108 protein-coding genes and 2 pseudogenes (2 of these 110 only partly in view) are annotated in these 113955 nt (G+C 56.6%); 53 read left to right on the top strand and 57 right to left on the bottom strand.

What is annotated here, in order from left to right:
- The 3 genes in view from ACR0IP_RS09115 to ACR0IP_RS09105 are tightly spaced (each overlapping or abutting the next) and all read left to right on the top strand, a layout consistent with a single transcriptional unit that may run on beyond the window.
- Nucleotides 1-1065: the 3' portion of an ABC transporter substrate-binding protein gene (locus ACR0IP_RS09115; RefSeq protein ID WP_170690171.1), read on the top strand. It extends 132 nt beyond the left edge of the window; only the last 1065 of its 1197 coding nucleotides appear in the window; its start codon lies off the left edge, out of view; the stop codon is at nt 1063-1065.
- A complete protein-coding gene (locus tag ACR0IP_RS09110; RefSeq protein WP_480525117.1) occupies nt 1055-2767 on the top strand; it encodes an ABC transporter permease in 1713 nt (570 codons plus the stop codon). Before ACR0IP_RS09115 ends, ACR0IP_RS09110 begins: the two co-directional genes overlap by 11 nt.
- Nucleotides 2763-3395, top strand: a complete 633-nt coding sequence (locus ACR0IP_RS09105; RefSeq protein ID WP_170377480.1) for an ATP-binding cassette domain-containing protein — start codon at nt 2763-2765, stop codon at nt 3393-3395. Before ACR0IP_RS09110 ends, ACR0IP_RS09105 begins: the two co-directional genes overlap by 5 nt.
- A 49-nt stretch (nt 3396-3444) precedes the next feature.
- Here the strand turns inward: ACR0IP_RS09105 and ACR0IP_RS09100 are convergent, their stop codons facing one another.
- From ACR0IP_RS09100 to ACR0IP_RS09085, 4 genes are all read right to left on the bottom strand, one after another.
- Nucleotides 3445-4842: a Dyp-type peroxidase gene (locus tag ACR0IP_RS09100; RefSeq protein ID WP_170376911.1), complete on the bottom strand. Its 1398-nt coding sequence runs from the start codon at nt 4840-4842 to the stop codon at nt 3445-3447.
- Entirely contained in the window at nt 4839-5555 is a 717-nt protein-coding gene (locus ACR0IP_RS09095) for a hypothetical protein (RefSeq protein ID WP_170376913.1), read from the bottom strand. Before ACR0IP_RS09095 ends, ACR0IP_RS09100 begins: the two co-directional genes overlap by 4 nt.
- Before the next feature lie 4 nt (nt 5556-5559).
- Nucleotides 5560-6573 carry a catalase gene (locus ACR0IP_RS09090; protein ID WP_480525115.1) on the bottom strand — a complete coding sequence of 338 codons (1014 nt, stop codon included), beginning with the start codon at nt 6571-6573 and terminating at the stop codon, nt 5560-5562.
- Nucleotides 6574-6706: 133 nt separating this feature from the next.
- On the bottom strand, nt 6707-7756 hold the full coding sequence (locus tag ACR0IP_RS09085) for a patatin-like phospholipase family protein (protein WP_170679736.1): 1050 nt from the start codon (nt 7754-7756) through the stop codon (nt 6707-6709).
- Between the two features lie 220 nt (nt 7757-7976).
- On the opposite strand from ACR0IP_RS09085, the gene ACR0IP_RS09080 reads away from it, so the two are divergent.
- Entirely contained in the window at nt 7977-8900 is a 924-nt protein-coding gene (locus ACR0IP_RS09080; protein ID WP_480525113.1) for an SMP-30/gluconolactonase/LRE family protein, read from the top strand.
- 133 nt (nt 8901-9033) lie between these two features.
- Here ACR0IP_RS09080 and ACR0IP_RS09075 read toward each other — a convergent pair whose 3' ends face one another.
- From ACR0IP_RS09075 to ACR0IP_RS09050, 6 genes are all read right to left on the bottom strand, one after another.
- Complete coding sequence (locus tag ACR0IP_RS09075; RefSeq protein ID WP_480525111.1) at nt 9034-9774, bottom strand: 4'-phosphopantetheinyl transferase family protein; 741 nt, start codon at nt 9772-9774, stop codon at nt 9034-9036.
- Nucleotides 9775-9990: 216 nt separating this feature from the next.
- Nucleotides 9991-11007, bottom strand: coding sequence for an endonuclease/exonuclease/phosphatase family protein (locus ACR0IP_RS09070; RefSeq protein WP_480525156.1), 1017 nt, complete (start codon nt 11005-11007; stop codon nt 9991-9993).
- Nucleotides 11007-12053, bottom strand: coding sequence for an ABC transporter ATP-binding protein (locus tag ACR0IP_RS09065; RefSeq protein ID WP_170376921.1), 1047 nt, complete (start codon nt 12051-12053; stop codon nt 11007-11009). Before ACR0IP_RS09065 ends, ACR0IP_RS09070 begins: the two co-directional genes overlap by 1 nt.
- Nucleotides 12054-12064: 11 nt before the next feature.
- Nucleotides 12065-12958: an ABC transporter permease subunit gene (locus ACR0IP_RS09060; protein WP_170376923.1), complete on the bottom strand. Its 894-nt coding sequence runs from the start codon at nt 12956-12958 to the stop codon at nt 12065-12067.
- Nucleotides 12959-12969: 11 nt separating this feature from the next.
- Complete coding sequence (locus ACR0IP_RS09055) at nt 12970-13851, bottom strand: ABC transporter permease subunit (RefSeq protein WP_170481538.1); 882 nt, start codon at nt 13849-13851, stop codon at nt 12970-12972.
- A gap of 72 nt (nt 13852-13923) precedes the next feature.
- Nucleotides 13924-15228 carry an extracellular solute-binding protein gene (locus tag ACR0IP_RS09050; protein WP_170690184.1) on the bottom strand — a complete coding sequence of 435 codons (1305 nt, stop codon included), beginning with the start codon at nt 15226-15228 and terminating at the stop codon, nt 13924-13926.
- Between the two features lie 231 nt (nt 15229-15459).
- Here ACR0IP_RS09050 and ACR0IP_RS09045 point away from each other — a divergent pair, with 231 nt between their 5' ends.
- On the top strand, nt 15460-16473 hold the full coding sequence (locus ACR0IP_RS09045; protein WP_480525108.1) for a LacI family DNA-binding transcriptional regulator: 1014 nt from the start codon (nt 15460-15462) through the stop codon (nt 16471-16473).
- A gap of 134 nt (nt 16474-16607) precedes the next feature.
- Here the strand turns inward: ACR0IP_RS09045 and ACR0IP_RS09040 are convergent, their stop codons facing one another.
- Entirely contained in the window at nt 16608-17003 is a 396-nt protein-coding gene (locus ACR0IP_RS09040; RefSeq protein ID WP_480525106.1) for an RrF2 family transcriptional regulator, read from the bottom strand.
- Between the two features lie 104 nt (nt 17004-17107).
- Between ACR0IP_RS09040 and ACR0IP_RS09035 the strand changes: the two genes are divergently transcribed.
- From ACR0IP_RS09035 to ACR0IP_RS09020, 4 genes are all read left to right on the top strand, one after another.
- The gene (locus tag ACR0IP_RS09035) at nt 17108-18319 is read left to right on the top strand and encodes a GTP-binding protein (protein ID WP_480525104.1); all 1212 of its coding nucleotides are present in this window, start codon (nt 17108-17110) and stop codon (nt 18317-18319) included.
- Nucleotides 18316-18951: a DUF1826 domain-containing protein gene (locus tag ACR0IP_RS09030; protein WP_480525103.1), complete on the top strand. Its 636-nt coding sequence runs from the start codon at nt 18316-18318 to the stop codon at nt 18949-18951. Before ACR0IP_RS09035 ends, ACR0IP_RS09030 begins: the two co-directional genes overlap by 4 nt.
- The gene (locus ACR0IP_RS09025) at nt 18948-19208 is read left to right on the top strand and encodes a DUF6525 family protein (RefSeq protein WP_480525101.1); all 261 of its coding nucleotides are present in this window, start codon (nt 18948-18950) and stop codon (nt 19206-19208) included. The genes ACR0IP_RS09030 and ACR0IP_RS09025 overlap by 4 nt, the downstream gene beginning before the upstream one ends.
- 93 nt (nt 19209-19301) lie before the next feature.
- Entirely contained in the window at nt 19302-20228 is a 927-nt protein-coding gene (locus tag ACR0IP_RS09020; RefSeq protein WP_480525099.1) for a thermonuclease family protein, read from the top strand.
- An 8-nt stretch (nt 20229-20236) separates the two neighbouring features.
- On the opposite strand, the gene ACR0IP_RS09015 is transcribed toward ACR0IP_RS09020, so the two are convergent.
- Nucleotides 20237-21247 (bottom strand): fatty acid desaturase, encoded by a 1011-nt coding sequence (locus ACR0IP_RS09015; RefSeq protein WP_480525097.1) that lies wholly within the window; start codon nt 21245-21247, stop codon nt 20237-20239.
- A 97-nt stretch (nt 21248-21344) separates the two neighbouring features.
- Nucleotides 21345-22199 (bottom strand): class I SAM-dependent methyltransferase, encoded by an 855-nt coding sequence (locus tag ACR0IP_RS09010; protein ID WP_480525095.1) that lies wholly within the window; start codon nt 22197-22199, stop codon nt 21345-21347.
- A 40-nt stretch (nt 22200-22239) separates the two neighbouring features.
- On the opposite strand from ACR0IP_RS09010, the gene ACR0IP_RS09005 reads away from it, so the two are divergent.
- On the top strand, nt 22240-23007 hold the full coding sequence (locus tag ACR0IP_RS09005; RefSeq protein ID WP_480525093.1) for a DUF5765 domain-containing protein: 768 nt from the start codon (nt 22240-22242) through the stop codon (nt 23005-23007).
- 135 nt (nt 23008-23142) lie between these two features.
- On the opposite strand, the gene ACR0IP_RS09000 is transcribed toward ACR0IP_RS09005, so the two are convergent.
- Complete coding sequence (locus ACR0IP_RS09000; RefSeq protein WP_480525091.1) at nt 23143-23769, bottom strand: adenylate/guanylate cyclase domain-containing protein; 627 nt, start codon at nt 23767-23769, stop codon at nt 23143-23145.
- A 322-nt stretch (nt 23770-24091) separates the two neighbouring features.
- On the opposite strand from ACR0IP_RS09000, the gene ACR0IP_RS08995 reads away from it, so the two are divergent.
- Entirely contained in the window at nt 24092-24799 is a 708-nt protein-coding gene (locus ACR0IP_RS08995; RefSeq protein ID WP_425085221.1) for a response regulator transcription factor, read from the top strand.
- The gene (locus tag ACR0IP_RS08990) at nt 24796-26937 is read left to right on the top strand and encodes an ATP-binding protein (protein ID WP_170690192.1); all 2142 of its coding nucleotides are present in this window, start codon (nt 24796-24798) and stop codon (nt 26935-26937) included. Before ACR0IP_RS08995 ends, ACR0IP_RS08990 begins: the two co-directional genes overlap by 4 nt.
- A gap of 9 nt (nt 26938-26946) precedes the next feature.
- On the opposite strand, the gene ACR0IP_RS08985 is transcribed toward ACR0IP_RS08990, so the two are convergent.
- The 7 genes from ACR0IP_RS08985 to ACR0IP_RS08955 form a co-directional block, all read right to left on the bottom strand.
- A complete protein-coding gene (locus ACR0IP_RS08985) occupies nt 26947-28953 on the bottom strand; it encodes an adenylate/guanylate cyclase domain-containing protein (protein WP_480525089.1) in 2007 nt (668 codons plus the stop codon).
- Between the two features lie 202 nt (nt 28954-29155).
- A complete protein-coding gene (locus tag ACR0IP_RS08980; protein WP_170376954.1) occupies nt 29156-30421 on the bottom strand; it encodes an ABC transporter permease in 1266 nt (421 codons plus the stop codon).
- Nucleotides 30418-31224, bottom strand: a complete 807-nt coding sequence (locus ACR0IP_RS08975; RefSeq protein WP_170376956.1) for a taurine ABC transporter ATP-binding protein — start codon at nt 31222-31224, stop codon at nt 30418-30420. Before ACR0IP_RS08975 ends, ACR0IP_RS08980 begins: the two co-directional genes overlap by 4 nt.
- A 69-nt stretch (nt 31225-31293) precedes the next feature.
- Entirely contained in the window at nt 31294-32289 is a 996-nt protein-coding gene (locus ACR0IP_RS08970) for an ABC transporter substrate-binding protein (RefSeq protein WP_170376958.1), read from the bottom strand.
- A 35-nt stretch (nt 32290-32324) separates the two neighbouring features.
- Nucleotides 32325-32624 (bottom strand): hypothetical protein, encoded by a 300-nt coding sequence (locus ACR0IP_RS08965; RefSeq protein ID WP_480525086.1) that lies wholly within the window; start codon nt 32622-32624, stop codon nt 32325-32327.
- Nucleotides 32621-33001 (bottom strand): carboxymuconolactone decarboxylase family protein, encoded by a 381-nt coding sequence (locus tag ACR0IP_RS08960; RefSeq protein WP_170376962.1) that lies wholly within the window; start codon nt 32999-33001, stop codon nt 32621-32623. Before ACR0IP_RS08960 ends, ACR0IP_RS08965 begins: the two co-directional genes overlap by 4 nt.
- Nucleotides 33002-33169: 168 nt before the next feature.
- On the bottom strand, nt 33170-34267 hold the full coding sequence (locus tag ACR0IP_RS08955; protein WP_480525084.1) for an aromatic ring-hydroxylating oxygenase subunit alpha: 1098 nt from the start codon (nt 34265-34267) through the stop codon (nt 33170-33172).
- Nucleotides 34268-34401: 134 nt separating this feature from the next.
- On the opposite strand from ACR0IP_RS08955, the gene ACR0IP_RS08950 reads away from it, so the two are divergent.
- Both ACR0IP_RS08950 and ACR0IP_RS08945 read left to right on the top strand, forming a co-directional pair.
- On the top strand, nt 34402-36879 hold the full coding sequence (locus tag ACR0IP_RS08950) for an FAD-dependent oxidoreductase (RefSeq protein ID WP_480525082.1): 2478 nt from the start codon (nt 34402-34404) through the stop codon (nt 36877-36879).
- Between the two features lie 66 nt (nt 36880-36945).
- Entirely contained in the window at nt 36946-38049 is a 1104-nt protein-coding gene (locus ACR0IP_RS08945; protein WP_480525081.1) for a mandelate racemase/muconate lactonizing enzyme family protein, read from the top strand.
- Between the two features lie 5 nt (nt 38050-38054).
- Here ACR0IP_RS08945 and ACR0IP_RS08940 read toward each other — a convergent pair whose 3' ends face one another.
- The 14 genes and pseudogenes from ACR0IP_RS08940 to napF form a co-directional block, all read right to left on the bottom strand.
- A complete protein-coding gene (locus tag ACR0IP_RS08940) occupies nt 38055-39014 on the bottom strand; it encodes a Rossmann-fold NAD(P)-binding domain-containing protein (protein ID WP_480525079.1) in 960 nt (319 codons plus the stop codon).
- Between the two features lie 11 nt (nt 39015-39025).
- A complete protein-coding gene (locus ACR0IP_RS08935) occupies nt 39026-40153 on the bottom strand; it encodes an aminotransferase (RefSeq protein WP_480525077.1) in 1128 nt (375 codons plus the stop codon).
- Between the two features lie 22 nt (nt 40154-40175).
- Nucleotides 40176-41129, bottom strand: coding sequence for an ornithine cyclodeaminase family protein (locus ACR0IP_RS08930; protein ID WP_480525075.1), 954 nt, complete (start codon nt 41127-41129; stop codon nt 40176-40178).
- Between the two features lie 93 nt (nt 41130-41222).
- Nucleotides 41223-42212: a pyridoxal-phosphate dependent enzyme gene (locus ACR0IP_RS08925; RefSeq protein WP_170376976.1), complete on the bottom strand. Its 990-nt coding sequence runs from the start codon at nt 42210-42212 to the stop codon at nt 41223-41225.
- A gap of 113 nt (nt 42213-42325) precedes the next feature.
- A complete protein-coding gene (locus ACR0IP_RS08920; RefSeq protein ID WP_170376979.1) occupies nt 42326-43276 on the bottom strand; it encodes a LysR family transcriptional regulator in 951 nt (316 codons plus the stop codon).
- A gap of 205 nt (nt 43277-43481) precedes the next feature.
- Nucleotides 43482-43587 (bottom strand): annotated as a pseudogene (locus ACR0IP_RS08915) (IS5/IS1182 family transposase); the annotation flags it as partial.
- A gap of 383 nt (nt 43588-43970) precedes the next feature.
- Nucleotides 43971-44234, bottom strand: a complete 264-nt coding sequence (locus tag ACR0IP_RS08910; RefSeq protein WP_170640276.1) for a hypothetical protein — start codon at nt 44232-44234, stop codon at nt 43971-43973.
- A 13-nt stretch (nt 44235-44247) separates the two neighbouring features.
- On the bottom strand, nt 44248-44940 hold the full coding sequence (locus ACR0IP_RS08905) for a NapC/NirT family cytochrome c (RefSeq protein WP_170472391.1): 693 nt from the start codon (nt 44938-44940) through the stop codon (nt 44248-44250).
- Nucleotides 44941-44969: 29 nt separating this feature from the next.
- Entirely contained in the window at nt 44970-45407 is a 438-nt protein-coding gene (locus tag ACR0IP_RS08900) for a nitrate reductase cytochrome c-type subunit (protein ID WP_170376987.1), read from the bottom strand.
- A 12-nt stretch (nt 45408-45419) separates the two neighbouring features.
- Nucleotides 45420-46337 carry a quinol dehydrogenase ferredoxin subunit NapH gene (gene napH, locus ACR0IP_RS08895; RefSeq protein WP_480525071.1) on the bottom strand — a complete coding sequence of 306 codons (918 nt, stop codon included), beginning with the start codon at nt 46335-46337 and terminating at the stop codon, nt 45420-45422.
- Complete coding sequence (gene napG / locus ACR0IP_RS08890) at nt 46334-47152, bottom strand: ferredoxin-type protein NapG (protein ID WP_480525069.1); 819 nt, start codon at nt 47150-47152, stop codon at nt 46334-46336. The genes napH and napG overlap by 4 nt, the downstream gene beginning before the upstream one ends.
- A gap of 27 nt (nt 47153-47179) precedes the next feature.
- Nucleotides 47180-49672, bottom strand: a complete 2493-nt coding sequence (napA, locus tag ACR0IP_RS08885) for a nitrate reductase catalytic subunit NapA (protein WP_480525068.1) — start codon at nt 49670-49672, stop codon at nt 47180-47182.
- 17 nt (nt 49673-49689) lie between these two features.
- Nucleotides 49690-49962, bottom strand: coding sequence for a chaperone NapD (locus ACR0IP_RS08880; RefSeq protein WP_480525066.1), 273 nt, complete (start codon nt 49960-49962; stop codon nt 49690-49692).
- Nucleotides 49959-50471: a ferredoxin-type protein NapF gene (gene napF, locus ACR0IP_RS08875; RefSeq protein WP_480525064.1), complete on the bottom strand. Its 513-nt coding sequence runs from the start codon at nt 50469-50471 to the stop codon at nt 49959-49961. The genes ACR0IP_RS08880 and napF overlap by 4 nt, the downstream gene beginning before the upstream one ends.
- A gap of 590 nt (nt 50472-51061) precedes the next feature.
- On the opposite strand from napF, the pseudogene ACR0IP_RS08870 reads away from it, so the two are divergent.
- The 3 genes and pseudogenes from ACR0IP_RS08870 to ACR0IP_RS08860 form a co-directional block, all read left to right on the top strand.
- Nucleotides 51062-51288 (top strand): annotated as a pseudogene (locus ACR0IP_RS08870) (hypothetical protein); the annotation flags it as partial.
- 103 nt (nt 51289-51391) lie between these two features.
- Nucleotides 51392-52765: a cytochrome ubiquinol oxidase subunit I gene (locus ACR0IP_RS08865; RefSeq protein WP_480525062.1), complete on the top strand. Its 1374-nt coding sequence runs from the start codon at nt 51392-51394 to the stop codon at nt 52763-52765.
- Nucleotides 52766-52771: 6 nt separating this feature from the next.
- Complete coding sequence (locus tag ACR0IP_RS08860; protein ID WP_480525060.1) at nt 52772-53782, top strand: cytochrome d ubiquinol oxidase subunit II; 1011 nt, start codon at nt 52772-52774, stop codon at nt 53780-53782.
- A gap of 292 nt (nt 53783-54074) precedes the next feature.
- Here ACR0IP_RS08860 and ACR0IP_RS08855 read toward each other — a convergent pair whose 3' ends face one another.
- From ACR0IP_RS08855 to ACR0IP_RS08845, 3 genes are read right to left on the bottom strand one after another with little or no spacing between them, the layout of a single operon-like run.
- Nucleotides 54075-55238, bottom strand: coding sequence for a saccharopine dehydrogenase family protein (locus ACR0IP_RS08855; protein ID WP_480525058.1), 1164 nt, complete (start codon nt 55236-55238; stop codon nt 54075-54077).
- Nucleotides 55235-55936 (bottom strand): DUF4166 domain-containing protein, encoded by a 702-nt coding sequence (locus tag ACR0IP_RS08850; RefSeq protein ID WP_480525056.1) that lies wholly within the window; start codon nt 55934-55936, stop codon nt 55235-55237. The genes ACR0IP_RS08855 and ACR0IP_RS08850 overlap by 4 nt, the downstream gene beginning before the upstream one ends.
- A gap of 42 nt (nt 55937-55978) precedes the next feature.
- Nucleotides 55979-56476, bottom strand: coding sequence for a GbsR/MarR family transcriptional regulator (locus ACR0IP_RS08845; RefSeq protein ID WP_480525154.1), 498 nt, complete (start codon nt 56474-56476; stop codon nt 55979-55981).
- 612 nt (nt 56477-57088) lie between these two features.
- Between ACR0IP_RS08845 and ACR0IP_RS08840 the strand changes: the two genes are divergently transcribed.
- Genes ACR0IP_RS08840 through ACR0IP_RS08825 form a run of 4 tightly spaced genes read left to right on the top strand, consistent with a single transcriptional unit; the run spans nt 57089 to nt 60046 of the window.
- Nucleotides 57089-57430: a copper resistance CopC family protein gene (locus tag ACR0IP_RS08840; RefSeq protein ID WP_480525054.1), complete on the top strand. Its 342-nt coding sequence runs from the start codon at nt 57089-57091 to the stop codon at nt 57428-57430.
- A gap of 2 nt (nt 57431-57432) precedes the next feature.
- Nucleotides 57433-58299: a copper resistance D family protein gene (locus tag ACR0IP_RS08835; protein ID WP_480525052.1), complete on the top strand. Its 867-nt coding sequence runs from the start codon at nt 57433-57435 to the stop codon at nt 58297-58299.
- Between the two features lie 8 nt (nt 58300-58307).
- Nucleotides 58308-59618 (top strand): multicopper oxidase family protein, encoded by a 1311-nt coding sequence (locus tag ACR0IP_RS08830; RefSeq protein WP_480525050.1) that lies wholly within the window; start codon nt 58308-58310, stop codon nt 59616-59618.
- Nucleotides 59615-60046: a cytochrome c gene (locus tag ACR0IP_RS08825; protein ID WP_170377010.1), complete on the top strand. Its 432-nt coding sequence runs from the start codon at nt 59615-59617 to the stop codon at nt 60044-60046. Before ACR0IP_RS08830 ends, ACR0IP_RS08825 begins: the two co-directional genes overlap by 4 nt.
- A gap of 109 nt (nt 60047-60155) precedes the next feature.
- On the opposite strand, the gene ACR0IP_RS08820 is transcribed toward ACR0IP_RS08825, so the two are convergent.
- Nucleotides 60156-61247 carry a LysR family transcriptional regulator gene (locus ACR0IP_RS08820; protein WP_480525048.1) on the bottom strand — a complete coding sequence of 364 codons (1092 nt, stop codon included), beginning with the start codon at nt 61245-61247 and terminating at the stop codon, nt 60156-60158.
- Nucleotides 61248-61315: 68 nt separating this feature from the next.
- Here ACR0IP_RS08820 and cuyA point away from each other — a divergent pair, with 68 nt between their 5' ends.
- The 9 genes from cuyA to ACR0IP_RS08775 all read left to right on the top strand — a co-directional run bounded on the left by cuyA (nt 61316) and on the right by ACR0IP_RS08775 (nt 70690).
- Nucleotides 61316-62329 (top strand): D-cysteate sulfo-lyase, encoded by a 1014-nt coding sequence (cuyA, locus tag ACR0IP_RS08815; RefSeq protein WP_480525153.1) that lies wholly within the window; start codon nt 61316-61318, stop codon nt 62327-62329.
- Between the two features lie 31 nt (nt 62330-62360).
- Nucleotides 62361-63320, top strand: coding sequence for an ABC transporter substrate-binding protein (locus ACR0IP_RS08810; RefSeq protein WP_480525046.1), 960 nt, complete (start codon nt 62361-62363; stop codon nt 63318-63320).
- 69 nt (nt 63321-63389) lie between these two features.
- Nucleotides 63390-64445, top strand: coding sequence for a betaine/proline/choline family ABC transporter ATP-binding protein (locus ACR0IP_RS08805; protein WP_170472413.1), 1056 nt, complete (start codon nt 63390-63392; stop codon nt 64443-64445).
- Entirely contained in the window at nt 64442-65986 is a 1545-nt protein-coding gene (locus tag ACR0IP_RS08800) for an ABC transporter permease subunit (RefSeq protein ID WP_170377015.1), read from the top strand. Before ACR0IP_RS08805 ends, ACR0IP_RS08800 begins: the two co-directional genes overlap by 4 nt.
- Nucleotides 65983-66705, top strand: a complete 723-nt coding sequence (locus tag ACR0IP_RS08795) for an alpha/beta fold hydrolase (RefSeq protein WP_480525043.1) — start codon at nt 65983-65985, stop codon at nt 66703-66705. Before ACR0IP_RS08800 ends, ACR0IP_RS08795 begins: the two co-directional genes overlap by 4 nt.
- A 699-nt stretch (nt 66706-67404) precedes the next feature.
- The gene (locus ACR0IP_RS08790) at nt 67405-67707 is read left to right on the top strand and encodes an SH3 domain-containing protein (RefSeq protein WP_480525041.1); all 303 of its coding nucleotides are present in this window, start codon (nt 67405-67407) and stop codon (nt 67705-67707) included.
- A 258-nt stretch (nt 67708-67965) separates the two neighbouring features.
- Nucleotides 67966-68202, top strand: a complete 237-nt coding sequence (locus ACR0IP_RS08785; protein ID WP_170377021.1) for a hypothetical protein — start codon at nt 67966-67968, stop codon at nt 68200-68202.
- Between the two features lie 36 nt (nt 68203-68238).
- Nucleotides 68239-68550 (top strand): hypothetical protein, encoded by a 312-nt coding sequence (locus ACR0IP_RS08780; protein WP_480525039.1) that lies wholly within the window; start codon nt 68239-68241, stop codon nt 68548-68550.
- A gap of 226 nt (nt 68551-68776) precedes the next feature.
- Nucleotides 68777-70690, top strand: coding sequence for an adenylate/guanylate cyclase domain-containing protein (locus tag ACR0IP_RS08775; RefSeq protein WP_480525037.1), 1914 nt, complete (start codon nt 68777-68779; stop codon nt 70688-70690).
- A 39-nt stretch (nt 70691-70729) separates the two neighbouring features.
- Here ACR0IP_RS08775 and ACR0IP_RS08770 read toward each other — a convergent pair whose 3' ends face one another.
- Nucleotides 70730-72364, bottom strand: a complete 1635-nt coding sequence (locus tag ACR0IP_RS08770) for a winged helix-turn-helix domain-containing tetratricopeptide repeat protein (protein WP_480525036.1) — start codon at nt 72362-72364, stop codon at nt 70730-70732.
- A gap of 167 nt (nt 72365-72531) precedes the next feature.
- Here ACR0IP_RS08770 and ACR0IP_RS08765 point away from each other — a divergent pair, with 167 nt between their 5' ends.
- From ACR0IP_RS08765 to ACR0IP_RS08740, 6 genes are all read left to right on the top strand, one after another.
- On the top strand, nt 72532-72948 hold the full coding sequence (locus tag ACR0IP_RS08765) for a hypothetical protein (RefSeq protein WP_170377030.1): 417 nt from the start codon (nt 72532-72534) through the stop codon (nt 72946-72948).
- Nucleotides 72949-73288: 340 nt separating this feature from the next.
- Nucleotides 73289-75019, top strand: a complete 1731-nt coding sequence (locus tag ACR0IP_RS08760) for an ATP-binding protein (protein ID WP_170377032.1) — start codon at nt 73289-73291, stop codon at nt 75017-75019.
- On the top strand, nt 75016-76356 hold the full coding sequence (locus ACR0IP_RS08755) for a sigma-54-dependent transcriptional regulator (protein ID WP_480525035.1): 1341 nt from the start codon (nt 75016-75018) through the stop codon (nt 76354-76356). Before ACR0IP_RS08760 ends, ACR0IP_RS08755 begins: the two co-directional genes overlap by 4 nt.
- Before the next feature lie 125 nt (nt 76357-76481).
- On the top strand, nt 76482-77492 hold the full coding sequence (gene dctP / locus ACR0IP_RS08750; protein ID WP_480525034.1) for a TRAP transporter substrate-binding protein DctP: 1011 nt from the start codon (nt 76482-76484) through the stop codon (nt 77490-77492).
- A 68-nt stretch (nt 77493-77560) separates the two neighbouring features.
- Nucleotides 77561-78193: a TRAP transporter small permease gene (locus ACR0IP_RS08745; RefSeq protein WP_170555944.1), complete on the top strand. Its 633-nt coding sequence runs from the start codon at nt 77561-77563 to the stop codon at nt 78191-78193.
- 11 nt (nt 78194-78204) lie between these two features.
- A complete protein-coding gene (locus ACR0IP_RS08740; RefSeq protein WP_480525032.1) occupies nt 78205-79605 on the top strand; it encodes a TRAP transporter large permease in 1401 nt (466 codons plus the stop codon).
- A 247-nt stretch (nt 79606-79852) separates the two neighbouring features.
- Here the strand turns inward: ACR0IP_RS08740 and ACR0IP_RS08735 are convergent, their stop codons facing one another.
- Genes ACR0IP_RS08735 through ACR0IP_RS08715 form a run of 5 tightly spaced genes read right to left on the bottom strand, consistent with a single transcriptional unit; the run spans nt 79853 to nt 84647 of the window.
- A complete protein-coding gene (locus ACR0IP_RS08735; RefSeq protein WP_058283649.1) occupies nt 79853-80611 on the bottom strand; it encodes an SDR family NAD(P)-dependent oxidoreductase in 759 nt (252 codons plus the stop codon).
- A gap of 18 nt (nt 80612-80629) precedes the next feature.
- Nucleotides 80630-81451 carry an ABC transporter permease gene (locus tag ACR0IP_RS08730; RefSeq protein WP_010442232.1) on the bottom strand — a complete coding sequence of 274 codons (822 nt, stop codon included), beginning with the start codon at nt 81449-81451 and terminating at the stop codon, nt 80630-80632.
- Nucleotides 81452-81458: 7 nt separating this feature from the next.
- Nucleotides 81459-82310 carry an ABC transporter permease gene (locus tag ACR0IP_RS08725; protein ID WP_058283650.1) on the bottom strand — a complete coding sequence of 284 codons (852 nt, stop codon included), beginning with the start codon at nt 82308-82310 and terminating at the stop codon, nt 81459-81461.
- A gap of 38 nt (nt 82311-82348) precedes the next feature.
- Nucleotides 82349-83512: an ABC transporter substrate-binding protein gene (locus tag ACR0IP_RS08720; protein ID WP_480525029.1), complete on the bottom strand. Its 1164-nt coding sequence runs from the start codon at nt 83510-83512 to the stop codon at nt 82349-82351.
- Between the two features lie 34 nt (nt 83513-83546).
- Nucleotides 83547-84647: an ABC transporter ATP-binding protein gene (locus ACR0IP_RS08715; RefSeq protein ID WP_480525027.1), complete on the bottom strand. Its 1101-nt coding sequence runs from the start codon at nt 84645-84647 to the stop codon at nt 83547-83549.
- A gap of 153 nt (nt 84648-84800) precedes the next feature.
- On the opposite strand from ACR0IP_RS08715, the gene ACR0IP_RS08710 reads away from it, so the two are divergent.
- Nucleotides 84801-85568 (top strand): helix-turn-helix transcriptional regulator, encoded by a 768-nt coding sequence (locus ACR0IP_RS08710; RefSeq protein WP_112297204.1) that lies wholly within the window; start codon nt 84801-84803, stop codon nt 85566-85568.
- 236 nt (nt 85569-85804) lie between these two features.
- Complete coding sequence (locus tag ACR0IP_RS08705) at nt 85805-86008, top strand: hypothetical protein (RefSeq protein ID WP_058283652.1); 204 nt, start codon at nt 85805-85807, stop codon at nt 86006-86008.
- 434 nt (nt 86009-86442) lie between these two features.
- Here ACR0IP_RS08705 and ACR0IP_RS08700 read toward each other — a convergent pair whose 3' ends face one another.
- From ACR0IP_RS08700 to ACR0IP_RS08690, 3 genes are all read right to left on the bottom strand, one after another.
- Nucleotides 86443-87927: a BCCT family transporter gene (locus ACR0IP_RS08700; RefSeq protein ID WP_480525025.1), complete on the bottom strand. Its 1485-nt coding sequence runs from the start codon at nt 87925-87927 to the stop codon at nt 86443-86445.
- Between the two features lie 301 nt (nt 87928-88228).
- A complete protein-coding gene (locus ACR0IP_RS08695) occupies nt 88229-89539 on the bottom strand; it encodes a sensor histidine kinase (protein WP_480525151.1) in 1311 nt (436 codons plus the stop codon).
- A 53-nt stretch (nt 89540-89592) separates the two neighbouring features.
- Nucleotides 89593-90261: a response regulator transcription factor gene (locus ACR0IP_RS08690; protein WP_170377045.1), complete on the bottom strand. Its 669-nt coding sequence runs from the start codon at nt 90259-90261 to the stop codon at nt 89593-89595.
- 139 nt (nt 90262-90400) lie between these two features.
- Here ACR0IP_RS08690 and ACR0IP_RS08685 point away from each other — a divergent pair, with 139 nt between their 5' ends.
- The 5 genes from ACR0IP_RS08685 to ACR0IP_RS08665 all read left to right on the top strand — a co-directional run bounded on the left by ACR0IP_RS08685 (nt 90401) and on the right by ACR0IP_RS08665 (nt 96040).
- A complete protein-coding gene (locus ACR0IP_RS08685; protein ID WP_480525023.1) occupies nt 90401-91489 on the top strand; it encodes a tricarboxylate transporter in 1089 nt (362 codons plus the stop codon).
- Nucleotides 91490-91568: 79 nt separating this feature from the next.
- A complete protein-coding gene (locus tag ACR0IP_RS08680) occupies nt 91569-93599 on the top strand; it encodes a tripartite tricarboxylate transporter permease (protein WP_170659840.1) in 2031 nt (676 codons plus the stop codon).
- An 87-nt stretch (nt 93600-93686) separates the two neighbouring features.
- Nucleotides 93687-94775, top strand: coding sequence for a 4-oxalomesaconate tautomerase (locus ACR0IP_RS08675; protein ID WP_480525021.1), 1089 nt, complete (start codon nt 93687-93689; stop codon nt 94773-94775).
- A 51-nt stretch (nt 94776-94826) separates the two neighbouring features.
- Nucleotides 94827-95045, top strand: a complete 219-nt coding sequence (locus tag ACR0IP_RS08670; RefSeq protein ID WP_480525019.1) for a hypothetical protein — start codon at nt 94827-94829, stop codon at nt 95043-95045.
- 14 nt (nt 95046-95059) lie between these two features.
- Entirely contained in the window at nt 95060-96040 is a 981-nt protein-coding gene (locus ACR0IP_RS08665) for a D-2-hydroxyacid dehydrogenase family protein (RefSeq protein ID WP_480525017.1), read from the top strand.
- On the opposite strand, the gene ACR0IP_RS08660 is transcribed toward ACR0IP_RS08665, so the two are convergent.
- A complete protein-coding gene (locus ACR0IP_RS08660) occupies nt 96009-97073 on the bottom strand; it encodes an AbrB family transcriptional regulator (protein ID WP_480525015.1) in 1065 nt (354 codons plus the stop codon). The genes ACR0IP_RS08665 and ACR0IP_RS08660 overlap by 32 nt on opposite strands.
- A gap of 78 nt (nt 97074-97151) precedes the next feature.
- On the opposite strand from ACR0IP_RS08660, the gene ACR0IP_RS08655 reads away from it, so the two are divergent.
- From ACR0IP_RS08655 to ACR0IP_RS08635, 5 genes are all read left to right on the top strand, one after another.
- Complete coding sequence (locus ACR0IP_RS08655) at nt 97152-97832, top strand: GntR family transcriptional regulator (RefSeq protein ID WP_480525014.1); 681 nt, start codon at nt 97152-97154, stop codon at nt 97830-97832.
- Between the two features lie 11 nt (nt 97833-97843).
- Complete coding sequence (gene tcuA / locus ACR0IP_RS08650; protein WP_480525012.1) at nt 97844-99238, top strand: FAD-dependent tricarballylate dehydrogenase TcuA; 1395 nt, start codon at nt 97844-97846, stop codon at nt 99236-99238.
- Entirely contained in the window at nt 99228-100307 is a 1080-nt protein-coding gene (gene tcuB, locus ACR0IP_RS08645; protein WP_480525010.1) for a tricarballylate utilization 4Fe-4S protein TcuB, read from the top strand. The genes tcuA and tcuB overlap by 11 nt, the downstream gene beginning before the upstream one ends.
- A gap of 520 nt (nt 100308-100827) precedes the next feature.
- Nucleotides 100828-102300 (top strand): Na+/H+ antiporter NhaC, encoded by a 1473-nt coding sequence (gene nhaC / locus ACR0IP_RS08640; RefSeq protein WP_480525008.1) that lies wholly within the window; start codon nt 100828-100830, stop codon nt 102298-102300.
- Nucleotides 102301-102372: 72 nt separating this feature from the next.
- On the top strand, nt 102373-103389 hold the full coding sequence (locus ACR0IP_RS08635) for a GlxA family transcriptional regulator (RefSeq protein ID WP_480525006.1): 1017 nt from the start codon (nt 102373-102375) through the stop codon (nt 103387-103389).
- Between the two features lie 211 nt (nt 103390-103600).
- On the opposite strand, the gene ACR0IP_RS08630 is transcribed toward ACR0IP_RS08635, so the two are convergent.
- Together ACR0IP_RS08630 and ACR0IP_RS08625 are read right to left on the bottom strand one after the other, a co-directional pair.
- Complete coding sequence (locus ACR0IP_RS08630; protein WP_480525004.1) at nt 103601-104116, bottom strand: GNAT family N-acetyltransferase; 516 nt, start codon at nt 104114-104116, stop codon at nt 103601-103603.
- A gap of 197 nt (nt 104117-104313) precedes the next feature.
- A complete protein-coding gene (locus ACR0IP_RS08625) occupies nt 104314-105093 on the bottom strand; it encodes an AraC family transcriptional regulator (RefSeq protein ID WP_480525002.1) in 780 nt (259 codons plus the stop codon).
- 119 nt (nt 105094-105212) lie between these two features.
- On the opposite strand from ACR0IP_RS08625, the gene ACR0IP_RS08620 reads away from it, so the two are divergent.
- The 4 genes from ACR0IP_RS08620 to ACR0IP_RS08605 all read left to right on the top strand — a co-directional run bounded on the left by ACR0IP_RS08620 (nt 105213) and on the right by ACR0IP_RS08605 (nt 108127).
- The gene (locus ACR0IP_RS08620) at nt 105213-106463 is read left to right on the top strand and encodes an MFS transporter (RefSeq protein ID WP_480525000.1); all 1251 of its coding nucleotides are present in this window, start codon (nt 105213-105215) and stop codon (nt 106461-106463) included.
- Between the two features lie 77 nt (nt 106464-106540).
- The gene (locus ACR0IP_RS08615; protein ID WP_480524998.1) at nt 106541-106957 is read left to right on the top strand and encodes a VOC family protein; all 417 of its coding nucleotides are present in this window, start codon (nt 106541-106543) and stop codon (nt 106955-106957) included.
- A 227-nt stretch (nt 106958-107184) separates the two neighbouring features.
- A complete protein-coding gene (locus ACR0IP_RS08610) occupies nt 107185-107754 on the top strand; it encodes a DUF2087 domain-containing protein (RefSeq protein ID WP_480524996.1) in 570 nt (189 codons plus the stop codon).
- Nucleotides 107747-108127: a GFA family protein gene (locus ACR0IP_RS08605; RefSeq protein WP_480524994.1), complete on the top strand. Its 381-nt coding sequence runs from the start codon at nt 107747-107749 to the stop codon at nt 108125-108127. The genes ACR0IP_RS08610 and ACR0IP_RS08605 overlap by 8 nt, the downstream gene beginning before the upstream one ends.
- A gap of 79 nt (nt 108128-108206) precedes the next feature.
- Here ACR0IP_RS08605 and ACR0IP_RS08600 read toward each other — a convergent pair whose 3' ends face one another.
- Complete coding sequence (locus tag ACR0IP_RS08600) at nt 108207-109535, bottom strand: MATE family efflux transporter (protein WP_480524992.1); 1329 nt, start codon at nt 109533-109535, stop codon at nt 108207-108209.
- 256 nt (nt 109536-109791) lie between these two features.
- Entirely contained in the window at nt 109792-110538 is a 747-nt protein-coding gene (locus ACR0IP_RS08595) for an MmyB family transcriptional regulator (RefSeq protein WP_480525149.1), read from the bottom strand.
- A gap of 123 nt (nt 110539-110661) precedes the next feature.
- Here ACR0IP_RS08595 and ACR0IP_RS08590 point away from each other — a divergent pair, with 123 nt between their 5' ends.
- On the top strand, nt 110662-111090 hold the full coding sequence (locus ACR0IP_RS08590; RefSeq protein ID WP_170377084.1) for a hypothetical protein: 429 nt from the start codon (nt 110662-110664) through the stop codon (nt 111088-111090).
- Between the two features lie 49 nt (nt 111091-111139).
- On the opposite strand, the gene ACR0IP_RS08585 is transcribed toward ACR0IP_RS08590, so the two are convergent.
- The 4 genes in view from ACR0IP_RS08585 to ACR0IP_RS08570 are tightly spaced (at most 2 nt apart) and all read right to left on the bottom strand, a layout consistent with a single transcriptional unit that may run on beyond the window.
- On the bottom strand, nt 111140-111913 hold the full coding sequence (locus ACR0IP_RS08585) for a heme ABC transporter ATP-binding protein (RefSeq protein WP_170377086.1): 774 nt from the start codon (nt 111911-111913) through the stop codon (nt 111140-111142).
- A 2-nt stretch (nt 111914-111915) separates the two neighbouring features.
- A complete protein-coding gene (locus tag ACR0IP_RS08580; RefSeq protein WP_480524989.1) occupies nt 111916-112989 on the bottom strand; it encodes a FecCD family ABC transporter permease in 1074 nt (357 codons plus the stop codon).
- Complete coding sequence (locus ACR0IP_RS08575; RefSeq protein ID WP_480524987.1) at nt 112986-113837, bottom strand: heme/hemin ABC transporter substrate-binding protein; 852 nt, start codon at nt 113835-113837, stop codon at nt 112986-112988. The genes ACR0IP_RS08580 and ACR0IP_RS08575 overlap by 4 nt, the downstream gene beginning before the upstream one ends.
- On the bottom strand, nt 113837-113955 hold the end of the coding sequence (locus ACR0IP_RS08570; RefSeq protein ID WP_170640041.1) for a ChuX/HutX family heme-like substrate-binding protein. Its footprint extends 934 nt past the window's final position; only the last 119 of its 1053 coding nucleotides appear in the window; its start codon lies off the right edge, out of view; the stop codon is at nt 113837-113839. The genes ACR0IP_RS08575 and ACR0IP_RS08570 overlap by 1 nt, the downstream gene beginning before the upstream one ends.

Raw genomic sequence — 113955 nt, 5'->3', positions numbered from 1 at the left:
TCGACCACGATCAACGATTTCATCGAATGGGTCGGAACCCGCGTCGAAGAGGAACATGGCGTCAAGGTCGAGCATGTGAAACTCACCGATACGGCCGATGCGGTCAGCCGGGTGATTGCCGAGAAATCCGCCGGTCAGGACACGGACGGAGCGATTGATCTGATCTGGATCAACGGAGCCAATTTCAGTGCCATGAAAGAGGCCGATCTTTTGTTCGGCCCCTTTGCTGAGGCTCTGCCCAATTGGCGGTTCGTAGATGTGGACGGCAAGACCGTAACCACAGATTTCACCGTCCCGACCGAAGGGTTTGAAAGCCCTTGGGCCATGGCGCAGGTCGTGTTCATCTATGATAGCGAGGTACTGCCTGAGCCTCCCAAATCCGCCGAGGCAATTCGCGAATGGGCGGCGGCGAACCCGGGTCGGTTCACGTTCCCTCAGCCCCCTGACTTTCTGGGAACGACCTTCCTGAAACAGATGCTAATCGAATTGGTCGAGGACCCGGCCGTCCTGCAACAGCCCGCCGGCGACGACTATGCGCAGGTGACGGCGCCATTGTGGGACTGGCTGCAGGATGTAACTCCGGACCTCTGGCGTGCAGGTCGCGCCTATCCGCAAACCGGGCCAAGCCAACTGCAGCTGATCAATGATGGAGAGGTCGACATGGCGATCAGTTTCTCTCCGGGTGAGGCGACAACGGCCATTGCCAACCAGCAGCTGCCGGAAAGCGCGCGGACTTTCGTTCTGGATGATGGAACACTGGGCAATGCCAGCTTTGTGGCGATCCCCTACAATGCCTCGGCCAAGGTGGGTGCCATGGTCGTTGCTGATTTCCTGATGAGCCCCGAGGCGCAACTGCGCGCGCAAGACCCGGACGTATTGGGCTTTAGCACCGTGCTGGACATGGCCGCCCTTTCGGCGGAGGACCGCGCTGGGTTCGACGCGTTGGAGCTGGGCGTGGCAACGCTTTCGCCCGCCGAACTTGGCCAAGCCCTGCCCGAACCGCATCCCAGCTGGATGACCCGGATCGAAGCGGATTGGGCTGAGCGTTACGGCGTTGGCAACTGACCTAAGCCCCGGCAAACCATGGGGGCTGGCACCGACGCTAACCATAGCGTTGTTGCTGGGTCCCATCGCTGCCGGGCTTTTGGGAACGATCCTTCCGGCCTTCGGAGGCATGCGCCCGGACGGGCAAAACGGGTTCTCATTTGATCCATGGACGCGCCTCTGGGCCGAGCCCGGCGTGGGCCAAGCCCTCTGGCTGTCGTTCAAAACCGGTTTCCTTTCGACGCTTGGGGCGCTGATCGGGTGTTTTCTGCTGATCGCAGGTTGGCAGGGCACACGCGCGTTTTCGCGGATTGAGACGCTGCTGTCGCCCCTTTTGTCCGTACCCCATGCGGCGGCCGCGTTGGGGCTGGCGTTCCTGATTGCGCCGTCTGGCTGGATTGCGCGGCTCATCTCGCCCGGTCTGACGGGATGGACCCGCCCTCCTGACGTGCTGATCCTACAAGACCCGGGCGGGTGGTCCTTGATTGCGGGACTGATGATTAAAGAACTGCCATTTCTGCTGCTGATGTCGCTGGCCGCGCTGCCTCAGATCAAATCGGCCGAACGGATGCGTGTGACGCAGGTGCTCGGCTACGGCAGGGTCCGAGGGTGGTTTCTGGCCGTGATGCCCGCGCTGTATACGCAGATCCGGCTGCCGATCAATGCGGTCTTGGCTTACGCGATGTCGAATGTGGATGTCACAATGGTATTGGGACCGTCGCGCCCGCCGACTCTGTCCATGTTCATCCTGCGCTGGATGACGGACCCCGATCTGGCCCTGCGCGCGCCCGCTGCGGCAGCTGCGTTGGTTCAGTTGGGGCTGGTGGCCGCAGCCATCATGGTCTGGCGGGGTGGTGAAAGGGCCGTGGCCGCGCTGATCAACCGGGGTGTTGAAAGCGGAACGCGCGGCACGGGCTTGCGCGACACCGCCCTCAGAACCATTGGCCTCGTAATGTCACTCACGGCGGGCATCGCGGTTTTCGGGGGTTTGATCAGTCAGTTCATCTGGTCCTTCGCCGGGCGTTGGAGGTTTCCCGACGCGCTACCGAGCAGCTTCAGCCTGATGTCCTGGGAGCGCCACGGCCTGGACGCGGTTGAGGTCACCCTGCTCACCTTGGCATTGGCGTTTTCCACCGCACTGATCGCTCTGGTTCTGGTGATCGGCTGCCTGAACGCAGAACTCCGCACCCGGCGCAAAATGAACAAGACAGGTATGGTGATCCTGTACCTACCGCTCATCCTGCCTCAGATCGCTTTCTTGCCGGGCCTGCAGATCCTGATGATCCAGATCGGAGCGGCGCAGGGCATCCTTCCCGTGATCTTGACCCACTTGGTCTTTGTTCTGCCCTACGTATTTCTGGCCTTGGCAGGCCCCTACCGCGCGCTCGACCGCCGCTATGCTACGATTGGGGCCGCTATGGGGCTGGGACCGGTCGGAGTGCTTTGGCGTATCCGGCTGCCAATGTTGCTGGCTCCGATCTTGACGGCTCTTGCGGTGGGGATGGCGGTGTCAGTCGGCCAATATTTGGCCACTCTTCTGGCCTCGGGCGGGCGGTTGAACACGTTGACGACTGAGGCTCTGGCCCTGTTTTCAGGCGGTGATCGCCGTGCGATAGGGGTCTGGACCATCGCGCTGGCGTTCACGGCATGGCTGCCGTTTCTGCTGGCCTTGATGATCCCCAGAATTGTCTATCGCAACAAAAGCGGACTACGCCATGATTGAACAGGGCCTCTCACTGGATCAGCTTTCGATCTCTCATGCCGATGGCAGAGGACTGGTGCAGCTATCAGCTGACATTGCGCCCGGAGAGGTTCTGAGCCTGATGGGGCCGTCCGGGGTTGGGAAATCCACCATTCTTGCAGCGATCACCGGAACTTTGTCGCCCGCCTTTCGTCTTGAAGGGCGCATAGCGTTGAATGGGCGGGTTCTGAATGCCCTGCCGTCTCAGAAGCGGCGCGTGGGGATCCTGTTTCAGGACCACCTGTTGTTCCCACACCTGTCTGTTGGTCAGAATGTCGGCTTTGGTCTGCCGCCCCGTACCCCGGACCGGGCCGCGCGCATTCAGGCCGCCCTGTCCGAGATCGGGCTGGACGGGTTTGAAGCCCGCGATCCCGAGACCCTTTCCGGAGGCCAGCGCGCCCGAGTGGCCCTGATGCGGATGCTTCTGGCGGAGCCCGATGCCTTGCTTTTGGATGAGCCTTTCTCGCGTCTCGATGTCGGTCTCCGGGACAGAATGCGGGACCTCGTCTTTACCCGAGCCGGCGCGGCGCGGCTGCCAGTTTTGTTGGTGACCCATGACATTGCCGATGCCGATGCCGCAGGAGGCAGGGTTGTGACTCTGCCTCAATAGCGGTTTTGGTCGAGATGTTCGGCTTTGTCTGGTTCCGGCTCGCCCTAGCCTAGTTCGTCAATCCGGACAGGTACTTGATCGCCGTCAGGCTCGGCAGGAACGTGTACGCGCCACCGCGAGTATGGATCAGTCGGGGAAAGCCGTGCAGTCGGATCGTGCCCTCATCGGGCAGGCTGAGGTCGAACCAGCTGGTTTCCGGCGTGTTCGCCCCCAGCAGAGGATCATTGGCACCCGTGATCGTCGGGTCGTGCAGGCCGAGGTTGATCCAGTCGCACATCACCGCTTCGAACTGTGCGCCGATATTGGCGCCGATGAAGCTGCCCAGCAGGCCGCGCTCAGCCGTGTCGGGGTTTTGGGGGTCGAAATCCGGGCCGTAGGACATGCCGCGCCGCACCAAACGTCGCGTGTAGTTGGCGATGCGTTGCACGATCCGACCGCCACGCGGGTTGCCGCGTCGCAGATGCGACCCGGCAGGACAGCGGGAATGCGCGTTGTAGTTGAAATTGGTCAGCGAGACCTCATGCTCAGGCCATTGCGCGTCCGGTGACAGCTCGTATGGAACGCCGTTTCGCCAGCGCCCGCACATCTGGGCCGCGACAACCTCTCGCAGAGCGCCGTGGATGTCCAGGCCTTCGCCGATGCGTTCCAGATTGTTCGGATCGACCAATTTATCGCGATCCGGGTGACCCATCAGATCATCGGCGGCTTTGTCCAGATAAGCCTCGAAACCGGCCGCATCCTGCGCCAGAACTCGGAACGCATTGAACGACCCGTTGAAACCAAGCGCATTGGGCGAGGGGACGCGGAACACCACGCCCTCTTGGCGTGTGGGATAACCCAGCAGGGCGGTGCCCAGCGGGTCAATCGGTTCATCGACACCGGCTTGCTCGGGGTCATAGACCTGCTCGAACCGGGGCTGGGAAATGCCATCGACATAGCCGAAAAACACCTTGCTATCGGCCAGATTGCGGCCGTCGCGTTTACCCAGAATGGTGAAGGCCGCGCCAACCTGTTTCTCTACCAGGTCTAGGTGATCCTGAACGTCGGAATAGACCGACGCCATGATGTGAACCCGGTCAGGTTGATCAAACGGAGCCGGCCAGTGATCCGGTGCGCTGGTGCCGAAATCGCCCAGTTTCATCGCGCGTTTCGTCATGCCCTGCACGAATTCGCTGGGGAAGGTTTTCAGATCCTCGGACGCGGTGCCAAGGGCGCGCAGCCCGGCATAGGTCAGGCCGATGTTGAAACAGAAGGGCGGCTTGACCTCCCACAACACACCTCGGGTGATTTCGGGGACGGTTTCACTGCCGCCATCGACGGCGGTCGCCAGAAACTGACGGGCCGCGGTGCGGTCGGTGACTTCAAGAAACAGATGGCGCACCAGATCGCGGCGATAACCGCGCAGGATGTTGCCCTGAATGTCGGCGAGATCGAGTTTTGCAGTCACCAGCCTTGTCCAAATTTTTGGCGCACTTGCGCGGCGGAAACGCCCGGATAGGCGCGATAACCGCCCCCCAGCGACAGGTTAGGGTTCGCGTAGAGTTGCAGAACAAACGCACGCGGGAGGGTTTCCAGCCGATGCGGCGGCTGGTTCGGAGGCAGCCCTTTGGCCTCATCCTGAAGGCCGAACAGGTCGGTCGGGAAATCGGGGGCCTGAAACAGGTCGTGCTCATGGACCCAGTCGATGAACTCTTCGACGTTGTGCTCGGTCGGGATTAGGTGTTCCGCCCCGTCCACCAGCGAGATGACGTCGTTGAACACACTGCCGATGGTGGTGATGAAATCCCGAATGTAGTTGCTGAAATCGCCATCATAGACCGAAATCATGCATATCTTGTCGTCGATCAGTAGAAACCGGGCGAAATGCACCGTTCCGACATTGTCGAGCCCTGCAAATATCTCTTCGACATTTTGCGCGATGGCTAGTGCAGCATGGGCACGTCCGGCGGGCGAGGGGTCTTTCAGCGGCATGATCAGATTCATCATGCGCTGCACGTTCTCGCTGGGTTGCGGTGAGGGGCGCGGGCCACCGGGCAGTTTAGGCTTGGGGTCGCGCCAGTGCCAATAGGGCACAACGATGTAGCGTGACAGGAACTTGAACCATCCCCGATCCGGCAGGGTGTTGACGTAGCGATTGAACCAACTGTTCTGACGAGTCATGACCTTACCCCTTCGAGAACGGGCAAGGGGACCCGCCGCGCCAAGCGCTTGAGATTTTGTACGAGTCGATGCGCATTTTCAGCACCGGATCATCCGAGGCCTCAATCCCGGGGGTCAGCAAACCAGGATTGAAGCTGAGCTTCTCAGACTGTTCTATCTGGTCCTCAGGCACAGCGTTTAGCGTCAGAACGCCCATCATGATCCGTTTGCGATGGGGCGGCCAGGGGCGCGAGGAGTTGTTGAAATCGTCTCCGACCTCACCGATTGTCATCATCAGAGAGAACCGCGCAGGTTCTTTAGCAAGACGCTCCCTAAGTTCAGCCTGAAGATAGTCATCCACCGGTGTTTCATCCGGGTCGGTGTTAAGCACGCCTGCGATGGGTTGCCACGAAAACCGCACCCAGCGGCGCACGCCTTCGGCTCCGGTCACGATGAATGTATGGCAGGCGTGATAGGCCGCCCGCGCGTAGCTGGTCGGCGCTCCGATCTGGGCGGCTTGTAACACACCAAGCTGAGAATAGGCGTTTCGGTCGGCAAACCCGATGGCACCTTCGTCCGGGCTGATCGTCTCGCCCGGATAGGGGTCGCGTTCAGGCAGCATCAGCTGAAGGTAGCTCCAGATTTTCTGCCAAGGGGTCTGACCATTGTAGAGCTTGGGCTTGGCGGCTTCGGCGAAATCCAGAAACGTCTCGGGGGTCTGGGTGAAAAACTCGGGCAGATTCATCGCGATCAGGTCGGTATCGGAGCCATCAGACAGGTGAAACCGAACCGCCAGCCCCCGGACATCGGACCAGCCGTCATGCACCACAGCGCAGCCCGATCCGTTCGAAAACCGAACAATCACATCCGTCTTTTCATTGGTGAAGTGATCCGCGGCGCAGAAATTCCGGGCGATGGGCGTGGGCTTGAAATAGCCGGTCGCACTGATCCCGATTGTGTGAACGGGGCGCAGGGCCAGATCACCATCAGGACGATGCAGAACTTCTACCAGCTTCTCGGCAAGGCCGGGATCGCTCATGACTTGACCACCTGTTAACTGAAGTTACCCCAAAAATGTGGCGTTAACCATAAACACTGGTCGGGCAAAGGCAACAGGAAGAATACATAAAACCCGGCGAAGCCACTGTTTGATCACACAAAACTGAGGGCGGCTACCATTTGTTCAGCATCTCTTTGGCATGGGTCCAGTATTCACTTTGCCGACAGGTGTAGAATGCCTTCTCCATCAGATCGTAGGATTCAGGTCGGTGTGTCGCCAGCCCCACGACCTTGGGTAGCGAAGGGTTCAGGCGCACCATCCGCTCTTTCAGCACAAGATGGGCCATCCAATGCTGGTTCTCAGCCGATGTGGTCAGCAGCAGTTCGATCAAAGCCCCCCGAGGCGCGCCCGACGTGATGCCGAACCATTTCAACAGGCCCCAGTCGTCGGGGTTCTTGATCATCTCCTCCGAGATATCTGTGGGCTGTTGCCCGGTGCCGATCGACAGAGCCTCGATATGTGCCAAACCCTCGGCTCGGCCTGCCGCGATGGCCACGTTGATGCCGTTCATCACCGGGTTGTTGGCAAAGGCCCCGCCATCAGCGAAATAGCCATAGTCCACCCCGTCCGAAATGATCTGATGCGGCGGGAAATAGGATGGCGCGGCCGAGCTTGCCATGGCGACGTCCAGCAGGCCGACATCGCTCATATCCAGCCATTTTTCGTAGCCCAGCGTCTGGTTGGTGATAGTAAACGGCGACCACCCTACCTTGTCGCTGCGATGAAGGCATACGGTGTTGACCGCCAGAACCAGATCCGGCGAAAGAGAATTGACTTTGCGGTCTCCCACGAGACTGCGCCCGATCTCCTCCAGCCCGGTGGCATTGTATTGCGAGGCGGTGATGCCCGGGCCGCCGCCGAGTTTGAACCGCCGCAGCACCTCATCCAGTGCCTTGTCCAGAAAGCTGTGTTCGTTTTCACGAAAAATCTTGTCGGCATCTTCGCGGTAATGCGCGGCAAGCTCGCCGATGAGCTGACCCATATCTTTGCCTTGCGTCCGGCCATCCGCAAGCGCCACGGCGATCAGCCCACCGGTCGAGGTCCCCGCGAACCCGTCGGCCTTGTCCAGAACGCCGGTCTCCTCCTGCAGGCTTTGCAAGATCAGGCAGGTCAGGTAGCCCCTGATCCCCCCGCCATCGCAGGACACAAGTTTGAATACCATTCGATGCGCCTCATCGCTTTTTAGTTGTAAGGGGTTTTAGGATAACTGGGCTGGGAAAAGCCAGCCGTTTTGCGACCCGTTGAGGCTTGTCCCGCATAGCAAATTGGAAAAAGCCTTGCGAAAACCTGTATTTGCAAGCACAGTTCGCCGCGAAAAGGACGGGCTTGGCCCGCAATGGCCGACCCCACCGGGGCCACGGCGCAATCAGGGAGTTGAGGCTATGGCGTTGGAACTACATGAGATGTGCAGCGGGCTGGGCTTTCCAGAAGGTCCGGTTGCGATGAATGATGGCTCGGTCCTGTTCGTGGATATCAAAGAGCAGACCCTCGTGCGCCTGACCGTCGATGGCACCGTCAGTGTGGTGGCCGAAATCCCCGGCGGCCCGAATGGCGTGGCAATTGGACCGGATGGCGCTGCCTATGTCTGCAACAATGGCGGTGTCTACAGTTTCGTGCCCTACGGACCCGACGATATCACTGTTCCCGCCCCCATTCGCCCGCATTATAAGGGTGGGTCCGTGCATCGGGTCGATCTTGAGACCGGAGAGGTCACGATGCTGTTCGATTCCTATGAGGGGAAACGGCTGATCGCGCCTGACGATCTGGTTTTCGACAAGGAGGGCGGGTTCTGGTTCACCGATACCGGGATCGAGGACGCAGAGTCTACGCGTTATGGCGGGCTGTACTATGCCACGATCGACGGCAAGACCCTGATCAAAGCTGCCACGATTCCGATGCCCAACGGGGTCGGGCTGTCGCCGGATGGCGGCACCGTCTATGTCTCGGACACGGTGTTTGGGCGGCTTTGGGCAATGAAGATCACCGGCAAGGGCCAAGTCGAGCCCGGTCCGATTCCGGGGATGCCGGGGCAGGTGGTGCAAACCTTGCCGGGGTATCAATGGCTCGACAGTCTCAAGGTCGAGGCCGACGGACGGGTCTGCGTGGCGACAATTTTCAACGGCGGGATCACAGTGTTCAGCCCTGACGGGTCGACCGAACATGTCGCCATTCCCGACCTCTTCACGACCAATATGTGTTTTGGCGGAGAGGACATGCAGGACATATGGATCACCGCCTCCAGCACGGGCAAAATCTACAAGGCCAGATGGCCTCGTCCGGGGTTGAAGCTGGAGTTTACGGCTTAATGTAAGGACCGTCGGTTTTGCGCAGTCGAGATCAGCATATGCTTGAGCCATGGCCAATAACGGAGGGTGTGTCGCAGGTGCAATCCGGCGACAAAGAACTAGAAGGACAAGGCCTTGGCCGGACTGCCGAGGCTCAGTCTGCAGGCGTGGGTGTGATAAGCCAGGTAATAACGCTGCGGTCCAGTTGTCGGTAGCCAACGTCGAAGACCGCCCCTGCCGTGACCGTATTATTCAACGATTTGGTCAACCGCAGCCTCAGGACGGTTTCACTGGGCGCGCCGTAGAGTTCGGCATGGTCAAAACCAAAGAACTGTTGAACCGCAGGGAACAGGGCCTTGTAGAGAGTTTCTTTGGCCGAGAATACAAGCGTTGCCTTCAACGCCTGCGCGTCGCTTTCCCGGATCAGCCGGGTTTCCTCGGGCTGCAAAGCGACCTTGAAAATCGCATCCAGTGAGGATCCTTCGGCGATGTCCTCTATATCGACGCCAACCAAGGTGCCGGGCTGATCGGTGATAATCGCCGCACAGCGCCCCTTTGAATGCGTGATCGAACCTGCGACGCCTGCGGGCCAGATCGGCTCACGGTTGGGACCTGTGGCGATCTGCGTCGACGCATGCCCCGTTGACGCCAAAGCGGCCATGGCTACGGCACGGGCTGCAAGGTACTCGGCCTTTCTCTTTTCAACGGCCCTGTCCAAACGATCCGGGCGGTCGACGCACAACGTCGTGAAAAGGTCATCTTCAAAACGAGATTGATCAAACCTCGCGATCACAGCAGTCGCTGTCGCAGACCCGATGTCCATGGCCCCCACGTCCGTCAGGAACCCATCGGAGCGCGTTTCAAGGGAAGAGAGGTGTTGGGTGGGCAGTGTCATGGCCCCCTTGGCTTCCCTCAAGCGTCGCGCCACGTCAATCCGGATTTTCAAATCGTATGACATCTGCGCAGTGGGGCAGCTTGAACTTTAGAGAGATGTGGGGAACCATCTGAGGCCGACAGCTGAAACCTACGGCCCGCCCAGAGGGTTGGGGGGCCAGTGCCCCTAATGCTCTGAGAACTTGTAATCGCGCCGCAGACCACGACTGGATTTGGATCATGCGTCTGAAAGTGCGAAGATATCGGCCTTTGTCCACACGCAGTCGTGGTCGGAAAGCGGTGTGCCAGTGGCCGAGATTGAACTCAATACGCCTTTGTCTACGGGCGTGAAACCCCGTCCGGCCAGCCAATCCAGTTTCATCTTTCGGTCCGGGTGTGGCGTTATCAGACTGGGGCGGGTCGTGTCGCCCTCGGCCGTAAACGCCCACGAATAGCCCTGATCTTCGGCCAGTGCGAACAAGGTTTCGCGGCGCCAGTCGAAATCGGGGGGAAGGTGGTTGCCGGTGTTCAGATCTCCTCCGATCAGAACGGGAATGTCGGGGGCGAAGGCGTCAATCTCCTCTAGCAGAAGTTCGAACTGAACTTGCCGGTGTTCAGCGGCGGAATTGCTTTCCAGATGCGTGGAGACCACGCAGATCGGCCCCCTTTCGGTTGGCACAACGGCGGCAATAGCCATGCGCCCGCCGACCCGGGGTTGTTCAGGGTCTGCTGCCCCGCTTTCGGGGGTGAACCAATGGCCGTGGTCGTCCAATCGGATCAAAGCTGTGCGCTCAAACGGGACCGAGGATAGAACGGCGTTGCCGTGCCAGCCGGTTGTGTTGAAATCATCGGTGCAAAAGGCGCGCTCGGTCGGGCCGCCCAGGTCAAGCTCGTGAAACTCGACGCCAAAGGCGTATGTCATGCCCAGGACGCGGGCAACCTCTTCGGTGGTGTGGCGTTGCGCGGTGCGGGCCATGCCGCAATCGACCTCGGAGAGCAGAACGATATCTGGCGCAATTGGGTCTAGATGCGCGGCGGTTTCTTCGGGAAACAGGCAGCGTTCAACATTCCAGGCGGCGACGGTGATTTGCGCGGGCAGTTGGGCCGCTGTGGCCTCGCCCCCCAATTGCAGCGCGTTCATCGCCGGCAAAGATGCCATAAGCGAACGATGTGCCTTCGTTGTGCGTGGGGCAGCCAGAATTTCAGCCCGCTGGTCAGATGTGACAGCGGGCAAAGTCGCGACAGTTTGTGTGATCAAAGGACTTTTCCCGTTTCCACGTCGAACAGGCGTAGGGCGTCGTGTTTCAGGGTGATGCGGGTCTCGCCCGTGTGCACGCTATGGTCCTTGCCGACCATGACTGTAAATGGCTGGTCCGCAAGTGTGCCGTGCAGCAGACGATGCGCGCCAAGTTCTTCGAGGATGTCGACCTGGAACGAGACGGATCCGTTCTCATCCAGTTCGACATCCTCGGGACGTACACCCATGGTCACCGGGCCACTGACGGCCTGTGGCGCGGGCATCAGCCCGTCATAGCCGTTGAGGCGGACCTGTCCGTCTGACGCTTCGGCCTCGATCAGATTCATGGGTGGGGCACCCATGAACGAGGCGACGAAGGTGGAAGCCGGATTGTGGTAGATCTCGGAGGGGGTACCGATCTGTTCAATCCGGCCTGCGTTCAAAACGATGATCCTGTCGGCCATCGTCATCGCCTCGACCTGGTCATGGGTTACGTAAACTGCCGTCGTGCCAAGACGACGCTGCAGGGCTTTGATCTCGATCCGCATCTGGTTGCGCAGCTTTGCATCAAGGTTTGAAAGGGGTTCATCAAAGAGGAACAAGGCGGGGTCGCGCACCACCGCGCGCCCCATGGCGACGCGCTGGCGTTGACCACCGGACAATTGCGCCGGTTTGCGGTCCAGATATTCAGTCAGGTTCAGCATCTTGGCGGCGTCTTCGACCTTGGCTGCGATTTCTGACGCGGGCGTGCCGCGGTTCTTCAGGCCATACCCGATGTTCTTGCGCACCGTCATATGCGGGTAGAGCGCGTAGTTCTGGAACACCATCGCGATGTCCCGATCCGCAGGGTCCACATCGTTGACCACCCGGTCGCCGATTTTCAGCGTACCTTCGGTGATATCCTCAAGCCCCGCGATCATCCGCAACAAAGTGGATTTGCCGCAGCCCGAAGGGCCGACCAGAACGACGAACTCGCCGTCCTGAATGGTGAAGCTGGTGGTCTGAACGGCTTTGAAGCCGTTGGGATAGACCTTGCGGATGCCCTCTAATGATACCTGAGCCATACGCGTATTCCTTATTTGTCGGATTCTGTGAGGCCCTTGACGAACCAATTCTGGAAGAAGATGACGATCGCCACCGGCGGGATCATCGCAACAATGGCCAGCGCCAACGCTTGTCCATGCTCGGGGATCTGACTGTCGGTGTAGGTCAGCACGATCTGCTTGATGCCACGGACCAGCGTGAAGAAGCTTTCATCCGTCGTGATCAGCGTTGGCCACAGGTACTGGTTCCAGCCAAAGACGAACATGATGATGAAGATCGCGGCAATCATCGTGCGGCTGAGCGGGACGAGGATGTCGATAAAGAACTTCCACGGCCCTGCGCCGTCGATCCGGGCCGCCTCGGCCAGTTCTTCGGGGACGGACATAAAGAACTGCCGGAAGAAGAACGTGCCTGTGGCAGATGCGATCAGGGGAACGATTAGACCGGTATAGGTGTTGGTCAGGCCCAGTTTCTGGATCGCTTCGTAGGAGGGCAGGATGCGGACCTCGAGCGGCAGCAACAGGGTGGTGAAGATCACCCAGAAGGCCAGCGTTGCAAAGCGCAGACGGAAATAGACGATGGCATAGGCGGCCATCATCGAGATGATGATCTTGCCCACGGCAAAGCCGATGCCCAGAATGAAGGAGTTCATCAGCATCAAGGTGCCATCAACTGTCTGCGTGAACCCGCCTTTTTCAAACATGGCGGCGTTGAAGTTCTTGCCCAAGTCGTCGCCTAGGCCCAGCTGGATGCCCTCGCGGTGGATGGTGACCGCGTCGTGGCTGGCTGTGGTCAACGCCAGAAGCGGCGGCAGGATCATCAGCAAAGACCCAAGGATGAGGACAAAGTGATCTCCGATCGTTTCCCAGCGGATTCTGCGGGGTTTGCGGGTCACGGCGGGTGTGTCGAGTGTGGTGTCGGCCATGATATCCTCCCTCAGGTATAGTGAATCCGGCGTTCCACCAGCCGGAACTGGAAGACGGTCAGGATCAGAACAAGGGCCATCAACACAACGGATTGCGCAGAGGATCCGCCAAGGTCGTTGCCGCGGAAGCCATCCAGATACACCTTGTAGACAAGGGTCATCGGGTTGTTGCCCGGCTCACCCTTCATCAGTGCGTCGATGATGCCGAATGTGTCGAACAGGGCATAGGTGATGTTGATGATCAGCAAGAAAAACGCGGTTGGGGCCAGCAGAGGGAATGTCACGTCCCAGAACCGCCCCGTGGATGAGCGGTTGTCGATCATGGCCGCCTCACGGACTGAACGAGGGATGGATTGCAGGCCCGAAAGGAAGAAGATGAAATTGACCGGGATCTGTTTCCACACCGCGACGATGATCATTGCGGTTGCGGTGGCGTTGTAGTCAACGCCCAGCTTGAACTCCCAGCCGAACAATCCGAAGAACTTGGTCATGGGGCCGGTGCTTTGATCAAAGAACAGAATGCCCAGAAAGCCTGCAACCGGGGGTGCGATCGCGTAGACCCACATCAGCAGGGTGCGGTAAGATCTCGCCCCTCGGATCACCTTGTCGGCCTTGACCGCCAGCAACAGCGCTATGGCCAGCGAAAAGAAGGTGACCAGAATGGAAAAGACAACCGTAAACCACGCTATGCGTTTGTACTGATCATTGCCCAGCAATGAGGTGTAGTTGTCCGCCCCCACAAAGGTCGAGCCGAACCCGAACGGGTCCTGCAGAAAGAACGACGATTGCAGCGCCCATCCAGCGGGCCAGTAGAAGAAGATGGCGATGATCATGAGCTGCGGCAGCAGCAGCGCCACAGGAAGCCAGATAGTGTCGAAGCCCGCGCGTTTCATTGTTAGTCCAGTTGCAAAATGGGGGATGGCCGCGCCCAAAGGCGCGACCATCTTGGGGGTGATCCCAGAACCTTAGCCCTGAGTCTTTGCGAAGCGCGCCAGCAATTCGTTGGCTTCGGCTTCGATGTTCTGGAACGCGCTTTCCACGTCGGTCTCACCGGTCAGGATACGGCCATACTCGCGGTTCATGATGTCGCGGATCTGAACGTAGAAGCCCATGCGGTAGCCCTTGGTGTTGTCACCGGCCTTGGCTTGCAGCTGGTTTACGCCAACTTCGGCGGCAGGATAGCGCTCATAGTGGCCGTCTGCCTTGGCGGCTTCATAAGCGGCCTCGGTGATCGGGACATAACCGGTTTCCTGGTGCCAGAAATACTGGGTCTCAGGCGCGGTCAGGAAGCGGAAGAACTCGGCAGTTGCCTTGTTTTCCTCGTCCGATTTACCCGACATCGCGAACAGCGCTGCGCCACCGATGAAGGTTTGGGTCGGTTCAGCTGTGACGGCTTCCCAATAGGGCAGCTCAACCGCGCTGAATTCAAAGCCCAGGTCTTTCTGCAGCAACCCGCCGAAGGAACCCGACGAACCCAGCCACATCGCAACTTTACCTTCTTCGAACGGTTTTGCGTTGTCACCCCAACCGGTGCCATACCATTCGAACATGCCGTTGTCTTTCCACTCGGTCACGGCGGTGAAGTGTGCCTTGATCGCGTCGTTGTTGACCAGGATCTCGGTGTCCATGCCGTCATAGCCGTTGTTGTTGGTCGCAAACGGCAGGTTGTGACGCGACATGAAGTTCTCGGTAAAGATCCAGGGCAGGTGTGACTGGCTGAGCGGGATGTAGCCTGCCTCTTTAAGCGCCGGAGCGGTGGTCGACTGGAACTCTTCCCATGTCTTCGGCGGGGTCACGCCTGCAGCTTCCAGAGCGTCGACATTGTAATACAGGATCGGGGTCGACGAGTTGAACGGCATACCGATCATCTTGCCATCGCTGTCGGCATAGAAATAACGCACACCGGCAATGTAGTCATTGATGTCGAATTCGACGCCGTTTTCTGCCAGCAGGTCCTGAACCGGAACGGTCGCGCCTTTGGCCGCGATCACGGTGGCGGCACCTGCGTCAAACACCTGCATGATGTTGGGCTGCTCGCCCGCGCGGAAGGCAGCGATCCCGGCGGTCAGCGTTTCTTCGTAGCTGCCCTTGTAGATCGGAGTGATTGTGTATTCGTCCTGCGACGCGTTGAATTTCTCGGCAACCTTGTTGACGGTTTCACCCAGCTGCCCGCCATGGGCATGCCACCAAGTGATTTCGGTTTCTGCAAAAGCTGCGGTCGCGGTCAATGCGAGCGCGGCAGCTGTTGCGCAAAACTTCAGATTGTTCATTTCGATCCTCCGGTTCGGTGTCGGCCCTTTGCAGCAAAAAGACCGTTGGCGTTATGTGCCAGTTTTCATGCAGGCTCCCCTGCGGCGTTTTTCGCGCGCAGCCTCCGACCCGCATCAGTGGAATACGTCCGCAAACTGCACACGTGACCACATACTGTTAACGTATGACAGTTCGATGAAAGATTTCTAGCAATATTGACAAATTAAACAAAAAAGATGGACAGCTTAGGCGTGGTTGATGACAGCAAAAAACAACTGGACAGACCGCGCCGCGTTACGGCGCAGGCGGTTGCCGATGCGGCGGGCGTGTCCCGCTCGGCCGTGTCCCGTGCGTTTACGCCCGGCGCTTACCTCGATGCGGAAAAACGTACAAAAATCATGCGGATGGCTGACCGTATGGGGTATCAACCCAACGCGTTGGCGGCAGGGTTGAAGGGAGGGCGATCGCACCTCGTTGCGGTCTTTGTAGGCAACAAGCGGAGCACCTACGACTCGGAGTTCGTGAACCGGTTGGTCGGGCAGTTGAACGCGCTGAACAAGTGGCCGATTCTGATTGATGGCAGCGGCGAGAGCGCTGAATCAGCCATGGATCAGGTTTTGCGCTATCCGCTGGATGCTCTGATTCTGCGCGGAGGTAGCATGCCCGGCGCGCTTGTGGAGCAATGCAGCAAATTCGGGGTCCCCATGATCTCATCCGGGCGCATCGTGGATGCGGCGGGGATCGACAATGTGTGCTGCAAGAATGCCGACGGGATGACCATCGCGACCCGTGTTTTGTTGGACAAGGGCCGCACACGGTTCGGGTTCATTGCGGGCGCGGCCGAGTTCGGATCTTCAGATGATCGGAGGGCCGGGGTGGTCAACACTTTGGCGTCGGCAGGATTGTCCCTGATCGCGGAAGAGGTCGGAGATTTCACGGTTGGGGCTGGATACGACGCAGCGCAAAAACTACTGCGGGAAAACAGCCTCGATGCGCTGATCTGTGCCAATGATGCCAGCGCCATCGGAGCGTTGACCGCGGCACGGGAGTTGGACGTGGACGTGCCCGAAACACTCTCAATTGTAGGCTTTGATGATATTGAAATGGCCGGGTGGCCCGCGTTCAATCTCAGCACGATCAACAATCCGATCGACCTTTCGGTCGAACATGTGATCACCTTGCTGGAAAAACGTCTGGCTGAACCGGCAAAGGACAGTGAGACCCTTCTGATCGAGCCTTTCTTTGTCCCGCGCGGTACCCATTGACGCTGATACGGCCCGAGGTGCCTGAAACCGTGAAGGGTTTCTCGGCGCCGTGCTGGATGACAGTATTCTTCACACCGCCGGTTGCCTGCTCTTGCAGACAGAGAGAGGTCTCGACACCTAGGCAGGGCCCTGACTCAAACCTCTTGGATCGAAGTCTCTGACAGTCTTTCCACGAGGTTTTGCTCAATCTCTTCCAGAACGCCGCGTACTCGTTTTTGAAGGGCGTGTTCGACAGAACAGGTTGGCGCCTCATCGTCAAGGCCGCTGGCGACAAGGCGCTCGTCCAGCGCAAGGTAGACATCGGCCAGCGTGATTTCGCTCGGCCTGCGGGCCAGACGCCATCCCCCGGCGTGACCTTTCTCGGACGTCAGCAGACCGGCGGCACGTAATTTTCCCAGAACGCGACGCACAACAACCGGGTTGGTTCCGGCATGGTCCGCAATTTCGGTTGAGGTGCGCACACGGTCCGGTTCTCCGGCCATGTGGCTGAGCGTATGCAGGGCAAGTGACAGGCGGCTATTGCGCTTCATAGGGCGGGGTTCTCCTAACCTGCTGGCAACGTAACTTTGGCTGTTGCATTAATCTAGTAACTATGAAAGTTACAAGAACCGCATCCAGAGCTATGGAGACTCATATGTCAGATACGCGCCTTCCCGTCACGGTGCTTTCCGGATTTCTTGGGGCTGGCAAGACCACTTTGCTGAACCGGGTTCTCAACAACCGCGAAGGTCGCCGTGTCGCGGTGATCGTGAACGACATGTCCGAGGTGAATATCGACGCCGACCTTGTGCGCGCCGATACCGAGCTGAGCCGGACGGACGAGACGCTGGTTGAAATGTCGAATGGCTGTATCTGCTGCACCCTACGCGATGACCTTTTGGATGAGGTCCGCCGACTGGCGGCCGAGGGGCGCTTTGACTATCTGCTGATTGAATCGACGGGTATTTCCGAGCCTCTGCCGGTGGCTGCGACCTTTGATTTCCGCGATGAGTATGGTGAAAGCCTGTCCGATGTGGCGCGTCTGGACACGATGGTGACGGTTGTCGATGCGGTAAACCTGCTCGGGGATTTCTCCTCGCATGACTTCCTGCAGGATCGCGGTGAGACCATGGGCGAGGAAGACGAGCGCACCCTCGTCCATTTGCTGACCGATCAGATCGAGTTCGCCGATGTCGTGATCCTGAACAAGGTCGACGATGCCGGGCCGGAAAAGGTCGACGCGGCCCGCAAGATCATCCGCAGCCTTAATGCGGATGCCGAGATCGTCGAGGTCAATCACTCCGCTGTGGCGGCTGAGAAAATCCTCGATACCGGGCTGTTTGACTTCGAAAAAGCCCATGAGCATCCGATGTGGGCCAAAGAGTTGTATGGCTTTGCTGACCACGTGCCGGAGACTGAAGAATATGGTGTTGCGTCTTATGTCTACCGGGCGCGTCTGCCTTTCGTGCCCGAGCGTATCCTTGAGGTTCTGAACGGCGATCTTCCGGGTGTAATCCGGGCCAAGGGGCATTTCTGGATTTCGACGCGTCGCGATTGGGTGGCTGAGTTTTCGCTGGCCGGTGCGCTCTCCAGCGTGCAGCCTTTGGGCACTTGGTGGGCTTCAGTTCCGGAAGAACGCCGACCGACCCATGACAGTGCCCGTGCCTATATGCAGGCCCATTGGCAAGAACCATGGGGAGACCGCCGGCAAGAGATCGTGTTCATCGGGGCAGGGATCGACTGGCCGACCCTCAGGGCGCGATTGGATGCCTGTCTTGTGCCCGCCGTTGCGGGTTTGGGTCCCGACAATTTGCCGGACTATCCCGACCCGTTCCCGATCTGGCGTCGGGCTGAGGCAGCAGCATGAGCGTTGTGCGCCAAACCGTGATCGGTGCGGCCGTTGGGGTTGGCGTTGCGGATACGCCCGAGGCGCTGAGCGCCTTTCTCAACCCAGGCTGCGCCGCAGCACTTTGGCGGCGTCAAACTCCGCCGGATGTTCAAAGCTGGCTAAATGATCTTGACCCTGAGGACCTGCCCAAGGGGCGGGTGATCCTCCCGTTGGGCAAGGTGGCCGAAACGGTCGGCCATCTCTGTGACATGTCCGGCTTGCCAGCATGCCCCGAGCGGGATTGGCTGGAGGCAGACATCGCCTTGCTTGCAGAGGTGTTCTCAGATCTGGTCTCGGTCCGATATTTGCGGTTGCGGCTGGATGTTGTCACAACCAACGCCTGCCGTAAGTTCCATATCGATGCCATCACGGCGCGACTGGTTTGCACCTATCGCGGTACCGGCACGCAATACGGCATTTCGCGTGATGGCGCTGAGCCTCAACGTGTCTTTACGGTGCAAACCGGTTCTCCGATCCTGTTGCGCGGGACACGCTGGCCGGAAACACCGCGGTCGGGCCTTTTGCACCGTTCCCCTCCGATCGAAGGAACCGGCGAGACCCGGCTCGTTCTGGTGCTGGATCCCATCACAGACCCGGACGAGGCCGCATGACCGGAAATCTGGGGCAAAGCAGTTTGCGGCGCAGGAAGCGCGCGGGCGATCCCATGGCCGTCTTTGACAGCTTGCCCGCCCCGTTGCGGCAGTGGTTGTCTGAAGCGGCGCTGCCATGGTCGCCCGTCTCGGCGCGCAGGATTTGGGTCAAAGCGCTGGCCAAAGGTCTTACGACGGAAGAAACGTTGCTATCGCTGAATCGGGCCGAGGCGAGTACACTGGCACGTGACAAGGTGATGGCCCTGCCGCGCGGTTAATGCACCCACGCTCTGGGGTCGCTTTGACTTGAAACTGTTACGCTCAGCCGTCACCATCCGGTCATTGTTGATTGATGAATTACGGAGGGCGCAATGGCCTATAAGCTGATTAAGGGCGAGTTTCATATTTTCTATCCCGACATTCCAAAGCAGGGCCCGGAACCTGACGGTGATACTCTGAAATTCAAACCAGATGACCCGTCGCTTGTTCAGGACCTTTGGCGTTCGGGCCAGCCCCGGCCAGGGTTTAATGGGCGTGGGATGATCAATCTGCGCTTTGAAGGGCTGGATGCGCTCGAAACCCATTTCCGCAGCGCACATCAGAACAAACCCCTCGCGGAGGCATCGCGCGATTTTCTGTTGGATTGGGCCGGGTTCGGAGACGTGGTGTTCTGGGAGGACAAGCCCAACAAGGTGAAACAGGTCGAAAATAACCCGGTTCGCGGCTACATCCTGACCAATGGTTTAGATGGCCACGGCCGGATTGTGGCCTTTGTCTACGCGGGTGACGCGCCCGAACCTGACGGTGAGGTCTTCAAACTAATGCCAGAGCGCGTGGATCAAAGCTTCAACGCGCGCAGCCTGGAGGCGGGTCAGTCCTATCCGCTATTCTACCTGACGCTGCCGATCTCACTTGCCCGGCATCTCAGAGGGATTGCGGATCAGGCCCGCGCGACTGGAAATGGCCTGTATCCCGATGATGCGTCGGCCCCCGGTCAAGACTTCGAAGTAACCCCTGTGAATTATCAGGATCTGGCAATCTGGCCCAAGCTCTTCCGGCGCCTGCATGACTATTTCGCGGATGAATTCGACGATTTGACCGGGTTCGATACCTGGTTGCGCGCGGACCCGAGGGACCGGGACGATCGAATGCTTCTACCCGAAGACTATGACGCCCATTTCCATAATGTGGTCGAGGTGACCTCGCCCACGTCGATGAGGTTGACAGTCGACCCCAAGGATATCGTGATCCTGCCGGACGATTTCACCATGCCCGACACCGGCCTGCCGTCACAGTAGCGCCAGGTCTAAAGCTCCGCCGAAGGTGCCGGGCCGCGCCAGTCCAGACTGAGATCATGGCGCAGACTATGTGGGAAGGGGATCATCCGATTGGTATCCTCGTCCCACAGCCTCCATTTCAGGCAACTGAGCGCGTCTCGGATGTCGATTGCCGCGCTGTTCCAGTTCTGCGCGATTGAGGCGTTGCAGGTCTTGAGGTGATAGCAAGGGATTTTGGCGTTCAGGTGATGCAGGTCGTGGAAGCCGAAATTCAGCAGCACAAAATCCACAACCGGCCCCAGTCGGAGCGAACTCGCACCGTGCAGAGCGGCTGCATGGGCAGTTTTGTCGCCCGACTGCCGCCAATAGGTTTCTTCGAAGTTGTGCCCGACATAGACGACAAATATTCCAAAACTGCCTGCAAGAAGGCTTCCAAGGATCAGGGCGTAAAAACTCCACCAGCCAAGAAATGTAATGATCAGGCCCCAGAAGGTGAACATGGCGATATTCTGCAAAAGAACATCCCGGACGCTGACGCGTCGCGTGTTTCGGGGCCAGCGGTATTGGACGAAGTAGATCAAGACCGGGCCGATCAAGAACAAGGTGATGGGGTGCCGGTAGGCGCGGTAGAACAGCTTCTTGGAGAGGGGCGCGGTCTCATATTCGCGCCGGGTCATCACATAAACCTCGTGAGCGTCCCGGTGATCCAGATTGCCTAGATGCTGGTGATGCAGGTTGTGATTGTACCTCAGAACGCTATGAGCGATCCCGGAAAAGAGGCAAAGGAGGTTTCCAAGGAGATCATTCCACGTTCTGTTCGTGAAAAAACTGTAGTGCCCACAGTCATGCTGGATAGAATAGAGCCGCAGGATACCGGCCGCAAACAGAAACGAACCCAAGGTCAGGGAAAGCCATGCTCCGGAAAATAGGGCAGGGATAGCAAGCCCCGCAGCGACGACGCCTGCGCTGATTGCCAGCGCTTTGCAGGCCATCCTGTCGTCTGGTTTTGTGAATTCCCTCGGAACCTTGATCGAACTCATTATCGTCACTGAAAATGATTGAGACTATGAAACTGGTTGGCGTCTCCAATCGTTAGCACGGCTTTGGGTTTCCGCCAACGTGGTTAAGGTCCACGGTTCAGGCGTCGGTTTGGGACAGCTCCAGAAACATATAGGGCTGTATGTTCTCGAATGGCCAAACGCGGACCACCTGCGTCAGGCCCAGTTTCTTTGCCCCACGCCCGATCGCGTTAAACACTCCGATATGTTCCTGAAACACCGGATCGTCGCTGAACCTGTCGATCATGCTGTCGGTGATCTCAGACCGTACGCGCAGGCGCAGGCCGGACCCCTTCAGGTGACGTTTGATCTGGGCCAGACGGACGAAGTTGAGGCTGTTCCACAGCCCATGAACTTCGTAATTGTCCTCGACCCATGCGATCCGCCGCCGAAACAGTCGCGCTGTCAGGGTCTTTGAGCGAAGCGCGGGGATGTTGAAATGCGGCTCATACGGGAAACCGTAGTTGGGGCACAGGATCAGGCAGCGGCCCTGTGGGGCCAGAAAACGCGGCAGCGTATCCAGGAAATGCCGCCAATCCGGCAAGTGCTCCAGAACGTTGACCATGTAGATCAGGTCATAGGGTTGTGACGGAGTGAACGCCTCATAGGTGCTGCGTTGAATGTCTCCGCCCTGCTTGGCGGCGTGATCCAAAACATGCTCCATCGGTGCGAAGCCTTCGGCGAAAGGCTCAATGGCGTCCAGCGTAATGTTAGGGTTCCGCTGGCGCAGCATGGTCAGCAGGATACCAGCCCCGCAGCCGATCTCCAGTGCCCGCGCGCCGGGGGGCAGGGCGCAGATTTCAGGGTCGAGATTCTGGAAATGAAACCGCGCCGCGCTAAGCCAGATGTCTTTCAGGGGAAAGTCGAACCGCGCGAAATCCTGAAGAATGTCTTCGACTGAAAAAAGGCTTTCTTGAAGGCTGACCGAATGCATACTTATCCCAAGACGAGTGGTTTGAAGGAACGATATTACAATGTGTTGGAGCGGGCCAGCGTCCTATACCATTGCCGCCGTCGGGGTAGTCGCCACCGTCAAGGCCATACGCCAAGGCGAGAGCCCGCTGCTTTGGTCTCCGCTGGTGTATTTCACCGCGATTGAGGTGCTGCAGGGCTATTCCTATTCTGTCGAGGGGCAATGCGCATTGCCCCAAAATCAGGTCGCCGCGTTGCTGGCCTATATACATATCGCCTTTCAGCCGCTGTTTACCGGCATTCTCGCGTTGTATTTCATCCCAAAGGATGTGCGCGGTATGATAGCTCCCGTGGTCTTAGGTCTTGGCGCAGTGACTGGAGTGTATCTGTTGCTGCAAATTTATCCGTTCGAGTGGGCAGGCCCGTGCCGACCGGGTCGTCTTTTGTGCAGCGATCATCTGTGTGTGAAGGCGGAAAGCTGGCACATAGGGTGGCATTTGCCACTGAATGATTTGGGTGAAAGCCTGCCTGCAACGATTCTTGGGCAGCAATATGATCTGAACTTCCCGGTCTATTTTACGGTGATGTTTCTGCTGCCCGCCGCTCTGGGCGCATGGAAAGTCGCGGGGTTTCAACTGCTTATCGGGCCCACGCTGGCCTGGGCCTCAACCGATAGCCCTACGGAAATGCCTGCGATCTGGTGTCTGTTCTCGCTGGGCATTGTCATGATGATCGTGTTCACGCCGCTCAAGACGGCGCTTCAGGCAAGTTCATGGCCTTTATGGACTGTGCTGCGCTGGGTGAACGGGACCAACAAAAAACCACTCTAGTACCCTAACAAACCGTTCACCCGCGCAACACTTTCTTTACCTCGTGCCTAACCTGCGAACCGCGGTTCCAATCTGGTCGGAGACCCGGTTCCCCCTCAAGCCGGTGGGAGGCAAGAAACCCCATGGAGGCGGCGACTACGTCTCGGCGTCATCCTCCAGTTGATACAGAACCCACTCGTCATTCAGGCCTTTCAGCTGTTTGGGTCCAATTTCCTGAAACTCCAGCCCCAGGCCCAAAACCAGATCGCGCACGGTGCTGGAAACCCATGTCTGCCCACCCGGTGTCAGGCTGAGAACACGGGCCGCGATTGCGATCGCGATGCCGGTCACATCGTTGGTGGTGCGCAGACACTCTCCACAATGAATACCGGCCCGAAGCTTTAGGCCGAGCGCGTCTGCCGTGGCCCGAAAGGCCTTGGCGCAAGCGATGGCGGCACTGGGGCGAGGAAAGATCGCCAGCATGCCGTCACCCATCAGTTTCACAAGTGTGCCTTCGTGTTCTGCGACAGTCTCAAGCGCTGCCGTATCCAGAGTGTCCATGATATCGCGCCACTCGGCATCGCCTAGACGCGCGACGATCTCGGTCGAGTTTACCACATCGGTCATCATGATTGTGACCAACAGGCTTTTGTTTTCACCATCAGCCTCGTATTCGGCGATATTGTCCTCGAACGTTTGGTCGATCAATGCGCTCGGCTGAGGGTGGATGATCGTCGGGCGAACCGGAAAGGTCTTCACGACCGCCGGTTCGTTGCTCTCCATATCAACGACTGCCAGAGTGCTATGCTTGCTGCATGGCGCCGGAAGTTCAGACAGTTCGGGATCGTCGATGGGTTCAATAATTTCAAAAGATGTATTCAACATAACTGCACCAATAAATCGGGACGTTGAGACAGAGATTAAAATCAAATTGTCACCAAACCGCGATGCAGATGTTAACCAGATGTTAACAGGCCCGGTTCTTACGCACGCTAGGCTTGTGTCCGTGGCTGAACATATTCCAAAAAGAGTGTGGGGATGGTTTGGACGAAAACACTCACACGTGCCAAGCTGTGTTTAGAAACAGACAGGTAGGACCGCAGAGTTGAAGAAGCTGAACGTATTGTTGGTAGAGGACGATCCGTCATTGCTTGCTCTGACGTCCGCGCTCCTTCGACCGCATTACAATGTTCTTCAAGCGTCCAATGTTGCGGATGCGCGTGCGACGCTGGCGTCTCAATCGGTGGATATCGCCCTGCTGGACCTCGGGTTGCCGGATGAGGACGGTCTGGTACTGGCGCGATCGATGCGGGCGAAATCAGCGCATCCACCGATCATCTTCGTGTCGTCCCGCAATAGCGCGAGTGATAAGATCAGCGGGTTGGACATCGGGGGTGACGACTATCTGACCAAGCCCTTTGACCCGGATGAGCTTTTGTCCCGGATCAACGCAGTGCTCAGACGCACAAACCCCCAGGCTCAGATGCCCCGGCAGGATAGCAAAGTCCGGCTGGGAGAGATCGAGATTGATCTGGACAGTCGACAGGTCTGGAACGCCCAGCACGAGGTCATACCCGTCACACGGGCCGAGTTCGACGTGATGATGGCCATCGTCAACGCGAACGGTCGGGTGCTGTCCCGGTCGGTGCTGCTGGATGCAGTTGCCCTATCGCCCGACCATGACGCCGGAGAGCGCACGATTGATGCTCTGGTTGCCAAGATCCGCAGGAAGCTGTCGGATGGCGGCGATGGTCCCAAGATCATAGTGACGGTCCACGGGGTCGGCTATCGACTGGGGGTAACGCGACAGTGAAACCCCGCGCCTTCATATATGATGAGCCGATCAACGCGGTCACCCAGAACTTTCTGGACAAGAAGTTTGAGGCCCAATACCGCGATTGGTACTTCGAATCCACACGCGGGCAATTCCGCACTGCGCTGCTGTTTGGAGCGTCTTTCTACGTCGTCTTTGCTTTTCTTGAAGTTTTTGTTCTCCATTCCCGCAGCTTCTCGGGTCAGGATCTGGCCGTTTGGGGTGCGCGGCTGTTCATCATCTCGTTTATCTTTGGGCTGTTCTTTTTCTCTCACAAACTTCCCGCGCGTACTTTGCCCGTGATCATCTCGACCGGCTGGTCGATGATGTATCTGGCCATCTGGGCCGCCTTCGCCTTTTCCGGGGACCATGAATCCAAGGATTTTCTGTATCGCTTTGCGCTGATCAGCCTTGCGGGCACCGTGTTTCTGCCCTTTGTCTTTTCCCACTCGGCAGCGTTGCAACTTTTGCTGTTCGTGCCGGTCTCATACTATCTGGTGTTCGACAAAACGAGCCTGAGCAGCGGGATGGACACCTGGATCGGCCCCTCCTTCGTTCTGGCTTCCACTGTTTTGATTGGTCTTTATGCCAAGTTTTTTTCCGAACGCACGCTGCGGGCCAATTTCGTGCAGAGCGTCTATCTGGAAAAGGCGCGCAACGATGCGGAAAAGGCGAATGAGGCGAAATCCCAGTTTCTGGCAACCGCAAGTCATGAGCTGCGCACGCCGCTGAATGGCATCGTCGGCAATATCCGCCTGATCAAATTGACCCCGCAGGACCCTGAGTCTCTGGACCAGAGACTGGATGAGATTGAACGCTCCAGCCTTGCGATGCGCAATCTCATCGACGATGTCCTCAACATCGCGCGTCTTGAGGAAAAGCCCGAAGATCGCGAGTTCCGCACCTTCAACCTGTCCGAGGTTCTGCAAGACCTCGAGGCCGTCTTGCGCCCACTGGCACGGTCGAAGAACGTACAGTTGATCATCCCGCAGTTTGACGATGGCGTTTATCTCAGTGGCAACAGTGGCCACCTGAGGCACATCCTGCTGAACCTTCTGGGCAATGCGGTGAAGTTCACCAATGAAGGCTCGGTCACGTTGTCATTTGAGCAATCAAAGCAGTCGGTGGCCTTTACAGTCAGCGATACCGGGATCGGTGTGCCCGAGGACCAAGTCAAGGATATCTTTGAACCCTTCACGCAGGCCTCGAACATCGACTCGCGCAAAACAGGCGGAACCGGGTTGGGACTTTCGATTGTGCGCGGGCTTGTCTCAACGCTGAATGGGCAGGTGTCAGTCAAAAGCAATCTGGGCGAGGGGACAGTGTTCCGGGTCGAAGTGCCTTTCCACGCGGCCCCGGCCCCGAGCCCGCAATCCGAAATGGCGGGTTTTGCAGCCACGGTCGGGACGAAGCAAAACGTTCTGATCATCGAGGACGACCCGACCAGCATGGAGATCCTCAAAAGCCTGTTGGAGAGAGATGGTCACACGGTCACAGCAGCGGCCAACGGCAAAGAGGCGATTGCCCGCTTCCGTCCAGATGACACAGATTGCATTCTGACCGATATCCGCCTGCCCGACACGACCGGCGTTCAATTGGCACGTAACCTGAAACAGATTGCCAAGGAAGCGGGACTAGACAAATCGATCACGACCATCGCCGTGACGGCCAACGTGATGCCCGAAGATCTGGATGAATACACAAATGCTGGCTTTGACGCGGTGGTCTCCAAACCTCTGGATGAGCGGGTGCTATATGGTGCCATGCGGGCCTCACTCGGGCTGCCGTCGTCCGAGATATCCTATATTCCAAACACCGATGACACCAAAGAACGCCTGAGGAAATTCCTGAGCAATGAAGAGTTGGAGCAGGTTTTCCTGACATTCCGAGAATCGCTCGAAGACTGCTATGTCGAGCTTAAGAAAGCCCAAGGCCAAGGCGACAGGGACCGGATCGAGTTCCTCGTTCACCGGGTCTATGGCAGTGTGTCCAGTTTTGGTGAAACGGAATTGGCCGCCAAGGCACAATCGGTCGAGGGGCTTTTGCGAAGCGGCGCCGAGAATTATAGCGCTGAGTTGGACAAGCTAATTCAATCCTGCGGGCTCGTCATTCAGGATCTGAAACGACAGGCCTCGTGATGCAGTTTCTTAAAGCGCGGCCTGCGCCCGTTCGATCATCACCACTGATGCCGGGTCGCCACCGCGTAGGGTGTCGGCGGTTCTGAACGCGTCGATGGCTTGGGAAAATCGCCCGGCCCGGAAATGCGTCAGGCCAGATTCGTAGGCCGCGATCCAGGCAGGCGGTTCAGGCGTGTCGCCGGCTATTGCGATCAGTTCAAACACGACCAATTCCTCGGTGCGGCCCACGATCTCCATCGTGTCCAATTCACGGGCAATGATCGCGTCGCCCGCTTCGCGCCGGGTTTCGGGGCCGATCAGGATTGCGGTGCCGTAGGCTTTGTTGACTCCCTCCAACCGGCTGGCCACGTTCACAACGTCGCCAATGGCGGTGTAGTTCAGGCGATGCTCGGACCCGATATTGCCAACAAGCGCTTCTCCGCTATTCAGCCCGATGCGAACATGTAGAGCCTCGTCCGACTGGCTTTGCAAGGCTGAGTTTTCAATGTCTTCAACAAGTTCCAACGCGGCACGGCAGGCGTGTTCCGCGTGGTTCGGATTCTGCCTTGGCGCACCCCAGAAGGCCATCACTGCGTCGCCGATGAACTTGTCGAGCGTCCCGTCATGGCGTTCAATCGTTGAGGAGGCCGCGTTAAAGAACGGCTCCATCAGTTCCACGACCTTTGGGCCGTGTTTCTCAGCCAGACCGGTGAAGCCAGACACGTCGCAGAACAGGACCGAGATTTGTTTGGTCTCGCCACCGGGTTGCGATTTCACACCTGCGGCGACCAGCATTTTCACCAGATCGGTCGGCACATATTTCCGAAAGGCCGAAAGCCCTGCCGCCATGCTCGCCGTCGCGGCCGATAGATTTTCAAGTTCTACCAAACGCGAAGGACGACGTGAGACTTGTTCGACATCGAACCGCTCAATCCGGCTGAGGTCTTCGGCGACGCGTGACAGCGGGTTGGCGACGACCCGGCGCACCAGCCAGATCGCGGCGATGGTCGCCAAGGCCACCACACCCAGAAGGATGTAAACCAGATTTATCAGCGTCCGGTCGATACCTGACAGAAAGGCCGATTCAGGGATGACCGTCGCCACACGCCAGCCATAGAACCCCAGCGGTGTCAAAGCGACTGCATAAGCCACGTCGTCGTACACGACCCGTTTTGTTAGGGTGCCCGCAACGACCTCGTCTGCCTCGGCCAGCAGTTTCTGGCCCGAGAGTTTCGCCACTTCGTACAGCTCTCCCTCGCCCATGCGGGCGGGGGTGATTTCGTCCGCGTTGGGATCGGGCACGGCAATGACCTTGCCGTCAGCGCTAAGGATAAAGGCCGCGCCGAACTCGCCGGGGCGCAGGGATCCCAGAAAGCGGGACAGGCGGTCGGTATCAATGGCAACCGACAGCACGCCTTGCCGCTGGCGGCGAACGTCGATTGGGCCGGAATAGGCAAACACCGTCTTGTCGCTGTTTGGCAGATCACGCACTTCGATCCAATCCGGTGTGTCGCGGTCGATGAAGTTGTCATACCATGGGTGTTCGCGTGGGTCGTAATCTGTCTCGGAAAAGCTGCGTTCTTCGAACTGGATGTCGCCGGGGATGAAGATATAGCGGTCCCGGCGCAGCTTCCTGTCGTGAATGTTCTCGTCGATCTCGATCATTTCAAGCCCGCTATCCCCCAGCCGGTGGGCTGCAAAGAAATTACCATCGGGCCAGCCGAATGTGATCCATGAGATATTTGGCTGAGATTGCAGCTGAGACAGAAACACAAATTCCCGCTTGTCGGCCTGACGTGTCTCGATCACGTTTTGAATGAAGATCGTCCGGACAGCGGCCCAGGCAGCCTCGGCGGATCTGAGGGTCAGGCCAACCTCGATCCGGACGGTGTTCGATATCTGGCTGTTGATCTCGGCTGCCAGCATCTGACTGTTGTCCCGCGCCGTAGACCACCACAGGGAATGCACGATGAAGGTCGACACGCCGATGGATAAAGCGACGAGCATTGACACAGCGATCCCAACGGTGACACGCATTGAAGCTCCACGGCGACCTACAGTGACTGGCGCTGCGATGCGGACAGTCAGGTTCGAGGTCAAGTCTAGGGGCTGCAACCGTCAGTTGCCAGTTGGTTTCAATCTGCGCGCTAACTTGTGTAGTTGGCGAGAGAAACGCTTGGACAGAAAAACCGGCAGATTGACGAGCGGGTCAATCTGCCGGTTTTTTTGGTATCTTCGGTCAGCTACGACCTTTCCATGGAACCAGCACGTTCTCAGCCTTGCGCATCAGGATATCGATGCCGTAGCCGATGATGCCAATCAGCACGATGCCCATGATCACGATGTCGGTCAGCTGGAATTTCGAGGCCGCGATGATCATCATACCAGCCCCTTTTTGCGCCGCGACCAGTTCCGCCGCAACAACCGTGCCCCAGCAGACGCCCATCGCGACCCGCGCACCCGTGAAGATCTCGGGCAGAGAGTTCGGGACGATCACATGACGCATGATCTGCCATTTGGATGCACCCAGCGAATAGGCCGCGTGGATCTTGGAGATATTCACACCCGAAACTCCCGCACGGGCGGCAATGGTCATGATCCAAAGGGCGGCAAGGAACAGCAGAACGATCTTGCCAGTCTCCCAGATCCCGAACCAGATGATGACCAGCGGGATCAGCGCCAGCGGAGGGACAGGTCGCATGAACTCGACAATCGGGTCGAACCAACCGCGGAACCAGCCCGACAAGCCCATCGCATAGCCTAGCGGAATACCTACGATAGCCCCGGCGATGAAGCCTGCGATGACCCGCAGCAACGACCAACCCAAATGCTGCCAGAGCGAAAAGTTCTGATAGCCTTCGTTGGCGATCTCGAAGAAACGCGCAACGACCGTTTCCGGTGCAGGAAGCCAGATAGGGTTCATTTGCAAACCCTGTGCTGGGGTAAAGCTGATAGCGCCCTTGCCGGTCAGCGATACAGTGCCGTCGCCAACATTGACTTTTGCGTCAGGACCGATCGGATTGCCATTGATCGCGATAATCTTTGCGCCATCTGCGCGTTTGGCGTCGTCGTTCTTGTCAAACAAGATGGTCGAAGACCGCCCGGTTGGCGCAGCAAATGCATCGTCTTTGGCGAAGCCCGTACCGGGATCAACCTCGAAATCTTCGGCGTCTTCTCCGAAGGGTGGGACGCGGATGAAGACGGTGGCGTCATCAGTCGTGCCGTCTGCATTCTCGACGGTGTAAGTAAATTGGGTTTCCCCCACAAACGGCCCCGGAACGTGCAGGGGGATCAGTTTTGATCCTGTGAATGCCGCCCAGATCACGAAGATTACCAGAATCGAGATGATCGAGGCTGCGCGATCCGCGCGCACAGCGCTTTCATCGCCAAAGGTCACGGTTTTCAGGCTGGTAAAGTCCTGACGGCTTTGCAGGCCCTTGCGCAACAGGTGAACGATCAGAAACGCGCCGCCGAACAGGCCGATATAAAACAGAAGTACGATCATGATGCTTGCTCCGTCCGGCCCATGATTTCTTCTTCCATTTCCCAGATCATCGACAGTATTTCATCTCGGGTTTCGGCGAAACCTTCGGATTTTTTGACATCGCGAAGGTCGGCGTTCACGCCGCGTTCCGCGAAAGGCAGGTTGTATTCCTTGTGAATACGCCCCGGACGTGGGGCCATCACGATCAGGCGCTCGCCTAGCAACAGGGCCTCCTCGACCGAGTGGGTGATCAGGATGATGGTCTTGCCGGTCTCTTTCCAGAGTTTCAGGACCAGCCCCTGCATCTTTTCCCGGGTTAGCGCGTCCAACGCGCCCAAAGGTTCATCCATCAGGATGACGTCAGGCTCATTCGCCAGACACCGTGCCAGGGCCACGCGCTGCTGCATACCGCCCGACAGCTCATAAACGGCCTTCTCCTTGAAGTCCTGAAGGCCGACGACCTCTAGAAGATGGTCCGAGATCTTATCGCGCTCTTCCTTGGGCATGCCCTTCATGCGCGGGCCGAATTCCACGTTTTCGCGCACGTTCATCCATTCGAACAAGGCGCCTTTCTGAAACACCATGCCGCGTTCCGCGTCTGGCCCTTCGACCACGTGGCCATTTAGCTCGACCCGGCCCGAGGTGGGCGCAAGGAAGCCCGCGACGATGTTCAGCAACGTTGTCTTGCCGCATCCCGAGGGCCCGAGGACCGAGACCAACTCACCTTCTTTAAGGCTGAGTGTGACGTCCTGAAGGGCCTGTACCGAGGTGCCGTTGGGCAAGTCAAAGCGCATGGACAAATCAATGATGTCCAGTTCAGGCATTCCGTTTCCTTCCTGCTGTTGTTTCCGAAGGCCAGCCGGATGACCGGCCCCCGGAATATGTATGTTGTATTAGTTGGACGCGGCCGCCAGCGGCGCGCTGTTTACAGCGCCCTCATAGGAGTCCAGCGCCGAGTCGATGCTGCCCGCATCCACAAAGACATTGGCAACGCCGCCCATGAACTCATGCGCGCCACCACCCAGCCATTTGTCAGACAGCTGCTCTTCGGCGGAGGGGAAGGTGAAGGTCGCGATGGTCGCCTCGGCATCGGCCAGGTCCATACCTGCATCCTTTGCGATCACGGCCAACATCTCGTCCTTGGACTCACCCGCGTTCCACTGCGCGTTTGCGTCAGCAGTCACTTTGAGGAACTTAGACAGCAGTTCCGGCTCTTCCTCGATGAACGCGGTTGGTGCGCTTGTGACGTCGAACACCAGAATGCCAAGCTCTTCCTTCTCAGCGCCGGTCAGCAATACGTTGCCATGTTCAGTCATACGACGCAGAGCGCCACCCCAGCCGCAGACCATGTCCAGGTTACCCTGAGCAAAGGCTGCTGCGCCGTCCGCGGGTGCCATGTCTACGATCTCGAGCGAGCTGGTATCCACACCGAAATGGGCCATCTGCGACAGGAACCCATAGTGCGCGGCCGTGCCGATCGGCACACCGACTTTCTTGCCGTTCAACTCTCCGGCGTTGGTTTTGTCGATTTCCAGCGCTTCGGCCACGACGCAGTTGTCATTGTCCGAATAGCTAACCGCAACATCGACGGCCTGCAGGTCCTGACCAGCTGATGTGGCCACAACGAACGGCGGAACGCCTTGGCTTACAGCGATCTGAACGTCGCCGGATGCCATAGCAGCCGACATCGCAGTCCCGGTGTCGAAGGACACCCAGTTGATCTTGACGCCCATCTCTTCTTCATAGGTGCCATTGGCCTTGGCGTATTGGAACGGCATCGGCCATTCGAGGAAATAGGCGACGGTGATTTCATCCGCAGCCGCTGCTTGTGATGCCGAAAACGCGGCAAGACCGGCGCAGGCCGTTGAGAGCAGATACTTTTTGATCATTGGTTTAAGTTCTCCCTGTTGTGATGATCATTTTTTTATATGGCCCGACTTTTTGTCGGACCGATACCTGAGACAATAGACCCAAGATGGTGAAACAGCGAAACAAATTGTGCTGCGGCGCTGTAAAAACCGGCGGCAGAGCTGCGAAATTGAGCGCGAATGCGCGCAAAATCCATTTGGTGACCCTGCCGGGAATTGCTGTTTGTTTTCAACATGGTCTCATATTGAAGCGTCTCCGCGCGCGGTTGTGTCAAAGACGCCTGGTCCAGCGGGCTTGCGCTGGTGCCTGTTGCCTGAATCGACACCTCTGATCGCTGTTCCAAAGCGGGCGTCATAGTAGATCCCGTTCCTCCAGCACCTTACGCGCGACGCGGAAGCATTCAAGCGATTGAGGAACACCGCAATAGATTCCGACCACGTGAATGATCGACTGAATTTCCTCTTTGGTGACGCCATTGTTCAGGGCACCGTTACAGTGGATTTCCCATTCGTGCATCTTGCCCAACGCACCCAGCATGGCGAGGTTCATCATAGAGCGCGTCTTGGCGTCAATTGTGTCGTCACCCCAGCCAAAGCCCCAGCACCAGGCAGTCATGGCCTCCTGAAACGGGCGAGTAAAGTCATCGGCCGCCGCAAGGTTCTTTTCCACATATTCTGCGCCCAGGGTCGATTTGCGTTGCTTTAGCCCGGTTTCGAACAGGGTGTCATCCATAGGTCTTCCTCGTAATTATGCGACCCGTTGACTATTGGTCAGCCAATCCGGCAGACGGGTCTCCTGCCAGATGGGACTTGCCTTTATATCCAAATTCAAAAGCAATGAGTCGCAGGTCAACCCGCGCAGTGGCAGGTTCTACCGTACGGAATCCAAAAGCGTTTCAGGTCAGGCGGGTGTGTCTACGCCGTCCCGCATCCACTGTTGTAGCCGGGCGATGGAATGTTCGCTCATCACGCCGCATTTGGGGTCCAGAACCAGTGGGCCGGGCACATAACCCTTGGACTTGAGGCCGCGATACACGGATTCGACCAAGCGAATATCCTCGGCCACGGTGGTCTCGCGATCCTGAACGGCCAGCCCGCGGATCACATCGCTTTCATGGCCGCCTTCCGTATACCAGCCCCGCCAGACGGTGCATGTGTCCACGGTTTCGGCCCGCCAGTGATAGGTGTTCAGCACATTCCCCGGATAACACTGGAATGAGAACATGGGCCAGAGGAACCACGATTGATAGTCTCCGGCATGGGGCACCGACAGGTCGATCGGATAAGTCATCTTGTCCAGCGCCTGACACTCGGTCGTGTGGCGCAGTACGTAGCCACCTTGCTCGTCTGGCCGGATGTCATAGGTTTCCGGCTTCACAACGCCCTCGGCAAAGGTCGGGTGGTTCGATGGGCAGTGATAGCATTCCGAGTAGTTCTCGACCGAGACCTTCCAGTTGCAATTTTCCGGAATCTCGACCCATTCCAGCGGCGCGAGGTCATCTATATGGGGTACGAATTCGGCAATCTCTTCGCGCACGCCGGGGTACCAGTCGTCCATCGGGGCGGCATCTTTGTCGAGATTGACGAAGATGAAACCCAGAAAAATCTCGGTACGAACTTCGGTTAGGCAGATTTTTTCCCGTTCGAAGCCGGGGACCGACTTGATGTTGGGCCCTGCGCGCAGCCCGCCCGTTAGTTCATACGTCCATTGGTGATAAGGGCAGACCACGACCCGAGTGTTGCCGGTTCCTGTCACCATCTCATGCGCGCGGTGTTGGCACACATTGTAGAAGGTGCGGACCACCTCATCCCTGCCGCGAATGGCAAACAGGTTCTGACCAGCAATCTGAAAGGCAAAATAGTCGCCCACATTCGGGATATCGGCCGCATGTCCTGCGAATTGCCATGTCCGCGCCAGCAGCCCGTTCATCTCATCTTCGAAGACAGCGGGATCGGTGTAGTAGCGGGCCTCGAGCGAGTGGGTGAGCGGCTTGGTCATGATGGATCCTCAACTTGGAAACCGAGGGGCTTGCCTTGGGTAGCGTTCATTTGTGTCGTTATGTGTTGACCGTGGTACATTTGTTTGATTATCAAATCCACAGAAATCTGCGACTCTGGAACAGGAATCCTGCGATGTCCAAGAAAGAACTGCCCGAACGCGCAAAGGTCGTCATTGTTGGCGGCGGGGTCATGGGCTGCGGCCTGGCCTACCACCTTGGCCACGAAGGATGGGGGGATGAGACCATCCTGCTGGAAAAGGCCGAACTGACCAGCGGCTCGACCTGGCACGCGGCGGGTCAGATCACTCATTCCACAAGCTCCTACGGGCTGGGCAAGATGGTCGACTACAATATCGGCCTCTATTCGAAGACGCTGGAAGAAGAGACCGGTCAGGCCGTCACGTGGCATGGTTGCGGCTCGTTCCGGTTGGCCTATACCGAGGATGAGATGGACTGGCTGCGCCATACGCTGTCCGTCGGTCGCGCCCTTGGCTTCAATATTGAGCTGGTGGGGCCCGAGTTCATTGCCGAAAAGCACCCGTTCTACAATCTCGACGGTGTCTTGGGCGCGCTGTACACGCCCGATGATGGCCATGTTGACCCTTCGAACGTGACCATGGCCATGGCGGCGGGTGCGCGGCAGAAAGGCGTGAAGATCTTCCGCCATTGCCGCGCGATCAACATCACGCAGAACGATACAGGCGAATGGGTGGTCGAGACCGAACAGGGCACGATCACCTGCAAACATGTGGTCAACGCAGGCGGAACCTATGCGCGGCAGATGGGCGAATGGTCCGATCTGCAGCTGCCCATGACCTCGATGACACACCACTATTTTGTCACCGAGAACGTGCCTGAATTTCAGGATCTGGACACGGAACTGCCGGTGATCCGCGATGACAAGATGGTCTCGGGCTATATCCGGATGGAGCAGAAGAAGGGCCTGATCGGGATTTATGAGAAAGAAAACTCGAATTCTGTCTGGCATGATGAATGTCCTTGGGAGTACGAGAACTGGCTGTTTGAGGCCGACTATGACCGCGTGATGCCGTGGCTGGAAAACTCGCTGGAGCGGATGCCGATCTTTGCCGAACTGGGTATTACCCGCGAGGTGCACGGTGCAATCAGCCACCCGCCCGATGGCAACCCGATGGTTGGTCCGGCGCCGGGCGTCAAGAACTACTGGTGCTGCTGCGGTACGCAGATCGGCATCGGCTGGGGTCCGGGTCTGACCCGCGAACTGGCGAAATGGATGGTTCACGGTGCCGCCGATATCAACATGCGCGACTATGACCCGCGCCGCTTTGGCAGCTACGCCAAGAAAGACTGGCAGGTCGTCAAGGCGCATGAAGACTATAAGCTGCGCCACGAGATCCCCTTTCCGCATTTCAACCGTCTTGAGGGACGTCCGATCAAGCCGTCTCCGCTATATGAGATCCTCAAGGAAAAAGGTGCGGTTTACGAAGAGGTTTTCGGCCACGAACGCCCCCGTTGGTTCGCTCGCAATGGCGTGGAGCAGCGCGACCACTACTCGTTCCGCCGCAACGAAGTCTTCGAGATGATTGCGCTGGAATGTCAGGCCGTGCGTGAGCGCGTGGGGATCATGGACGTGACCGCCTTCACCAAGGTCGAAGTCTCGGGACCAGATGCCCATGCGCTGCTGGATCGCCTGACCGCGAACAAGATGCCGCAGAAAGATGGCTCGATCACGCTGACGCATTTTTTGAATCGCAGAGGACGGATTGAGCTTGAAACCACGATCGTGCGCATGGCCGAAGATCGCTACTATCTGGTCTGCGCGGCCTTCTTCGAGCAACGCCTTGTCGATCACCTGAACCAGAACCTCGCGGGAGAGACCGTCTCCGTCAAAACGCTCTCTGAAGATTGGTCGGCATTGTCCCTGAATGGGCCAAAATCCCGCGAGGTGCTGGCCAAATGCACCGAGGCCGACCTGTCCAATGCCGGTTTCCGGTGGTTGTCGGCGCAGGAAATCACTGTCGCCGGGCACAAGGTCTGGGCCTTCCGCATGTCCTATGCGGGTGAATTAGGTTGGGAATTCCACATGCCGGATGAAGCTTGCGTTAACGTCTACAACACGCTCTGGGCCGCGGGTGAGGCATTCGGGATCGAGAACTACGGCTCGTTCGCGATGAACAGTCTGCGGATGGAGAAAGCCTTCCCTGGCGCTGGTGAGCTGACCAATGAGGTCACGCTGCCCGAGGCGAATGTGGGCCGATTCTTCAAGCTGGACAAAGAGTATCTGGGGGTTGAGGCCACGCGGGCCAGTGCCGCACAGGCCCAAGCCGGGCAAATGCCTTGGATCTGCGCTTATCTGGAAATCGAGCCGGACGGCATCGAAGATGGTCATGGGGGTGAGGCAATTCGCATCGACGGCGAGGTCGTAGGCGCGACGGCTTCGGTTGCCTATGGTCATAGCGTCGGCAAGATCCTCGCCTTTGCTTTCGTCAAGCCACATGTGAATGTCCCGGGCACCGAGGTTGAGGTCGTGATCGCCGGCAGCCCGCGCAAGGGGCGTGTCCTTGGTGAAGCGGCCTATGATCCGAAGTCCGAGCGTCCCAGAACGGACGCTCCAGCCGCTGTTCCGGCATAAATACGAAGGGGGCAGGGCGCGCACACCTGCCCTTTCAACAAGCTCTGTGCCAAAAGGAAGTCTAAGTTGAAGATCACCCGCATTGCCGTTTGGGAAGTCCCTCTGACCAGCCATGAAACCTATTACATGGCGGATGGGAAAACCTGCGATACCACGACATCCGTGGTTCTGCGGCTTGATACGGATACAGGCTTGCACGGCTGGGGGGAGGTCTGCCCGATCCCTCACTACCTGCCGGCCTATTCCAAGGGTGTCGTTCCGGCCGTGACCGAGTTGGCGCCGGTCCTGATCGGCGCCGATCCCGTTGGGCCCGAGGCTTTGATGGAGAAGTTGAACGCATACCTTCCGGGCCACGGCTATGCGAAATCGGCCATTGATACGGCGCTTTGGGATCTGACGGCGCAGGTTGCCGGTCTGCCTTTGCACAAACTGTTGGGTGGGCGGCAGGTCAAGGATATGCCGCTCTATCACTCGATCACGTGCGTCGCGCCGGATGAGATGGCCCGGATGGCGCGCGACGCGCATGACAAAGGTATGCGCCAGTTTCAGGTCAAGCTGGGCGCAGATGCAGACTGGCAAACGGATGTCGAACGCCTGGCCAAAGTGCGTGAGGCCGTCGGCCCCGGCGCGCTGGTCTATGGCGATTGGAACTGCGGCAGCGATGCGTTGACAGCGATCCGCGTGGGGCGTGCGGCGTCCCATCTGGATGTGATGCTGGAACAACCCTGCGCGACGCTGGAAGAATGCGCCCATGTTCAGCGCTCAACCGGTCTGCCGATGAAGATCGACGAAAACGCCTTAGATATAACCTCTGTCATTCAGGCACATCAGTTGGGCTGTATGCAGGCCGTTGCGTTGAAATTATCCAAGATGAGCGGCCTGTCCGCTTTGCGTCAGATCCGCGATCTGTGTCTGACCCAGGGTACGCAGATGTGTATCGAGGATACCTGGGGTAGCGATATCACTACGGCCGCGCTGTTGCATCTGGCGGCCTCGACCCCGGCGCGCGGGATCATGAATACCTGTGACCTCAGCCACTATGTCGGCCCCCGCCTTGCGCCGGATGGGCCCGTTCGCGAAAATGGCCGCATTGCCCCACCCGAAGGTGTTGGGCTTGGGGTGACCCCCGACACCGAAGTCTTGGGTCAGCCCGTTGCCATCCTTGACTAAGCTGGCTAGGACAGTTGCCCGGTTTCTATTTGCAACGCGCTTGAGATCGCAATGTCCTGAGCCGCCAGCCCGGTCAGATCCGCGATAGTGATCTGATCAGTCGATTGCCTGCCAAGATGAGCGCCGGACAGAATGTTCCCGAGTGTGGTGACATCGGCCTCGGTCAGGTGGCCGGTCTTGGAAAGGGTTTGGAACTCTCCGTGATCCAGACATTGCTCGGGTGAGTCGCAAACCAGCAGATCGGCGCGTGCGATCAGATCAGCCTCAAGCTCCTGTTTGCCGGGGCAGTCCGCTCCGATGGCCGAGATATGCGTGCCCGGTTGCACCCAGTCGTTTGCGATCAAAAAGCTCTGAGAGGGTGTTGTCGTGATGATGACCTGCGCCGTCTTGCTGGCCGAGGGCAGATCATCAACCCGTTCAGCCTTTAGCCCCATTGCGGTCAGGTCATCGGCTGCCGCCTTGGCCTTGTCCGGGCACCGCCCCCAGATCAGGAACGACAGAGGCCGATCCGGGATCAACTGTTGCAGACACTTTGCCTGATGGCGCGCCTGCAAGCCGGTGCCGACAATTAGCACTCGCTCAAACCCCTCAACCGCAAGCGCCTGCGTCGCCAATGCCCCGCCGATACCGGTGCGGATATCGGTCAGCCAGCCTTCGTCCTGCAAAAAGGCCACCGGCGCGCCAGTTTTAGCCGAAAAGACAATGTTCATGCCGTTCGAGCTGGGCAAGCCTATGGAGGGATTGTCGTAAAACCCGGTTGCGATCTTGATGACGAAGGTATCGTCACCCTCGATATGGCCGGATTTGACGTGGCAATCCCCGGCGGCCTCGGGGAAGCCCAGATAAGTGACTGGCGGGGTCTGAACCCGTCCCTGTGCGACGGCAACATAGGCCGCGCGGATCGCATCGACGGCCTTTGAAAAAACGAACCGATCCTGAATCTGCGCCTTGTCCAGCTGGATCATCTATGCCCCTCTTAGGCGGCGCTGTGGCGGGCCAGAAAGCCCGAGAGTTTGTCCAGACCCGCTTTCAGATCCGCTGTGGGATTTGTGTAGCCCAGACGCAGCCAGCCCTCCATGTCCATGGCGCTGCCGGGGGTCAGCATCACGCCGTCTTCTTTCAGCAAAGTCACGCACAGTTCACGCGAGGACATGGGCAGGTCGTATTTCAGCAAGGCCGTGGTGCCGGATTTCGGCTTGACCCACGTGATCAGAGGCTCTTGCGCGATCCAGTCTTTGACGATCTGCAGGTTTTCACGGGTTATCCGCTGCGCGCGATCCAGAATGTTGTCGCGATTTTCCAGTGCCATAGCGGCCAACAGCTCATCGACCTGACCGACCGAGATGGTGTTGTAATCGCGGTGGATCATCACGTCATGTAGCATGTCCTTGGGTCCCGCGATCCAGCCAACGCGCAGACCGGCCAGAGAATAGGCTTTGGACATCCCCGCCGTGCTGATCCCTTTTTCGTAGAGATCAGCGACCGCGGCCGTGAAGCCATCCCCGGTCTGATCGGTGCCACGATAAACCTCATCACACAGCAGCCACGCTCCGACGCTGCGCGCGATCTCGACGATCTGTTCTAGCATTTCGCGGTCCATCAACGCGCCCGTTGGGTTGTTCGGGTTGTTGATCGCGATCATTCGCGTGTCGGGACGGACCATGGCGCGCAATTCATCCAGATCGGGCAGGAACGCGTTTTCGGGCTTCAGGTGCAGTAGCTCGATCTCGGCCCCAATGCTTTCGGGGATCGAGTAGTGCTGCTGATAGGTCGGGATTACCGAAATCACGTGATCCTCGCGCGCCACAAGGGTCTGATGCACCAGCGAGTTCGCTCCGATGGTGCCATGCGTGGTCAGGATGTTTTCGCGTGTCTGGTTTTCGTACAGGCTGCAAATCGCATCGCGCAACCGGTCCGAGCCTTCGATCGCGCCATAGGTCATTTTCATCGCCGACAGGTCGTTCAGGATACTGTTGTGCTGTCCCGCCATCTCGAACAACTCACCCAGAGTAATGGATTCCACGCAGGTTTCCGCAAGGTTGAGCTCGCATTTCGTCTCGAACTCATTCATCCACATTTCGACACCGAAAGGTCTGATATCCATGGGTGTTTCCTCCTGCTCTCAGTTACGCCGAAGCCGCGTCATAGACGGCGCGGGCCATGAAGATGTCCTCTAGCCCCAACCCGATTGAGCGGAAGAAGACCGGTTTGTCGCCTGACGGTGTCTTGCAGGCCTCAACCTGCAATTCGGCCAGATCGCCGCGAATGCTGCCCGGTTGCCATCCGGCCTCGGCCGCTAGTTTCATCTCTCCGGCCGAACCGGGCGTAGTGGCGCGATAGTCGCAATAGACCTCGGCTATGGTCAGGAACGCCGGGTCGACCTCATGCGCGTTGGCGACATTTGTGCTTATCGAGGTGACCAATGTTCCTGCGGCCACTGACGCGGTGTCGAACACGGGCGTACCGGACGAGGTGCAGAGCATGACGACATCCGCGTCCTGACCGGCGGTCTCAGCACTGTCAGCCAGTTGGACACGGCTGTCTGTCGCCTGCCACTGCGCCGCAAGCTCGGCGTTTTGAGCGAGGTTGGGGGAATAGACGCGAATGACGCCCCAGTCGCGCAGGGCCAGCACATGTTTCAAATGCGCTTGCGCTACCTTGCCGGAGCCGATGATCGACAGAACCTTAGCTTCGGGGCGGGCGAGGTGGTCGACGGCCAAAGCGGTCGTGGCGGCGGTGCGTTCCGTCGTCAGCTCACCGGAGTCGCACAGCATCAGGGGTTGGCCGGTTTCCATCGACATGAGAACTGTCCATGCCGTGATCACGGGCTTGCCGGGGCGCACCAGATAGGGCGAGAGCTTGGCACCAAACAGATCGGCCCCGGTGCTTGCCCCCAGATAGGTGATGAAATCGCCTTTGTCTTCGGGGAACAGGGTCAGGGTTTGCGGCGGTTGCACGGCTTGCCCGCGCCCAAGCTCGGTAAACAGCGCCCGCATCGCGGCCAGCGCGTCAACTGAGGGCAAAAGCGCGGCAACGTCTGAGGCGTTCAGTACGATTGCGGATTTGGAAGTGTCGGTCATGACGGAGTCCTTGGTCTTTCTGTGCGGGGCAATCCCCGATGTGTCTTAGAGGGAGGGATGCGGGCAGGAAATGCCCTTTCATCCACGTGGGGATCAGACCCCTGCGTCCTTGATCACCGACAGAAACGTCGGCAGGCCGATGTTGCGCCCACTGATGACGACGATGGCGCGATTGGGGGCCATCTCGCGGACCTCGGGGCTGAGCGCTGCGATGACCGAGGTGATTGAGCCGCCCTCGACAATCATACCTTCGCTATCGGCAAACCGGGCTATTTCAGGCACCAGCGCGTCCTCGGGGATCAGAACGGCGCGATCCATGAAGTCGCGAATGATCGGGAAGGTATAGCGATTGCGCAGGCCGATTGCCCCCGTGATGCTGCTGGCGAGGCTTGGGAATTCCTCGACATGGATCGGTTTGCCGGCTTCAAGACTGCGCACCATGCCCGGTTCGACCTCCATCGACGACCCGACAACGGAGATCTTGGGTGAAATCGACTTGGTGGCCAGCGCAATACCGGACAAAAGACCGCCCCCGGACAAGGGCGCGATGATCATGTCCGCATCGGGCAAGTCGGTCAGCGCTTCTAACGCGATCGTGCCTTGCCCCGCGATGACGTTCAGATCGTCAAACGGATCGGCCCAGGTATAGCCGTGCTGCTCCATCAGCCGATCCGCGTGATCCTGCGCCTCGTCCTGCGTGTCGCCATGCACAATTACCTCGGCCCCGAGGTCGCGCATCGCCTGACGTTTGTTTTCCGGACAGAGCGAGCAGACAACCACTCGAGCCGTGATCCCAAGCCGTTTGGACAGATAGGCGACGGCCCTGCCGTGATTGCCGCTGGAGACGGCAATGATCCCGCGCGCGCGTTCCTCGGCGGTCAGTTGCAGAATGCGGTTTGAGGCCCCCCTCAGTTTGAAGCTGCCTGTGGTTTGCAGGTTCTCCAGCTTTAGCCAGATTTCAAAACCCGCGCGCTCCGACAGGGCCTCAGAAAACACCAGTGGTGTCTTGCGCACAATGGGCGCAATCCGCTGCGCGGTGCGCATGATTTCTTGCAGCGAGACATAGCTGTCGGGGGTCGTCATGTCAGGGGTCCTGCCGTTTCGTTCAATGCCATCGCGACACCATGTCAGAAACCGGGCGCGAGAAAATCCATTTTTTCTGAAGTGAACTTTTTGCGGTGCAAAAGTGAGGGCGCTCAGGTTTGAGTTTCAGCCAGCGCGGCCAGGAACAAATCGACACGTTTGTCCCCGCGGGCCTTGCGGGAGACCAACTGAATATCGGTGTCATAGGCAAAGACCTGCGGTAGAACTGACTTCAGCTCACCCCGCTCTATCCATGGCTCGCAGGCGTGGCGGGGCAGGTAGCCGAGGTAAAGGCCGCTAAGGACCATCGCCAGCATCGCCTCCATTGTGGCCGCAGTTGCCGTGCTGGTGAAAGGCCCAGGTGCCTGGTGTCGGTCGCGATCATCAAAGCTGCGTTTGGAAAATTGCGCTTTGGTCACTGCCTTTTCGATTTCGTCGGGGTCATACAGATCATAAATCGGATTCAACCGACCGCAGCACAACAGCTGCTGTTCGACATAGACTGTTTCGGCGCGCAGCGAGGGGGACAATTCCTGAAATGGCCCGATGGCAATGTTGAGTTCATTGTTCAGCAAGGCGCGCTCCATCTGAGGGGCGCTCATTATGGTGATGTTCAGCGAAATCTCCGGCGCTTGCGCGGCGAACCTTTGGATCACCTTGTAGATCGGGCAGGATAGATTGGTCAGAATCGCATCGTCCATCGCGATGTTGAATTGACCCTGCATGTCGCTCGTATAGGCCTGAACCGACCTGTTGAAGGACCCGATCGCGACGCTAAGCGAGCGGAGTTCCTGATACACAAGAAGCCCCCCTTCGGTCAGCTGAAACCCACCGCGCCCGCGGTCACAAAGCCGAAAGCCAAGCCGGGTTTCCAGGTTTGAGATTGCGGCACTTACGGCAGACAAGCTCATGTTCAGCCCATATTGCGCGGGGGATAGCCCTCCGGCCTCGACGACATGGGCAAACACCTGCAAAAGCTTCATGTCCGCATCTTGCAAACGCAGTTGAACAGCGGACGTTCCGCCCTGATCAGCCGTGCGCAAGTCTTGGGTCTTGTCTTTCAATTGATCCGCCCGTCGCTGATCCGGTTTCGCCAATATCTTTAAGATAGGACAAACAAGAGGTGCAACTCTCAGAGCGTGTAGAACCCGGAATAGCTGAGACGCCAAAATCCTAAGAGCCGCAAGGGGGCCTTCCACTTTAAGTACAGGGCGCAGGGTCCAGCATCACAACCTGTGAACCAACACCTAGGTTCAGGATGCAAATCCTAAAAATGACTGTCGCTGCGAGGGCGATTGTACAAAGGAAGACTTTGGCGGCGATCATAACGTGTCGCCACGCGCATCCAATACCTGAACCTACCAAACATGATCTTACATCACTGCTTGGCAGTGCATCGCGCAGTGATGTCCCGAAAGGGGATCACCATGGTTTATTCCTCGCCATGTTCGGCAACTGGGCCGACCATTGTCTGGGCAAAGTGCTTTTCTCGTTCCTAAGTTTCTATCGATTGAAAAGCGTCTTGTGCCGCCCATGGGACCTGAGCGCGCCTCGCCATCGTTTCCCACTATGATTGATGAAGAAGATCTCAATCAGCACCCTTCCATCATCGACCCATGGCCTGCCGTGCGGCTTCGGGAACAAAGGGGAAAGCTCGGCCATCTACTCGTGGCTCAGCCAGAACAGATCTCGCTTGTCACCGCTCCGTTTTCCAAGCCGTGAATCCTGCAGCGCTTTGGAAATAAAGGCATCCTGACTCTAAGGCCTGACTTGCGTTCCTTTAATTCGGATAATGCTCCCTAAACCGCCCGCACACACGCCAACCAGTATTGCAATCACGAGCTCAAGAGCTTCGATTTGAGCAAATTGAAAACCGGCAAAGACCAGTGTTTCAAAAACGCCGACAAGTCCGCCCAGCGCCGCGCCTAGCCATATTTGTCTGGTCATCATTCCCAGCGCCAGCCCAAGAATGCCGGGCAGGCTGAGGATGTTTCCACCGATTGTCCCAAGTATATCTAACATCTCTACCCCCTTCTTAGTCTGCGCTGGTGTTGAGGAAGGACTGGATATCATCGCCAGACACCGACGCTTGTTTGTGCAGCGGCTTGCCGTCAACCGCTTCGGCTATGTCCTGATAGGTCTCAAGATATCCCGGCGGCAGGCTGTGAGCGATGCCCTGGTGGCAGTCGATACAGGTCATCCCGGTGTCAATCGCACGCTGGTGCTCGCTGGCGGCGCGTGTTTCCTGCAAGGTAAAGTCCATATAGTCGAAGTTGTGACAGTTCCGGCATTCGCGGCTGTCGGATTCCTTCATCTTCTTCCAAACGGCCGAGGCCATTGCCAGACGGTGATCCTCGTATTTCTCGGGGGTGCTGATGGTGCCTGCGAGCTCGTGATAGACATCTTTCACGGCCATGATCTTGGCTTTGATCTTGTGGTTCCACTCATCCGGCACGTGACAATCCGAACAGATCGCGCGCACGCCCGAGTGGTTGTTGTAGTGGATCGTCTCGCGGTATTCACCCAGGTTGGTTTCCATCGTATGGCAGGACACGCAGAATTCTTCGGTATTGGTCAGTTCAAGCGTCCAGTGAAAGCCACCCCAGAACAGGATACCCCCAAGAAAGCCGGCCAAGATCAAAAACCCCGAACTGAACAGAACAGCCGGTGTCCAGAACGCGTTCCACAAGCGACCGATCCAGCCGCGTTTTTCAGGAGAGTCTGCCATCGTGGTGCTCCTTTCAGTCATACGTTGGATTAGTTGCTGTGGGATGGTTCAAACAGGTTATCGACCAATGTAGGCGCATTTACCTGCGGCACGTGGCACTGGTTGCAGAAATAACGGGTCCCTGCGATGTGATCCAACTCATTGCCGTCGCGATCGAGATAGTGGGTCATAGACAAGGTGGGCGCGTTGCGTTCGCCTGCAACTGTCCAGTCATGGCAGGAAAGGCACTGGTTGGTCCGCGTGTCGATCTGGTATTGTTCGATCGAATGTGGGATCAGCGGCGGCTGCTGCCGGTAATTCCGCACAATACGTCCTTCCATCGTTTTGTGGACTTGATCCAGCGGGACCGTTTCATCCACTTCGCCGCCTCGCAGGGTCTCAACCTGGGCGGATTGCGCAAGGGCGAACCCGCTGAGGAGTACGACTGGGATCAGGGCGGCGACGCCTGTCAGGATTGGCTTGTTCATCTGTGCACTCCCTTAAATAGGTCTGGCTGTACGCGCATCGGGCGCGGCAACGGGATCGAAAGGCGCGACGACCTTGTCGTCGAACCGGTGAGTAAACTTGAAGACATCCACAGCACATACGTCGATGCAGCGGCCGCAATTCGAGCAATCGGGGGACAGGATCAGCGGCGTCGCATCCGGTTTGCCTTTCAGGGCTGGCGGGATGACCTGGTTTTCCGGGCAGACGGCGTAGCAATCCATGCAGTCATTGCAGGCAGTCCGGTTGGCGGCGCTGACACGCAGCAGGCTTTTACTGCCGATCAGGCCATAGAAGGCGCCGACCGGGCAGATATGGCCACACCAACCGTGACGGGCGACGACCAGATCAAAGATGAAGATCGCAGCGATCAGCGCCCAGACAAAGCCCGCGCCGAAAATCAGCCCGCGATGCAGCATGGTGATCGGATTGACCAACTCCCACGCAATGACGCCCGTCAGGCCCGAGACGATCAGGACCGTCGCCAGTATCCACAGGCGGGTGCTGCGTTTGGGTTGCCAGCCTTTGGGCAGGGCCAACTTGCGGTGCAACCAGTTGGCGGCATCAGTCACCGGGTTGATCGGACAGACCCACGAACAATAGACGCGCCCGCCGATCAGCGCATAGGCGACCAGAACGATGATCCCGCCGATCAAGGCCGTCAGTTCCGGCCAGTGCCCGGCCACAAAGCTTTGCAGCAGCACAAAGGGATCGGTCAGGGGCAGAACGCCAAGGGTCAGCGACCCCGCCAACGTCCCCTGCACGATCCACAGACCGAACCAAGGCCCCAACAGAAACAGTGTCAAAAAGAACAGTTGGCTTGTCCGACGCAGCAGCAGGAACTTATGCGCACTGACCCAGCCTTTGGCCTCAATAGCCTCCTGACCAGCGGGAATATGAGTGTGCGCGCTCATTGGCCTGCCCCCGGTAACTCATAGGAGGGCGCAAAGCCTCCCGGCGCGGCCAGATTGTCCGTACCCGGCCCCGGCAGGCGGTCGGGTAGGTCGATCAATCCGTCCACAAGCGGACCGCCGTGGCTTTCTTTTTCTTCCCAGCCCTTTCGATAGTGGTCCGCGCTGCTGCCGCGCGCCAATCGGGCGGGCAGTACTTTGATCGCAGCTTCGGGTAGAACACAGCTTTTCTCGCACATACCGCAGCCGGTGCAGCGGTCGGCATGGACGGTGGGGATGAACATCGCATGGTGGCCTGAACGCGTGTTGTGCGCGGTTTCCAGCGTGATTGCGTCGTCAATAACGGGGCAGACGCGGTAACAGACATCGCAGCGCAGACCGAGGAAGTTCAGGCAGTTTTCCTGATCGACCAGAACCGCAACGCCCATTTTGGCATCATCGATATTGTCCAAACCCGGGTCCAGCGCGCCGGTGGGACAAGCGGCGACACAGGGGATGTCATCGCACATCTCACACGGCACATCGCGGGCGGTGAAATAGGGCGTACCGGTTGCAACGGCATCGACCCCAAGTTCCGCCAGTTTCAGGGTATCGTAAGGACAGTCCCGCACGCAGAGCCCGCAGCGGATACAGGCTGACAGGAACTCATCTTCCGACAACGCGCCGGGTGGGCGCAAGGCTTCCGCCGGTAGTGCGCGCGCATCGCGCGCCAACCAGGCCAGCAATGACCCGGCGACTACGCATCCACCTGCCGCGCGCGCCGAATCCTGCAGGAATCGGCGCCGTTGCGGTGAGAGAGGAGTACCGGTCAGGGACATGGGGACAACCTTTGCGATCCTTCCCGGTTAAGCGCGCTCGACCTTGCAGGCGCACTTTTTGAAGTCGGTCTCTTTCGAGAGCGGGCAGGTTGCGTCCAGCGTCAACTTGTTGGTCAGCTGATGCTCATCGAACCAGGGCATGAAGACCAGACCGCGCGGCACCTTGTTGCGCCCGCGAGTCTCGACCCGGCTGGTGACCTCACCGCGGCGGGTGGACAGAACGATCTCTTGTCCACGGCGCAGCCCCCGATCTTCGGCATCCTGCGGGTGCATGTAAACAACCGCGTTCGGATAGGCGCGGTGCAGCTCCGGCACCCGGCGGGTCATCGAGCCCGAGTGCCAGTGCTCCAGCACGCGGCCCGTGGACAGCCACAGATCAAATTCTTCATCGGGCTCTTCGGCGGCGGGTTCGTAGGGCGCAAAGATAATACTCGCTTTGCCATCGGGCTTGCCATAGAACTTCACGCCCGCGCCTTCGGGCACGTAGGGGTCATAGCCTTCGCGGAAGCGATAGAGCGTTTCCTTGCCGTCTACGACCGGCCAGCGCATACCGCGCGCCTCGTGGTACATTTCGAACGGAGCCAGATCGTGCGCATGACCGCGGCCGAAATCGGCATATTCTTCGAACAGACCTTTCTGGACGTAGTAGCCGAAATGCTCCGCATCGTCGTTGTGGAAGCCTTCGGCCGTCTCGGACAGCGGGAACTGGTCGATCTTGCCGTTGGCATAGAGCACGTCATACATGGTCTTGCCACGATGCTCGGGCATGGTGGCCAGCAGCTCTTCGCCCCAAACCTCTTCGACGGTGAAGCGTTTGGAAAACTCCATGAGCTGCCAGAGGTCCGATTTCGCCTCTCCCGGAGCTTGCACCTGTTGCCGCCAGAACTGAGTGCGGCGCTCGGCATTGCCATAGGCGCCTTCTTTTTCGACCCACATGGCGGTGGGCAGGATCAGATCGGCAGACACTGCTGTGACCGTCGGATAGGGGTCGGACACGGTGATAAAGTTTTCCGGGTTGCGATAGCCGGGAAAGCCTTCTTCGTTGATGTTGGGCGCGGCCTGCATGTTGTTGTTGCACTGCACCCAATAGGCGTTCAGGTCACCATCTTTCAGCTTGCGGTGCTGCAGAACAGCGTGGAAACCGGGTTTGTCCGGGATGGTGCCAGCAGGAATGTTCCACGCGGTCTCACAAATCTCACGGTGCTTATCGTTGGTAACCACCATGTCGGCGGGCAGACGGTGGGCGAAGGTGCCAACCTCACGTGCAGTGCCACAGGCCGACGGCTGGCCGGTCAGCGAGAACGGCGAGTTGCCCGGCTCCGAGATCTTCCCGACCAGCAGGTGCACGTTATACATCAGTGAGTTCACCCACGACCCGCGGGTGTGCTGGTTGAAGCCCATGGTCCACAGGCTCATGACCTTACGGTTGGGGTCGGCATATTGCTGGGCCAGACGCTCCAACTGGTCGGCGGGCACACCCGACAGCTCGGACGTGTATTCCAGCGTGTATTTCGAAACCGCCTCGGCATATTCCTCAAAGCTGATCGGTTCCATTTTGCCGCCATTGGGGTTCTCGGCCGCTTCCTGCAGTGGATGGTTGTCGCGCAGGCCATAACCGATATCGGTGACGGTTTTGGTGATGTTGACGTGGTTTTGGACGAAGTCCTCGTTCACCGCGCCATTCTGAATGATGTAATTGGCGATATAGTTCAGGATCGCCAGATCGGTCTGAGGTGCGAACACCATCCCATTGTCAGCCAGCTCGAACGAGCGATGTTCGAAAGTGGACAGCACATGCACCTCGCTACCCGGTTTGGTCAGGCGCGTGTCGGTGAGGCGCGACCACAGGATCGGGTGCATCTCCGCCATGTTCGAGCCCCACAAAACGAAGGTGTCAGCGTGCTCAAAGTCGTCATAGCAACCCATTGGCTCATCAATGCCGAAGGTCCGCATAAAGCCTACAACCGCTGATGCCATGCAATGACGCGCGTTGGGGTCAATGTTGTTCGAGCGGAACCCGGCCTTCATCATCTTGGCAGCCGCATAGCCTTCCCAGACGGTCCACTGGCCAGAGCCGAACATGCCAACGCTGGTCGGGCCCTTATTGGCCAGTGCCTCTTTCCACTTGGCGGCCATGACGTCAAAGGCTTCGTCCCAACTGACCGGCTCGAATTCACCGTTCTTGTCGTATTCGCCATTGGTCTTGCGCAGCAAGGGCGTGGTCAGACGGTCTTTGCCGTACATGATCTTGGACAGGAAATAGCCTTTGATACAGTTCAGGCCCCGGTTCACAGGCGCGTCCGGGTCACCCTGGGTGGCCACCACACGCCCTTCCTTGGTGCCGACCAGAACCGAGCAACCCGTGCCGCAGAACCGGCACGCCGCCTTGTCCCAACGAATGTCAGACGTGCCGACTTGCGCCTGCGCTGCGCCGGTGGCCAGCGGAAGACCAGCCGCCGAAGCGGTCGCGGCGGCAGCAGTCGATTTCAGGAAGGTCCGGCGGGATTCAGAGATGGTCATAGCATGGGTCTCCGGTTTCAGGTCTGGCAGGAAGCGTTAAGATGCGGACGGGTCTCCGCGAGGTCTTCGAAATGGTGATAGGTCAGGGTCAGAGAGATCACGCCCGGGATCTGGTGCAGATCCATGATCGTCTCGGAGGCCAGCTTTTCGGGCGTGTCCTCAACCACGACGACAACACGGCCATCCTCGGCAGCGGCGTGGATTTCGACACCGTCAAGCCCTAGCATCGCCTCCTGGGCGGTCTGGGCTGCGTCGGGCGCGACGTGGACAAGGCATCCGCAGATGTTCATAGCAAGCTCTCTTGGGGGAGTGTTTCGTGGCGCTCAAATCGGATTGTATGCGCTGGGCACGCGCTGGCGCAGGCACCACAACCGGTGCAGGCCTCTTGGTCAACGGCGGGCTCCGACCGCCCCCCAAGTAACAGTTTGAACCCAATCGCGTTGCTGTCGCAGACGTCTTGGCACACACGGCAGCTCACGCCATTCATCGAAAGACATCCCGCAGTGACATAGGCACGCCACGGCCAATCACTCAGGTTTTCGGGTTTCAAAGCACCGGTTGTACAGGCCTCTGCGCAGGCGCCGCAGAATGTACAGGGCGAGGCATCAAGGCTGACGACTGGCCAGCCTTGCTGGTTAAAGGTGATGATGTGTTCAGGGCAGGCCGAGACGCAATCGTCACATTGGACGCACAACTCAAAAAAGTCGTCCTGATCCGCGCCGGGCGGAATGATTGCTGTCCGGTCTTCGCGCAGCGGAGCGCCACGCAGAAAGGCACGGCGGCTGGCTAGCTTATTCATAGGCTTGCGGTCCGCTGTTGATCTCGAGACTTACCAAACTCATTATCGAACTGTCGCAGGCCAAAAATTGACCTATGTCATGTTCAATTTGATTAATTCTTGATCGTTCTTAAAACTATGCACATTTCACGCATAAGAAGAAGAGAATTTGTTTCTACCCCCGTATTTCACCGGTGCATCTCAATCCAGGCCAATCATCGAGTCTCATCGATAGACGCCTCTGTTCAGATTGTTTGAAAGTCCGCAATGCCACATTGAGGTCAGCGAACGTCTCTGAACTTTCAAAACCTCGCCTTGGTTTTCTTTTCACAATTCAACGTTGATACCGGCCTCTGCGGTCAAAATTTTGAACCCCTCGGTTTCTGGATGAAGCAAGGAGAATTGAAAAATTGAGTTGGCTGAGCGATAGGAAAAACATGCAGAAAACACCTGCCACTCACAGCTATTATGCGTTTCTGCAGCTGGGGAATTCACAAGATTTCTAGCAAAATTTGTTCATATGAAAGAAGCCACGCGAAAAGACCCGCTGCTTGCAAACTACCGAACACTCGTAACAGCCGCCGATTGGTCTTTTGTAAGTTTTTAGGCGTTGGAGCAGGCGCGAGCATGGCGGCACCAAGCGCCGCATCTGGCGCAAGATACGTATAGGGATCTAAGAGGAAACGCTTGTAGTGCTGTCGGTGGAGGTCACGATGAGCAATGTGGCCCCCTCTCGGTAGCATCCTGCGGATGTGCCTGCGGGTCAATGGATGCCCCCATGTTGCCGAAGTTGATTGATCAAATCCCGGCCGATCAGAACATCGGATCTGTGACTGCCAAAGCTATGCGCCACCCTGCCGCATGACCCGCTGTCGCACATCCCTTAACGCCAAAACGGCCACACCTATGTGAAATTAAAACATGACTTCTGCAGGTGAACAATGGACGCGCTTCTGCTGTCCCGCATTCAATTTGGGGCAAACATATCTTTCCACATCCTCTTCCCGACGATCACGATCGCATTGGGATGGGTGCTGCTGTTTTTCAAACTGCGCTTCAACGCAACCAAAGACACTAATTGGATGGATGCCTACCGCTTTTGGGTGAAGGTCTTCGCCCTGTCCTTTGCGATGGGTGTGGTCTCGGGCATCACCATGTCGTTTCAGTTTGGCACCAACTGGCCCGGTTTCATGGAGACCGTGGGCAATATCGCCGGGCCGTTGTTGGCCTATGAGATCCTGACGGCTTTCTTCCTCGAGGCAGTTTTCCTGGGCATCATGCTGTTCGGCTTCTCACGCGTTCCCAACTGGTTGCACACGACCGCAACCTTCCTGGTAGCGTTCGGAACAACTATGTCGGCCTTCTGGATTTTGGTTCTGAACGGCTGGATGCACACGCCTACCGGGTTCGAGCTGCGGGACGGTGTAGCTTTCGCAACCGATTGGTGGGCAATCATCTTCAACCCATCAATGCCTTACCGACTGACCCACATGCTGCTGGCCAGCGGCCTGACGGTAGCATTCCTGGTGCTTGGCTTCTCGTCCTTCCGCTGGCTGCTCGGAGATCGCGGGCAGGACGTGCGGGCAACCTTCAAAACCGGCGCCTGGCTGGGCGCATTGTTGATCTCGGTTCAAATCTTCATGGGAGACATGCATGGGCTGAACACGCTTGAATATCAGCCGCAGAAGGTCGCCGCTATGGAGGGCAATTGGGAGACGAAATCAAACGTACCGCTGCTACTGTTTGCAATTCCCGACGAAGCCGCGCGCGAAAACCACTATGAGGTCAGCATACCCAACCTCGCTTCGATCATTCTGACTCATAAGGCAGAGGGCGTGGTGCCCGGCCTGAATGATTTTGTTGCCGAGGACGGCACCGTTCTGCACCCGCCCGTTGCGCCTGTCTTCTGGTCGTTCCGCATCATGGTCGGTACCGGTATGGTCATGCTGCTGCTCAGCTGGGCGACACTGCTGTTCATGCGGCGCGGGCGCGGGCCTGCGGGAGTACCAAAACTCATGCAAATTGCATTGGTCCCGATGGCCTTTTCCGGCTGGATCGCAACGCTGGCCGGGTGGTACACAACCGAGATTGGCCGTCAGCCGTGGCTGGTTCATGGTGTGCTGACAACAGAACAAGCCGTGGCTGATGTCCCCGCGCCGATGGTGGGAACGACACTGGCGGCCTACCTGCTGATCTACGCCCTTCTTCTGACGGCCTATATCGGCGTGCTGTTCTATCTGGCGCGGAAGGCGGCGCAGGGCGACCAACCCTCCCGCCCAGATCCGAAATACCCCAAAGCAGTTCCAGCGGAGTAAACAACCATGACTTATTTTGGTGATCCGACACAGTGGCTGCCCCTGACCTTTGCGGCGCTTATGGGGCTCTCAATCCTTGTCTACGTGGTTTTGGACGGCTATGATCTGGGCGTTGGGATCCTGTTCCCCTTTGCCGACGAGGCCGAAAAGGACCGAATGGTTGCCTCGATCGGGCCATTCTGGGACGCAAACGAGACGTGGTTGGTTCTTGCCATCGGCATCCTTCTGGTGGCCTTCCCGACCGCACATGGTGTTATCCTGACTTCGCATTATTTGCCGGTGGCGATCATGCTGATGGGCCTGATACTGCGCGGTGTCGCGTTCGAGTTCCGGGTCAAAGCCCCGGCGCACCACAAACGCAGCTGGAACATGGCGTTCTTTGCGGGCTCGACGATGACCGCGTTGGCGCAGGGCTTCATGCTGGGCAAATACATCATGGGGCTGGACAGCACGTTCGGCACCTGGATCTTCGCCGCCATCACCGCCGTGTTTCTGGCCGTCGGCTATTCCTTCATCGGGGCCTGCTGGGTCATTCTCAAAACCGACGGGGTTCTGCAGAAAAAGGCCGTCGATTGGGCCAAAGGCGGTATCTGGGGGCTGATCATCGGCATCGGCGCGGTGTCACTGGCGACCCCTTGGGTCAGCCCGCGCATCTTTGACAAATGGTTCACCTTCCCCGAGTTCTTCCTGCTGCTGCCTCTTCCACTCATGTCGGGCATTCTGATCGCTTTGCTATGGTATGCCTTGCGTCACTTTCCCACCCGCAACGACAGTTGGGCCTGGTTCCCCTTCGCGGCGTCTATCGTTCTGTTCACACTGGCATTTTTCGGGATGGCGTACAGCTTCTATCCATATGTGGTGCCCGAGCAACTGACGATTTACGAAGCCGCAAGCGCTCCGGAAAGCCTGTTCATCATTCTGATAGGGACGGTCTTTGTTCTGCCGGTGATCGCCGGATACACGGTGATGGCTTACACGATCTTTCGGGGCAAGGCGACTGAGTTGCGATACGACTGAGCCGCGACAATCTTTGAATGACCTGTGGACCTGGAAAACGGGTTTTTTCGCAAAGTCTGGAGCGGCCGAAATCATCCATTTCTTAGACCCGAACCTCAAGAAACTCGAGCAACTGGTTGTGTTATGATCCAAAACTCTTGGAAATACGACAACAGGCCAATCTCAAAACCATTTAAAAACAAATATTAAGCTGAAATCTGTCGTGGCTGTTCAGACTTCGAGCTCCAGCTGCAACTCATCTCGCAACCCGCGGAAAATATATTCTTGGCACTCTCAGCCGTTCGGCGCGGGGTTATCGTTGGGCGGTACTTTGGCACATCTGATTTCTAAGGGTACGATTTATGGTTCCGACCGTCTCTTCAGTGTCTCTCGGATCTAGGTGTTCGAACACCCCGGTGCGAAGCTGCAAATCTTCCATCGCGTGTTCAACCACGGGCCGTGGAACCTCGTTCAGGCACGGACGCGCACCGGTCTTGATGTTTGGCAACTCTCGTAGGATCGTGCGGCACATGATCCCGGGCACAAACGGACCGTGACCTTCTTCGGCGATCAGCCTCCACTTGCGGATTACGCCTCGTCCGTTGCATTTGCCAGAAACACTCACCTCCATGCCGCCACAGTCGCTCCCGAAGGGGTAGAGCGCTTGCGAAAGCATGTAGAGTGAAAAATAGGCCCATTCTGGTAATTCGAGCCACGCGTGTTGCCTGAGCTGCGCCATAAGACGGAGAGCCCCGTTCATCACCGGCAGTTCAAGGCCAGCGCGGAAGGTTACGGTCCGAGCGCCAGTCAGGTCTGGAAGAAGCGCTATGTCGGGAACGTTGACGCTGTATCCAGCGCGGATCATACCCGGCTCCAGTTCATACAGTTTGCGATCCGTCCATCCGATGGCCGTCCGCCAGGCACCATCACGCCATTGTTGATATGGACGCCCGACGCCGCTCACGATGCTCTTGATAACGGACATGCCACGCGGTGCCCGGTTGCCGGGTAGGATTGCAATGTCGATCGTGTCAACGTCTTCTAGACCTTTGATCAGGTCTGCGACGATACACGAGGACAGGCCGGGCACGCTGGACGCGCCCGACAATACGAAAACACCCGCCTTTTTGGCATTGGTGTTCAAGGTTGCGATGCCTTGTGTGAAGGTCGCACTATCCGACAGGTCAAGATAGTGGCAGCGATTGGCGATGCAAAGCCTTGGGATCGCATAAGGGTCGTTGCGGTAGTGCTGGAACGGTCCTGCAGCATCAATAACCACGTCCGGTTTCTGTTCAAAAAGCGCCTCGGGTGCTGCGCTGACATCTAGTTTTAAGGTCTGCGCATTCAGGTCCTGAGCCAGAGCGCGGCCCTTTTCGGGATGCCGTCCAACCAACCAGAGCTTGTGTCCGTCCCGCGCTAGCAAGCGGGCAGTTAGAGATCCGAAGACGCCGTACCCCCCTATGATCACGACCTTCATGACCTGATGCTCCGAATTATTTCCGCATCGCGGAAGGTGGCGTCCTGCCAGATCAACGCGCCAAACAACGGATGTGTCAGTTCCAGGGTGAATCGGAAATATCCACCACTAAGCTCTTCGTGGCCGACTACCAGACGCCCTGGGCATACCCATCGCGGAAAAGACAGCCGTCTTTGTCCCAGTTTCAGAAAATACCGGTCACTGACGAAGTAGAGGCCGGTCTGTGTGCTTTTGAGTCTGAGCGAGATGCCGATCCCAAAGCCGATATATTCCTCCAACCCGGTTGGTCCGGCAAAGCGTTTGGAACTGCCAACCATTTGCGGAAACCCTTTGGCCCGGCCATATTGCCGAACCCAAAATTGACCGTCCGTTGCCGCATCTTCTGTAACTGTCACCACGGCGGAGCGACCGACCGAGGTGCGATCGAAAGGCAACGGTGCACCGATAACTCGCAGGACAATGGCGAAAGCGCGTCCAATGAAGTTCATCTGCATGTGGGTTACGCGCCCCTGATAGGCAAGGCTGGCATCACCCAGCAGCCGTTTGCTGAATCTGCGTCGGATTGCTTTGGGTAAACGGGCCCATGCCGTAGCCCCCAGTAGGTTTTTGAACCGGTCGTCCTGGTCGCAGGCTTTATTGAATTGCGGTTGAATTGGTGCTGTTCCAAGCGCGGTCGAGGTTTCCTGCATTTCGAGCATTCTGTTGTTTCCGACATAAGAGAAATTGAGGGTTAAAATTTTTTAGCGGCTCTTTTTGCCTCCGGTAAGGCTGAGCAGGGAAACAACCTTGGTTCCCATTTTCATCAACATCATCAGCTTCGGACGGGGCACTGTCAGCATGTCGCGGAACCATGTGTCGGCCGTTGTTAGGAACTCTTGCATATCCTGCATCCGCTGCAGCGTGATTGGGTCCAACCCGCTTTCGGTTTCAGCTTGGGCAACGCATGCGCGCAGAGCCTGCGTTGCGGGATCAATCTCGCGCTCTTTGCGTCCCTGAGCGATACGGACCCCCATCTCCCAAACATCTACCTCGGCCTCGTAATGTTCGCGCCGATCACCCGGTACAGGTACGCGACGGATGAGCCGCCAGCTCACCAATTCCTTTAGTGAATTGGACACATTGGATCGGGCAATGCCCAAAGACTCAGCAATCTGTTCCGCATTGAGGGGTCGGGAGCTGAGGTATAAAAGCGCGTGTATTTGTGCCACGGAACGATTGACACCCCACTGGTTCCCCATGTCGCCCCAATACAGGATGAACTGGCTTGCAGCATTTGATTTCGTTATGTCGATAGTTTCTGTCATGACAGAAATATCAGGCATAAAGCACTGAAAATCAAGAGCACGATTGGAATTTCAAACAATAAAGCTAAGTGGAATGGGAGCTGAAGCGTCAAATATGAGATAAAATACTGGCTGAAAACGGTTTTTCATGAGCGCTTTGATTTGGGCCGTCCGCTTGATCTCAACAATAACTTTGCATGCGCCCAGATCAGTGCATTGCCCTTTTCGGCTTTACATCAAGTCGCGCGTAACAAGAAAGCGTAGTAAGACGCTAAGTTGGGGGGGTCGGAAAGAGGGTTTTTTAGAATAAGGCGAGAACAGAAACGCTGCCACCTGTTCTCCGATTGGTGAACTTACGCGTATTCAAAATTTTCGAGTGCAGGTAGTGCTCGCAAATTTGGGCGTACTCGCAGCATTTGTTTTCACTTGAAGTGTTTGATTTAGGCCGCGAGCAACGGCTTAGCGACACGCCTCTGGTGAAGGCCTGACCCTTGCTGAAGTGACTCTGGTCATCGACAACATCCGCAGAATACAGTGTGCCAATCGAATAAACTGAGGAACCTACCAATGAAAATGCTCCCCATATTTGCATTGATTTCCACGCTTGCCACAAGCGCTTTTGCCCATTCGAAAGTGGACACCACCACACCCGAAGACGGCACGACAGTTACTGAGGTGCCCTCTGAGATCAGCTTTAATTTCACGGATGATATTCGCCTGACAAAGGTTAACATGATCCATCAGGATGCGCATGCCGTCACGCTCGACTTGGGAGACCAGACAAGTTTTGGCCGCGCGTTCGCGCTCCCGCTTCAAGGTATGGGTGAAGGCATCTATCGAATTGAATGGCGGGGCTTGGGTGTGGACGGGCATGCCATGCAGGGTGAATTCACATTTACAGTGGACTGAGTATGCCCGATATCTGGGGAATAGGCGCAATACTGTCCAAACTGATACTCTATGTCGGTATTGGCGGTTCGACTGGGCTTTTGATCACTCAGATTGCTTTCACCGACCTTTTGTCGCCTCTCAGCGATAGGGTGCGTCTGCAGGTTGTGCTGTTGGTGGCGCTTGCGCTTGTTGCCTCTGTCCTAGGGTTCATGCTGCTTGGCGCTGCCCTGACGGGTGGGGCCGATGGGATGATCGATCCTGAAATGCTCGGTCTGTTGTGGCAGACATCGGTTGGCGACGTTCTCGTCTATCGGATCACTGGAGCCATACTAATCCTCGCCGGAGTGTTTATTCCCTTTGTTGGGCAATGGATCGCCCTCGCGGGTGGATTGCTTGCTTTGTGGTCCTTTGCTCAGGTTGGGCATATTCCTGAATTGGAACCAATAGGTGTTCGCTTGCTCTTGCTCTTGCACCTTTTAGGGGTCGCGTTTTGGATCGGCATCCTCGTACCGTTGCGCACCCTTTCGCTACGGCAAGAATATCTGAGCGACGCAGCCAAGTTGGGCCATCGATTTGGCCAGGCGGCTTCGATTGTTGTCCCTGCTATGATTTTGGCAGGGCTAATAATGGCTTGGATGTTGTTGGGCGATGTGAGGGCGCTGACGACTACCGGGTACGGTCAAACCCTTCTGATCAAAATTGCATTTGTAGGAGTGGTCCTGACGTTGGCGGCCGTAAATAAACTCCGCTTCGTTCCAGCCATGCAAGCAGGGGACGATAAGGCGGCGCGTCATCTAGCGCGCTCGATTGAAATCGAAACTACGGTCATACTGATGGTGCTTGTCGCCACCGCGACGCTCACCAGCGTTCTGACCCTACCGAATTGAGGCATTCTATGAAAAGGCGAGACTTCCTGTTCACAACATGCGCTGCGGCACTGGCACCGCGCATCGCTCTTGCATCAGCGCCCTTTGAACTGGTCGCACAGCCGGTCAATGCGCAAATTCTGCCCGAAGGTGATCCGGCAACTCCGATGCTTGGCTTTAATGGCAGTACGCCCGGTCCGGTGCTTCGCGCCCGTCAGGGTGATACATTTGATATTCGGTTCCTGAATCAGATTGGTGAAGGTTCTGCCGTCCATTGGCACGGGCTGCGCATCGACAATTCGATGGATGGCGTGCCGGGGATGACCCAAGACGTTGTCGAGAAGGGTGCTGAGTTCGAATACAGCTTTCGAGCACCCGATGCTGGCACGTTCTGGTATCACTCCCACAACCGATCCTGGGAACAGGTCGCCAGAGGTCTCTACGGGCCGCTGATCGTTGAGGAGCTAACCCCACCCGATGTGGATCACGATCTTATTGTTATGATTGACGACTGGCGCATCACCGAAGACGGAGCGCTTGTCGACGGCTTTGAGAACAGGCACGACCAGGCGCATCAAGGGCGGTTGGGGAACTATGCCCGCGCGCTTGTCGAACCGAGTACGCCGGTCCGGCTCGGTGATCGCGTGCGCTTGCGGTTGATCAATGTCGCAACAGACCGGATATTTCCAATTGAGCTTGAAGGCATCGACGGCAAAATCGTTGCGTTCGACGGCATGCCACTGCCGGACCCGCAAGAGGTTTCAAACCTCATTCTCTCACCGGCTCAACGCTTAGATATCATTGCTGACGTAACATCAGCTGATCACATCGCCTTTGTTTTCCCAACGCGCGACGATCCTTACCTGTTGGGTGAAATTCCGGTCGAAGGGGTAAACACCACGCGGCAACCGTCCGCGATTCCCACGCTGCCACCAAACGAGCGGAAGCAGCCGGATCTGGACAATGCGTTGGACCTGTCGCTCACCATGCAAGGCGGGGCGATGAGCCGTCCCGCAAGCACGCAAACTGACATTTGGGCATTCAACGGACAATCTGGCCTATCGGATACGCCGCTCCACAAGTTTGAACGTGGCCAAACGGCGCGCATAAGTCTGGTGAACGACACCCGTTTCCCGCATGGCATCCATCTGCACGGGCATCATTTCTTTGAAGTCGGGGCGGACAGCAGCTTAGGCGCTTTCCGGGATACGGCGCTGATCAATCCTGGTGAGACCCGCGAAATCGTTTGCGTGTTCGACAATCCCGGTAAATGGCTGTTGCACTGTCACATGCTAGGGCATCAGGCGGCTGGCATGAAAACATGGGTGGAAGTCGTATGAAACGCTTGCTGGTACTGGCTCTATGTGGCGTTGCGAGCGAAGCAATTGCCAGCCACGAAATGGAAGACCGAGATTTGACTAATGGGCGTGTTCTTTACGGCGAACACTGCGCGTCCTGCCATGGCATCAATCTGGAAGGACAGCCAAATTGGCAGACTCCTGATGACAATGGTGTTCTGCCTGCACCACCGCATGACGAGACAGGGCACACTTGGCACCATGATAACCAGCTTCTCTTTGAGTACACACGACTTGGTGGCGAAGCAGCGTTAGCCGTGCGCGGGGTCACTGGCTTTGAAAGCGGCATGCCGGGATTTAGTGATGAACTCACCAACACTGAGATTTGGGATATTCTGGCTTATATCAGGTCAACTTGGCCCGATCGCGTTCAGGAAATGCAAGCGAGTCGCAATCCGCCGCACAATTGAGGAAGACGGTCTTCTGTGCGCTGCCAGGGAGTAGGGCCGTCCACATCCAAGACTGGTCCGTTTGCTGCCAAGACGCCAAAGGGTTACGGCTTCATTTCGAAGGGTTCCGTCACTCAAAATTCGGTTCCAACGGATTGTCTTGACCTCTGGCCAGAGCGGGCATTTTGTCCACTCTAGACTTTGAAGACGGCTTGTTCGTCCAGAAATCAAGCAACGTTTTCGCTATCTCGGTCTGGTTGTGGGCATAGACCACCACGTCGAGCTTTTCCTGACCCAATTGGTTGCGTAGGGAGATCAGCTCGCCGCTTTCAATTTCCTTGTGCACCATGCTGAACGGCAGCCAACCAATACCGAGACCGTTCAGGATCATTTCCTTTGCCCCACTTGAAAAAGCCGTCTGGCAAACGGGGTTTTTGCTGAAATCGGCGGTTCCGAACGGAAGTTTGCTCTTGTTCAATGCCTCACCAAAGTAGCTGTTTTCGGGATAGACGATGGCCGGCGTATCCAAAGGCACGTCACCGTTTCCGCGCACTGCGTACCGCAATCCGCCACCGATGACTGGAATGAGGTAGTCGTGACCCCAAGTGCCGCGACGAATGCCTGCTCCGAAGGGCATTGGAGCGACGGTTTGCGCCTCATAGCATAGCAGCATGTTGGTATCGCCGCGCAGGAACAGAGTGACACAATCGTTCAGATTGGCCGTTCTAAGACGAAACCGGAGCCCCTTGAACGTTGTACGTGCACGCAATGCCATATCAGGGAAGGTGGAGACGACCGATGCGTGTGTTGCGGCGATCGTCACAATCGAAACGGTGGGGCCATGTTGCGCAATTTTTGTGCGCAGGTCATTTAATCTGGCGATCAAAGAGCGGATTTCGGCTTCGTTCGAGGCCAGTGCCAGACTGATCTCGACCCGGTTCGATTTGCGATCGAGAACTTCAATCCCCAACCACTCCTCAAAACTGCGAATACGCCTTGAGAACGCGGGTTGCGTGATGTTTCTGCGGGCCGCGGCCCGTGTCATGTTCCGCTCTTCCAGAAGGGCCAGAACATCGTCAAACCACAGCATATTCATCCGCATCTCCGTTATACCCAAAGAAAATGTATGGGCAGCCTGCGAAATATGCACTGTTTTTATTCTTTTTCTTTTGAAACTGTTTGGCTGTGGGCAAAAGCAGGGAGAGTGTGGTGGCTGAGACAATTCAGATGACCGGCAGTGACACGATGGTCGCGCCGGAGATGGTTTTGAGCTTGTGCAAGGAGCTATCGCTGACGCTGGCGAAATTTCCCCGGGTATCGCTTGGTCATCTTCCTACGCCTTTGGAGCCGATGGATCGCCTGAGCGAGGTTTTGGGCGGTCCGCGTTTATGGGTCAAACGGGATGATTGCACCGGCCTCTCGTCGGGTGGGAACAAGACCCGTAAGCTAGAATTTCTGATGGCTGACGCAGTCCAGAAAGGTGCAGATACCATCATCACGCAGGGGGCGACGCAATCTAATCACGCGCGCCAAACAGCGGCGGCGGCCGCAAAACTTGGCCTTGCGTGCCATATCCTGCTTGAGGATCGTACGGGTTCCAATGATCCGAACTATATTCTGAATGGAAATGTCCTGTTGGATCGTTTGCATGGCGCCAGCGTCGCCAAGCGTCCCGGTGGTGCGGACATGAATGCCGAGATGGAAGCCTGCGCCGCGCAGATGAAGACAGAAGGCAAAACCCCTTACATCATTCCCGGCGGTGGATCGAACCCGATCGGGGCTTTGGGCTACGTGAATTGCGCGCGCGAGTTATGCGAACAGGCCGCCCATGCCGGCTTAAAAATCGACGCGCTGGTCCATGCGACCGGCAGCTCGGGCACACAAGCCGGATTGGTCGCCGGTCTTGCAGCACTTGAAAGTGACATTCACCTTTTGGGCATCGGCGTGCGGGCCCCACAAGACAAACAGGAAGGCATGGTACATGATCTGGCCGTGCGTACTGTCGACTATATGGAGACGGACACGCCCATTGCGCGAGAAAATGTGCGCGCAAACTGCGACTACGTCGGTGCAGGATATGGTCTTCCCACCAAAGGGATGATTGACGCGCTCAAGCTGTTGGCCCGTACCGAAGGGCTTTTGTTCGACCCGGTCTATTCGGGCAAAGGGTTGGATGGTCTCATCGACCAAACCCGCAAAGGCTATTTCGATGGGATGGACAATGTCGTCTTTCTGCACACCGGCGGAAGCGCAGCACTGTTTGGCTATCCCGAAACCTTTGAACTTCCTGGCTACGTGGCCTGAAATCTACAACAAACCAACAAGGAGATATCAAATGAAACTAAAAAAATACTTGATCAGCGCGGCTTTGGTTTCAGCTCTCGGCGCGCCACTCGCCGCTGAAGAGGTTAAGATCGGCGTTCCCACTTGGACAGGCGCACAGGCTATTGCCCATGTCTTGGGTGAGATCGTGACCACCCGCATTGGCGGCACGGTGGAGTATGTGCCCGGTAACAACGCCACGATTTTTCAAGCGATGGATCAGGGTAAGGGTGATATCGATGTGCACCCTGATGTATGGCTGCCTAATCAGGAAGCATTCACCAAGCAATATGTTGATGGGGCTGGCACCGTAACGTTGTCATCGAACCCCTATCAGGGCAATCAGGGTTTCTGCGTCTCCAAAGACTTTGCAGCAGAGATGAATATCACCGACATCGCGGACCTTGGACGCCCTGATGTGGCGGCCGCGATGGACAGCGATGGCAATGGCAAGGGTGAGATGTGGATCGGCGCACCCGGCTGGGCTTCGGCCAATGTGAACGAGGTGAAAGTCCGCGATTATGGCCTGTTGGACTTTATTGATCCAATCCGTGCCGAGGAAGCTGTGAAGACAGCGCGCATCAAGGACAGTATCGCCAAAAAAGAAGGATATGCCTTTTACTGCTATGAGCCGCATGCCGTCTGGTACATGTTTGACGTGGTGATGCTGACCGAACCGACTTATGACCCTGGAAAATACGTGATGGTGCAGCCCTCCGACGACCCTGACTGGTACAACAAGTCCATGGTGGCCAGTAAGGACGCTCTGAAGGAAGTTCAGATCGCCTGGTCCAACTCGCTTGGGGATCGCTCACCGGCGATTGCGGAATTCTTCGCGAACTTCTCCCTAACCGCCGATGACGTGAGCTCGCTGGCCTTCGAGATCAGTGCCAATGGGCGCGATGCTGAGGAAGTTGCGGCCGAGTGGGTTAACGCCAATTCCGAGCGCGTAGATGCGATGCTGGGTCTCTGAGCCAGACCAATAGACAACGGGCAGCACCTAGCGGTGCCGCCCCACTTAAAGGCACGCACGGGTGGGCGGATGAGCGACGAGACTGTAATCGAAATTTCCAATATCTGGAAAATCTTCGGGGCAAAACCAGAGGCCGCTCTGGAAGCCATTCGTGCGCGGGGGCTGACCAAGGCTGAAGTCCTTGCTGAATTCAACGCGGTGGTGGGCGTGGCCGATGTCAGCCTCAACGTCAATCGCGGTGAGATCTTTTGTATCATGGGCCTATCAGGGAGCGGCAAATCCACACTCGTGCGCCATTTCAATCGCCTGCTCGAACCGACGGCGGGCAAGATCGAGATCGAGGGCACGGACGTCATGGCGCTCGGCACAAAGGAGCTTCAGGCTTTCCGCAACCGGAAAATCGGCATGGTGTTCCAGAATTTTGCTCTGATGCCCCACCGTTCGGTCCTCGACAACGTGGCAATGCCGCTGGAAATCCGCCAGGTCGCCAAAAACGAGCGTATGCGGCAGGCGGCCGCCATTCTCGACATTGTCGAACTGGGGGCGTGGGGGTCGAAATTCGCTCACGAACTCTCTGGTGGTATGCAGCAGCGTGTGGGGCTTGCCCGTGCGCTCGCGGCCAATCCTGATGTTCTATTGATGGATGAGCCATTCTCCGCACTTGATCCCCTGATCCGGCGGCAGTTGCAGGATGAGTTCATCCGGCTGTCCAAAATCCTTAAGAAGACCACGATCTTCATCACCCACGACCTTGATGAGGCCGTTCGCATTGGAGACCGGATTGCGATCATGCGTGACGGCAAGATGGTGCAGATCGGCTCGGCTGAGGACATTGTCATGCATCCCGCTGATGACTACGTCGCTGATTTCGTAGCCGGGATATCGCGCTTGAAGGTGGTGCATGCTCATGCGGCGATGCAGCCCTTGGACAGCTATCTCGCTACGCACGGCCCACTGCCTGCTGACATTGATCGGGTGGACCACAATGAGACGCTTTCAGCTTTGATTACGCGAGCCATCGACGACGAACGGCCGGTTCTGGTTTCCGAAGGCGGCGAGGACAAAGGTGTCATCACTCGCGCAGATTTATTGCGCACCGTGATTGAAGGGACGGAAATGTCATGAGCGAAGATCTTGGTGTGAACCCCCTTGAAGACACAGAAAGCGAAGCCGCGCAGGCCTATGCCGAGGAACGCCGCGAGAATATCCGAACCTTTGTGCGCACAAGCCCCGATTACTACATCCGCAACTTCGACAAGATCGGGGCGTCCGCGCGCTTTACGGCAACCTTCAATGTGATGGCCGGGCTCTTTGGTCCGATCTGGTTCGGTGCACGCGGACTTTGGTCCTGGGCATTGGCCTTTCTTGTAGTCGAGGCGATCGGCTTTGTGCAGATCGCGCGGGGCTTATTCGGAGATCTGGGAGCAGACGCGCTGGCCCGTGTGACCTCGATCGAAGGTACGCTCGATTTGCGCTACCAGCAGCTTGCGGCCGCCCAAGAGAGCGGCTCGGATCGAGCCGCAGCCATCCAGCGCCAGATCGAAGGGTTGGAGGCCAATATTGAGGGCTTCCGCGCCGAGGCAGAGTTGCTCGCCGCGCAAGGGCCGTCGATTGCGCTCACCGGTGTTGCCATCTTGCTTGTGGCCAAGCTCATACAGGCTGTGGCCGCCAACTGGGCGCTGGAGGCACGGTTTTCTGACTGGCTATCGGACCGCACCATTCGCTCTGGCATGCCGGTCAGTCAGATTGTCTTCAGCGCGGGTTTCATGATCCTGTTAGTCGCGACCGCAATGATCCACTACAGCTTCCCGGGCCGTTTTTCATTTCTTAGCGAATTTCCGACAGATAACTCAATTCGCCTGGCCAGTATTGACAGCGTAGAGGCATTTATCGCCTGGTGCGTCGCCAACAGTGTGGCGTTCTTTGACGGTCTCACCGCAGCTATTCGCTGGTTGCTGGATGCCATGGAGGTGGCGTTGGTTCAGACTCCTTGGATCGTGGTGGCCGCGCTGATCGTTCTGTTGACCTGGCTCACGGCTGGCTTGCGTATGGCTATTTGGTCAGGTGCCTTTCTGGCCTATATGGGCCTTCTCGGCTTTTGGGAAAAAGCTATGACGACGTTAGCGCTTCTCGGCACTGCGGCGCTGCTTTCCATCGTGATTGGCATTCCTTTGGGCATGTTCTCTGCGCGTCGACCGCGCTTCTACGCGGTCATCCAACCGATCATGGATTTCATGCAGACCATGCCTGCTTTTGTCTTCATGGTGCCTGTGATTGCCTTTTTCGGGGTTGGTAAACCAGCGGCAGTCATTGTCACTATGATCTTCGGTGGGACACCCGTGGTACGCCTTACCGTTTTGGGCCTGCGTGGTGTGCCTGAAAGCGTACGTGAAGCCGCGATCAGTTTTGGCGCCAACAAGTGGTACCTTCTCACCAAGGTCGATCTTCCGCTCGCCAGCCCCTCCATTCGCGCAGGCATCAACCAGACAATCATGCTGTCGCTGGCCATGGTCGTCGTGGCCTCACTTATTGGTGCGAAAGGGCTGGGCGAAGACGTCCTCGAGGCGCTGCAATACGCCAATGTGGGCCAGGGTATCCTCGCAGGCTTTGCCATTCTATTCTGCGCGATGATCCTTGACCGGATCGTTCAAGGTCAGCGAAAGTGACCCCCCTTGTCCTTGTTCATGGCTTCATGGGGGGCAGCGCACAATGGGATGGATGTCGCGATACACTGCAGCAGCATGCTGATGTGATTGCCGTCGACCTGCCCGGGTTCGGAGCAAATGCCCATCTGCCGCCAATCGACAGCATTGGCGGATATGCGGATTGGGTCGTCCGGCATCTCCGCGGCCTTGGAGTGGAGGAGTATCATCTGCTGGGTCACTCCATGGGCGGCATGATCGCTCAGGAAATTGCGCTTCGCGACAGCGAGAGTGTCGAACTCTTGATACTCTACGCAACTGGAGGAATCGGCGTCTTACCAGGACGGTTTGAGACCATCGAAGACAGCAAAAGGCGCGCAGCCGAAGATGGTCCCACCGCCACCGCACGTCGTATTGCTGCGACTTGGTTTCTGGATCGCGAAGCTGCACCAGGATATGAACACTGTGCCACTATTGCCGCTCAAACAACGCTGCCGGCCCTGGAGACCGGCTTAGACGCGATGAAAATCTGGTCAGGGGAACAGAACCTGTCCCAAATCCAACAGGAAACTCTCGTCCTTTGGGGAGATCATGACCGAACATATCCATGGAGCCAAACTAATATGCTCTGGGAGGCGATCCCCAATACATCGCTTGCGGTCGTACCGGCCTGCGCCCACGCGCTCCATGCGGAGAAATCCGAGCTGTTTCAACACCTTGTATCCGACTTTTTGGATAGCTGAGGTGTGCAACCGACTCTTTCAATGGCAAGGGTCCAGCCGAAGGCAACTATGTTTGCGCAATTTGAAACCGAGCTGCCCTCAGATTTGCTCATGCGGCGAATGATGGCGAAGCGCCTGTGAAAATGGCTCGGCCAAAGTTAGTCAGAGCCGATCATCCGTTTGTCTTACATTCACCTCTCGACCGAGGCGCGAGTACCTTCAGAAATCGCAAATCGGACGGGTATCTAGATCCTGCTTAACAATGCTGACACCCGCGCTTTGGTATGGCAAAAGGCCTACAAAACCTTCTGCCATAGGATGTTTGCTTGGCACCCGGGAAAACCATTAATAACTAAAGAGAAGGGATCAAACAGAAGGCAATCGAAGTCAGGCGCCTTCTTCACCACAAGTCCAGTGCAAAATTAATCCGACCAGATGAACCAAATCCTCTCTTAGATCAAAGAGCCATATGTCCCAAAATCACTTAGGACGGACAGAACGGACGAATACAACCCAAATAGGTCCTGGAAGAGTGAAGCAGAAGACTGGGGGCCAGAGGAGCACCGGCAAACCTACCAGACCTTTTGGCAACACGATCTGTCAACTAGCCTTAACGGACTCTGAATGTTGTTCAAATTGCCAGAGTTGTTGCTGGGAGTTGTTCCGCTTGTCGATCGGGCTCGCTAAGATAGGGTCTGAGGAAACAGGCAGGAAAAACCAATGCGCGGCACAATCTTCATCACCCTGGTGGCATTTGTTCTCGGGATACTCGTGACAATTGGCTCTGCTACGGCGGCCTCTCTAGGGCGATACGAGGTTTATGGTGTCGAAGACGGTGACATGTTGAAGATGAGGGCTGGGCCGGGGACGGGCTATATAGTAATCGTTGGCCTTCCAAATGGAACCGCCGTGCGGGTTCACAGTTGTGAGCAAACCGGAAGCACCCGTTGGTGTCGTGTGTCGCTAGATCGCGTGCGTCAGCTCAAGGGATATGTCTCTTGGGCCTATTTGCGAAAGATATAATGTGACCAATCCAAAGGACGAAGTTTGTTCGCAGCTTCGACAGAAAAATATCTTCGCTGTGGGGCTAGTCGGTGACTATGTTTTTTAGTCGATTTAACCATCACATTCGCTGGATCAGTCGCGGCCCTGCCGAAATTACGTGCTTTTGACGGGTAGAGGAGTCGGCCGCTCGTAAGCCTGTCTCTCTGATCGGATCTGACCTACGACGTTCCGCTGCTGACCTTGCCGGCGATCCGGCATATGCGGACCGGGGCGTACATGCCGCAAATGGAGTTGATGGCGGTTGCCACACGGCATAGCGTTTCGATTGGCGAGCAGTTCGACAGAGCCTATGACATGCACCGGTTCTGGACGGATGCACGGGCATTAGACGGCGTCGAAGGATACGCTATCGCGTTTGAAGTCGGCCAAAGGCTGAAAATCAATGCCTACGCCTATGTCATACGTCACAAAGCGCTTGCCGGATCGGCGCATGAAAAGAACCTGTTGGCCTGACTCGCCAAAAGTGCGCTGGACGAGAGCTTACCGCTGTTGGCACCGGACGCCGCCGCGCAGGTTCAATCCTACCATGACGATGTGATGAGGGCGGTCGATGTGCACGCTGGCGCGATTGATGTCTTCTTGTCGGAGCATTGGGATTTCGCTCGGAAAGAGTTCGCACTGAAGGCCAAGGCAGCGCTTGATCCGCGGTTGAAATCGGTCAATCTCCTGGCGCTGGACGGGATGCCGCCCAGTAGAAGCTTGCTGGAAACCTTCGAACGGGCATCAAGTTCTGAGAACAAGGCTCAGGCGATCCGGCCTCTGTTTGTGACGCAGTGGCCGCCGACCAATACGTCTGAATAAGGGTGGCGAGGGGGATGTGTACTACCCGCGTCAGCAATGCTGGGACCATGTGGAACGGAACACGGGGTCGGAAAGTTGAATTTGGCTGCGGGTGCAAAGAGTAGGAGCCGTCGCGGTGAAGCGGACATCCAGTCTGTGCCGTCGCAGCAAAGGTAGTTTGACTACAACAAGGGCATGCACTGTCGAGATTTGGTGACATCCGTTAGACTGCTAGCAGGAGGGTCCCATGCAGCGCAGACTCGCCGCGATCATGGCTGCCGATGTCGTAGGGTATTCGTCGTTGATGGGCAGCGACGAGGCAGGGGTATTGTCCGCTCTCAAAACTCTGCGTGCAGAGGTTTTTGATCCCGCAATTGCAAGACATCACGGGCGCCTTGTGAAGGTGATGGGGGATGGTGCTCTTGTCGAGTTTGCTTCGGTTGTCGATGCCGTAAACTGTGGCGTCGAGATCCAGAAGGTAATGGCTGAGGCTGCTCCGGCCCTCGACAACGGGTCGCGGTTGCAACTTCGGATCGGGATAAACCTTGGTGATGTCATGATCGCTGATGGGGACCTCTATGGTGACGGGGTGAATGTTGCCTCCCGCATTGAAAGTTTGGCGGACCAGGGCGGCGTCGCGGTTTCCGAGAGTGTCGCACAGCAGGCAATGGGTAAGGTGGATGCCGAATTTGACGATCTCGGTCTGAAAAACCTGAAGAACATTGCTGAACCGGTTCGGGTTTTCCGCGTCATGTCCGGCAGAGCGCCCACATCTAAACGGCGATCGAACAAGCTTCCATTGATAACCGGTGCATCGGTGCTGGTTGGTCTTGGGGCTGTCGGCCTAATAACGTGGTGGATCGGCATTGATCACGAGCCGCTTGATGCCATGCCCTTTGATGAAGCTACTCTGTTGTTAGAGCCAACAGGTCCGACCATTGCGGTTCTGCCGTTTCAAAACCTTAGCAATACGGACGCCCGCGATCTATTGGCTGTTGGCATTGGCGAAGACATCATCGTTGAGCTAGGGAGTTACCAGGACCTCAACGTACTGTCCCGTCAATCCACCCATTCCGTTGGGCCGGACGAAAGTGACCCGCGCAGTATCCGGCAGAAGTTCGGCGCTGACTATGTGCTGGAAGGTTCTGTCCGCCAGGTTGCAGATCGGCTGCGCTTGACGGCGCGACTGATAGACACAAGCTCGGGGCTCCAGGTCTGGTCGGACGCATATGACGAAAGCCTCACGACTTCAAATATTCTAGACGTTCAACTTAGCATTACCGAAAAAGTAGCCTCGGCTGTGGGTGACGCGGGTGGGGCGATCAAGCGCATTCACGCTGGTCATGCGCGTGCGAAACCTCCGGAACACCTCTCGTCGTATGAATGTTCGCTGCTGCGCGTTGGTTTTCTGAACCGGCGAGATATGCAAGAGCGCGTCCGCGGCTGTATCCTGCGGGTCGTCGAAGACGAACCCGAGTATTGGCGCGGGTGGGCGCAATTGGCCGAGGCACTGCTGACCGATGTGAAGCTATTTACCGGGCTGTATCCAGGGACACAGGATGAGAAAATCCAACGCGCGGAAGAGGCGGCTCGGAACGCGGTGTCGCTGAACCCGTATTCTGCGCGCTCTCACTTCCTTCTGTCGCTTGTGCTTCAGATTCAGCGCGATCTTGACGGTTTCTTCTCGTCTGCTGAAACGGCGCTGGCATTGGGGACAGATCGGTATCTGCAAGGGCAAATTGGTTATGAATTCATATGGTCCGGGCGTCTGGATTTGGGCGCTGCTCTTGTTGAGAATGCAATCGCGCTTGACCCCAATGCTGCAGACCCGAACTGGTATCAGTCACTGGCCGAGTATCATTTCCTGAATGGAGATTATGAAACAGCGCTGAGCACCTATCGCAAGGGGGCACAGCCGGACATTTGGTGGTCGGTCTCAATCGAAGTCGCAATTCTGGCTGAACTGGGTCCGCGCGACGTCGCCATTGCCGCACGGGACAGGCTGAACAAAATCCGTCCGGGGATAAAAATTGCTGACATCGTCTGGATGTACCGGCGCTTTGCGCGCCCGGATGAGCACATCCTGCCATTCGTTGAAGCCTACAGAGCTGTGGACATGCCCGAGGGACAGTTTGCCCCGCTTCAGGAGAGTGCAGGCTGAACGACACTGCGCGGTAAGGCTAAGGGTTGCGCTGAATTCTTATTCGGGCACGCCCGCCTTTTGCAAACTTGCCAACCAGATCCGCCGGTTTTCTGGATGGTTCTTCGATCCTGCGAATTGCCTGCGCATCGCTGAGATTGACAGTTTGGGGTTAATCTCAAGCGCATCGTTGACAGCCTCTTGGGCATCGTCTTGCCTGCCAATCTCGGCAAGAGTGGCCGCGCTCAACAGGTGATGAAACAGTCGCCAAGTATTACTTGTTGCCACCGCGCCTAACTGCCGGGCTGCGTCCAGCGCTTCTTCGTAGCGTTCCAGGTGAAACAGGATATGACCCTGGTAGAAGTACATGTTTTGCAACATCGGATCGCGTGGACTTAGCCGGATTGCCATCTCTATCTCGGGCAGGGCAAGGTCCTGCATACGGAACCAGTCATAAGTGTGCGCCAATTCCAGCCGGATACGCGCGTCATTGGGATTGAGCGCGACAGCGCGTTCGAGATTTGCGATGGCTGGATCGGCCTCTCCGGTAAATCGGTAAATATAACCAAGAGCCGCATGTGCCTGCGCGTCCTGATCGTCCAGTTCAATTGCCCGTTTCGCCGCCTCAGTCGCGGCAATCAACGTGTCTTGAGGGTTATCTGACCATTGAAAGAAGAATATCGTTCCCAGCGCGCGGGCCAACAGGCTGTGTGCTGCCGCGAATTCCGGATCGGCTGCGATGGCGGACTGCGCAAACGTCACCGCGTCCTGCTGGGCCACTTGCGAAAACACGGCCTGCCGCGCCCGACCGCGTAAATACAGGTCCCATGCACCCATGTCCTCGGTCGGTTTTTCCTGCGATCGTTCTTCGCCGGACTGATATATCTCAGGCAACAACTGACCCGCGATGGCTCGACTGATCTCGTCCTGAACGTCAAAGACATCCGTTACTTGACGATCAAAAACCTCGGCCCAGATGGTTTCGGCGCTGTCGACATCAATGAGTTCTCCGCTGATGCGCATCTGACCATCGGCGCGGCGGACGCTGCCGCGGACAACATAGCCAACCCCCAGGTCGCGTGCGATTTCGATCGGGGTTGCCTGATCCTTCGCGTAAGAGAACATCGTCGCGCTGGACACAACGAAGAGTTCCCGGTTCCGCGACAGATGCGCGATCAGGTCGTCGGTGAGACCATCGACGAAATACTGTCCCGTTCTTTCGTCCCCGATATTGTCAAACTGCACAACGGCCAAAGAGGGTTTCCCGGTGTCCGGCAATCGCTGCCGGTCGGCAAATATGGAGAGCGACAGCAAAGCGATTGCCAAAGCCAACAGAACGCCCGCAACAAGAACGCCGCGTTTGGGAGCTTGAGTAATGCGCTCAGGCGGCTCATCCGATGTAACCGGGGCCACAAATTGGAACCCACGCTTTGGAAAGGTCTTGATGTAGTCTGAGCTTGCCGCAGTATCGCCCAAGGCTTTGCGCACGGATCGAATGCGTGTGTTCAACGCGGCATCCGTGATCGCTGCGCCGCCCCAAATCTCATCAATGATCTCTTGCTTGCCAACAATCCTGTCTCGGTTCCTGACAAGAAATTCCAGCAATTGCAGGGCCTGAGGTTCCAAAGCAACCGGTTCGCCACTGCGGTTCAATCCCTGTGTCGGATCAAGTTGGAACTCTAAGAAACGGTACATACTGAAACCTACACTCCGCCATGTCCTTGGCTCAACGAAGTTTGCGGATTGTCAGATGAATGTCAGAAAAAATCAGCTTCCGATCAAGCACGGCGCGTTCTCCGGGCGTAGCGTTTTTCGGGGGTTCGCGCTCCGTAGCATCCCCTAAAGCAACTAGGAGAAATGATATGGCACAACTAAAAACATTTTGCATGACGGCCGCGTTCGCTCTGGCGGGCAGCACTGCATTCGCTGAAACGGATCTTGAGGCGGCATTGAATAGCGGCGCCGAACGCCTCAACGCCGATCAGATCGCAGAGCTATTGATCGGAAACACTGTCACAGCCACATCCGGAGAGAAGAGATTTCGCTTTTTCTATGACCCGAACAATGTCGTGAGCGGAGAGCTTACGAACGGTGGCTGGAGCGGTGCTGGCGCATTTGCCATCACCGATACAGATAAGGTTTGCGTTTCCATGGTTGCCGACAATGGGCGCTATCGCTGTATGACAGTGCTGCGTTTAGGGGACTCGGTCCAGAAGTTCAGCGCGGACGGACAGCGAACTTTCGAGCTGCACAGCTTTGTACCGTCTACCGGCCTCTGAGTATTGGTTTCAAAATGGTTCTGACCCTGGACCTGCCAATTTTCTGATTGAGGAAAAATGGCAGCCGCAAGTATCATGGGCCTATTCTCCAAGCACAATGAATGCCCGCATTCAACGGATATGGTTTATCATAGTTCAAACACCTCAAGCGTCAGCTTTGGGCCTAAATCTGCTTGCGGAGTGCAAATATTTGTTTCGGCAGGTTTGCCCATTGCTTCGCGTCCTCAAACCATTCGGTTACTCTTGCTGGGCCTGAACATCCAAATGTCGGATTAGAACTCTTGGGATGGACGGCCCAATCCTACTGTGATCCTATGCCGTCGCAGTTCATGGGCATTCAATGCGGTCAACTTCGTACATCGTAGGAATCTTGGTAGCCATTGTAGCCAGCATTGGTCTTTATTTGGTTTCCTACCAGTATTTCGTTTCGGAGGAGCTTTCGAAAGCTCAGGGCCGACTCTCTCTCTACCAAAGTTCGGTGAACAGCGAACTCGAACGATTTTCCCACCTCACATATGTGCTGTCACAGGATTCCTATGTAATTGGAACCGCCGAAGGCGATGGCACCGGAACATTAAACCGACGCCTTGAGGATTTTGCCGAACAGGCAGGTCTGGATGCGATCTACTTGATGGACGAAGACGGGATCACGATTTCCGCATCGAACTACCGCGAAATAGGGAGCTTTGTTGGCCAGAACTACGCTTTCCGCCCGTATTTCCAAAGCGCCATTTCTGGTGAACAGGGCCGCTTCTACGCCATCGGGGCGACGACCGGTCTGCCAGGATACTTCATCGCCAATGCAGTGCTTAACGACCGAGGAGCTTCAACTGGTGTCATAGCGATTAAGATCGATTTCTCTGATCTCCAGAACAGTTGGAAAAACTCGGGTGAACAAGTTTTCTTGGCCAATGAAGACGGCGTCGTTCTGCTGTCTTCGAACGCGGATTGGCAATATCGCGCGTTGACGCCATTGTCGGAACCACAGCGAGAGCGAATTCGAGATGCCAGGCAGTTTCCGGGGCGAGACTTAGATGCGTTGGATTGGGTTGAGTTGCCGGGAGACCAGGCCAGAATTGCGGGGACGAAGCGCCTGCATCTTGCAGCTAAGGATCTACCTCATGGCTGGTCGCTTCACTATTTTGCGAGTGACGATCAGGCCGTAGCGCGCAGTTGGCTTGTAACTGCAATTTTTGTCCTCTTGGCGGGGCTTACATTTATCTTTTTCCAGATACAACGCGCGAGACGCGTAAGCGCGGCCTTGGCGCGGTCCGAAGAAGAAGAAGCAAAACTGCGCGAGGCGAATGAAAGGCTTGCAATCGAAATCGACGACCGCAAGACAGCCGAGAGGAGCCTCAAACGAACCCAGAGCGAGTTGGAGCGCGCAAGCCGATTGGCGGCTCTCGGGCAACTCTCCGCGTCTGTCACGCATGAGCTGGGCCAGCCCATCGCTGCGATGCGCAATCACTTGGTGGCAGCAGAGATCTCATCTTCCGGTGAGACCAAGCTACCGCAAAAAATCGGAAGTTTGGTCGACAGGATGGAAGGGATCACACGCCAATTGCGGTTTTTTGCACGGTCTGAGAGTGAGACGTTCGACGACGTGGACTTATGCACTTCGGTTAATACCGCCTTGGCTCTGGTTGCGCTAAACATCGAGCAGGGCGGGGTGAAAATCTCAGTTGATGCGCCGACTAGTCCGGTCTTCATCCGGGGTAGTGCCCTGCGGATCGAACAGGTCATCACCAATCTGTTGCGCAATGCCATAGACGCTACGGATGGTGCGGATGCGCCTGAAATCCAAATCGCTGTCACGGCTTCTGATGGTGTGGCAGTGTTGGAAATTCAGGACAACGGTCACGGATTGGGCGAGGCAACGCTGGCTGAGTTGCAAGAGCCATTTGTAACCACAAAAGAGAGCGGGCGAGGCATGGGCTTAGGACTGGCGATTTCCACCAGCATTGTCAAAGATCACGATGGCACAATGACGGCCCGAAACCGCGATGGCGGAGGAACAATTTTCCGCGTCACCTTCCCGATGGCCTCAGATACTGAAGAAACGGACGAATGACCCAACAGCAAGCCTTCAAAGTTCTGGTCGTTGATGATGACAAATCGATGCGACAATCTCTTGTCGAGTTGCTTGAAGCTGCTGACTGGACTGTTAACGCCCTATCGCGCGCGACCCAGGTGACGGAGTCTCTAGTCAGCGCGTCGCCCGATGTCATTCTGTCCGACGTGCGTATGCCCGGCATGACGGGGCTTGAATTGCTGGCCAGTCTAGACAAGCATGTGGCGCCTCCGGTGGTGTTGATTTCGGCACATGGTGACATCCCAATGGCGGTTCAGGCCATACAGGAAGGCGCGTACGGGTTTATCGAAAAGCCATATGAACCTAGGCGATTGTTGACGGTGTTGAGGCACGCGGCTGAACAAAACCGCATGCGGAAAAGCAATGCCCGCCTTAAAGACAGACTATTCAAACTGTCAGGCCTTGACCGTATCCTTCTGGGCCAAACAGACGTCATTACTGACTTGCGACAAGACGTACTTGATCTTGCCGATACATCGGTTGCGGTTTTGTTGCAGGGGGATACCGGCACCGGGAAAGAGCTGGTTGCCCATGCTTTGCATGATTTGGGCCGCTCGCCGGAGGCACCGTTTCTGGCGCTGAATTGCGCCGCCTTGTCGGCCGATACGTTTGAAGCGGAAATGTTCGGCGTCGCGGGTGAATCCGACGGAAGGCTGGTGGCGGCATCGGGCGGGACCTTGTTTCTGGATGAAATCTGCTCGTGCCCACCAGCGGCGCAGGCCAAGCTACTAAGGGTCATCGAAGATCAGCAGGTCCTGCCGGTGGGGGCTGTGTCGCCGGTGCCGGTACGTTTCAGGGTCGTGTCAGCAACCAACGAAGACGTTGTACTGGCCGCCGAGGAAGGCCGCCTGCGTCAGGACCTATTGTTTCGACTAAATACTGTCGTCCTGACTTTACCTCCGCTACGGCAAAGACGGGATGATCTGGTTCTGCTGGCGACGCATTTCTTGAGCGAATACGCGCAGGTTTATGAGGTTGACGCGCCAGAGCTTGACCAGGACGATTTGGCCGCTCTGCTTGCGCATGACTGGCCCGGTAATGTGCGTGAATTGCGCCATGTCTGCGAACGGCGTATTTTGGCGGCCCGACGCGGAGGAGGGTCGATGGCGCAGGCTATACACAGCGATCAACACTTTGACGAAGTACCGGATACGCTGCGCGAAGCTGTCGCTGCTTTTGAGCGCGAGCTCATCGGCAAAGCCATCAAGACGCATAAAGGCCGCATGGATGTCGCCGCCGAAGCGCTAGGGATTGGCCGCCGGACACTCAATGAAAAGATCGTCAAACTCGGTCTCGATAAAGAGGCGCTGTTGTAAGCGAAACCACTCTGCGGATATCCGCAGGGAAACAGAAATTTCCCGCGCGTTTTCCTTCATAGGCAGGCTGCTGCGCATCCTGAATACTCCACCCAAGCGAATTGCGTGATCTGGGAGGAGCCATTATGCGCAAACATGTTAACCGGGCGGCCATTGCAGCCCTGTCACTGACCGTTGCATCCGAAGCGCTGGCTGTCGAATGGAACGTTTCCCTGTGGGGCAAGCGTCGTGCCTTTACCGAACACGTCGAAAAACTTGCCGAACTGGTGAGCGAAAAAACGGGCGGTGAGTTCACGCTCAACATCAGCTATGGCGGCCTGTCGAAGAACAAAGAAAACCTCGATGGGATTTCGATCGGTGCGTTTGAAATGGCCCAATTCTGCGCAGGCTATCACCGCGACAAGAACCCCTCGATCACTGTCTTGGAACTGCCGTTTCTGGGCGTGACATCCCTTGAACAAGAAGTTGATCTGTCGATGGCCGTTTATCAACACCCGGCCGTTGTTGAGGATCTGGCCCGCTGGGACGCGACTCTGCTGATGCCGTCGCCGTTGCCGCAGTACAACCTTGTGGGTGTCGGTGAAGCGCCGAAATCTCTAACCGATTTTGAAGGTCTGAGCGTAAGGGCGACCGGCGGCATCGGTAAAGCGATGGAGACGGTTGGGGCAGTTCCGACATCAATGTCTGCATCCGAAGTGCGCCAGGCAATGGATAGTGGCATCGTCAAAGCGGTCAGCTTTGCGCCACATGCGCATATGTCATTTGGCACCATTGAAAACGGCACTTGGTGGACGACGAACCTCAACCCCGGCACCGTCAACTGCCCTGTCGTGGTGAACACGTTGGCGCTGGAAGATCTATCTGACGAACACCGCAACGCTCTGCTGGGGTCGGTGGAAGAGGCACTGGATCACTACGTGAGCCACTACCAGACAAAAACGATGGAAGCGTGGGGCCCAGAGTTGGATCAACGCGGCATCGAACGGGTTACTTTCAGCGATGAAGAAATCGCAGCGTTCAAAGAAGCCGCTGCCGCCCCCGCGGCCGAGGCCTGGATTGCAGAAAACACCGAGCGTGGCCTGCCAGCACAAGAGCTCTATGACCTTGTGACCGGCAAGATCGCAAACGGCAGCTAATCCACTCACAACCCGGCGCTGGCCAAGCTGGCGTCGGGTGCCTTTTTCCCTGACAGCGGAGTACAACGATGGCCGGGTCATCCCAGGTGCTGTCTGACGACAGCCGTCTCAGCATTCTCGATCAACGTCTCTATAAACTGGAGAGCTTTCTGGCTCTGATCAGCGGTCTTGCAGTGTTCTCGCTGATGGTTATGGCGGTGGTCTCTGTTGGTGGCCGGAATTTCGCCAATGCGCCGCTTCCCGGTTACGTGGACTGGATCGAGCAGGCCATGCCGTTGATCGCCTTCATGGGGATTTCTTATGCGCAGCGTGATGGCGGTCATATCCGAATGGACATGGTGGTTGGAGCGCTCAAAGGCCGGACGCTCTATATCGTTGAGTTCATCACGACCGCTGTCATTCTGGCGCTGATCGTTCTGCTGATCTGGGGGAGCTGGGCGCATTTCGCACGCAGCTTTGACTTTGGTGCTCCACTCTGGAGCCGCGACAGTTCCATCGACATCGGTATCCCGCTATGGCCGGCCAAGCTGTTGGCACCCGTCGCCTTTAGCGTGCTTTGCCTAAGGCTTGCTCTACAGCTTTGGGCCTACGGTCGTGCAATCCGTCACCCCGATCAGGCACCGATTGCCGTCCCGCTAATTGCCGATGCAGCGACCCAAGCTGCAATGGAAGCCGAGCACGTCTCGGGCCACGACAACTGAGGTTAAATCTGATGGAACCTATTGATATTGGTCTGATCGTCTCGGGCGGTATGCTTGTTCTTGTGGTGCTGGGGATGCGCGTGGCCTTCGCCGCCGCGACAGCTGGCATGGTTGGTCTGATCTGGATCTTCTGGGCCAAGTTTGGGTATGACCCAGCGCGGTTCGGTAAGGCTGTGACTGTGGCGGTCAAAACAGCGGGACAGGTGCCGCACTCCAAAATTTCAAGCCAGGCGTTGAGCCTTATCCCGACTTTCATTCTGATTGGTTACCTCGCCTACTACGCAGGCCTGACCAAAGCCCTGTTCGAAGCCGCGAAGCGTTGGCTGGCATGGGTACCCGGCGGGCTGGCTGTCTCGACAGTTTTTGCGACTGCTGGGTTCGCGGCGGTATCCGGGGCCTCGGTCGCCACTTCCGCTGTGTTCGCGCGTATCGCCATCCCCGAGATGTTGAAGATCGGCTACGACAAGCGTTTTGCTGCAGGTGTCGTCGCCGCAGGCGGTACGCTCGCCTCGCTCATTCCGCCTTCGGCCATTCTGGTCATCTACGCGATTATAGTCGAGCAGGATGTGGGCAAACTGCTGTTGGCCGGATTCATCCCGGGCATGTTCTCGGCTGTGATTTATGGCCTGCTTATCATTGGCATGGCCGTCGTAATCAAAGGGTTTGGTCCCGCGGTCACCGGATTTACATGGAAAGAACGTTTCCTCTCGTTGCCGCCCGCATTACCCATCGTGATTGTTGTCGTCACCATCATCTTCTTTGTCTACAACCCGTTCGGAGGCGATGCCTGGGGAACGCCAACCGAAGGCGGCGCAATTGGGGCATTCGTGGTGTTCCTGATGGCGCTGTATCAGGGTATGCGCTGGTCCGAACTCAAAGATGCGCTTTTGGAAACCGCCAAGCTAAGCGTCATGATCTTCACGATTATCTGGGGCGTTTTGGTTTACGTTCGTTTTCTTGGTTTCGCTGAGTTGCCAAGTGCATTCTCCGACTGGATTACCTCGCTTGAGATGTCTCCGATGCTAATCCTGATCTGTATTCTTCTGGCATACGCGGTGCTGGGTATGTTCATGGATGCGATAGGTATGCTGCTGCTGACGTTGCCTGTCGTTTACCCTGCCGTCATGGCGTTGAACGGTGGCGAAGCTGTAAGCACTGCCGAAAGTACTTTCGGTATGTCCGGGCCTATGTGTGCTATCTGGTTTGGCATTTTGGTTGTCAAAATGGCCGAGTTTTGCCTGATCACCCCGCCTATCGGGCTGAATTGCTTTGTAGTTGCCGGCGTGCGTGATGACCTAAGCGTTCAGGATGTCTTCAAAGGCGTAACGCCTTTCTTTCTGGCGGATGCTGCGACCATCGCGATGCTCGTTGCTTTCCCTGCGATTGTTCTATGGCTTCCCGGACAGGTTTGAACCACATGGGATGATTTTGGAGCGCGGTTTGCCGGTGCGGTTAAGGCCTGCATCAATCAGCTGCGCCTCAGAATACATGACAATTGTTCAATGTCCGGTTTGGGACGTCCTTGCTGGGACCGTTAGCGACATGTTCGGTCTATGTTGCGGTTGACCAAATGACGGCTTCGAGCCCAAAGCGGACTGAAATGTGCTCGCCAAAATGAATTGCGGCGATAGACATTCTCTTGAGCGGTCTAACCCACCACTAAATGCATTCACCGCCATCGATAACCAGGGCTTGCCCCGTCATAAAAGCGGATTCATCTGAAGCTAAATAGACGATCCCATGGCCAATCTCTTCAACTGTCGCCCATCGACTCATGGGGATCGCCTGCTCGATGTAGCTTTCCAGTTTGGCACGGCCTCCCATCTGCTTTTCGAAGCCTGCATTGAAAGGGGTGTCTACAAATCCTGGACATAGGGCATTGAAACGGATTGCATGGACAGCGTAGTCGGCTGCCATCTGCCGGACCATCGCAACAGCAGCGTGCTTTGTAGTCGCATAGGCGATCATACCCCGGTCATATTGAACCCCAGAATTGGAGGCCGTGACGATCACGCTGCCTCCACCTTGTGATTTCATATGGGGGACGGCTGCACGCGCGGCAATGAAGTGAGCGCGGACATTCAATGCCCAAGAAGCATCCATTCCATCTGGTTCCACTTCTTCCAGTGTTCCTTCGATCTGCAACCCAGCGTGAGAGTGCAACACGTCAAGCCGACCGAAGTTTTTAACTGCTTCGTCTATGGTTCTGGTAAGGGCATCGTCATCGGTCACATCAAGCTGTATGGCAGATGCTTGATTTCCCTGCGCATCGATCGCGGCCACAGTGGCTTCAGCAAGTGTTGCATCGCGATCGGTTACCACAACATGCGCACCCTCTTGTGCCATTGCCATTGAACCCGCCCGACCAATTCCTGATCCCGCGCCCGTCACGAGCGCGACCTTACCTGCAAGCCGCATGTCACTTGGCTCCTTTATTTAATTATTCGATTTTGAGGCGCCTCGGCGCAAAAGCAGCTGCGCTGCAACGAGCAGCAAGAGCGACGCGCCCATAACCATAGTGCCGATGGCATTGATCTCGGGTGTTACGCCGCGCCGGATGGATGAGAATATGTAGATTGGCAGGGTTGTTTCTGAGCCAGCTACGAAGAACGCGATGATGAAATCATCAAATGAGAAAGTGAAGCTGAGCAGGAAGCCTGCCAAAATTGCTGGTGCTATCAACGGCAGGGTCACCTGTCGAAAGGTGCCCCAGGGCGTCGCAAAGAGGTCAGCCGAAGCTTCCATGAGCGCGCGGTCCATACCCGATAGCCTTGCACGTACGATGATTATGACCAGCGCCATTGTGAACATGGTGTGTGCGGCGACAAGCGTGGGCATCCCCATGGAAAGTTGCGGGGGATTTGCTCCATCGGGCCATAGGCTTGCAAGAAGCGGGTTTAGCCAGCCGAATACGGTGACCAGAGCAATGAGTGTCGCGATGCCGATGACGATACCGGGTATCATTATCGCAATATAAATCATCGCATCAAACAAAGTTCGGAGCCATCCCTTAACCCCTTGTAAAGCGATGGCCGCCATGGTTCCGAGAGTGGATGCGAGGCAAGCAGTTATGAATGCCGCAAGCAGACTGGTCTCGAGCGCGTCCATTACAAATGGGTTGTTGAGCGCTTTACCATACCATTGGGTCGAGAACCCCATGAACTGGCTTGCGTGTCGTCCGGCATTAAAGCTGAAAAGCGCGATGATGCCGATTGGAATATAGAGAAAAAGGTAGACGCAAATCGCGTATAAGCGCATCGGACCCTCACATCAGCGAGACATCTTCGCGCTGGCCACCCAGGCGCGCGATGAATTTCATGTAAATTGAAACAGTGACAAGCATTACGACAACCAGAGTCATTGCGACCGCCGATCCGTACGCCCAGTTCCGAGACTGCAGGAACAGGTCCACCAGCGCATTTCCGACGAAAAAAACCTTTCCGCCGCCCAAGATCGCTGGGATCAGAAACTCGCCCATCAGCAAGATGAAGACCAGCATGCAGCCAGTTGCGATACCAGGTACCGACAAAGGAAGTGTCACCTGACGGAACGTACGCCATGGGGTAGAGCCGAGATCAGCCGATGCTTCCAGAAGGCGTTTATCCAGTTTGTCTAAGCTTACAAAAATCGGGAAAACCATCAGAGGTAGATACCCATAGACAATCCCGACAAGCACAGCGAACGGCGTATTTATCAGGCGGACATCATCGATGCCGATCGACTCCAGTAAAGCGGGCAAGCCACGCCCCCCAAGGATGAAAATCCAAGCGTATGACCGGATCAGGATCGATGTCCAGAACGGCACGATCACTAGGATCAACAGCGAAGTTCTCCACTTTGGTGAACAACGCACCGCAAGAAAGTAGGCGAGCGGGTAGGCAATTACCAACGCAGCGATAGTCCCCAGAGGTGCAAGGATCAAAGTGTTCTTAAACGCCGTCCATCGCGCAGGAAGGTTGGCATATTGTTCCAACGTGAACGCTGGAACGTAGCCTCCGGCGGCACCCCGTTCGCCAAAGGAAAAGACGAAGACGACCAGCAGAGGAAGGGCTAGCATTACCAAAAGCCATATTCCTGCTGGAGCCAGCAACAGTGCTTTTCTGCCTCGTTCGGTCATTTTGTCCTCGTCTTTTCCGATATTGGCGGCCTTGCCGCCTAGGCCGACTTGAAGCGGGCGAGCAACTCGGCACGGTTTGGATCGGTTAGTGTAGCCGCCGCGCCGAACTCGAGTGCATTCAGAAGGTCAGCTGCCGGATAAAGGATCGGATCTTCCAGTAGTTCCTTCGGCAGCAACGCATTGGTGCGAGCATCAGCCGATGGATAGCCGTGAGCGAGGACTTCTTTCGCATTAACTTCCGGGTTCAGCAGGAAGTCGATCAAGGCATAAGCGGCATCCATATGGGGTGCGCCCTTAGGAATAGCGTAGTAGTCGGACCAGAGTTCACCGCCCTCAGTCCCCAGAACGTAGGCGATTTCAGGCATGTCGACATTCATCTGCTTGCCGTCACCTGTCCAGCACATCGTCATCCAGGCATCACCGTTACGCATCGGTGGCTGATAATCCGACGAGATTGCAAACAGATGCGGTTTGGCATCCAGCAACAATTTCTCGGCATCCGCCAGTTCCTTCTCATCGACCGAGTTGAAGGAGTAGCCGAAGTATTTCAGGGCATTACCGATGGTGGTGAGTTGGTAATCATGCACCATTGTCCGGCCTGAGTAACCTTCCATAGTAAGGTCCCAGAACTCTTTCCATTTGGTTGGAGTCGGAGCGCCGTCAAGCTTGCTGGTGTTCACTGCAAAGCCAGTCGTGCCCCAGTTTTTTGGCACCGCGTAAAGCTGGCCATCGACAGAACCGGCATCGGAAAAGCGCTGTTCGAATGAACCTGCGTCGTAGTTTGGCAGTTTGGACGTATCGAGCGGGATGATCAGATCTTCACCCACATACGTAGTGATGGTGTAGTTGGTTGGAACGAAAACGTCCCAGCCAGACCCTCCAGCCTGTAGTTTTGCCAACATCTCTTCGTTCGAACCAAAAACATTGACCTGAACATGGGCGCCAGTGGCTTCCGTGAAGGCTTCGAAGTTCATCTCGTCATGGTAGTTCGGCCATGTGGCGAGGATCACTCGGTCGCCAATGTCCCCGGCAGCAAATGCCGGGCGTGGACGCAACCCAGGAACGGCCGTGCCCAGAACGGCCGTTGCCATCCCAAGACCTGTCACGCCTAAGAAATGTCGCCGTGTAACCGAACCCTTTTGGTACCGGCGAAGCTCTTCCATGAACTTTTGCTTGGAAATAGTCCCATTATCCTTGGTCATTGTGAACCTCTCTGTTGTTGGATTGCGGGATTTGTTATTTTTCCAGGATCAGCAGTGCGCCTTCGCCCCATGAAACAAAGGCCTGCTCTCCTGCATTGAACGTCCCCTCGTTCAATTCCGCTTGCCTTGGCACAAGTACGTGGAAATCACCCAGTGCTTCGTTGCGCGCAAGGTATTCTGTGTGCTCACCAAGGAAGATCCGATTTTGAATGGTAACTGGCAGAGCGATTTCAGCTGTGGGTAGCGCGCGGGTCAGCGTGATCTGTTCAGGACGGATACTAACGCACACTTCCTGCCCTGCATCTATTGGAATCTCCGGAGTTCCGTGCACCTTTTGGCCACTCGCTAAACGCATAGTGATTTGGTCGGCTGCTGAGTCAGTCACAGTTGCATCAAAGAAATTTGAGGTGCCTACAAATCCAGCCACGTAGCGGCTACGGGGCATGTCATAGAGTTCGCGTGGGCTGCCAACCTGCACAATATTGCCGCCTTCCATCACACAAATTCGGTCGGACATTGAAAGCGCTTCTTCTTGGTCGTGCGTGACGAGGACAAAAGTTATTCCCAGTTGTCGTTGCAGGTTCTGCAGTTCAAACTGCATTTCTTTTCGAAGCTTTCGATCCAGAGCAGCCATTGGTTCATCAAGCAGCAAAAGCTTGGGCTCGTTTACGATCGCACGCGCCAAAGCGACGCGTTGCTGCTGACCACCAGACATCTCCCAGATGCGACGTGGGCCAAATCCACCAAGACGGACAGTTTCCAGCGCTTGCTCAACCTTTGTCGCGATTGTTTGTTTGTCTACGCGTGGTCGTTGTTGGCGCAGGCCGTACGCGATGTTGTCGAACACGCTTAGGTGAGGAAAAAGAGCATAGTGCTGAAACACCATGTTGACTGGGCGATAGTGCGCATCCAAGTCGTTGACGACTTCTCCATCGAGCAACACCTGACCTTCGGTTGGCTTCTCGAAACCTGCCAACATTCTAAGCGCAGTGGTTTTGCCGCAACCAGATGGGCCTAAGAACGACAGGAACTCTCCTTTCCCAATGGAAAGATTCAGGTCTTTGGCGGCGACCACATTCCCGAAGGTCTTGGTCACTCCTCGGAGTTCCGCAATCGTCTGCATAGTGACGCTCATGTCAAAGCTCATATACTGCCGTTTTCCTTTTGCTTGATTTTTTGGCATTTGTTGGCATACCACTCAAACAAGGAAAAAGTAACAATAACTCGGAATAACTGTATATACCACAATTGGGGTATAGAGGTGCTTTTCGAAAATCTGGAGCGGCGTGTGTACGATTGGATGGAAGAGGCCGGCAGGGTCGTGGAGAAGATCGGAACCCCAGAATTTCCATGTGCTTTGGCAGATGGCTTACGGCAGGTCGCACCATTTGATTTTACGGTGGTGTTTGGCCATGTCGGAACCGAAGCACCAATAGACCTTCACGACGATTTCCCAAAAAGCAAACGGCGTATTTTTGTTGAGGATTACCAAGCCGGGCCCTACGTACTTGATCCATTTTTTTTGGCCGCGACAAAGCCAATAACACCGGGTCTGTATCGCATGCGCGATATCGCACCGGACAGGTTCTATCAGGGCGAATACTATCGCAGCTATTACAAAAGGACTGGGTTAGCAGAGGAGATTGGCTACTTTATCGATATCCCAGGCGCTGGGATGATTGTGGTCTCGCTCATGCGAGCAGAGAAGCCTTTTTCCGCCAAGGAAATTCGTCATTTGCACGCTCTATGGCCGCTCGTTCGAGCAGCCTGCTGCAAACATTGGAGTGACTTTCCAACGATGGCCCGCGGCGCCGCAGCGAATGGCGTTAGTCGTCGCGTTGATCTAGCATTCCAGGCATTTGGCGATGGCGTTCTGACGCCACGAGAACGAGAAGTCGTTGAGTTCACATTGAAGGGCCATTCGGCAGAAGCTGTTGGCACAATACTCGGCATCTCTCCAGGCACAGTCCGCATCCACAGACGCAACATTTACGCGAAACTTAGGATCAACTCGCAGGGTGAGCTTTTTTCAAAGTTCATTGAAAAGGCGCTTTAAAAGGTTCCTTGAACACCCACTTTATCCGTTTTGCCGACCTTGCTACCTTGTGACCCGGAAAGCACCAAACATTTGGACGGCACTATCTGATAGCCAAGGAACCCAAAGGGAGAGGGTTGGGACGCCCGGGACCCATGTTGGGCTAAATTAATACCCGAAAACGCTTTCGGGCCATTGTCTATCTAACCGGATCAGCCGTTTTAAAAATGGCGTCAAGATACGAAAGGCAAAATTTCATGGACGCACCAGTTATCCAGTTGATTTTTATGCTCATCTTGCTGGTCGTCGTGATCTGGCTTTATATCCTGCCGATCACGATGGCAGGGCGGCGCAACCGATCCGGTTTGATCTGGTTCCTGATCGGTCTGGTTGGATCACCCCTTTTGGCTATTCTTTTGCTGCTGGCTCTAGGTGACGCACCCGAACAACCAACAACCTAATTTTGGGACGATACCATCTGACACTCAAAAGGGCTTAACCGGAGGGTATCTGGACGCTCGTGAGCCATAACGTCCTGCTCAGCATGCAATAAGGGTGCCATTTGAGACACTATACTTCCGGAAGTGAAGACAACTAATCCTTCTCACTCTCCACAACCGTGTACTGTAAACCCAAGGTCGGTCGATTTGATTGGAGAACCACAGACCGCTTTGTCCGCACTGCCGCCATTGAGCTAGCTAGGAAAGCCTCAACAATCGACATAGTGCTCTAAATGTCTGCTAAGAGGCCCAAACAGTCAGTTCCTTAGAGCATCGGCTCAACACTAATGTCGCTTCAGACATAAATCTCTAAACGCGATGGAGCGCGAGCCAGATCAAAAAACCAATGTACACAAAAACAGATACGTTCAAAACCGTATCGACGATCGAACCCGTCATTTGGTGGCCTCCTTTGAAAGCGACTTGAGGAGACAGACCACAAGAATTGGTACGATGAACACAAACGCAATGGCCGAGAGTGCGATAATGGATCTGACAAGTGAAACATCGTTTACAAGGATCATGGCTAGCCCTAGTGCGCCGAGCACCACTCCCCAGACGGTTCGAACGCTCGGCGAGGGGTTTTCGTCTCCGCCTGTTCCAATCATTGCAAGTGTGAAGCCTGCGCTCACAACGCTCGTTACAACAAAGAGGAAAGCGGCCGTGATCGTTGCGATCTGCGTGATAAACTTCAATGGAAACTGTTGCAGGAGCGCGAATGTCGTCGCATCAAGGCTCTTTTCGTTGACCTCAAGAAGATGACCACTGCCATCCAAAACATCAAAAAAACCTACACCGCCGAGCACTCCAAACCAGAAAATCGAAAAAAGAGTGGGCGCAATTATGACCCCTGCCAGAAACTCGCGTATTGTGCGCCCGCGCGAAATGCGTGCAATGAAAATGCCGACAAATGGAGACCACGCAAGCCACCAGATCATGTAGTTCAGCGTCCAGTCTTGAAACCAGGTGGAAATGCTCTGATCAAAAAATTCTGTTGTCGAAAAACCGGCAGGTATGACGTTGTAAACATAACGTCCAAAACCCGAGACGATCGAATTCATCACAAAAGACGTGGGACCGGCGACAAGTAGAAAAACCAAAAGACTGATCGCGATCGCCATGGCCAAATTTGACAGTTTTGACATTCCTTCTCCCAGATCACGTCTCAGAGGAATAAGGAAAGCAACGCACATGGCGGCAAAAATAATTGCTGTCAGATAAGGAGAATTTGGAATTCCAAGAACTCCTGCCAGTCCTGTTTGAATTTGAAACACACCCATGGCCAACGAACCCGCTAGGCCAACGGCTATGGCGACGACGGAAAAGAAATCGAACAGCCAAGCCAATCCGCGGGTCCAAGTTTTCTCGCCGTACACGTCCAGCAACGGAGCGCTTAGCAGCAACGAGCGCTCACGTCGAAACGCAAAATAGGCAACTATCAGTGCTACGACACCGTAGATGGCCCAGGCGTGGAACCCCCAGTTCAAATAGGTGACGAACATGGCGAGCCTTGCGGCTTCTGGATCGGAAGAAAAATCGCGTATTACCGAAAAGTGGGTGAGCGGCTCTGATACGCCAAAAAACAGTAGGCCTACACCCATACCTGCGGCGAAAAGCATTGCAATCCAAGCTGTAGTCGAAAACTCGGGCTCTGAACCTTCCGGTCCAATTCGGATAGAGCCGTACTTGGAAACTGCGAGATAAATTGCCAGCAACAAAAGTGCGCTAGCTTCGAGCATAATGAACCAGCCTCGGCTTTCGAACTGGATAGTGACAATTCTTGAGGAGACGGAACCCAAGCCGTGCGGGTCGACAACACCCCATAATGCAATACAGCTGCTGACGAAGAGAGCCGAAATCAAAAGCGCATTAACTTTCATAAACTACCCAATCGAAGAAGAATGGCTTCGCTCAATCGTATCAGCGATTATCCAGCTCTAATAGCTGGAAACTTTTCTTTCCGGATTGGAACAGATAGCCGTTTTGTCCCGCCTTACAGTCGTTCGATTCGTATAGACCAGCCAATTCCATCAGATGCCTAGTTTGAGCTCAAGGGCGACACAGGCATAGATGTTGAGCGCCGCGCTCGTCGCTCAGGGCGAAAATCTGACTTTCGCTGCAATCGCAAATATGCGTTTTGATTTTGACTGGTTTCGGGTTTCGAGCGGAATTGGAAACAGCTTACAGGGCTATGGGGAGCTTAAGGGTAATGCTCGCGCCTCTTTCGACTTGGTTGATTTCGACCATTCCTCCGTGGCGCTGCGCCACTGCCGAGACGATTGACAACCCCAATCCGCTGCCCTCGGAATACTCTATCTGGGAAAACCTGCCGAATGCTGCTTCGCTTTGGTCGGGCGACAGGCCAGCACCATCATCGGCCACCGTTAGCTTGACGTATTTGCCGTCACTCCGCAGCACAACTGAGATTTGGCTCAACTTTGAGCCACCGTGTTTGACTGCGTTGTCCAACAGGTTCTTTAGAGCCTCAATCAGAAAGATACGGTCGCCGAATACCGTGACTGCTGTCTCATGCATTGTGACATCAAACTCGATACCCTTTGCGAGGATGTGAACGCCCATCTCCGCGCAGGCCTCTTCCACGACCGAGCGGAAGTCAATTTTATCCATTTGGTCTTGGTGCGTCGGCTGCCTAAGCCTCTCAAGTGACAACAGCTGTTCAGCAACTGTTGCTGAGTTTTTTGCTGCCGCAACAAGTTCTGAGATGCGTTTTTCTCGGTCGTCATCCGTTTTTGCGTCCTGCAGCGCTTCGGCCATCGATTGCACGGCGGCCGCTGGATTCCGCAGCTGATGTGCAGCTTCGGAAATAAACACTTGATGGGCGTTGATACTGTTTTCCACCTGTCCAAAAAGCCGGTTCAAGGTTCTGACAACACCTTGCACTTCGATCGGGACGGGGCGCTTGATCTCACTGAGGTCATCTGGTGAACGCAAGTCAATAGCGTCCTGCAAATCCAACAAGGGCCTCAGACCACGCGCGACTCCGAACCATACCACAATTGCGAGAGTGGCCAGCAGAATTCCCATAAGAATTCCTGCGCGGATTGACAGTTCATTCGCGAAAGCGTTGCGATCCGCCGTACGTTGCCAAACCGTAACTGTCGCATCTCCGATTAGATTTTCTATGGTCACGCGTTCCGTCATCTTGAGAACGCGAACTGGTTCTTGGCGGTAGAGCGCTTCGAAAAACTGCGGCTTGTACACCTCTTGAGCAGACGGGTTGGTGGCTGCCGGCGGATAGGCATAACCAGTCACATAGATGCCGCCGGGGCCCGTTACGTGGTAAAAAATCTCTCCGCCCGACGCGTCCCGGATCATGCTGCGTGTCGTTGGTGACAGCGCGTCACCCCCCGAAATCGCAACATCTCGCGATATTGCGAGGCCAGCAGATAGCAGGCTGTCGTCGAACAATTCCTGAGCCGTTTTCTGCGCAATCATAAAACGCCAAAGACCAAGCAGAGCGGCAATTAGCACCAAGGGGGTTAGGATAAGAATGAAAAGTCTTAACCTGAGCGAGCCGTGATTGATCACTTCTGCACCTCAAGCAGATATCCCAGACCACGAGCTGTCTTAATTCTAATACCGAGATCTTGAAGACGTTTTCTCAGCCGAGACACATGAGGCTCAACGGCCGAGGCCTCGACATCGGCACCCACGCCATAGACGTAATCTGTAAGTTGGCTTTTGGGAACAATTCTACCCCTGCGCTCTAACAGGCATTCAAGCACCGCGATTTCCCGCCGCGGAATATCCATAACTTCGCCCTGCACACTCACCTGACGGGCAGCGCGGTCGAATTCCATACCACCAATGCTCTCCTTTGCGCCGTAGTCGAGATCTTTGCGTCGAGAAAGCGCCCGGATGCGTGCTTCCAACTCGTCCATCTCGAACGGCTTAACCAGGTAATCATCGGCGCCCATATCCAACCCCGAAACCCGGTCGCTTGTTTCGGCACGTGCCGTAAGCAAGATCACTGGTACGCCGTCACCACGATTGCGAAGAGATTTCAGGATCTCCAGTCCTGACTGCCCGGGCAAATTGATATCCAGAACAACCAAGTCGGCACCCTCTTGCGCAAGATACAAGTTAGCCTCGTCGCCATCCGTAAGCACTTCTGCCGCATGACCGCGGTCACGCAGACGATAAGCAACAGCGTTGGCGAGGGTCTCGTTGTCTTCTACGATGACGATCCGCATCGAGTCTCCTGCAAGTTTCGCGCAAGGTTGGCGCTCCATGATTGCCAGATGGGAGGGGGAATCAACCCCACAGTTCTATTTGCGATCACGGTGGCGCAGAGGGCGCTAGCGTGGTTGTCTGGTCAACAGGGAGGAACCAATGACCATTTCCAACTTCACCCGTCGCGCCGTCGTGGGGCTGATCGCCGCCGCCGGTATCGCCGCACCTGCCGCTGCCGAGGTTGATTTCTCGGGCAAGACAGTTGAATGGGTTATCCCGTTCTCGGAAACAGGCGGGTCTGCCAAATGGGCCAACTTCTTTGCGCCGCTTCTTTCCGAAGCACTGCCAGGTCAGCCGACTGTTGTTGTGAAATTCATGCCCGGTGCCGGATCGACCAAAGGCGCAAACTGGTTCCAAGAGCAGAGCCATGATGACGGAACGCTGCTGTTTGGCACCTCCGGTTCAACTCAATTCCCCTATCTGCTGAGCGATCCACGCGTGCGCTATGAATACAACGACTGGATCCCGGTTATGGCGTCGGGCACTGGTGGTGTTGCCTATCTGAACGCCGAGGATGGCGCCAAGTTTGATGGCTCCGCTAATGCGCTGAAAGACACCAACTTCATCTACGGTTCGCAGGGCGCGACACGTCTTGACCTTGTGCCGCTGCTGGCATGGCAAATGCTGGGTATGAATGTCGAGCCTGTCTTTGGCATCAAAGGCCGTGGCGATGGTCGTCTGATGTTCGAGCGCGGCGAAGCCAACATCGATTATCAGACCTCGTCCGATTACCTGGGTGGTTCGGCCCCGCTGGTTGAATCCGGTCAGGCTGTGCCGATGATGACCTGGGGTGCTCTGGATGCAGATGGCAATATCGTCCGTGACCCGACCTTCCAGGACATCCCGACGTTCAAGGAAGTTTGCGAAGCCACCGATGGCTGTGAAACCAGCGGTGAGGCGTGGGATGCGTGGAAAGCGTTCTTTGTAGCCGGTTTCCCGGTGCAGAAGCTAGCCTTCCTGCCGGGCGATACACCTCAGGAAGTGGTCGACGCATACACCGCCGCATTCCAGGCAGTAACCGAGCGCGGCGACTTTGCCGAAATCTCCTCGAAGCGCGTGGGCAAGTATCCGGTGTTCGTCGGTGACGGCTCTAAGGCGGCGCTGCAAACCGCGACAAATGTCGACGACAACGCCAAAGCTTACGTTTTGAACTGGCTCAAAGAAGCCTATGGTGTCGAGCTGAACTAAGCCCAGACACCACCGCGCGTGCCCCAATGTCGGGCGCGCGCTTTTCCAAACACAAGACAGTTTATGAAAGGCGGCCGCTATGGAGGTTTTCGCCACAGCTCTTCCTGCGCTCAGTGATGCGTGGGGTCTGATCCTGCAACCTATTGTTCTGGGTTATCTTATTCTCGGTGTCGTCATGGGACTGGCCGTAGGTGTTTTCCCTGGGCTTGGCGGTATTGCTGGTCTGTCCTTGCTGCTGCCTTTCATGTTCGGCATGGACCCTATCCTCGGGTTGGCGTTGATGATCGGGATGGTTGCCGTTGTTCCGACCTCTGACACCTTTGCGTCGGTTCTTATGGGCATCCCCGGCAGTTCCGCCTCACAGGCGACGGTGCTGGATGGCTTCCCGATGGCGAAAAAGGGCGAGGCCGCGCGGGCATTGTCAGCGGCCTTTGCGTCATCGCTGTTTGGCGGTTTGGTCGGCGCGACTTTTCTGACCATGTTCATCCTGATCGCGCGGCCAATCGTTCTGGCATTCGGCCTGCCCGAGATGCTGATGATCACTATACTTGGTCTTTCCATGGTCGCCATTCTCGCCGGACGTATCCCGCTAAAAGGCGTTGCCGCCGCTGGGCTGGGCCTGATGGTTGGCACGATTGGCGAGGCGGATGCAGGCGGCTCACTTCGTATGGCCACTTATGACATTCCTTACCTGACCGACGGTCTGAAATTGGTCATCGTCGGCTTGGGTATCTTTGCGGTGCCGGAAATCGTCTCGCTGCTGCGTCAAGACCGATCCATTGCAAAGGGCGCTTCGCTGGGAGCGGGTTGGTTTGATGGCGTCAAAGACTGGGCTGCGAACATTTGGCTGTCGGTCCGCTGTTCAATTATTGGCGTGGTTGTCGGTGTCATTCCCGGCCTTGGGGGTTCGGTTGTTGACTGGATCGCCTATGGCCACTCTGTTCAATCGACCAAAGACAAAAGCAACTTCGGCAAGGGCGAAGTGCGTGGCGTCATCGGGCCGGAAAGCTCGAACAACGCCAAGGAGGGCGGGGGGCTGGTCCCGACGCTGCTGTTTGGCATCCCCGGTTCGGGTTCGATGGCGATCTTTATCGGCGCAGTTGCGCTGTTGGGATCCGGCGATATCGAGGTTGGTCCGAGCATGCTCAAGGATAATCTCGACATCACCTATTCGATTGTCTGGTTGTTGGCACTTGCCAACGTGGTGGGCACCATCCTGTGTATCGCTGCCTCGGGTGGCATCGCCAAACTAACGACGATCCGCTTCACCTATCTGGCGCCGTTTCTGTTCATGCTGATCAGCTTTGCGGCATTCCAATCCGGTCAGAATTTCGAAGACCTTCTGGCCCTGTTTGTCATCGGCCTGATCGGCATCTTCCTGCGCCGTTTCGACTGGTCACGCCCGGCCTTCCTGATTGGATTCGTGTTGTCCAACCCGGTTGAGAAGTTCACCAACCAGGCGTTCCAGATTGCCTCTTTCCGCTTCCGCAAAAGCTTTGGCGAAGGAATGGAGTACGTCTTCAGCCCAATCGTCATCGTCCTGATCGTGGTCACCGTGGTTTCGGTTATACTTGGCATTCGTCAAGCCAAGATGATCATGGCCGAGGGTGAGGTTAAATCCGGCAGCAAGCGCGCGCCGCTGATCTTCCTGCTGGTGATCATGGCCTATCTGATCGTGGCGTTGATCAATGCCAACATGATCCCTGACTACAACATGACTGACAAGATCATCCCGCTTGTGATCGGTAGCGTGTCGCTGTTCTGCTGCGTCATCCTGCTAATCCAGATGATGCGGCGGCCCGAGGGTGACGCGATCTTTGCTGACAAGGAACTCGCCGGTGAGGATGCAAGCGCGCCGCACGGACTTTGGTCAACGCTCGCGTGGTTTGCAGGTCTGATCGCGGCCACTTGGGTTGTTGGGTTCATCCTCGCCCTGATCGGGTTCCTGATCGCATTCTTCCGCATTCGCGCCGGGTCCAGCTGGCAGATGACGCTGCTCCTAACGGCCTGCGGCATCGGTTTCATGTGCTTCATGGCTGGCGCTTTGAACCGGGATTTCCCGCCGGGTCTGCTGCAAGACATGGTGAACCTGCCATGGCCGCTCAAGTAGGCGCTCAATGTCTGCCCGGCCTGCCTATCTGGCAACCGGGCAGCACTGAAATCAGAAATTTCAACGGTTTGTAAAGGAGGGTTCGCAATGACCCAGACAGCAATCCCATATGTTTTCATGCGCGGCGGTACTTCCCGAGGGCCTTATTTTCGACGCTCTGATCTGCCTGAAGATAGGGATAAGTTGGCTGATGTGCTGGTTGCTGCCCTTGGGGCTGGGCAAGCGCTCAATATCGACGGGATCGGTGGCGGCAACGCGGTGACGACCAAAGTGGCGATGCTGTCTGCCAGCGAGGACGACTGGGCCGATATCGACTACTTCTTCGCGCAAGTTTCTGTTGAAGAAAAGCTGGTCGATTTCAAACCCACCTGCGGAAACATTCTCTCAGGAGTTGGTCCAGCTGCGATCGAAATGGGATTGTTTCAGCCCAAGGGCGATGAGACCGAAATCCGCATTCGCGCCGTCAATACAGGCGCCCGCGTCGTTGCCAATGTGCAGACCCCAAGAGGTGAGTTGGTCTATGAGGGTGACGCGGAAATCGCCGGAGTTCCCGGCCATTCTGCACCGGTGAAACTGAGTTTCATGGGCGTTGTGGGCTCAGCAACAGGTGCATTTCTGCCAACTGGAAATTTGCGCGATACAGTACAGGGGATCGAGCTGACGTGCATGGATGTCGCTATGCCGATGGCGATAGCCCGAGCAGAGGATTTTGGGCTGACAGGATATGAAAGCGCCGAAGAGCTGGATGCCAACCGTGCTTTCTTTGATCGGATGGAGGCCGTGCGGATCGAAGCCGGGGAACTGATGGGTATGGGGGACGTATCGAAATCGGTAACTCCCAAATTCGGCCTGATGGCACCCGCCAGAGAGGGTGGAACCCTTGCGGTTCGGTACTTCATGCCATGGAAAACCCACCCAACAATGGCCGTTACGGGTGCGCAGTGCATGGCGTCTTGCGCTTTGACGCCCGGAACCGTCGCAGACGGGTTGCTTGATCGCCCGGATTCAAGCCCGGCTGACGTTGTGTTGGAGCACGCCTCAGGCAAGATCGACGTTCTGGTGGACTTCTCAAACGACGAGGAGTTCAACGTGAATGCCGCCGGTCTGGTGAGAACAGCGCGCAAATTGGCGGATGGGCATGTTTATGTACCGGAATCTGTGTGGAACAGCAGTTGAAAAGGCGGATCTCAAAAGGTATACTATGGTATACATAAAGGGGATGTTCCGATGGATGACTATTCTGAATGCCTTGGTATCGCGCGTCAGGAACTCAGGCTGGCGCAGTCGGCTCTGCGGAGGGACATTGCGGACTACCCGACACCGATTGTCGGATGTGATGAGCAATTCAACCATTTGCTGGATCAACGCGAACGGGTTCGCAACGCGTTAGAAGCGCTTGACACACGTCATTTTGTGCCGACGCCAAGAAAACTGAGCTCCGAATAGGGTATAAAAAGTCGATGAAAGTTCACATTCTGGATGATTGGTTTGATACTCTGCAGGGCCTGCCCTGTTTTGCAAAGCTTTCTGGCCATGACGTGAAGGTCTGGACAGACCATGTCGAGGATACCAGCGAATTGGCTGAACGCTTGCAGGAGGCTGATGCGCTGGCGTTGTTTCGCGAACGCACCAAGATCACCCGCGATTTGGTTGAAAAACTCCCAAACCTGAAATTGATCAGTCAGCGCAGCGTGTACCCGCATGTCGATGTGCAGGCATGTTCGGATAACGGAGTGCTGCTGTGTTCGAACATGCATGGCGGGACGCCTTCATATGCAGCAGCCGAACTGACATGGTCGCTGATCATGGCTGGGATGCGCGATTTGCCTGCGCAGATGACCTCGGTCAAAGCTGGGCGTTGGCAGGCCGGAGTTGGCAAGACCCTGAGGGGGCGGCAACTAGGACTGTATGGATATGGTCGCATCGCCCGCGCTGTTGCTGGCTACGCCGAGGCATTTGGGATGAATGTGGTCTGGTGGTCCTCGGACGAAGGCCGGGCACGCGCGCAGACAGACGGCGTACAGGTCGCAGCAAGCCGCGAAGCTTTCTTTGCTAGCAGCGATGTTGTCTCGGTCCATGTTCGTCTGAAGCCAAACACACGCGGTATCATAACAGCGTCGGATTTCTCACAGATGCAACCGGGAGCGTTGTTTGTGAACACCTCCCGGGCCGGGCTAATCGCTCCGGGTGCTTTGTTGAACGCGCTGAACGCCGGTCGCCCGGGCAAGGCCGCCATTGATGTCTTCGATACAGAGCCACTCACCGACCCGAAGGACCCGTTGCTATCGCACCCAAACCTGATCGCGACCCCGCATATCGGCTTTGTGACCGAGGACGAATTCGACCTGCAATTCGCAGACATTTTCGATCAGGTGAACGCCTATGCAGAGGGCGCTCCCATTCACATGATCAACCCCGAGGTTTGGACCAGCGCAGGATAAGGTTGGCCGCTATGGGCGCGCCGATGATCACCAGCACGATCCTTGTCAGATGGTGCGTAATTACAAAGCCCAGATCCGCGCCCGAGACGATCGCCAATACTGTCATCTCGGCCTGTCCGCCGGGGGCAAAGGCCAAGAAAGCCTCGACCGGTTGACCGAAGCCCAACGTGGTGACAACGGCGGTGAAAGCGGCGGTAAGGACGGCAAGGACGATGACATAGGCGAAGCCCGCTGCAACCACCCGGCGGAATTCGACCCAAGTGACGCCCACGAACTTCACGCCTATCCCGCAACCGATAAAGAACTGCGCTGCAAGGATGGCCTCGCGCGGTGGTCGAGTATGAATGAAGTCGCCCAGTGACAGAGCTGCTGTCAGAATCATCGGGCCGAGGATGGATGCCCCGAACAGGCCGATCCGCTCACCGCCTTTCCAGCCTATAAGGGCGGCCAGCACCATCAACGCCAGTTCATGTATTGGGAGGTCGCGCGCAGGCTCTCCGATCGGATTGGTGAGTTGGGCATCGTAAAACACCGTTAGAAACAGCGGGGCCAGCGTCACGATGATCAACACGCGCGTACCGTGGATCAGGGAAAGTGTACGCGGGTTGGCGCCTGCTTCGGCTCCAAAGATGATCATGTCCTGCAATCCGCCAGGCATGGCGGCGTAAAACGCGGTCGTGGAGTCAAACCCCCAGATCTTGCGAAAGAAGGGCACGCCTACCAGTGCGATCAGCAGGATGAAGAACGGGACCAGTGCAATAGACGCGGCCATTTTCGGCAGCTCGGCGAAAAGGGCAGGGGTAATCGAAGCCCCAACTGCAACGCCGAGTATGGTGCGCGCTGCAACCGAAACCTGACCAAAACCTTCCATAGGGGCATGCGCCAGGGCAGCGATCAGACATGCGCTCATCGGGCCGAACAGAAAGGGCAGCGGCAGGTTCAACGCCCAAAATACTCCGGTGCCCAGCAGTGCAAGGACCAGTGTTGCGGCCCGCTTTTTCAGGAGAGAAGGTGTTTTGTTTTGGGTGGGCAAGGCGCGGTTTCCGACAATATTGACTCGTTATGTATCCAAATGTATACACTTGGACGCAAGAAGACAAGTGAGCGCTCGATGACCATTCAAGACGACCCCTTACAGCCTGGTCCACAAGGCAATTCAGCGTATCAACGCCTGCTGGACGAGATTCGGGATGGCACACTTTTGCCTGGCGAACGCTTGCGCGAGATTGAGTTGTCGGAACGACTAGGCGTCAGCCGTACTCCCGTACGCGAGGCTATCCGGCAGTTAGAGGCCGACGGGCTAGTCACTCATGTGCCCCGGCAGGGCGCAACCGTCCGCAGCCTTGATTACGCCGAAGTAATGGAACTCTATGAAATGCGCGCGGTTCTCGAGGGAACTGCCGCCCGTTTAGCCGCGCGTGCTGCATCGGATGTCGAGTTGGACGAGTTGAGCGTTTTGAATGATCGCTTGGCTGAGGCTGGTACCGGCTCGGAAGCGGCTCGGATCAACCGGATTTTCCACGCCACACTTTTGGACGCAGCAAAGAACCGGTTTCTTGCCAAGTCTATGTTGTCTTTGCAAAAAGCGCTGTTGATCCTTGGGCCGTCGCAATTGCTGGACGGTGATCGGGCCGAGACAGCAGTGGCAGAGCATAAGCGCGTCATGGCTGCCTTAAAGGCCCGCGATGGCGCAGCGGCTGAAACAGAAATGCGTGCGCATATTCAGGCCGCACAACGGATGCGTATTCGGGCGTTGCAAGAGCGCGACCGGACAACCGACAAAAATCAATAGGTAGATAGGATATGGCCACCCAAAAGGAAGCTTATGATATCGCTGTGATCGGCGGTGGGAACGCAGCTCTTTGCGCCGCGATGACCGCTGCCGAGGCAGGCGCCCGTGTTCTGATCCTCGAGACGGCGCCAAAACCCTATCGTGGTGGAAACTCACGCCATACGCGCAATTTTCGTTGTATGCATGGCGCTCCTCTCGGCCCGCTGATCGAAGAATACAGTGAAGATGAGTATCTTGAAGATCTGCTAAAGGTCACTGGCGGCAAAACCGACGAACATCTTGCTCGCCTCGCGATCCGAACCTCCGAGGAATGCCTGCCGTGGATGGAAGAACACGGGGTGCGGTTCCAACCCTCTCTGTCCGGGACATTGTCACTGGCGCGGACCAACGCCTTCTTCATGGGGGGCGGGAAGTCTCTGGTAAACGCATATTACCGAACTGCTACTGGTTTGGGTGTCGATGTTCTGTACGAAGCTGCTGTCACGCATCTGGAGCTGAATGGTGATCGGATCGAGTGGGTCGACTACACCTATGAGGGCCAGTCTCATCGCATCACGCCCAAGGCGGTCATCGTTGCCTCGGGTGGGTTTCAGGCCGACACGGATTGGCTCACCCGTGCATGGGGTGAGCCTGCAAAGAACTTCCTGATCCGGGGTACTCTATACAACCGTGGTGTGGTTCTGGCTGATCTGCTGGATCAAGGTGTGGACAGCGTCGGCGATCCGACCCAGTGCCACGCCGTTGCCATCGACGGGCGTGCCCCCAAGTTCGATGGCGGCATCGTCACCCGCCTGGACTGCGTGCCGTTTTCAATTGTCGTGAACAAGAATGCCGAGCGGTTTTATGACGAGGGCGAAGACGTATGGCCCAAGCGCTATGCGATTTGGGGGCGTCTTGTCGCGGCCCAGCCGGATCAAGTTGGCTATGTGATCATCGATGCGAAGTCGCTGAACCTGTTTATGCCCTCGGTCTTTCCACCGCTAAAGGCGGACACCTTGGAAAAACTGGCCGGAATGATGGATCTGCCTGCCGACAAGTTGAAAGCGACCGTTGCTGAATTCAACGAAGCATGCGGTGATACCAGTGGGTTTCATCCGACTGAGTTGGACGGTGTCACGACCTCGGGTCTGACGCCGCCCAAGACGAACTGGGCGCGTCCGATCACCGAGCCGCCCTTCTATGGCTACTCGCTGCGCACCGGCGTGACCTTCACCTATCTGGGTCTGAAGGTCGACGACAGAGCGCAGTGCTCGACGTCCAGCGGCAAGATCAAAAACCTTTGGGCCGCTGGCGAAACCATGGCCGGGTCGATCTTGGGGCAAGGTTACTTGGCCGGGTTCGGCATGACTATCGGAACCGTTTTTGGACGCATCGCAGGACGTGAGGCCGCCGCTTATGCAAACTGAACTAATTCAAGAAGCCCGCCGTCAGGCCGAGATTTGCAATGCCTGCCGGTATTGCGAGGGCTACTGCTCAGTCTTTCCATCCCTGCATGCAGAACGCGCGTTTTCCGATGGAGACATCACGCAACTCGCCAACCTCTGCCACAACTGCAGAGGCTGCTACTATGCCTGTCAGTACACAGCTCCGCACGAGTTTGACCTGAACCTGCCGAAAGCTCTGGCCGAAGTGCGGCGGGACAGCTGGGAAAGCTTCGCCTGGCCGCAACCTCTGGCGCGCCGGTTTCACACTCACGGCGGGGCTATTGCCTTGGCTCTGGTGATTGGATTTGCCCTGTTGTTCTGGGCCATTCGCGCCATTGGATCAAGCGGAGGAGAGGGGTTCTATGCCGTCCTGTCCCACAACGCGATGGTCGCAATCTTTGCGCCGGCATTCTTGTTGCCGCTCTTTAGCGTGGCTATCAGCCTAAGGCGCTATTGGGCGGAAGTCGGTGGCAAACCCATCCAAATGTCTGATTTGATGGCCGCTTTCCAGCGCGCCGGCAAGATGCAGGATCTGGCTGCCGGGCATGGTGAGGGATGTAACTTTGAAGATGAAGATCGGTTCAGCCAGGGGCGCCGTCACATTCACCACGCTATCATGTACGGCTTCCTGCTGTGTTTTGCGTCGACCTCGGTGGCGACGGTTATGCACTACGGGTTCGGGTTGCACGCGCCCTACGGGTTCTGGTCCCTGCCAAAACTCTTCGGGGTTTCCGGAGGTATCCTGCTGACAGTGGGATGCGGAGCTATGGTTCTGCTCAAACAAAAATCTGATCGAGAGCTTGGCGATCCGTCTGCTTGGGGTGGTGACATCGGTTTCATCCTGCTGCTCGGTTTTGTCGGCCTGAGCGGACTGGTCCTTTACGCCCTTGGTTCAACGCCTCTGATGCCTGCGCTGCTTGCCATCCACCTTGGATCGGTTCTGACCTTCTTCCTGCTAATGCCCTACACCAAGATGGCTCATGGCTTCTATCGGCTCGCGGCGTTGATCAGAGACGCGCAGCGGAAGAGAGAAATGTCAGTTGCTTCCTAGTAAATAACCAATTCCAAGGGAGTAGAAGAAGTCGAACTTGAAGCGTATTTTGAAGCCAATCTAAGCGTTGCTCCACTACTCAGCGTGGCGGTCAAAGTACGGAATGGGTCCTTTTCTATGATTGATAGCATAGGCACGAAAGGCAGCTTTTCCGCAGACGGGATGTCCGACTGTGGTAGATTTTCGCATTGCAGCGAACGGCAGGTTCGACGGGTCTTGACGCAGAAATGTTTGCCGACGGTCAATGACTGGTATGGGCCTTGACCAACAGAACTACTCCAACTCGAGCAAAACTTGTTAGATGCTCCAAAATTGGAAGCGAGATGGCCTAAACGCAGGTAATTTGTTTGGCGTGATCGCAATTGTCGGTCGTCAGTTCATTTGAAGACGCTGAAATCCGCCGCCCGAATGTCGCAAATTCTAACAAGATGTACGCTCTGACCGACAGCCTCACACCGCCAAACTTGGTTTCTTCCGCAGATCAACAAGGTTCTGAACCAATCTGAAGGAGGAGACCCATATGCCTGGGAATGAAGATAACATACGGCAGCCCGGCTTGCTGCTGGCGCTCGCGCCAATAGTGCTGACCCTGTGTGTGCTTGGGTTGCAACTATTCTATTTCGGTGACTTTACCCCGCATATCCCGTTGGCATTCGGGATCGCGATCACCAGCATCGTTGGCCTCATGTTGGGTCACAAATGGCCCAATATCGAAGAGGGCGTTTTCCACGTTATCAATATCTCACTGCCTTCAGTTTCGATTCTGATCACAGTGGGAATGATAATCGGTGTGTGGATCGCGAGCGGAACTGTGCCAACGCTGATCTACTACGGTCTCAAGATTTTGTCGCCTGAACTTTTCCTCGCCGCTGGAATGGTCCTTTGCTCCATTGTCTCCGTTTCATTGGGCACTTCGTGGGGAACGACAGGCACTGTCGGTTTAGCGCTGATGGGGATCGGTGCGGGGTTCGGTATTCCAATGTATTGGACAGCGGGGGCGGTCGTCTCCGGAGCATTCTTTGGAGACAAGATCTCACCTCTATCGGACACGACTAACTTGGCACCAGCCGTGACAGGAACCAATCTGTTCGATCACATTCGGAATATGCTTCCAACCACCGTTCCTTCGATGCTGATTGCACTCGTGATCTACTTTGTAGTTGGCTTCACTCTGATTGACACGTCACAGGTATCGTTTGACCGCATTCATGCAATCACGACGGCACTGGGTGAAGCATTCTGGATTTCGCCGATCATGCTGTTTCCAGCCGTTCTGGTCATCGTGCTGGCAGTCATGAAACAACCTCCGATCCCGTCACTGTTTGCAGGCGCCGTTTCGGGCGGCATCATGGCTATCTTCTGTCAGGGGGCTGGACTGCATGAGACGTTCACCTTCGCCAATAGCGGCTATTCGATCGATACTGGGGTTCCAGAGATCGATCCCCTGCTGAACCGCGGAGGTATTCAGTCGATGATGTGGACGATTTCACTGGTGCTGCTTGCCCTGGGGTTTGGTGGAGCGCTTGAACGCGTCGGTTGCCTTCAGGCGATCATCAAAGTTGTCATCTCGAAGGTGAAAACGTTTGCCGGCATTCAAACCTCGGCCATCCTGACCTCTGTGGCGACCAACACCGTTGCAGGTGACCCCTATCTGTCAATTGCACTGCCTGGACGGATGTATGCACCGGTCTATCGCGCGATGGGCTATTCCCCACTGAACCTGTCCCGGGCGGTCGAGGAAGGCGGAACACTGGTGTCCCCTCTAATCCCGTGGAATGCAGGTGGTGCGTTTGTCATCACGGCGCTTGGTTTGGGTATCGCAGACGGCAATTTCGAAAACCTGTTGTATATTCCGCTTGCATTCGCTTGTTGGCTGTCACCGGTCATCGGTATCTTCTATGCCATGACAGGGCTCTTTTCGCCTAAAGCAAGCGAAGATGAAGTCCGCTCCTGGGAGGAAAGCGGAGAACCTGTTGCACGGATGAGTGCCTGATCTTTCTGCACCAACACCAAAAGAGGTGTTGGTGCCCTTCATCTGCCTTGGTCGATACTAGGAGGAGCGCATATGGACCCGAGAAACTTTGTCCCAAAGGGCGCGGCCAGCTATCGCATAGACTATGATGGGCCGGCCAAGGAAATCTATTTTCTGCTGCTGCCAAAGCTGACAATGCTGGCCTTTAGCGCCGCAGTGGAACCTCTGAGGATCGCCAATCAGGTTACAAACAAAGAACTGTATAAATGGTTTCTGATCACTGAAGATGGAAATCCGGTCTCTTGTTCGAATGGGGTTGAAATTAAACCTGATTTTGCGTTGCGCAACCTACCGCGATCGTCGCGCCTGTTTGTTTGCTCGGGTATTGAACCGGCGGAAAGTACAAACCCCAAGGTGCTATCGTGGATTCGCCGCCAAAGAACCTTTGGGTGTAATCTGGGTGGTATTTGCACAGGGGCTTTCGCCCTTGCCAAGGCTGGAGTTCTGTCAGGCAGAAGGTTCACATTGCATTGGGAAAACCACCCTGCTTTCATCGAACATTTTGATGACTTAGAGCCATCGTCAAACCTGTATGAGATCGACAATGAACTCATGACGTGCGGCGGAGGAAATGCTGCAACCGACATGATGTTGGACACTATCGAATCCGATTTCGGAAATGACCTGGCGATCATCGTTTCGGACATGTGCATCCACTTTCGGTCCAACAATAGTAAAACGCTCCAGAAATCAGCCTTTTCGGTTGCTCTGGGTAGTCGCAACCAGTTCCTGATCAACGCGATGCAGATCATGCAAGAAAACCTGGAAGAGCCTCTAGATATCTCTGAAATAGCCGAAGCCGTGCAGATATCTCGTCGCCAGTTAGAGCGTCTCTTCCAAAAGTACGTCGAAACTTCGCCTGTTCAGTTTTATATTGAACTGCGCGTTTCGAGGGCCTACGCATTGCTCAGCGAAACCGAGATGGCGGTCGCGGAAATCGCGGCAGCCACCGGCTTTAGCAGCGCGACGCAACTTACTGCACGCTTCAAGAAACGCTACGGCGAAGCGCCGACTTCATTCAGAAGGGGGTGGTCTGAAAGGCGTGAATAATTTGCGTCTTAACAGTAGTATTTTGAGGCATCTGAACGTACCCCACCACTTTCTTCGCAGCTAACCAAGGCCCATTTTGGGAACGTTGCACGTTCAGTGGGCAAATGTCTGCAATTGGCCGCGAGTTCCGGTCGACGCAGTGTCAGCGGGTTCGATGCTGCGCTGGCTCCGAGGTCCGGAAGGAGCCCAAGCCGGACGTGCCGAATTCGCTTCAACCGACTTTCTTGGAGTACATGTGCGAATTCGTTGTTGAAAGGTCAGGTGATAATTCGAAACCTGCCTTTTCAAGCACTCGAGCGCTTGCCGGATTTTCAACGCTGACACCGCCCAGCAGCCTTACCGAGCCGTCCTTTTCTGCCGCTGACACCAACCCTTGGACGAGTTCTGTCGCGACCCCCTGACCCCAAGTTGCTTCACTGAGCAAATAGCCAACATGAAGTTCTGGCGCTTGCGCTTCAGCGGGGTCGGACGCCAAAATCAACAGTCCGACCAATTCGGAACTGCGCCTCCAGTTGACAAGAAAAACGTCGCTTTCCTCCGCGCGTTCGTCCACCCAGGAAGCAATGTCATCATCTCTGCTCAGGTGCAGAGGTGATGGAAGATGCTCAAACACGCGGCGTGACAGTATCGCGGACAAAGCAATCTCCAGCCCTCGGCGCGCCTCCCGGTCTTCCAATGTCGATTGCCAACTGTGAATCGAAAGCCTTTCAGTGAGGAACGGATCCATGTGTCAGGTACCAGCGTTTGAACTGAAGATGTCTTGAAGATACCGGATCACGGTGAAAAGTCGAAAGTCCGTTTCGTCCACATTGCGGTTATTCAGCGAAAACCAGATTGCGCGGGCGCAGCGAATGGCAGGTTCGACGGGCCGCAACGCAGTATTGCTTTTGGTGGCTTGATATCCCCTTTGGGAGGATCGCCCAGTCAATTTGGAACAACAAATCGGTTTTTCAAAACTTCTCTCGGACTTATGCCAAGCGTTTGTCGGAACATGTAGCTGAACGCGCTCGTTGACTCGTATCCCATGTCGAACGCCACCGAAGTTACACTTGCACCTGATGCAAGCAGCGAGACGGCATGAAGGACCCTTACGTGCCGTAGCCATTTTGACGGTGGCATGCCCGTTTCTGCAATGAAAAGTCGTTCAATGGTCTTTCGACTTGCAGGCACATCTGACAACCAAGCCACTACCGAGCGAACGCTGCCTGGGTCATCAAGGGCAGTTTGCACAATTCCCTGCAGTCGCGCGTCTTTCGGCAAAGCCAGAGTGAGCGGTACGTCTTTCGCAGCGAGCAGTTCGTGTCTGAGAAGGGTGTGCAGCGCTGTGTTATGAGAGGTCGTGCGCGTATTTGTGGCCTCTGGCATCGCTGCAACAAACAGCGCATCAAGAAGCGGGGTCATAGCGACGACCCGGCAGTCTGGACCAAGCCGCACCGCCTCATCACAATTGACATCCACGTAATGCATGACGTTGTTCGAACCGTAGCGCATCCAGTGCTGTTGGTCGGGGGGGATCCAAATCGCCATGGCCGGGCTTAGGAGCAGAACTCGGTCAGGTGTGCCCACGTACATCGAGCCCGCAGCTGCGGAGATGAGTTGGCCAAAATCGTGACAATGCCAGTCGTAGCTCTCGCCTGACGCTGGCTTGATTGTCTCCCCTAGATATCTGGGGCGAACAGCTTGTTTTGTTAAGCCTTCGGACAATGACGATTCCTCGATGGTAATAGCCTTGCTTTCGACAGACAGACATATCACCGCTGGCTAGGTATTACCAATCCTTCGGGCATTGGGTCCGATGTGTTGCTCTGCAAGAAAAAGCTACCATGACAAACCGAACCCTAATGGCCTGGTTCGCCGTGGGCCACTTCGCGAACGACTGGCCAATCGCAGCCCTGTGGCTGATCGTTCCCGCTGCTGGCCTTTCAATGCACCTTTCGCCTGCCGAGGTCGGCTTGCTTTTCACGCTGTCCAACATTGGCGGTGCTTTGGCCTACGTGCCTGCAGGTCTGGTGGCGGACCATGTCTCCAACCGAGGTTGCCTTCTCCTCAGCACCTTCTTTTGGGTCGCTATCGGCTACGCGATTGCGTCACTGGCTTCGGGGTTTTGGAGCCTGGCCGTACTTTTGGCGATTGCTGGAATGGGAAATGCGGCCTGGCATCCGATTGCAACTGGTGTGTTGACAAGCGCCAACAGGAACACTCGCGCCCGTGCCCTGGGTATACATGCAGTTGGCGGTTCGCTCGCCGAAGTCTTGGCTCCACTGTCCGTCGGGTTGGTTCTATCGACGGTCGATTGGCGTGGTGCTCTGGTCGTTTCGGTACTGCCGACTGTTTTCGTCGGCCTTTGCTTTCTTAGGGTGGCTCAAGCAGTCCCAGCCGTCAAAAATCCGCGTGTGAACCGACAAGACATTTCGGAGCTGATGCAGGCATGGCGGAGCCGAAGCGGGTTACGCCTCGTCGCGACAGTTTCACTCTACAACATGGTACTGATCGGATTGTTGAGCATGATACCGTTCTATCTGGCGACAGCTCACGGTTTTGCACCAGCAACCATCGGGATCGCCTTCGCGGCTATCGTCTTAAGTGGTTCACTGGCTCAGCCGTGGGTTGGATCAATTTCCGACAGGATTGGCCGCTTGCCGGTACTTGCAACCGGAAATGGATTTGCGGCCCTGGCAATTGGCACACTGGCGTTCGAACCTCCGTTCTGGATCATGATCGCCATGATGACGCTTGGGGTTGCGTCGTTGGACGCAGTTCGGCCGGTGATCCTTGCGGCGGCTGTTGATCATTCGGATCGAAGTGAAGGCACCACGCTGGGTTTCGCGTTCGCGATATTGGATGGTGTGGGTGCGTTTGGAGCGGTTCTGGCTGGAGTGGCGGCAGGTTTTTCATGGGGTGCCATGTTTGGCATCAGCGCCGCCCTCGCAGTTGCTGTAACTTTACTAAGCGTTGGGGGCCTGCGTAAGTCAAAGCGATTTAACATTTCCACTTCGGTTGCCCCGAGAGGTGGAAAACGCATGACGATCGAAGAAGCCAAAGCGGAGCATGCGCGCCGATACTGGTTCCTCTAGGCAAAAGTTTGGGATCGCTTTGGGTATTTAGACAGATTTCGGTTAGAAAAAATGACAAACTTTTAAGGAACCTAGCAATGATCGCATACATTACTGTTGGTGCCGACGACTTGAGGCTTGCGGAACGCTTCTATTCCGCATTCCTGCCGGATCTTGGATATCTACTGGAGTACTATCACGGTGATCTGAGCTATGCGTTACCTGCGAAACCAGGACAAACACCAAACCTACCTGAGTTCTATGTCAAATCCCCCTTCGATGGGTCTCAGGCCTCGGCTGGAAACGGGACGATGATTGCCTTTGAGGCACGCAGTCAACAACAGGTTCGCGACCTTCATTCCGCCGCTGTTGAGGCCGGTGGGTCCGACGAGGGCGCGCCGGGCTTCCGAGAGTATTACGGACCAAACTTCTTCGTCGGATACCTGCGCGACCCTCAGGGCAACAAGATCGCATTGTTCTCAAGCGATCCGAGCGAACCGGGGCGGGATGGATGACAGCAAAGGTAATGACGCAATGGCCATCAGAATGCAGCCTTGGCCAAAGTCGCAAAGATTGTTATGCCTCGTTCACGGTCGGCAGACACCGAGGCGTCGCTGCTCCTTTTGGAGAGCTAAACCTGCCAAAAAGAACAAACGGCATCGCACCATTCATTCAGATGAGAGCGCCGTTTCGTCAAGCCAGCGACCGACGATCCAGCACCGGCGCTCGAATTGGATGACCCATGCCTAGATTCCCTTTGCCGTTGTACACGGACGACCTGAATGGTTTTGTGCGCTCCCTGTCCAAACAGTTGGGCGACGCAAGCCCATCGCACCTAGTGCTCATGAACATGGCAGCGCGTGCCGCAGGCTTTCAAAACCTACAACATATGCGATCGGTTCATGCGGCTGGGCAAAGACTTGTCCGCTCGACTAACGAGCCGCCTTTTGATGCCCGAGTTGTAGAACGTGCCGTACATCAATTCGATGCTGTTGGTCGCCTCATTCGGTGGCCGTCCAAACGCAAAGTGCAGACGCTTGCTCTTTGGGCGCTTTGGGCGAGATTCCCTGCTGCAAAGCCTATGCAAGAACGTGAGGTAAACGAACGCCTGAACCTTGACCACCTCTTCGAAGATCCCGCAACACTTCGCCGAACAATGGTTTCCTGCGGTCTTCTCACCCGCCGCAACGATGGAACAGACTACCGACGCATCGAACAGGAACCGCCAGCGGAGGCAAAAGCTCTGATCAAAGCTCTAAGCCTGCGACGTCGTACAAACTCGCAAAAAGCGAAGGAGGTGGGCCATGTATAAGGGTTCATGTCTCCGCGGCGCTGTGCGGATCGAAGTGGACGGTCACCTACCGCGGCTCACTGCTTGCCACTGCCAGCAATGCCGTAAGCATTCTGGTCACTACGAAGTCACCATCGACATTCCCCGGACGGCGCTTCGGGTAGTGGGAGAAGACGCAGTGCGAAGGCACCATTCATCCGAGAAGGTCCGGCGGGGTTTCTGCGGCACGTGTGGTTCAACATTGTTCTGGGATCCGATCCACCATGACTGGACGGCTGTTGCCATGGGCACATTCGACGTACCAACGAACACCTCGCTCTCGCTGCATGTCTTTGTGTCAGAGAAAGGCGACTACTACGAAATCGATGATGGACTGCCACAGAACGAACGGTAGCCCGGGCTATCGTTTCTTTTAGAGGACAGAAGCGGAAACTGCTCGCGGTTAAGTTTCCTCATTCGATCGGCCCCAAAATTCAGGGCCGTGTCAGCGCCCAGAACCGCAAGGGTAGGGCGACGGCTGCTACCACCAAACCCAGAGTATAGCCAATCCAGACACCAACCGCTCCGAGATCGAAAAGGAACCCCAGTGCATAACTGGCCGGCAAGGCAAGCGGCCAATAGGCCGTCAGTGTAATGATCGTCGGCAGGTTCATGTCTGACATTCCCCTTAGCGCACCCAACGCAGTGCCCTGAACGCCATCCGCAACCTGCAGCAGTGCCACGATGAAAAACAGCGTGACCGCGAGGTCAATGACGGCCGGGTCATCCGACATGCTTTCCGCCATCAACCGCCCCGCAGCAATGAAGACGATGGCGGCAATCGCCTGCCAGAGCGTGACCATCGCAAAGGACGCCTTCAGGATCGGTCTGAGCCTTTCCTGACTACCTGCGCCGACTGCAAGACCCACACGGATCGAGGCTGCACCCGCCATGCCCAGCGGGATCATATAGGCCAGCCCCGCAAGCGCGTTGACGATTTGGTGGGCGGCCAGCGCCTCGGCCCCCAACCAGCCCATCATCAGGCCCACTACGGCGTAGGCTCCGCCTTCACCCGCATAGCCAAGACAGAGCGGCAGAGCGTCTTTGGCCTGTGACCAGACGTCCGCCCATGCAACGGTCACCCGCTGACGAAAGGCGGCCAGCCCAGGCGCGCGTATCAACACATAGATCCCGGCAACCAACGACGTACATTGCGAGAGTATGCTGGCCAGACCAGCGCCCAAAATTCCAAGATCAAGGATGTGAATGAAGGCATAGTTTGCCGGTACGTTGAACAGGACGCCCAGATAGGATAGCGCAACAGCCGTCCAAGGCCGTCCAACGGCGTCGAACAGAGCTTTCAGGCCGAAAAACAGAGTGAAAGGCACGATCCAGATCGCCATTGACATCCAGTACGGCAACAAGATCGCCAGAACCTCCTTCGGTTGACCCAAAGGCCCCAGCAACGGATAGAGTGCCATCATCACCAATGCCGCGCCGCCGCCGCCCAGAAGACACAGCAAAAGCCCGCTGCGCAGCGCCAGCGCAACCCGCGCAGCATCACGTGCACCCTCGGCTTGGCTGATCTGTACGGAAATAGCGGTGATCACGCCCCAAAGAGCGGAAATCAGGATGATCAGAACGGCCGTGGTCACACCAGCCGCCGCCAGCGGGACCGTCCCGAGCGGAGAAATCATCGCCGTATCTACGACGCCGATCAATAGCGCTGCGGCCAGCCCGACCATCAGCGGAACGGCCAACCGGATCAGCGGTGTAAATTCGGCGCGGGTTGGCGCCTGCGAAATCAGGATTTGGTCTGTCATGGGTCACCTGCCGGACAACGTCCGGCGAAAAAGTCGCGGTATAGAGCTTGAGGCTCAGAATGAGAGGGGGCTGCTCAGCCCTGCGACGGGAACACCATGAAATTGGTCCTTTTAGGGACTAGGTTACAGGTAAGGTTCTAGGGGAAGAATTGTTTGACGTCCAGATCGCTTTTGCAGGGCGGTTTGTCGAATCTTGCCGGCTTTGGGAATGAGTGGGGATCATCGGGATGCAGTATGGCTCTGGTCAAACCATCATTTAACTGGCAGCCAATTGGGCAAGGTCACGTAGAAATTTAGCACTTTGGTCGTCGGCCGGAAAAAACAGCTCAATCTTCAAATCGTCCAGCGTGACGTCCGCGACTGTGCTGAATTGCGCAATGGTTCCAAACATGGAAAGCCTCTGACCACCAAAGCGGTATATCGTAGAAATTGTCGGCCCGATCGCCGCATCACTGCGGGCGTGCCCTTGTTGTGACAGAGCGCGCGCCGCGGTGTCCAGTGCGGGTATGCCGCCTGCGTTGGCGCTTTCTGCGCGCAGCCGCAACATCGTGTGATGCGCGACCTCGGGCCAGTTTTCGACAAGCTCAGGCATCACCGGACTGGTCAGCAGGTCCAACAGGCTTTGCCCCTCGCCGATCCCCAGCGGCTTGAAAAGCCTTTGTGCTCCGCTGTTGAGCATCACAACATTCCAGAGTCGGTCCAGAACCATTCCTGGGTAAGGGGCATGCTGCCGAAGTGTCCATTTGACTGCATCTCGGATTGGCGACATCGCCGCGTGATCAATCGGCGTTGCCGCAAAACGTGGCGCGAAGCCTTCGGCGCGCATCATCTGATTTCGGGTTTCGACCGGAAGGTTCATGACCTCGGACAGGTGAAGGATCATGTCTAGGCTGGGCCGGGACCGCCCTGTTTCAAGAAAGGAGATATGGCGCGCGCTGACCTCAGCTTCGATCGCAAGGTCCAACTGGCTCATTCTGCGTCGTTTTCGCCACTCTTTCAGCATGCCGGGATAGGGTGTCATGACCTGAGTTTAGCAAGGGTCCGAACAGAATTCACTTACCTCTGAGGTAATTGATTTGCACCCGCCGCGAGTCTCATGAAGAGCAAAAACTGAAAGGAGAAAGTCATGACCCAACAACAGTCAGCAATGCGTATTTCAGGCGGAGTTCTTGTTGCAACCGGGGTGCTCTTTGCTCTGGCCGCACTGCCGTTTCTGCACCCCGTCGCGCATATCTTTCTGCAAGTCGCGTATTGGCCAATTCACGCCGTTCCCTCGGAACTGACGGTTCCAGTGCCTGTACTGCTGGTGATCACCGGTGGCCTGACGGTCGGTCTAGGAGGAATGCAATGGGCGCTGGGCACATACGTTGCCCCGGTATCGGCGGTGGCTACGACCAAGACTGCTCAGATTGCGGCATGGTCCTGGTTTTGCGTCGACAGCTCAGGCTCGATTTTGGTCGGGGCGCCCCTCAACGCCGTACTAAACCTGTCCTTTTTGGTCCTGATCCTGTTGTCTTGCCGTGCCGGCTCGGCAAGCAAACACGCGACATCCTGACGTGAAGTGGAATTCACTGGGTTGGAAAAGTACGGAAGGACCATCCAATTCAGATCATCGCCTGCGGTAGAACAAATGGCATCCCGCGCGAAGGTATTGTGCTGATCGGTAAGTCGATACCGTAAACCTGCTGCATCGTCTCATTGTTGAGAACGTCGCACACTGTACCTGACGACCAGACCTTCCCTTCGCTCAGAATGTATACACTGTCGGCGAACAAAGCTGTCAGGTTCAGATCGTGCAAAACCACGACAACACCTCCGCCTTGGGCTGCGAAGTCCTGCGCGATGCGCAAAACGATGAACTGGTGTGCGATGTCCAGGCTTGCAACGGGTTCATCCAGCAACAGCCAGCGCGGCTGATCCAGATCTTTGGTGTCCCAGACCTGCGTCAGAACACGCGCCATCTGGACGCGTTGCTGCTCACCGCCAGATAGGTTTTGGTAGGACCGCGTTTCGAAGCCGCCGAGGTCAACTTGCATCAATGCCCGAGACGGCAACGTGTCGTCTTCGGCAGCCAAGCCATTCGCCAGACCAAGCCTGACGACTTCGTGCACAGAGAAGGGGAAAGCCACGGTTGTTGACTGCGGAAGAACGCCTCGTATGGCAGCCAATTCCCAAGGCTTTAGTGCCGTGATCTCGTGGCCGTTTAATGAGATCCTGCCGGAGCTTTGGATTTCTCCTGAGAGTGCTTTCAGCAAAGTCGATTTACCGGATCCATTCGGGCCGATGATGGCCGTGACTTGCCCGGGTTCTGCTTTAAAATCCACGCCTTTCAGGATCTCTTTGCTTCCGATGCGGACGCATATGTTTTCAGCTTTCATACTTACATTCCCATTGAGCCATGGCGTCGAAGCAGGATCCAGAAAAACACCGGCGCGCCAAGGATCGCAGTCACGATCCCAATCGGTAACTCCGCCGGAGCAACGATCACGCGACTGATCATATCTGCGCACAACAGCAGCGTGGCCCCCAGCAGAGCTGAATTCATCAGCAAGCGATGGTGGTCTGGTCCAGTGCTGAGACGCAGCAGATGCGGCACCACGATTCCGATAAAACCTATGCCACCCGACACGGCAACGGCGGCACCAGTTGCCCCAGCAACCGTCAGGATCGCGAGGTTTTTGCTTCGCTGGACTGGAATACCCATGTGATGGGCAATAGCCTCACCCATCGCCAAACCGTTCAAAGCACGGGCAAGAAACTGTGTGCAGATAATTGCAGCCAAAATAATCGGGGCAGCCGTTGCAACCTTGGTCCACGTCGCACCAGCCAGTGAGCCCATGCCCCAGAAGGTGAGGTCTCTGAGTTGCTGATCGTCAGCCATGTAGATCATCACACCAGATACCGCTCCCGCCAAAGCTGCCAGTGCAATGCCCGCAAGCAGCATTGTGGCGACCGATGTTTGCCCCTGGCGCGTTGACACGCGATATAGGATCAGAACCGAGGCCCATCCCCCCAAAAAGGCAGCGACGGCAATCAGCCCATCGCCCACCCACGCGAGGAGCGCACTGGGCAAAAGGCCGCCAAAGACGATAGCTGTGATCGCGCCCAACCCAGCACCCGCGCTCACGCCGACAATGCCAGGATCGGCCAGCGGATTGCGGAACAGCCCTTGCATCACCACGCCCGAGACTGCCAGCGCCGCACCAACAAGTATTCCCATCGCCAGACGGGGCAATCTAATGTCCCATAGAATGATCCGGTTCAGGTCCGACAACTCACGCCCCTGAAGTAAGTCCGAGACTGCAATCGTCAGCGAGGCTTCGGACGCTCCTACCGAGACGCTGACCACACTTGTTACGGTCAGGACGACAACTAGAAACAGCGTCACGCGCCTGGCCCTGATCCTTCGCGCGTCAACGCGCATCGGAGCGCCGTGGTCTAACGCCAGCGTCATGATCCGCTCGCGTTTTGCAGCGCCGCCGATAGGTCCAAAATTGCATCTGCTGTACGCGGGCCAAAGCCCAGAAGATACGCACCTGCCATACGGATCAGGGCTTTGTTCTGCCCTGCCGGGGTCAGTTGGATCGCGGGCATTGCAAAAACGTCTTCGTCCGAAGTTCCGTGATTGCCGCGCCGCTCCATCATCAGGATCACGTCGGGCGCGGTGACTGCCAACGCTTCTGACGTCATGGTCTTGAATCCATAAATGCCTGCCGCAGCGTTTTCACCGCCCGCCATTCTGATAATGCTGTCGGCCTGAGTGTCGGCCCCGCCGACGGTGATTTCTCCATCCTGCGCCGAGAGGATGAACAAAACACTCAATGGCTCCGCACCAGCGGCGATCGAGGCACTCTCCTGCGCTTGATCCAGTTGTTGCGCGGCGCTTGCAGCCAACTTTTCAGCCTCAGTCTCAACGCCCAAAGCGGCTCCCACCGCGCGAATTTTTTCCACTATCCCATCGCGGGAAAACTCATCATCGATGGATACATAATCCACACCGGCTTCTTGAAGCACCGAAATGGCATCTGGCGGGCCGGAGCCTTCCAATGCCAGGATCAGGTCGGGCGCGACGGACAGCACGCCTTCGGGTGACAGAGAGCGCCGATAGCCCACATCCGGCAATTCCAAGGCATCGGCGGGGAAAGTTGAGGTCCGATCACGGCCCACAAGCCGGTCCTGCTGCCCGAGAGCATAGACGATCTCGGTGATCGAACTGCCAATCGCGATCACGCGTTGTTCGTCGGCTTTCAGAGTTGTGGCAGAGAGAAAAGCAGCCGTGCAGAGAGATAGAAGCTGTCGCACTACACCACCTCTTCTTCGGCTTTTTCGGATAACCCGGCGACCAGCGCATCCCAGGCGGGGCGGTGGTCAGTATCGCCGGCGCGTCGACCGAATATCTGGAAAATCAATCCGCCTTCAG

The organism is Ruegeria sp. AL11 (assembly GCF_056540865.1).
The sequence above is the reverse complement of the archived record's forward strand: the minus strand, read 5'-3'. Positions and strand labels throughout refer to the sequence as shown.

What these genes read in the sequence shown, in the direction of transcription:
- ACR0IP_RS08810 (WP_480525046.1), top strand. Translation starts at nt 62,361, where the DNA reads ATGAAACTAAAAAAATACTTGATCAGCGCGGCTTTGGTTTCAGCTCTC.
- ACR0IP_RS08620 (WP_480525000.1), top strand. Translation starts at nt 105,213, where the DNA reads ATGACAAACCGAACCCTAATGGCCTGGTTCGCCGTGGGCCACTTCGCG.
- napG (WP_480525069.1), bottom strand. Translation starts at nt 47,152, where the DNA reads ATGTCCCTGACCGGTACTCCTCTCTCACCGCAACGGCGCCGATTCCTG.
- ACR0IP_RS09020 (WP_480525099.1), top strand. Translation starts at nt 19,302, where the DNA reads ATGGCCTATAAGCTGATTAAGGGCGAGTTTCATATTTTCTATCCCGAC.
- ACR0IP_RS08790 (WP_480525041.1), top strand. Translation starts at nt 67,405, where the DNA reads ATGCGCGGCACAATCTTCATCACCCTGGTGGCATTTGTTCTCGGGATA.
- ACR0IP_RS08740 (WP_480525032.1), top strand. Translation starts at nt 78,205, where the DNA reads ATGGAACCTATTGATATTGGTCTGATCGTCTCGGGCGGTATGCTTGTT.
- ACR0IP_RS08605 (WP_480524994.1), top strand. Translation starts at nt 107,747, where the DNA reads ATGTATAAGGGTTCATGTCTCCGCGGCGCTGTGCGGATCGAAGTGGAC.
- ACR0IP_RS09050 (WP_170690184.1), bottom strand. Translation starts at nt 15,228, where the DNA reads ATGAACAATCTGAAGTTTTGCGCAACAGCTGCCGCGCTCGCATTGACC.
- ACR0IP_RS08685 (WP_480525023.1), top strand. Translation starts at nt 90,401, where the DNA reads ATGACCATTTCCAACTTCACCCGTCGCGCCGTCGTGGGGCTGATCGCC.
- ACR0IP_RS09015 (WP_480525097.1), bottom strand. Translation starts at nt 21,247, where the DNA reads ATGAGTTCGATCAAGGTTCCGAGGGAATTCACAAAACCAGACGACAGG.
- ACR0IP_RS08680 (WP_170659840.1), top strand. Translation starts at nt 91,569, where the DNA reads ATGGAGGTTTTCGCCACAGCTCTTCCTGCGCTCAGTGATGCGTGGGGT.
- ACR0IP_RS09035 (WP_480525104.1), top strand. Translation starts at nt 17,108, where the DNA reads ATGTCAGATACGCGCCTTCCCGTCACGGTGCTTTCCGGATTTCTTGGG.
- ACR0IP_RS08805 (WP_170472413.1), top strand. Translation starts at nt 63,390, where the DNA reads ATGAGCGACGAGACTGTAATCGAAATTTCCAATATCTGGAAAATCTTC.
- ACR0IP_RS08800 (WP_170377015.1), top strand. Translation starts at nt 64,442, where the DNA reads ATGAGCGAAGATCTTGGTGTGAACCCCCTTGAAGACACAGAAAGCGAA.
- ACR0IP_RS08785 (WP_170377021.1), top strand. Translation starts at nt 67,966, where the DNA reads ATGCCGCAAATGGAGTTGATGGCGGTTGCCACACGGCATAGCGTTTCG.
- ACR0IP_RS08975 (WP_170376956.1), bottom strand. Translation starts at nt 31,224, where the DNA reads ATGCCTGAACTGGACATCATTGATTTGTCCATGCGCTTTGACTTGCCC.
- ACR0IP_RS09095 (WP_170376913.1), bottom strand. Translation starts at nt 5,555, where the DNA reads ATGACTCGTCAGAACAGTTGGTTCAATCGCTACGTCAACACCCTGCCG.
- ACR0IP_RS08950 (WP_480525082.1), top strand. Translation starts at nt 34,402, where the DNA reads ATGTCCAAGAAAGAACTGCCCGAACGCGCAAAGGTCGTCATTGTTGGC.
- ACR0IP_RS08940 (WP_480525079.1), bottom strand. Translation starts at nt 39,014, where the DNA reads ATGATCCAGCTGGACAAGGCGCAGATTCAGGATCGGTTCGTTTTTTCA.
- ACR0IP_RS08635 (WP_480525006.1), top strand. Translation starts at nt 102,373, where the DNA reads ATGGACCCGAGAAACTTTGTCCCAAAGGGCGCGGCCAGCTATCGCATA.
- ACR0IP_RS08665 (WP_480525017.1), top strand. Translation starts at nt 95,060, where the DNA reads ATGAAAGTTCACATTCTGGATGATTGGTTTGATACTCTGCAGGGCCTG.
- ACR0IP_RS09055 (WP_170481538.1), bottom strand. Translation starts at nt 13,851, where the DNA reads ATGAAACGCGCGGGCTTCGACACTATCTGGCTTCCTGTGGCGCTGCTG.
- ACR0IP_RS08630 (WP_480525004.1), bottom strand. Translation starts at nt 104,116, where the DNA reads ATGGATCCGTTCCTCACTGAAAGGCTTTCGATTCACAGTTGGCAATCG.
- ACR0IP_RS08585 (WP_170377086.1), bottom strand. Translation starts at nt 111,913, where the DNA reads ATGAAAGCTGAAAACATATGCGTCCGCATCGGAAGCAAAGAGATCCTG.
- ACR0IP_RS09040 (WP_480525106.1), bottom strand. Translation starts at nt 17,003, where the DNA reads ATGAAGCGCAATAGCCGCCTGTCACTTGCCCTGCATACGCTCAGCCAC.
- ACR0IP_RS09010 (WP_480525095.1), bottom strand. Translation starts at nt 22,199, where the DNA reads ATGCATTCGGTCAGCCTTCAAGAAAGCCTTTTTTCAGTCGAAGACATT.
- ACR0IP_RS08705 (WP_058283652.1), top strand. Translation starts at nt 85,805, where the DNA reads ATGGACGCACCAGTTATCCAGTTGATTTTTATGCTCATCTTGCTGGTC.
- ACR0IP_RS08770 (WP_480525036.1), bottom strand. Translation starts at nt 72,364, where the DNA reads ATGTACCGTTTCTTAGAGTTCCAACTTGATCCGACACAGGGATTGAAC.
- ACR0IP_RS08865 (WP_480525062.1), top strand. Translation starts at nt 51,392, where the DNA reads ATGGACGCGCTTCTGCTGTCCCGCATTCAATTTGGGGCAAACATATCT.
- ACR0IP_RS08825 (WP_170377010.1), top strand. Translation starts at nt 59,615, where the DNA reads ATGAAACGCTTGCTGGTACTGGCTCTATGTGGCGTTGCGAGCGAAGCA.
- ACR0IP_RS09085 (WP_170679736.1), bottom strand. Translation starts at nt 7,756, where the DNA reads ATGGTATTCAAACTTGTGTCCTGCGATGGCGGGGGGATCAGGGGCTAC.
- ACR0IP_RS08955 (WP_480525084.1), bottom strand. Translation starts at nt 34,267, where the DNA reads ATGACCAAGCCGCTCACCCACTCGCTCGAGGCCCGCTACTACACCGAT.
- ACR0IP_RS08960 (WP_170376962.1), bottom strand. Translation starts at nt 33,001, where the DNA reads ATGGATGACACCCTGTTCGAAACCGGGCTAAAGCAACGCAAATCGACC.
- ACR0IP_RS08850 (WP_480525056.1), bottom strand. Translation starts at nt 55,936, where the DNA reads ATGCTCGAAATGCAGGAAACCTCGACCGCGCTTGGAACAGCACCAATT.
- ACR0IP_RS08830 (WP_480525050.1), top strand. Translation starts at nt 58,308, where the DNA reads ATGAAAAGGCGAGACTTCCTGTTCACAACATGCGCTGCGGCACTGGCA.
- ACR0IP_RS08755 (WP_480525035.1), top strand. Translation starts at nt 75,016, where the DNA reads ATGACCCAACAGCAAGCCTTCAAAGTTCTGGTCGTTGATGATGACAAA.
- ACR0IP_RS08715 (WP_480525027.1), bottom strand. Translation starts at nt 84,647, where the DNA reads ATGAGCGTCACTATGCAGACGATTGCGGAACTCCGAGGAGTGACCAAG.
- ACR0IP_RS08835 (WP_480525052.1), top strand. Translation starts at nt 57,433, where the DNA reads ATGCCCGATATCTGGGGAATAGGCGCAATACTGTCCAAACTGATACTC.
- ACR0IP_RS08690 (WP_170377045.1), bottom strand. Translation starts at nt 90,261, where the DNA reads ATGCGGATCGTCATCGTAGAAGACAACGAGACCCTCGCCAACGCTGTT.
- ACR0IP_RS08725 (WP_058283650.1), bottom strand. Translation starts at nt 82,310, where the DNA reads ATGACCGAACGAGGCAGAAAAGCACTGTTGCTGGCTCCAGCAGGAATA.
- napA (WP_480525068.1), bottom strand. Translation starts at nt 49,672, where the DNA reads ATGACCATCTCTGAATCCCGCCGGACCTTCCTGAAATCGACTGCTGCC.
- ACR0IP_RS08855 (WP_480525058.1), bottom strand. Translation starts at nt 55,238, where the DNA reads ATGAAGGTCGTGATCATAGGGGGGTACGGCGTCTTCGGATCTCTAACT.
- napF (WP_480525064.1), bottom strand. Translation starts at nt 50,471, where the DNA reads ATGAATAAGCTAGCCAGCCGCCGTGCCTTTCTGCGTGGCGCTCCGCTG.
- ACR0IP_RS09025 (WP_480525101.1), top strand. Translation starts at nt 18,948, where the DNA reads ATGACCGGAAATCTGGGGCAAAGCAGTTTGCGGCGCAGGAAGCGCGCG.
- ACR0IP_RS08675 (WP_480525021.1), top strand. Translation starts at nt 93,687, where the DNA reads ATGACCCAGACAGCAATCCCATATGTTTTCATGCGCGGCGGTACTTCC.
- ACR0IP_RS08965 (WP_480525086.1), bottom strand. Translation starts at nt 32,624, where the DNA reads ATGACGCCCGCTTTGGAACAGCGATCAGAGGTGTCGATTCAGGCAACA.
- ACR0IP_RS08760 (WP_170377032.1), top strand. Translation starts at nt 73,289, where the DNA reads ATGCGGTCAACTTCGTACATCGTAGGAATCTTGGTAGCCATTGTAGCC.
- ACR0IP_RS08985 (WP_480525089.1), bottom strand. Translation starts at nt 28,953, where the DNA reads ATGCGTGTCACCGTTGGGATCGCTGTGTCAATGCTCGTCGCTTTATCC.
- ACR0IP_RS08655 (WP_480525014.1), top strand. Translation starts at nt 97,152, where the DNA reads ATGACCATTCAAGACGACCCCTTACAGCCTGGTCCACAAGGCAATTCA.
- nhaC (WP_480525008.1), top strand. Translation starts at nt 100,828, where the DNA reads ATGCCTGGGAATGAAGATAACATACGGCAGCCCGGCTTGCTGCTGGCG.
- ACR0IP_RS08615 (WP_480524998.1), top strand. Translation starts at nt 106,541, where the DNA reads ATGATCGCATACATTACTGTTGGTGCCGACGACTTGAGGCTTGCGGAA.
- ACR0IP_RS08775 (WP_480525037.1), top strand. Translation starts at nt 68,777, where the DNA reads ATGCAGCGCAGACTCGCCGCGATCATGGCTGCCGATGTCGTAGGGTAT.
- ACR0IP_RS08980 (WP_170376954.1), bottom strand. Translation starts at nt 30,421, where the DNA reads ATGATCGTACTTCTGTTTTATATCGGCCTGTTCGGCGGCGCGTTTCTG.
- ACR0IP_RS08910 (WP_170640276.1), bottom strand. Translation starts at nt 44,234, where the DNA reads ATGTTAGATATACTTGGGACAATCGGTGGAAACATCCTCAGCCTGCCC.
- ACR0IP_RS08905 (WP_170472391.1), bottom strand. Translation starts at nt 44,940, where the DNA reads ATGGCAGACTCTCCTGAAAAACGCGGCTGGATCGGTCGCTTGTGGAAC.
- ACR0IP_RS09030 (WP_480525103.1), top strand. Translation starts at nt 18,316, where the DNA reads ATGAGCGTTGTGCGCCAAACCGTGATCGGTGCGGCCGTTGGGGTTGGC.
- ACR0IP_RS08735 (WP_058283649.1), bottom strand. Translation starts at nt 80,611, where the DNA reads ATGCGGCTTGCAGGTAAGGTCGCGCTCGTGACGGGCGCGGGATCAGGA.
- ACR0IP_RS08970 (WP_170376958.1), bottom strand. Translation starts at nt 32,289, where the DNA reads ATGATCAAAAAGTATCTGCTCTCAACGGCCTGCGCCGGTCTTGCCGCG.
- tcuB (WP_480525010.1), top strand. Translation starts at nt 99,228, where the DNA reads ATGCAAACTGAACTAATTCAAGAAGCCCGCCGTCAGGCCGAGATTTGC.
- ACR0IP_RS08580 (WP_480524989.1), bottom strand. Translation starts at nt 112,989, where the DNA reads ATGACGCTGGCGTTAGACCACGGCGCTCCGATGCGCGTTGACGCGCGA.
- ACR0IP_RS08880 (WP_480525066.1), bottom strand. Translation starts at nt 49,962, where the DNA reads ATGAACATCTGCGGATGCCTTGTCCACGTCGCGCCCGACGCAGCCCAG.
- ACR0IP_RS08925 (WP_170376976.1), bottom strand. Translation starts at nt 42,212, where the DNA reads ATGACGACCCCCGACAGCTATGTCTCGCTGCAAGAAATCATGCGCACC.
- ACR0IP_RS08670 (WP_480525019.1), top strand. Translation starts at nt 94,827, where the DNA reads ATGGATGACTATTCTGAATGCCTTGGTATCGCGCGTCAGGAACTCAGG.
- ACR0IP_RS08935 (WP_480525077.1), bottom strand. Translation starts at nt 40,153, where the DNA reads ATGGATATCAGACCTTTCGGTGTCGAAATGTGGATGAATGAGTTCGAG.
- ACR0IP_RS08930 (WP_480525075.1), bottom strand. Translation starts at nt 41,129, where the DNA reads ATGACCGACACTTCCAAATCCGCAATCGTACTGAACGCCTCAGACGTT.
- dctP (WP_480525034.1), top strand. Translation starts at nt 76,482, where the DNA reads ATGCGCAAACATGTTAACCGGGCGGCCATTGCAGCCCTGTCACTGACC.
- ACR0IP_RS08860 (WP_480525060.1), top strand. Translation starts at nt 52,772, where the DNA reads ATGACTTATTTTGGTGATCCGACACAGTGGCTGCCCCTGACCTTTGCG.
- ACR0IP_RS09000 (WP_480525091.1), bottom strand. Translation starts at nt 23,769, where the DNA reads ATGGAGAGCAACGAACCGGCGGTCGTGAAGACCTTTCCGGTTCGCCCG.
- ACR0IP_RS08590 (WP_170377084.1), top strand. Translation starts at nt 110,662, where the DNA reads ATGACCCAACAACAGTCAGCAATGCGTATTTCAGGCGGAGTTCTTGTT.
- ACR0IP_RS08720 (WP_480525029.1), bottom strand. Translation starts at nt 83,512, where the DNA reads ATGACCAAGGATAATGGGACTATTTCCAAGCAAAAGTTCATGGAAGAG.
- ACR0IP_RS08595 (WP_480525149.1), bottom strand. Translation starts at nt 110,538, where the DNA reads ATGCTGAAAGAGTGGCGAAAACGACGCAGAATGAGCCAGTTGGACCTT.
- ACR0IP_RS09080 (WP_480525113.1), top strand. Translation starts at nt 7,977, where the DNA reads ATGGCGTTGGAACTACATGAGATGTGCAGCGGGCTGGGCTTTCCAGAA.
- ACR0IP_RS08840 (WP_480525054.1), top strand. Translation starts at nt 57,089, where the DNA reads ATGAAAATGCTCCCCATATTTGCATTGATTTCCACGCTTGCCACAAGC.
- ACR0IP_RS08600 (WP_480524992.1), bottom strand. Translation starts at nt 109,535, where the DNA reads ATGACAGACCAAATCCTGATTTCGCAGGCGCCAACCCGCGCCGAATTT.
- tcuA (WP_480525012.1), top strand. Translation starts at nt 97,844, where the DNA reads ATGGCCACCCAAAAGGAAGCTTATGATATCGCTGTGATCGGCGGTGGG.
- napH (WP_480525071.1), bottom strand. Translation starts at nt 46,337, where the DNA reads ATGAGCGCGCACACTCATATTCCCGCTGGTCAGGAGGCTATTGAGGCC.
- ACR0IP_RS08900 (WP_170376987.1), bottom strand. Translation starts at nt 45,407, where the DNA reads ATGAACAAGCCAATCCTGACAGGCGTCGCCGCCCTGATCCCAGTCGTA.
- ACR0IP_RS09005 (WP_480525093.1), top strand. Translation starts at nt 22,240, where the DNA reads ATGTGTTGGAGCGGGCCAGCGTCCTATACCATTGCCGCCGTCGGGGTA.
- ACR0IP_RS08730 (WP_010442232.1), bottom strand. Translation starts at nt 81,451, where the DNA reads ATGCGCTTATACGCGATTTGCGTCTACCTTTTTCTCTATATTCCAATC.
- ACR0IP_RS08765 (WP_170377030.1), top strand. Translation starts at nt 72,532, where the DNA reads ATGGCACAACTAAAAACATTTTGCATGACGGCCGCGTTCGCTCTGGCG.
- ACR0IP_RS09060 (WP_170376923.1), bottom strand. Translation starts at nt 12,958, where the DNA reads ATGGCCGACACCACACTCGACACACCCGCCGTGACCCGCAAACCCCGC.
- ACR0IP_RS09065 (WP_170376921.1), bottom strand. Translation starts at nt 12,053, where the DNA reads ATGGCTCAGGTATCATTAGAGGGCATCCGCAAGGTCTATCCCAACGGC.
- ACR0IP_RS08745 (WP_170555944.1), top strand. Translation starts at nt 77,561, where the DNA reads ATGGCCGGGTCATCCCAGGTGCTGTCTGACGACAGCCGTCTCAGCATT.
- ACR0IP_RS09090 (WP_480525115.1), bottom strand. Translation starts at nt 6,573, where the DNA reads ATGAGCGATCCCGGCCTTGCCGAGAAGCTGGTAGAAGTTCTGCATCGT.
- ACR0IP_RS09075 (WP_480525111.1), bottom strand. Translation starts at nt 9,774, where the DNA reads ATGACACTGCCCACCCAACACCTCTCTTCCCTTGAAACGCGCTCCGAT.
- ACR0IP_RS08610 (WP_480524996.1), top strand. Translation starts at nt 107,185, where the DNA reads ATGCCTAGATTCCCTTTGCCGTTGTACACGGACGACCTGAATGGTTTT.
- ACR0IP_RS08700 (WP_480525025.1), bottom strand. Translation starts at nt 87,927, where the DNA reads ATGAAAGTTAATGCGCTTTTGATTTCGGCTCTCTTCGTCAGCAGCTGT.
- ACR0IP_RS08845 (WP_480525154.1), bottom strand. Translation starts at nt 56,476, where the DNA reads ATGGGGAACCAGTGGGGTGTCAATCGTTCCGTGGCACAAATACACGCG.